The sequence below is a fragment of the Nocardia sp. NPDC058244 genome (genome assembly GCF_042882065.1).
Taxonomy (GTDB): Bacteria; Actinomycetota; Actinomycetes; order Mycobacteriales; family Mycobacteriaceae; genus Nocardia.
Genome location: NZ_JBHVWX010000002.1, coordinates 609,327 through 724,669, shown reverse-complemented (window position 1 = coordinate 724,669; position 115,343 = coordinate 609,327). Strand labels below are relative to the sequence as shown.

The 115,343-nt window shown below is 69.6% G+C and carries 104 protein-coding genes and 1 tRNA gene (1 of these 105 only partly in view); 58 read left to right on the top strand and 47 right to left on the bottom strand.

Going from position 1 to position 115,343, the window contains the following annotated elements:
• Both ACFVW6_RS09590 and ACFVW6_RS09585 read right to left on the bottom strand, forming a co-directional pair.
• Positions 1-313 carry the 5' portion of a hypothetical protein gene (locus ACFVW6_RS09590; protein WP_378824618.1) on the bottom strand. The gene continues 209 nt to the left of window position 1, outside the view, so 313 of the gene's 522 nt are visible here — the first part of the coding sequence; the start codon lies at positions 311-313; the stop codon falls past the left edge of the window.
• Positions 314-320: 7 nt separating this feature from the next.
• The gene (locus tag ACFVW6_RS09585) at positions 321-995 is read right to left on the bottom strand and encodes a DUF6474 family protein (RefSeq protein WP_378824620.1); all 675 of its coding nucleotides are present in this window, start codon (positions 993-995) and stop codon (positions 321-323) included.
• A 237-nt stretch (positions 996-1,232) separates the two neighbouring features.
• On the opposite strand from ACFVW6_RS09585, the gene ACFVW6_RS09580 reads away from it, so the two are divergent.
• The 4 genes from ACFVW6_RS09580 to ACFVW6_RS09565 all read left to right on the top strand — a co-directional run bounded on the left by ACFVW6_RS09580 (position 1,233) and on the right by ACFVW6_RS09565 (position 6,265).
• A complete protein-coding gene (locus tag ACFVW6_RS09580; RefSeq protein WP_387791281.1) occupies positions 1,233-2,828 on the top strand; it encodes a TM0106 family RecB-like putative nuclease in 1,596 nt (531 codons plus the stop codon).
• Positions 2,829-2,841: 13 nt separating this feature from the next.
• On the top strand, positions 2,842-4,800 hold the full coding sequence (gene htpG, locus ACFVW6_RS09575; RefSeq protein ID WP_378824624.1) for a molecular chaperone HtpG: 1,959 nt from the start codon (positions 2,842-2,844) through the stop codon (positions 4,798-4,800).
• A gap of 126 nt (positions 4,801-4,926) precedes the next feature.
• Complete coding sequence (locus ACFVW6_RS09570; RefSeq protein ID WP_355283771.1) at positions 4,927-5,379, top strand: GNAT family N-acetyltransferase; 453 nt, start codon at positions 4,927-4,929, stop codon at positions 5,377-5,379.
• 67 nt (positions 5,380-5,446) lie between these two features.
• Complete coding sequence (locus tag ACFVW6_RS09565; protein WP_378824630.1) at positions 5,447-6,265, top strand: class I SAM-dependent methyltransferase; 819 nt, start codon at positions 5,447-5,449, stop codon at positions 6,263-6,265.
• Between the two features lie 121 nt (positions 6,266-6,386).
• Here the strand turns inward: ACFVW6_RS09565 and ACFVW6_RS09560 are convergent, their stop codons facing one another.
• Positions 6,387-7,154, bottom strand: a complete 768-nt coding sequence (locus ACFVW6_RS09560) for an SDR family NAD(P)-dependent oxidoreductase (RefSeq protein WP_218716139.1) — start codon at positions 7,152-7,154, stop codon at positions 6,387-6,389.
• 153 nt (positions 7,155-7,307) lie between these two features.
• On the opposite strand from ACFVW6_RS09560, the gene ACFVW6_RS09555 reads away from it, so the two are divergent.
• Entirely contained in the window at positions 7,308-8,186 is an 879-nt protein-coding gene (locus tag ACFVW6_RS09555; protein WP_357341794.1) for an SDR family NAD(P)-dependent oxidoreductase, read from the top strand.
• Positions 8,187-8,207: 21 nt separating this feature from the next.
• Complete coding sequence (locus ACFVW6_RS09550; RefSeq protein WP_378824632.1) at positions 8,208-8,852, top strand: TetR/AcrR family transcriptional regulator; 645 nt, start codon at positions 8,208-8,210, stop codon at positions 8,850-8,852.
• Here the strand turns inward: ACFVW6_RS09550 and ACFVW6_RS09545 are convergent.
• The 4 genes from ACFVW6_RS09545 to ACFVW6_RS09530 all read right to left on the bottom strand — a co-directional run bounded on the left by ACFVW6_RS09545 (position 8,828) and on the right by ACFVW6_RS09530 (position 11,973).
• Entirely contained in the window at positions 8,828-9,541 is a 714-nt protein-coding gene (locus ACFVW6_RS09545; protein ID WP_378824634.1) for a TMEM165/GDT1 family protein, read from the bottom strand. The genes ACFVW6_RS09550 and ACFVW6_RS09545 overlap by 25 nt on opposite strands.
• A gap of 359 nt (positions 9,542-9,900) precedes the next feature.
• Positions 9,901-10,428, bottom strand: coding sequence for a peptidase (locus ACFVW6_RS09540; RefSeq protein ID WP_355283758.1), 528 nt, complete (start codon positions 10,426-10,428; stop codon positions 9,901-9,903).
• A gap of 157 nt (positions 10,429-10,585) precedes the next feature.
• Positions 10,586-11,209, bottom strand: a complete 624-nt coding sequence (locus ACFVW6_RS09535; protein ID WP_355283756.1) for a superoxide dismutase — start codon at positions 11,207-11,209, stop codon at positions 10,586-10,588.
• 152 nt (positions 11,210-11,361) lie between these two features.
• Positions 11,362-11,973, bottom strand: coding sequence for a hypothetical protein (locus tag ACFVW6_RS09530; protein ID WP_378824638.1), 612 nt, complete (start codon positions 11,971-11,973; stop codon positions 11,362-11,364).
• Between the two features lie 367 nt (positions 11,974-12,340).
• Here ACFVW6_RS09530 and ACFVW6_RS09525 point away from each other — a divergent pair, with 367 nt between their 5' ends.
• From ACFVW6_RS09525 to ACFVW6_RS09510, 4 genes are all read left to right on the top strand, one after another.
• Positions 12,341-12,700 carry a rhodanese-like domain-containing protein gene (locus ACFVW6_RS09525; RefSeq protein WP_355283752.1) on the top strand — a complete coding sequence of 120 codons (360 nt, stop codon included), beginning with the start codon at positions 12,341-12,343 and terminating at the stop codon, positions 12,698-12,700.
• Positions 12,701-12,809: 109 nt separating this feature from the next.
• Positions 12,810-13,760: a DUF4328 domain-containing protein gene (locus tag ACFVW6_RS09520; RefSeq protein WP_378824641.1), complete on the top strand. Its 951-nt coding sequence runs from the start codon at positions 12,810-12,812 to the stop codon at positions 13,758-13,760.
• Entirely contained in the window at positions 13,757-14,524 is a 768-nt protein-coding gene (locus tag ACFVW6_RS09515; RefSeq protein ID WP_355283747.1) for a glycerophosphodiester phosphodiesterase, read from the top strand. The genes ACFVW6_RS09520 and ACFVW6_RS09515 overlap by 4 nt, the downstream gene beginning before the upstream one ends.
• A gap of 53 nt (positions 14,525-14,577) precedes the next feature.
• Positions 14,578-15,498, top strand: a complete 921-nt coding sequence (locus tag ACFVW6_RS09510) for a DUF5926 family protein (RefSeq protein ID WP_355283744.1) — start codon at positions 14,578-14,580, stop codon at positions 15,496-15,498.
• 248 nt (positions 15,499-15,746) lie between these two features.
• On the opposite strand, the gene ACFVW6_RS09505 is transcribed toward ACFVW6_RS09510, so the two are convergent.
• From ACFVW6_RS09505 to ACFVW6_RS09485, 5 genes are all read right to left on the bottom strand, one after another.
• Positions 15,747-16,295 carry a ferritin gene (locus ACFVW6_RS09505; protein ID WP_355283742.1) on the bottom strand — a complete coding sequence of 183 codons (549 nt, stop codon included), beginning with the start codon at positions 16,293-16,295 and terminating at the stop codon, positions 15,747-15,749.
• Positions 16,296-16,379: 84 nt separating this feature from the next.
• Entirely contained in the window at positions 16,380-16,919 is a 540-nt protein-coding gene (locus ACFVW6_RS09500) for a ferritin (RefSeq protein WP_355283739.1), read from the bottom strand.
• A 9-nt stretch (positions 16,920-16,928) separates the two neighbouring features.
• Positions 16,929-18,359 carry an LCP family protein gene (locus ACFVW6_RS09495; protein WP_378824646.1) on the bottom strand — a complete coding sequence of 477 codons (1,431 nt, stop codon included), beginning with the start codon at positions 18,357-18,359 and terminating at the stop codon, positions 16,929-16,931.
• Between the two features lie 132 nt (positions 18,360-18,491).
• Positions 18,492-19,268 carry a CPBP family intramembrane glutamic endopeptidase gene (locus ACFVW6_RS09490; RefSeq protein ID WP_378824649.1) on the bottom strand — a complete coding sequence of 259 codons (777 nt, stop codon included), beginning with the start codon at positions 19,266-19,268 and terminating at the stop codon, positions 18,492-18,494.
• A gap of 53 nt (positions 19,269-19,321) precedes the next feature.
• Positions 19,322-20,083: a DUF2470 domain-containing protein gene (locus ACFVW6_RS09485; RefSeq protein ID WP_378824651.1), complete on the bottom strand. Its 762-nt coding sequence runs from the start codon at positions 20,081-20,083 to the stop codon at positions 19,322-19,324.
• Positions 20,084-20,194: 111 nt separating this feature from the next.
• Here ACFVW6_RS09485 and ACFVW6_RS09480 point away from each other — a divergent pair, with 111 nt between their 5' ends.
• The 3 genes from ACFVW6_RS09480 to ACFVW6_RS09470 are packed head-to-tail and all read left to right on the top strand — an operon-like array spanning position 20,195 to position 22,247.
• Complete coding sequence (locus ACFVW6_RS09480; protein ID WP_378824653.1) at positions 20,195-20,626, top strand: hypothetical protein; 432 nt, start codon at positions 20,195-20,197, stop codon at positions 20,624-20,626.
• A gap of 41 nt (positions 20,627-20,667) precedes the next feature.
• Complete coding sequence (gene pheA, locus ACFVW6_RS09475) at positions 20,668-21,582, top strand: prephenate dehydratase (protein ID WP_378824655.1); 915 nt, start codon at positions 20,668-20,670, stop codon at positions 21,580-21,582.
• Positions 21,579-22,247 carry a histidine phosphatase family protein gene (locus tag ACFVW6_RS09470; RefSeq protein WP_378824657.1) on the top strand — a complete coding sequence of 223 codons (669 nt, stop codon included), beginning with the start codon at positions 21,579-21,581 and terminating at the stop codon, positions 22,245-22,247. Before pheA ends, ACFVW6_RS09470 begins: the two co-directional genes overlap by 4 nt.
• On the opposite strand, the gene ACFVW6_RS09465 is transcribed toward ACFVW6_RS09470, so the two are convergent.
• The 6 genes from ACFVW6_RS09465 to ACFVW6_RS09440 all read right to left on the bottom strand — a co-directional run bounded on the left by ACFVW6_RS09465 (position 22,248) and on the right by ACFVW6_RS09440 (position 27,887).
• The gene (locus tag ACFVW6_RS09465) at positions 22,248-23,018 is read right to left on the bottom strand and encodes an ESX secretion-associated protein EspG (RefSeq protein ID WP_378824659.1); all 771 of its coding nucleotides are present in this window, start codon (positions 23,016-23,018) and stop codon (positions 22,248-22,250) included.
• 62 nt (positions 23,019-23,080) lie between these two features.
• Positions 23,081-24,211 (bottom strand): PPE family protein, encoded by a 1,131-nt coding sequence (locus tag ACFVW6_RS09460; RefSeq protein WP_378824661.1) that lies wholly within the window; start codon positions 24,209-24,211, stop codon positions 23,081-23,083.
• Positions 24,212-24,257: 46 nt separating this feature from the next.
• On the bottom strand, positions 24,258-24,569 hold the full coding sequence (locus tag ACFVW6_RS09455) for a PE family protein (RefSeq protein WP_355283715.1): 312 nt from the start codon (positions 24,567-24,569) through the stop codon (positions 24,258-24,260).
• Positions 24,570-24,678: 109 nt separating this feature from the next.
• The gene (locus ACFVW6_RS09450) at positions 24,679-25,017 is read right to left on the bottom strand and encodes a metallopeptidase family protein (RefSeq protein WP_378825668.1); all 339 of its coding nucleotides are present in this window, start codon (positions 25,015-25,017) and stop codon (positions 24,679-24,681) included.
• A gap of 14 nt (positions 25,018-25,031) precedes the next feature.
• A complete protein-coding gene (locus ACFVW6_RS09445; protein ID WP_357341781.1) occupies positions 25,032-26,105 on the bottom strand; it encodes a septum formation family protein in 1,074 nt (357 codons plus the stop codon).
• 84 nt (positions 26,106-26,189) lie between these two features.
• Positions 26,190-27,887 (bottom strand): aldehyde dehydrogenase family protein, encoded by a 1,698-nt coding sequence (locus ACFVW6_RS09440; RefSeq protein ID WP_378824664.1) that lies wholly within the window; start codon positions 27,885-27,887, stop codon positions 26,190-26,192.
• 80 nt (positions 27,888-27,967) lie between these two features.
• Here ACFVW6_RS09440 and serS point away from each other — a divergent pair, with 80 nt between their 5' ends.
• From serS to ACFVW6_RS09385, 11 genes are all read left to right on the top strand, one after another.
• Positions 27,968-29,224, top strand: coding sequence for a serine--tRNA ligase (gene serS, locus ACFVW6_RS09435; protein WP_355283706.1), 1,257 nt, complete (start codon positions 27,968-27,970; stop codon positions 29,222-29,224).
• 78 nt (positions 29,225-29,302) lie between these two features.
• Positions 29,303-31,132, top strand: a complete 1,830-nt coding sequence (locus ACFVW6_RS09430; protein ID WP_355283703.1) for a bifunctional diguanylate cyclase/phosphodiesterase — start codon at positions 29,303-29,305, stop codon at positions 31,130-31,132.
• 100 nt (positions 31,133-31,232) lie between these two features.
• Complete coding sequence (locus ACFVW6_RS09425; RefSeq protein ID WP_378825670.1) at positions 31,233-32,651, top strand: MFS transporter; 1,419 nt, start codon at positions 31,233-31,235, stop codon at positions 32,649-32,651.
• A 77-nt stretch (positions 32,652-32,728) separates the two neighbouring features.
• Complete coding sequence (locus ACFVW6_RS09420) at positions 32,729-33,022, top strand: type II toxin-antitoxin system Phd/YefM family antitoxin (RefSeq protein WP_378824667.1); 294 nt, start codon at positions 32,729-32,731, stop codon at positions 33,020-33,022.
• Positions 33,019-33,279 carry a Txe/YoeB family addiction module toxin gene (locus tag ACFVW6_RS09415; protein WP_378824669.1) on the top strand — a complete coding sequence of 87 codons (261 nt, stop codon included), beginning with the start codon at positions 33,019-33,021 and terminating at the stop codon, positions 33,277-33,279. Before ACFVW6_RS09420 ends, ACFVW6_RS09415 begins: the two co-directional genes overlap by 4 nt.
• Positions 33,276-34,223, top strand: coding sequence for a DMT family transporter (locus ACFVW6_RS09410; RefSeq protein WP_378824672.1), 948 nt, complete (start codon positions 33,276-33,278; stop codon positions 34,221-34,223). The genes ACFVW6_RS09415 and ACFVW6_RS09410 overlap by 4 nt, the downstream gene beginning before the upstream one ends.
• A 181-nt stretch (positions 34,224-34,404) precedes the next feature.
• Positions 34,405-36,297: a protein kinase gene (locus tag ACFVW6_RS09405; RefSeq protein WP_378824674.1), complete on the top strand. Its 1,893-nt coding sequence runs from the start codon at positions 34,405-34,407 to the stop codon at positions 36,295-36,297.
• An 83-nt stretch (positions 36,298-36,380) separates the two neighbouring features.
• A complete protein-coding gene (locus ACFVW6_RS09400) occupies positions 36,381-37,544 on the top strand; it encodes a hypothetical protein (protein WP_378824676.1) in 1,164 nt (387 codons plus the stop codon).
• A gap of 16 nt (positions 37,545-37,560) precedes the next feature.
• A complete protein-coding gene (locus ACFVW6_RS09395) occupies positions 37,561-39,417 on the top strand; it encodes a serine/threonine-protein kinase (RefSeq protein WP_378824678.1) in 1,857 nt (618 codons plus the stop codon).
• A complete protein-coding gene (locus tag ACFVW6_RS09390; protein WP_387791233.1) occupies positions 39,414-41,342 on the top strand; it encodes a protein kinase in 1,929 nt (642 codons plus the stop codon). The genes ACFVW6_RS09395 and ACFVW6_RS09390 overlap by 4 nt, the downstream gene beginning before the upstream one ends.
• A 66-nt stretch (positions 41,343-41,408) precedes the next feature.
• Positions 41,409-42,452: a Gfo/Idh/MocA family oxidoreductase gene (locus tag ACFVW6_RS09385; protein WP_378824682.1), complete on the top strand. Its 1,044-nt coding sequence runs from the start codon at positions 41,409-41,411 to the stop codon at positions 42,450-42,452.
• 35 nt (positions 42,453-42,487) lie between these two features.
• Here the strand turns inward: ACFVW6_RS09385 and ACFVW6_RS09380 are convergent, their stop codons facing one another.
• From ACFVW6_RS09380 to ACFVW6_RS09365, 4 genes are all read right to left on the bottom strand, one after another.
• Complete coding sequence (locus ACFVW6_RS09380) at positions 42,488-42,790, bottom strand: ArsR/SmtB family transcription factor (protein ID WP_378825672.1); 303 nt, start codon at positions 42,788-42,790, stop codon at positions 42,488-42,490.
• A 36-nt stretch (positions 42,791-42,826) separates the two neighbouring features.
• A complete protein-coding gene (locus ACFVW6_RS09375; protein ID WP_022566549.1) occupies positions 42,827-43,198 on the bottom strand; it encodes a hypothetical protein in 372 nt (123 codons plus the stop codon).
• 189 nt (positions 43,199-43,387) lie between these two features.
• The gene (locus ACFVW6_RS09370; protein WP_378824684.1) at positions 43,388-44,923 is read right to left on the bottom strand and encodes a Rieske 2Fe-2S domain-containing protein; all 1,536 of its coding nucleotides are present in this window, start codon (positions 44,921-44,923) and stop codon (positions 43,388-43,390) included.
• A 43-nt stretch (positions 44,924-44,966) separates the two neighbouring features.
• Positions 44,967-45,911 (bottom strand): hypothetical protein, encoded by a 945-nt coding sequence (locus tag ACFVW6_RS09365; protein WP_378824686.1) that lies wholly within the window; start codon positions 45,909-45,911, stop codon positions 44,967-44,969.
• A gap of 41 nt (positions 45,912-45,952) precedes the next feature.
• On the opposite strand from ACFVW6_RS09365, the gene ACFVW6_RS09360 reads away from it, so the two are divergent.
• The gene (locus ACFVW6_RS09360; RefSeq protein ID WP_378824688.1) at positions 45,953-46,714 is read left to right on the top strand and encodes a lysophospholipid acyltransferase family protein; all 762 of its coding nucleotides are present in this window, start codon (positions 45,953-45,955) and stop codon (positions 46,712-46,714) included.
• 31 nt (positions 46,715-46,745) lie between these two features.
• Here ACFVW6_RS09360 and ACFVW6_RS09355 read toward each other — a convergent pair whose 3' ends face one another.
• A complete protein-coding gene (locus ACFVW6_RS09355) occupies positions 46,746-47,543 on the bottom strand; it encodes a helix-turn-helix domain-containing protein (protein ID WP_378824690.1) in 798 nt (265 codons plus the stop codon).
• A gap of 85 nt (positions 47,544-47,628) precedes the next feature.
• Here ACFVW6_RS09355 and ACFVW6_RS09350 point away from each other — a divergent pair, with 85 nt between their 5' ends.
• A complete protein-coding gene (locus tag ACFVW6_RS09350; protein WP_378824692.1) occupies positions 47,629-48,483 on the top strand; it encodes an NAD(P)H-binding protein in 855 nt (284 codons plus the stop codon).
• Positions 48,484-48,498: 15 nt separating this feature from the next.
• Here ACFVW6_RS09350 and ACFVW6_RS09345 read toward each other — a convergent pair whose 3' ends face one another.
• Entirely contained in the window at positions 48,499-48,921 is a 423-nt protein-coding gene (locus ACFVW6_RS09345) for a hypothetical protein (RefSeq protein ID WP_378824694.1), read from the bottom strand.
• A 181-nt stretch (positions 48,922-49,102) separates the two neighbouring features.
• On the opposite strand from ACFVW6_RS09345, the gene ACFVW6_RS09340 reads away from it, so the two are divergent.
• Both ACFVW6_RS09340 and ACFVW6_RS09335 read left to right on the top strand, forming a co-directional pair.
• Positions 49,103-49,477: a DUF6463 family protein gene (locus ACFVW6_RS09340; protein ID WP_355283545.1), complete on the top strand. Its 375-nt coding sequence runs from the start codon at positions 49,103-49,105 to the stop codon at positions 49,475-49,477.
• Between the two features lie 119 nt (positions 49,478-49,596).
• A tRNA-Gly gene (locus ACFVW6_RS09335) sits at positions 49,597-49,672 on the top strand.
• Between the two features lie 45 nt (positions 49,673-49,717).
• Here the strand turns inward: ACFVW6_RS09335 and ACFVW6_RS09330 are convergent.
• Positions 49,718-51,148: a lipase maturation factor family protein gene (locus ACFVW6_RS09330; RefSeq protein WP_378824696.1), complete on the bottom strand. Its 1,431-nt coding sequence runs from the start codon at positions 51,146-51,148 to the stop codon at positions 49,718-49,720.
• 73 nt (positions 51,149-51,221) lie between these two features.
• A complete protein-coding gene (locus ACFVW6_RS09325) occupies positions 51,222-51,881 on the bottom strand; it encodes a histone deacetylase (protein ID WP_378824698.1) in 660 nt (219 codons plus the stop codon).
• A gap of 107 nt (positions 51,882-51,988) precedes the next feature.
• Between ACFVW6_RS09325 and ACFVW6_RS09320 the strand changes: the two genes are divergently transcribed.
• The gene (locus ACFVW6_RS09320) at positions 51,989-52,636 is read left to right on the top strand and encodes a hypothetical protein (RefSeq protein ID WP_378824700.1); all 648 of its coding nucleotides are present in this window, start codon (positions 51,989-51,991) and stop codon (positions 52,634-52,636) included.
• 64 nt (positions 52,637-52,700) lie between these two features.
• On the opposite strand, the gene ACFVW6_RS09315 is transcribed toward ACFVW6_RS09320, so the two are convergent.
• From ACFVW6_RS09315 to ACFVW6_RS09295, 5 genes are all read right to left on the bottom strand, one after another.
• Complete coding sequence (locus tag ACFVW6_RS09315; protein ID WP_378824702.1) at positions 52,701-54,956, bottom strand: heavy metal translocating P-type ATPase; 2,256 nt, start codon at positions 54,954-54,956, stop codon at positions 52,701-52,703.
• 59 nt (positions 54,957-55,015) lie between these two features.
• The gene (locus ACFVW6_RS09310) at positions 55,016-55,945 is read right to left on the bottom strand and encodes a hypothetical protein (protein ID WP_357341746.1); all 930 of its coding nucleotides are present in this window, start codon (positions 55,943-55,945) and stop codon (positions 55,016-55,018) included.
• Positions 55,946-55,965: 20 nt separating this feature from the next.
• On the bottom strand, positions 55,966-56,169 hold the full coding sequence (locus tag ACFVW6_RS09305; RefSeq protein ID WP_355283667.1) for a heavy metal-associated domain-containing protein: 204 nt from the start codon (positions 56,167-56,169) through the stop codon (positions 55,966-55,968).
• A gap of 55 nt (positions 56,170-56,224) precedes the next feature.
• Positions 56,225-57,640 (bottom strand): MFS transporter, encoded by a 1,416-nt coding sequence (locus tag ACFVW6_RS09300; RefSeq protein WP_378824705.1) that lies wholly within the window; start codon positions 57,638-57,640, stop codon positions 56,225-56,227.
• Between the two features lie 149 nt (positions 57,641-57,789).
• A complete protein-coding gene (locus ACFVW6_RS09295) occupies positions 57,790-58,548 on the bottom strand; it encodes a carboxymuconolactone decarboxylase family protein (RefSeq protein WP_378824707.1) in 759 nt (252 codons plus the stop codon).
• A gap of 121 nt (positions 58,549-58,669) precedes the next feature.
• Between ACFVW6_RS09295 and ACFVW6_RS09290 the strand changes: the two genes are divergently transcribed.
• Positions 58,670-59,218: a TetR/AcrR family transcriptional regulator gene (locus ACFVW6_RS09290; RefSeq protein ID WP_378824710.1), complete on the top strand. Its 549-nt coding sequence runs from the start codon at positions 58,670-58,672 to the stop codon at positions 59,216-59,218.
• A gap of 171 nt (positions 59,219-59,389) precedes the next feature.
• Positions 59,390-59,791: a hypothetical protein gene (locus ACFVW6_RS09285; protein WP_378824712.1), complete on the top strand. Its 402-nt coding sequence runs from the start codon at positions 59,390-59,392 to the stop codon at positions 59,789-59,791.
• Here ACFVW6_RS09285 and ACFVW6_RS09280 read toward each other — a convergent pair.
• The 10 genes from ACFVW6_RS09280 to ACFVW6_RS09235 form a co-directional block, all read right to left on the bottom strand.
• On the bottom strand, positions 59,788-60,186 hold the full coding sequence (locus ACFVW6_RS09280) for a helix-turn-helix domain-containing protein (protein ID WP_378824714.1): 399 nt from the start codon (positions 60,184-60,186) through the stop codon (positions 59,788-59,790). The genes ACFVW6_RS09285 and ACFVW6_RS09280 overlap by 4 nt on opposite strands.
• Before the next feature lie 85 nt (positions 60,187-60,271).
• Positions 60,272-60,883: a sterol desaturase family protein gene (locus ACFVW6_RS09275; RefSeq protein WP_378825675.1), complete on the bottom strand. Its 612-nt coding sequence runs from the start codon at positions 60,881-60,883 to the stop codon at positions 60,272-60,274.
• 132 nt (positions 60,884-61,015) lie between these two features.
• Positions 61,016-61,774 carry a FadR/GntR family transcriptional regulator gene (locus ACFVW6_RS09270; protein ID WP_378824716.1) on the bottom strand — a complete coding sequence of 253 codons (759 nt, stop codon included), beginning with the start codon at positions 61,772-61,774 and terminating at the stop codon, positions 61,016-61,018.
• Positions 61,775-61,864: 90 nt separating this feature from the next.
• Positions 61,865-62,509: a hypothetical protein gene (locus ACFVW6_RS09265; protein ID WP_355283580.1), complete on the bottom strand. Its 645-nt coding sequence runs from the start codon at positions 62,507-62,509 to the stop codon at positions 61,865-61,867.
• A 3-nt stretch (positions 62,510-62,512) separates the two neighbouring features.
• The gene (locus tag ACFVW6_RS09260) at positions 62,513-64,186 is read right to left on the bottom strand and encodes an ABC transporter family substrate-binding protein (protein WP_378824719.1); all 1,674 of its coding nucleotides are present in this window, start codon (positions 64,184-64,186) and stop codon (positions 62,513-62,515) included.
• Positions 64,187-64,235: 49 nt separating this feature from the next.
• Positions 64,236-65,927 (bottom strand): ABC transporter family substrate-binding protein, encoded by a 1,692-nt coding sequence (locus tag ACFVW6_RS09255; RefSeq protein WP_378824721.1) that lies wholly within the window; start codon positions 65,925-65,927, stop codon positions 64,236-64,238.
• Positions 65,924-67,618 carry an ABC transporter family substrate-binding protein gene (locus ACFVW6_RS09250; RefSeq protein WP_378824723.1) on the bottom strand — a complete coding sequence of 565 codons (1,695 nt, stop codon included), beginning with the start codon at positions 67,616-67,618 and terminating at the stop codon, positions 65,924-65,926. Before ACFVW6_RS09250 ends, ACFVW6_RS09255 begins: the two co-directional genes overlap by 4 nt.
• 19 nt (positions 67,619-67,637) lie before the next feature.
• Positions 67,638-69,488 (bottom strand): ABC transporter ATP-binding protein, encoded by a 1,851-nt coding sequence (locus ACFVW6_RS09245; protein WP_378824725.1) that lies wholly within the window; start codon positions 69,486-69,488, stop codon positions 67,638-67,640.
• Positions 69,485-70,453: an ABC transporter permease subunit gene (locus tag ACFVW6_RS09240; RefSeq protein ID WP_355283591.1), complete on the bottom strand. Its 969-nt coding sequence runs from the start codon at positions 70,451-70,453 to the stop codon at positions 69,485-69,487. The genes ACFVW6_RS09245 and ACFVW6_RS09240 overlap by 4 nt, the downstream gene beginning before the upstream one ends.
• Entirely contained in the window at positions 70,450-71,427 is a 978-nt protein-coding gene (locus ACFVW6_RS09235) for an ABC transporter permease (RefSeq protein ID WP_355283594.1), read from the bottom strand. Before ACFVW6_RS09235 ends, ACFVW6_RS09240 begins: the two co-directional genes overlap by 4 nt.
• Before the next feature lie 77 nt (positions 71,428-71,504).
• On the opposite strand from ACFVW6_RS09235, the gene ACFVW6_RS09230 reads away from it, so the two are divergent.
• Positions 71,505-72,341 carry an HAD family hydrolase gene (locus ACFVW6_RS09230; RefSeq protein ID WP_355283597.1) on the top strand — a complete coding sequence of 279 codons (837 nt, stop codon included), beginning with the start codon at positions 71,505-71,507 and terminating at the stop codon, positions 72,339-72,341.
• A gap of 67 nt (positions 72,342-72,408) precedes the next feature.
• On the opposite strand, the gene ACFVW6_RS09225 is transcribed toward ACFVW6_RS09230, so the two are convergent.
• Positions 72,409-74,814 carry an N-acetylmuramoyl-L-alanine amidase gene (locus ACFVW6_RS09225; RefSeq protein WP_378824729.1) on the bottom strand — a complete coding sequence of 802 codons (2,406 nt, stop codon included), beginning with the start codon at positions 74,812-74,814 and terminating at the stop codon, positions 72,409-72,411.
• Between the two features lie 237 nt (positions 74,815-75,051).
• On the opposite strand from ACFVW6_RS09225, the gene ACFVW6_RS09220 reads away from it, so the two are divergent.
• Positions 75,052-76,617 (top strand): SpoIID/LytB domain-containing protein, encoded by a 1,566-nt coding sequence (locus ACFVW6_RS09220; protein WP_378824731.1) that lies wholly within the window; start codon positions 75,052-75,054, stop codon positions 76,615-76,617.
• Between the two features lie 11 nt (positions 76,618-76,628).
• On the opposite strand, the gene ACFVW6_RS09215 is transcribed toward ACFVW6_RS09220, so the two are convergent.
• Positions 76,629-77,129, bottom strand: a complete 501-nt coding sequence (locus tag ACFVW6_RS09215; RefSeq protein ID WP_378824733.1) for a MarR family winged helix-turn-helix transcriptional regulator — start codon at positions 77,127-77,129, stop codon at positions 76,629-76,631.
• A gap of 102 nt (positions 77,130-77,231) precedes the next feature.
• Here ACFVW6_RS09215 and ACFVW6_RS09210 point away from each other — a divergent pair, with 102 nt between their 5' ends.
• Complete coding sequence (locus tag ACFVW6_RS09210) at positions 77,232-78,203, top strand: EamA family transporter (RefSeq protein ID WP_378824735.1); 972 nt, start codon at positions 77,232-77,234, stop codon at positions 78,201-78,203.
• Between the two features lie 13 nt (positions 78,204-78,216).
• Here ACFVW6_RS09210 and ACFVW6_RS09205 read toward each other — a convergent pair whose 3' ends face one another.
• Positions 78,217-78,843: a TetR/AcrR family transcriptional regulator gene (locus ACFVW6_RS09205; RefSeq protein ID WP_378824737.1), complete on the bottom strand. Its 627-nt coding sequence runs from the start codon at positions 78,841-78,843 to the stop codon at positions 78,217-78,219.
• A gap of 105 nt (positions 78,844-78,948) precedes the next feature.
• On the opposite strand from ACFVW6_RS09205, the gene ACFVW6_RS09200 reads away from it, so the two are divergent.
• From ACFVW6_RS09200 to ACFVW6_RS09090, 23 genes are all read left to right on the top strand, one after another.
• On the top strand, positions 78,949-79,662 hold the full coding sequence (locus ACFVW6_RS09200; RefSeq protein WP_378824740.1) for an SDR family NAD(P)-dependent oxidoreductase: 714 nt from the start codon (positions 78,949-78,951) through the stop codon (positions 79,660-79,662).
• A 68-nt stretch (positions 79,663-79,730) separates the two neighbouring features.
• Positions 79,731-80,489 (top strand): TipAS antibiotic-recognition domain-containing protein, encoded by a 759-nt coding sequence (locus ACFVW6_RS09195; protein WP_378824742.1) that lies wholly within the window; start codon positions 79,731-79,733, stop codon positions 80,487-80,489.
• A gap of 182 nt (positions 80,490-80,671) precedes the next feature.
• A complete protein-coding gene (locus tag ACFVW6_RS09190; protein ID WP_378824744.1) occupies positions 80,672-81,082 on the top strand; it encodes a hypothetical protein in 411 nt (136 codons plus the stop codon).
• Between the two features lie 24 nt (positions 81,083-81,106).
• The gene (locus ACFVW6_RS09185; RefSeq protein WP_378824746.1) at positions 81,107-81,646 is read left to right on the top strand and encodes a hypothetical protein; all 540 of its coding nucleotides are present in this window, start codon (positions 81,107-81,109) and stop codon (positions 81,644-81,646) included.
• Between the two features lie 50 nt (positions 81,647-81,696).
• Positions 81,697-82,317 (top strand): hypothetical protein, encoded by a 621-nt coding sequence (locus ACFVW6_RS09180; protein WP_378824749.1) that lies wholly within the window; start codon positions 81,697-81,699, stop codon positions 82,315-82,317.
• 206 nt (positions 82,318-82,523) lie between these two features.
• Positions 82,524-83,141 carry a hypothetical protein gene (locus ACFVW6_RS09175; protein WP_378824751.1) on the top strand — a complete coding sequence of 206 codons (618 nt, stop codon included), beginning with the start codon at positions 82,524-82,526 and terminating at the stop codon, positions 83,139-83,141.
• Between the two features lie 564 nt (positions 83,142-83,705).
• Entirely contained in the window at positions 83,706-84,185 is a 480-nt protein-coding gene (locus ACFVW6_RS09170; RefSeq protein ID WP_378824753.1) for a hypothetical protein, read from the top strand.
• 81 nt (positions 84,186-84,266) lie between these two features.
• On the top strand, positions 84,267-85,484 hold the full coding sequence (gene glf / locus ACFVW6_RS09165; RefSeq protein WP_378824756.1) for a UDP-galactopyranose mutase: 1,218 nt from the start codon (positions 84,267-84,269) through the stop codon (positions 85,482-85,484).
• Positions 85,481-87,412: a glycosyltransferase gene (locus ACFVW6_RS09160; RefSeq protein ID WP_355283631.1), complete on the top strand. Its 1,932-nt coding sequence runs from the start codon at positions 85,481-85,483 to the stop codon at positions 87,410-87,412. Before glf ends, ACFVW6_RS09160 begins: the two co-directional genes overlap by 4 nt.
• Before the next feature lie 89 nt (positions 87,413-87,501).
• On the top strand, positions 87,502-88,014 hold the full coding sequence (locus tag ACFVW6_RS09155) for a phosphatase PAP2 family protein (protein ID WP_357346592.1): 513 nt from the start codon (positions 87,502-87,504) through the stop codon (positions 88,012-88,014).
• A gap of 26 nt (positions 88,015-88,040) precedes the next feature.
• Positions 88,041-88,973, top strand: coding sequence for a decaprenyl-phosphate phosphoribosyltransferase (locus ACFVW6_RS09150; RefSeq protein ID WP_357345777.1), 933 nt, complete (start codon positions 88,041-88,043; stop codon positions 88,971-88,973).
• A complete protein-coding gene (zomB, locus tag ACFVW6_RS09145) occupies positions 88,951-90,897 on the top strand; it encodes a flagellar motor control protein ZomB (RefSeq protein ID WP_378824759.1) in 1,947 nt (648 codons plus the stop codon). Before ACFVW6_RS09150 ends, zomB begins: the two co-directional genes overlap by 23 nt.
• Positions 90,898-91,139: 242 nt before the next feature.
• Positions 91,140-92,210: an alpha/beta hydrolase family protein gene (locus tag ACFVW6_RS09140; RefSeq protein ID WP_218721226.1), complete on the top strand. Its 1,071-nt coding sequence runs from the start codon at positions 91,140-91,142 to the stop codon at positions 92,208-92,210.
• Between the two features lie 299 nt (positions 92,211-92,509).
• Positions 92,510-93,571, top strand: a complete 1,062-nt coding sequence (locus tag ACFVW6_RS09135) for an alpha/beta hydrolase (protein ID WP_378824761.1) — start codon at positions 92,510-92,512, stop codon at positions 93,569-93,571.
• A gap of 311 nt (positions 93,572-93,882) precedes the next feature.
• A complete protein-coding gene (locus ACFVW6_RS09130) occupies positions 93,883-94,917 on the top strand; it encodes an alpha/beta hydrolase family protein (RefSeq protein WP_355283675.1) in 1,035 nt (344 codons plus the stop codon).
• A gap of 204 nt (positions 94,918-95,121) precedes the next feature.
• Entirely contained in the window at positions 95,122-96,903 is a 1,782-nt protein-coding gene (locus ACFVW6_RS09125; RefSeq protein WP_378825678.1) for an alpha/beta hydrolase-fold protein, read from the top strand.
• 113 nt (positions 96,904-97,016) lie between these two features.
• The gene (locus tag ACFVW6_RS09120) at positions 97,017-97,532 is read left to right on the top strand and encodes a DUF732 domain-containing protein (RefSeq protein WP_378824764.1); all 516 of its coding nucleotides are present in this window, start codon (positions 97,017-97,019) and stop codon (positions 97,530-97,532) included.
• On the top strand, positions 97,526-98,521 hold the full coding sequence (locus ACFVW6_RS09115; protein WP_378825680.1) for a cutinase family protein: 996 nt from the start codon (positions 97,526-97,528) through the stop codon (positions 98,519-98,521). Before ACFVW6_RS09120 ends, ACFVW6_RS09115 begins: the two co-directional genes overlap by 7 nt.
• A gap of 205 nt (positions 98,522-98,726) precedes the next feature.
• Entirely contained in the window at positions 98,727-99,746 is a 1,020-nt protein-coding gene (locus ACFVW6_RS09110; protein ID WP_357345785.1) for an LLM class F420-dependent oxidoreductase, read from the top strand.
• Positions 99,747-99,957: 211 nt separating this feature from the next.
• A complete protein-coding gene (fadD32, locus tag ACFVW6_RS09105) occupies positions 99,958-101,871 on the top strand; it encodes a long-chain-fatty-acid--AMP ligase FadD32 (protein ID WP_357345787.1) in 1,914 nt (637 codons plus the stop codon).
• 95 nt (positions 101,872-101,966) lie between these two features.
• Complete coding sequence (gene pks13 / locus ACFVW6_RS09100) at positions 101,967-107,168, top strand: polyketide synthase Pks13 (RefSeq protein WP_378824768.1); 5,202 nt, start codon at positions 101,967-101,969, stop codon at positions 107,166-107,168.
• Positions 107,165-108,709: an acyl-CoA carboxylase subunit beta gene (locus tag ACFVW6_RS09095; protein ID WP_355283652.1), complete on the top strand. Its 1,545-nt coding sequence runs from the start codon at positions 107,165-107,167 to the stop codon at positions 108,707-108,709. Before pks13 ends, ACFVW6_RS09095 begins: the two co-directional genes overlap by 4 nt.
• A 184-nt stretch (positions 108,710-108,893) precedes the next feature.
• Entirely contained in the window at positions 108,894-109,382 is a 489-nt protein-coding gene (locus tag ACFVW6_RS09090; RefSeq protein WP_378824770.1) for a DUF420 domain-containing protein, read from the top strand.
• Here ACFVW6_RS09090 and ACFVW6_RS09085 read toward each other — a convergent pair whose 3' ends face one another.
• The 3 genes from ACFVW6_RS09085 to ACFVW6_RS09075 form a co-directional block, all read right to left on the bottom strand.
• Positions 109,383-109,967: a TetR/AcrR family transcriptional regulator gene (locus ACFVW6_RS09085; protein WP_378824772.1), complete on the bottom strand. Its 585-nt coding sequence runs from the start codon at positions 109,965-109,967 to the stop codon at positions 109,383-109,385.
• A gap of 67 nt (positions 109,968-110,034) precedes the next feature.
• Positions 110,035-110,532: a peptidylprolyl isomerase gene (locus ACFVW6_RS09080; RefSeq protein ID WP_378824774.1), complete on the bottom strand. Its 498-nt coding sequence runs from the start codon at positions 110,530-110,532 to the stop codon at positions 110,035-110,037.
• Positions 110,533-110,769: 237 nt separating this feature from the next.
• Entirely contained in the window at positions 110,770-111,417 is a 648-nt protein-coding gene (locus tag ACFVW6_RS09075; RefSeq protein ID WP_378824776.1) for a hypothetical protein, read from the bottom strand.
• 463 nt (positions 111,418-111,880) lie between these two features.
• Here ACFVW6_RS09075 and ACFVW6_RS09070 point away from each other — a divergent pair, with 463 nt between their 5' ends.
• On the top strand, positions 111,881-115,213 hold the full coding sequence (locus tag ACFVW6_RS09070; protein ID WP_378824778.1) for an arabinosyltransferase domain-containing protein: 3,333 nt from the start codon (positions 111,881-111,883) through the stop codon (positions 115,211-115,213).
• Positions 115,214-115,343 lie beyond the last annotated feature (130 nt).

The window sequence follows — 115,343 nt, the reverse complement described above, 5'->3', positions numbered from 1 at the left end:
GCGCGGCCACCATCGGCGCGCCCGGCAGATGGAACAGCTCGTCGTGATGATCCAGCGACGCCGACAGGGCGAAGTGCCCGGCCCACTGCCCACCGAGCAGCGCCGCGCAGGCCCGGACCATCGGCGCGGCCGACCGCCCGCGCGGCCCACTCGCGATGACGCCCGCGCCGAGCGAAACCAGCAGCAGCAGAGCGAGATCCGACGAGCGCGGCACACCGCCGCCCGCGCTCCCGTGCGCGGCGACGGCCAGCGCGCCGACGAGGACGCCGCAGCCACCCCCGCGCAAGCGGGCGGTGAGCTGCGACGTGGTCACGACGGGATCAGCGCACGCCGAGCCGGGCGAGCGCGTCGGTCTCCAGCACACCCAGCTCGGACGAGATGGACGCGTGCACGGCCTTGCGGCGCGTGGCGGGCATCTGCTCGGCGGTGTTCACCGCGACGGTCAGGTCGGTCAGCCGGGACCGGGCGGCCTCGACGAACTTCTTGGTGTCGGCGTCACCGGGGGCGTCGGCGGCGACCTTGTCGAGCGCGCTCTCGGTGTTGGTGATGCGGGCCTGCAGGCGTGCGCCGTGGCCGCTGAACTCGCCAAGCTGGTCGAGCCCGATGCCGAGCTGCTGCGCCTTGCGGGCGTCGAGCTGGCCGCGGACATAGGTGGCGCCCCGGTAGGCCAGCGGCGTGAGCACCGGGACCAGCACCCGGGCGACGCCGATGTACTTGCGGATCTGGCTCGCGCTGAACAGTTCGCGGTCGGCCTTCGCCGCCACCTTCTGGGCGGCCTTCTCCTCGGCCTGCAGGGTCGCGATCTGCGCCTTGGCCACCTTGGCCTCGGTCCTGGCCTGTGCCTTGGCCGCGCGGCGGGTGGTGCGTTCGCCCGCCTTGGCGGCCTTGCGCTCGTTCTTGGCGCCGAGTTTGGCCTCCACGGCCGCTTTGTGCTTGAGCGCCTTCGCCTCAGCGCGTCGGCTCGGCCGCCGCTTGCGCTTGCTGAACAACCCCATGAGATCAGGCCCTCCGTCATGCTCGCCAAGTCATGAGGCAGTGCCGGGGTAGCGGCCTGCCGTACTTCGTAGCGTAGTGGGATGAGGGTAGCGATTGGGCATTGTGTCGGGGGGAGGGACCATACTGCTTGCGTGCGTGCAGCCGAGGACGACTTCGACGGCGGGCCGGTGCATCGCCCGGCCCCCGCTTCCGCTGCGCTCGATCGAGGTACCGACACCGGGGTCGCCGAGTCCCGGATCGCCTTCCTGGACGCGCGCTCGCTGATCGGGTGCAGGCATCGCCTGCGCCTGGACGCCGAGCATCCGGGCACCATCGCCGAGGTCAGGGAGGATCCGGGCGTCCAGCAGCGCCGCGAGGCCGCCGCCGCGCACCGGCTCAAGGTCCGCGACGAGCTGGTCGCCGCCGCCCCCGCCGAGTGGGTGGTGGTCGACCCGCGGCTGCGCGCGGGGGAGAAGGCCGCGGCGACGATGGCCGCCATGGAGGCGGGCGCCGCCCGCATCTGGGGTGGGCTGCTGCCGCAGGAACCCGATACCGGCCGTCGCGGCGGCGCCGAGTTCCTGCTCCGTGACGACGACCGCGGCGGCTTTATCCCGATCATCGTGGTCAACCACAAGGTCACCGACCCGCGCAGGCCGGACCCGGCCGATTTCCACCCGCTGACCTCCGAGCTGTTCCGCTGGCAGCCCCGCCGCGACAAGCACGTGAAGCTGCGTCCGCAGCCGCGCGACCAGCAGCGCCTCGCGCATCTGTACCGGATGCTGCAGCGCCACGGCATGGCCAGCCCGGCCCTGCTCGGCGGCGCGATCGGCCTGGCCTTCGACCGCATCCTCGTGCACGACCTGACCAATGTCCTGGCCGACTACGACCAGCGCTACGGCGACCGGATCGCGGTGGTGCGCGGCGAGCTGCCGACCCAGCCGTCGAAGGTGCCCGAGTGCAGGCAGTGCCCGTGGTGGGTGCGCGGGGCCGACGGTGCGCCGAGCTGCGAGGGGCAGCTGGCGCTGATGCGCGATGTCAGCCTGGTCGCGCCCGGTTCCAGGGCCGACGTGCTGCGGGTACACGGCGTGCAGACCGTCGACGAGCTGGCCGCCTGGACCGGCGACGACCCGGAGGACTGGCAGCACGGCCCGTTCTCCGAGACCGTGGTCACCGCCCGCGCCTGGATCGAGGGCGCGCCGCTGGTGCGCCGCTTCGACACGGTGAGCGTGCGCCGCGCCGACGTGGAGGTCGACGTCGACCTGGAGAGCTACCAGGAGGACGGCGCCTACCTGTGGGGCACCCTGCTCGACGACGTCTACCGGCCGTTCGTCACCTGGGACCCGCTGCCCACCGAGGACGAGGGCCGCTCCTTCGGGGAGTTCTGGACCTGGCTCATGGGCGTGCGGGCCGAGGCCCACGCCGCGGGCAAGACCTTCGCCGCCTACTGCTACTCCCGCACCGCCGAGGACAAGTGGCTCTACGAGTCGGCCCGCCGGTTCGCGGGCAGGCCGGGTGTGCCGACGCACGAGCAGGTGCGCGCGTTCGTCGATTCGCCCGAGTGGGTCGACATGTTCCAGGCCGTCACCGACCAGTTCATCTGCCCCAACGGCAAGGGCCTGAAGAAGATCGCCCCGGTCGCCGGCTTCGCCTGGCGTGACCCGGAGGCGGGCGGCGAGGCCTCGATGGGCTGGTACCGCCGCGCCGTCGGCTACGACGCCGAATCCGACCTGTCCCAGCGCACCCGCCTGTTCGAATACAACGAGGACGACGTGCGCGCCACCCAGGTCCTGCGCGGCTGGATGACCGAGCGAGCCGCCGACGAGGTTCCCTCCCTGGCGGATTTCGGGCGGTAATACGATCGGGGGCGTGACAGAGCATGTCGAAACCCTCGAGTTCCAGGCCGAGACCCACCAGCTGCTGGAGCTGATGATCCACTCGGTCTACTCCAACAAAGACACGTTCCTGCGGGAGCTGATCTCGAACGCCTCCGACGCGCTGGACAAGCTGAAGCTGGCCACGTTCCAGGACAAGGACCTCGTCGCCGACACCTCCGACCTGCACATCGAGCTCGAGGTCGACGCCGACAAGCGCATCCTGACCGTCCGCGACAACGGCATCGGCATGTCCCGCGCCGAGGTGATCGATCTGATCGGCACCCTCGCCAAGTCCGGCACCGCCGAGCTGCGCCGCAAGCTCACCGAGGCCAAGTCCGACGCCGCCGCCGAGGAGCTGATCGGCCAGTTCGGCATCGGCTTCTACTCCACCTTCATGGTCGCCGACCGGGTCACGCTCACCACCCGCAAGGCGGGCGAGGCCGAGGGCACCCGCTGGAACGCCGCCGCGGGCAGCTCCACCTACGAGATCGACACCGTCGCCGACGCGCCGCAGGGCACCTCGGTCACCCTCGAGCTCAAGCCGGCCGACGAGGACGATCACCTCTTCGACTACACGCAGGAATGGAAGCTGCGCGAGATCGTCCGCAAGTACTCCGATTTCATCGCCTGGCCGATCCGCATGCAGGTCGAGCGCACGGTGATGGAGGGCGAGGGCGAGGACAAGGTCGAGAAGACCATCGTCGAGGAGCAGACCCTCAACTCGCAGAAGGCGCTGTGGACCCGGCCGCGGAGCGAGGTGACCGACGAGGAGTACAAGGAGTTCTACCACCACGTCAGCCACGCCTGGGACGAGCCGCTCGAGATCATCCCGATGAAGGCCGAGGGCACCTTCGAATACCAGGCCCTGCTGTTCGTCCCGTCGACCGCGCCGTTCGACCTGTTCACCCGTGAGCACAAGCGCGGCGTGCAGCTCTATGTGCGCCGGGTGTTCATCATGGACAACTGCGAAGAGCTGATGCCGGAGTACCTGCGCTTCGTCAAGGGTGTGGTGGACGCGCAGGACCTCTCGCTCAATGTCTCCCGCGAGATCCTGCAGCAGGACCGCCAGATCCAGATGATCCGCAAGCGCCTGGTCAAGAAGGTGCTGTCCACGGTCAAGGATCTGCAGGGCGCCGAGGACCAGACGAAGTACCAGACCTTCTGGACCCAGTTCGGCCGGGTGCTCAAGGAGGGCTTGCTCTCCGACACCGACAACCGCGAAACCCTGCTCACCGTCTCGTCTTTCGCCTCGACCGCCTCGGACTCCGAGCTCACGACGTTGAAGCAGTACGTCGAGCGGATGCCGGAGGGCCAGGACGCGATCTACTACATGACCGGCGAAAGCCGTGCGCAGGTGGAGAACTCGCCGCACCTGGAGGCGTTCAAGGCCAAGGGCCGCGAGGTGCTGGTGCTGACCGATCCGGTCGACGAGATGTGGGTCGGCTCGGTGCCGGAGTTCGACGGCAAGAAGTTCCAGTCGATCGCCAAGGGCGAGGTCGACCTGGAGACCGAGGACGAGAAGAAGGAGACCGAGGCCCTGCGCGAGCAGCAGGACAAGGACTTCGCCGATCTGCTCACCTGGCTCGGCTCGACCCTCGACGAGGTCGCCAAGGAGGTGCGCCTGACCAACCGGCTCACCACCTCCCCGGCCTGCCTGGTCGGTGACGTCTTCGACTTCACCCCGATGCTCGAGCGCATGTACCGCGCCTCGGGCCAGGCGCTGCCCGAATCCAAGCGCATCCTCGAGCTCAACCCGACCCACCCGCTGGTCACCGGCCTGCGCGACGCCTACGACGCGCGCAAGTCCGATGCCGACGAGGGCAAGGTGCCCGAGCTCGCCGAGACCGCCGAACTGCTCTACGGCACCGCGGTTCTCGCCGAGGGCGGCGAACTCAAGGACCCGGCTCGTTTCGCCCAGCTGCTGACGGAGCGCCTGACCCGCACCGTCTGAGGCAGCTCGAACACGCACCCACGATGGCCGCTCGTCCGGAGCGGCCATCGTGGTTCGCGGACAAGGGCTGCGCTCGCTGTGCGGAATACGGGTGCCGACCGGCCTCGCAAGCCGCACTATGGAGGGATGGCGGCGGGGCATGTGATCCGCCGGGCGCGGCCCGGCGACTACGACGGCCTGATCGGGGTGGTCGATCACTGGTGGGGCAGAACCGTGGTCCCGAGCCTGCCGAGGCTGTTCCTCGACCACTTCCATCGCACCAGCCTGGTGGCGACCGACGACGACGGAATCTCTGGTTTCCTCATCGGTTTCGGTTCCCCGTCCGATCCCGACGCGGCCTATATCCATTTCGTCGGGGTGCGCCCCGATGCCCGCAAAGTCGGGCTCGGCCGCACCCTCTACGACGAATTCTTCGAGCTGGCCAGGGCCGACGGCCGAAAAGTGGTCACCGCCATCACCGCCCCGGCCAATTTCACCTCGATCGATTTCCATCGCAGTCTCGGCTTCACCGTCACCGGCCCGGTCCCCGACTACAACGGCCCCGGCCGCGCGCTGATCACCTTCGAACGCACTCTCTGACACCGTACGAGGCGAAAAACGTAGTCTGGTCGCGGCATCGATCGCGGAGCGAGAGGAACGGTCGGACATGTCGGAGGGGACGTCGGTCACGGCACAGCCGTGGGATCTGGTGGCCGAAGGGTACGCCGCGGCGGCGGCGACCGTGCTCGGTCCGTTCGCGGAGCGCGCGCTCGAATTGGTGACGCCGGGAACGTATTCCGTGATCGTCGACGTCGCCGCCGGAACGGGGCTGCTCAGTCTCGCGGCCGCGGCCAAGGGCGCGCGGGTCGACGCGATCGATGTCTCGGCCCCGATGATCGAACAGCTCACGGCGGCGGCCGAACTCGCCGGGCACACCACGATCACCGCGCAGGTCGGCGACGGCCAGGACCTGCCGTATCCGGACGGCCGCTTCGACGCCGGATTCTCCCTGTTCGGTCTCATGTTCTTCGCCGACCGGCCGCAGGGCTTCGCCGAGCTCCGCCGGGTCCTGCGCCCCGGCGCCACCGCAGTCGTCACCGCCTGGGCGCCCGCCGTCGACTCCTCGCTGATGCGCGCGCTCTACGGCGCGCTGACCGCGGGCGACCCGAACGCCGCACTGCCGCAGCCGAACGCGCGCGGCCTGGAGAACCCGGCCGTCTTCGAGGCCGAGCTGCGCGCGGCCGGATTCGAGGCGGTGACGATCCGCCCGCACACGGTCGAGGTCCGCTTCCCGGACGCGACGGCGCTGTGGGACACCATGACCCGCAGCAGCGCCCCGCTGACCACGCTCAGACACGAAGTGGGCGAAGCGGAATGGGAACGCCGCACCGAGGCCGCCATCGAGCACCTCACGGTCACCTACCGCGCGAACACACCGCTGTTCACCACGGCCCTCTTCGGCGTCGGCACGGTCCCCGCGGCCTGAACGACAACTGCCCGCCGCCGAAACCGGCGACGGGCAGTCATCGATGTCACCCACTCCACGACCGACGCGGTCGGCCAACCGACGAGGTGGTCCCGATCGGCGGAAGTCGCGGGGGAGCGTCCTAGCGCGGGGCCATACGCAGGGCGCCGTCCATGCGGATGGTCTCGCCGTTGAGGTAGTCGTGGCTCGCGATGTACTCGACGAGCTGGGCGTACTCGTCCGGGCGGCCGAGGCGCGACGGGAACGGGACGCCCGCCTCGAGGCCCTTGCGGTACTCCTCGGTGACGCCGGCCAGCATCGGGGTGTCGATGATGCCGGGGGCGATGGTGTTCACGCGGATGCCGAACTGGGCGAGGTCGCGCGCGGCGGGGACGGTCATGCCGTGCACGCCACCCTTGGACGCGGAGTAGGCGATCTGGCCGATCTGGCCCTCGAACGCCGCGACCGACGCGGTGTTGATGACCACGCCGCGCTGGCCGTACTCGTCGACCGGCTCGGTCTTGGCGATGGCGTCGGCGGCCAGGCGCATCACGTTGAACGTGCCCAGCAGGTTCACGGTGATGACGGTGCGGAACAGCTCCAGGTCGTGCGGGCCGTTCTTGGACAGGATGCGACCGGCCCAGCCGACACCGGCGCAGTTGACCACGATGCGCAGCGGGGCGGGGCCCTCGGTGATCTGGGCGATCGCGGCGGCGACCTCGTCGCCGCTGGTCACGTCGGCCGCGATCAGGGTGACACCCGCGGGGACATTGTCACCGGCGCGCTCGATCGACGCCGGGACGTCGAGACCGAAGACGGTGGCGCCGGCGTCGGCCAGACGCTTGGCGGTCGCGGCACCGAGGCCGGATGCGCCTCCGGTGACGATGGCGGCGGAACCCGAAATCTCCACGATGGTCCTCTCGTTCATGACTGCTAGTTGGCACTTCGTCAATTGGCACCCTAGCGGGTTTCCGGTGAGGTGCCCATCACGCCCACCGACGCTGCCGGATCAGCTGCGAAAATACCAGCGAACAGGGCTGTTTTCCGGTGGTAACGTGCGTTCATGAGATCGTTCGCCGCTCCGACGGTGGCCGGACGCAAGGTCCTGATCACCGGGGCAGCTCGCGGTATCGGGGCCGCACTCGCCCGCAAGCTCACCGCGCAGGGCGCCCACGTCGCCCTGCTCGGACTGGAACCGGAACTGCTGGCGGAGGTGGCCGCCGAATGCGGCGACGCCCCGTGGCGCTACTGCGACGTCGCCGACCGCGCCCAGGTCGACCGGGTGGTCGAGGCGCTGGTCGCCGAACTCGGCGGACTCGACGTGCTCGTCGCCAACGCGGGCATCGCCAAGCAGATGCCGATGATCGGTGGCGACCCGAGCGTGCTGGAGGAGACCCTCGCGGTCAACGTGCTCGGCGTCGCGTACGCCGTGCAGGCCGCCGGTCCGCATCTGGCCCGTCCCGGCGGCTACGTGCTGATGATGTCGTCGATCTCCACGGCGGTGCAGTTGCCGCTGGCCGGCGCCTACAGCGCCTCGGCGGCCGCGGTCGAGTCGCTGGCGGGCACCCTGCGCTGCGAACTGCGCCCGACCGGCGCGCGCGTCGGCGTCAGCTACTTCGCCGAGATCGACACCGAGATGACCCGGCGCGGCTTCGGCACCGCGGCGGCACACACCGGCCTGCGCGAGATCAGCCTGACCGGCACCTCGCCGATCGGACCGGCCGTGGACGCATTGGTCCGGGCGATCGCGCGCAGGCGCAAGAGCGTCGTCTCACCCTGGTGGGTGTCGCTCGTGCTGCCGGTGCGACCCTTGGCGCAGCAGCTGGTGCAGCGGTTGCTCGGCAACCGGGTCGCTCGCGCCATCGAGATCGCGCGCACCGAGGACGCCCCCTTCACCACCACCCAGCCTGCCCGACCACGCAGAATGGAACGGCAAGCCTGACCTCGAGCACGGAGTTCGACGATGAGCGATTCGGCATCCACCCTGCGCCAGCTCCCGCGCGGACGGCACCACCTCTCGCGCGAAGAAGTGGTCGCCTCCCAGCGGGAACGCATCCTCGTCGCGATGGGCGAGGCGATGACCGAAGGCGGCTATGTCGGCACGCCGGTGGCGGCCGTGCTCAAACGGGCCGGGGTCTCCCGCGAGACGTTCTACGAGCTGTTCCGCTCCAAGGAGGACTGCTTCGCCGCGGCCTTCGACCGGGTCTCCGGCCTGCTGGCCGGGCGGCTGCAGGGCGTCATCGCCGACACCGCCGACGCCGACGCGTTCACCAGAATGGACGCGATCCTCACTGCCTACTTCGACCACATGATCGACGATCCGGCCTCGGCCAGGCTGTTCCTGATGGAGGTGTACGCGGTCGGGCCGTCGGCGGTCCAGGCGCGGATGGAGTTGCAGAGCCGGTTCGTCGCGGTGGTGGCCGCGATGCTCGGCGCCCAGACCGACGAGCAGCAGTTCGCCTGCGCCACCCTGGCCGCCGCCATCGGCGCCATGGTCACCGGCAAGATCGCCGCCGACGACCTGGAGGGCCTGCGCGCGCTGAAGGAACCGCTGATCGACCTGGCCCGCCGCTCGGGTGTCGTCTACGGCAACGCGTTCGCCGGCTGATCCGTGATCGGCGCGGCGGACCTGCCGGGCCGGGTGAACCGCCAGGCGCCGATGCCGAGGCCGACCACGGCCGGGACGGCCAGCGCCAGGCCGGTCGAACCCCAGCCGCCGAGGCCGGGGACGAACGCGTCGAGGATCGTCTTGGCGGCGAAGAACAGGAACAGCAGGCCGGAGGCGAAGGCGATGCCGCGTTCGGGCAGGTGCTTGCCCGCGAGCTTGCCGACCAGGATCGCCAGGGCACCCGCCGCGACCATGCCCAGGGTCGAGCCGATCCACACCGCCAGCCAGCCGTTCTTGGAGGCCAGGGCGGCGGCGGCGAACATGGTGCGGTCGCCGAGTTCGGCGAGCATGAAGGCGGAGATGACGACCAGGAAGGCGTTGCGCGTGCTGGGCGGGGGCGCGTCGTCGTTCTCCGTGCCGGCGCCGAGGGCGTCGCGCAGCGTCCACAGGCCGACGACCAGCAGCGTGAGCGCGGTGACGACGGCGATGGCGTTCGCGGGCAGCGCGGTGCCGAGGAAATGTCCGACACCGGCGGCGATCAGATTGACGGCGACACTGGCGACGGTGATGCCGGACAGCACCACCCACCAGCGATAGCGCAGCGAGAAGGTGAGCGCCATCAGCTGCGATTTGTCGCCCAGCTCGGCGAGGAAGAGCACGCCGAAGCTCAGCAGGATCGTGGCGATCATGAATTCAGCTCCCAGGGTGGTACTCCGGCCTGCGGCTGAAGAAACGGGTGCGCCTCCAGCCACACCGGTCGACGGATCGGTTCGTGGCCGAAGGTCTCGCCCACCGGTGGTGACCGGTTCCCGCAGCCGGACCGCGCCGAATGTGGCGCCGATCAGTATGTCGACTGCGCGATTGCGGGCTACTCCCCTTCGCTGCTGTCCACCCTAACCCGATAGCTGTCGGGATGCCAACTCCTTATGAGCGAAATCGCAATGGCCGCAGTAAGTTTGGCTGTGCGGCCCGAATAGTTCGGTATCCCTGAATTACGGGTCGCGGACGCCCGTTGCCGAGCGTTCGCCAGACCTCGGTCGCGAAAGCCTCAGGCCGCCAGCAACATCGCCAGCACGGCGGTGTCGGGATCGCTGATCAGATCCATCCCGACCCGGCTCACCAGCGAGGTGACCGTGCCGTCGAGCTCGGCCTCGGCCCAGGCCGCGCGGTGCTCGAGACCCAGATGCGGCACGCCGGGCAGCAGCACACAGCCCGAGGCGGCGCCGGTGCACTCGGGCAGCGACGGCCGGGTCTCCGACGGCGGATGCAGCATCAGCAGCGCGGGCGGCACGTGCGCGGCGAACCGGCCGGGCTGGATCGCTTCCTCGCCCAGCACCGGCCCCTCGGCCAGCACCAGTCCGACCGTGCCCGGTTCCGGATCGTCGGGCAGCTCCTCGCGCACCCCGAACACCGTCGAGGTCGTCAGCAGGCCGGGCATCGAGGCCACCCGGACGGCGAGCACCAGGACCTGCGCCCATTCCTTGGTGGTATCCGGCCAGCGGCCCGAAACCACGAATCCCTGGAGGTGACCGCGCGCCTGGAAGGGCGTGATCCCGATCGGACCGTGTGTCGTCATGATGGCCTCCCGACTATCCGGGGGCTGCGCTGCCCGGTACCTCAGGAATAGCCCGAAACCCATCTGGCACACAAGTGCCAATGACTGCCAGATTGGGCAAAAACGACAACGGGCCCGGACGCGGCGAAACCGCGGCCGGGCCCGTCGAGGGCTTTTCTCAACCGAAGATCAGGCCCTTGCCCTGCGACACGGCGCGAGCGAAGCGGTCCTGCACGTCGGCCCAGTTGACGACGTTCCAGAACGCGGTCACGTAGTCGGCCTTGACGTTCTTGTACTGCAGGTAGAAGGCGTGCTCCCACATGTCGACCTGCAGCAGCGGGATGATGCCGGTCGGCACGTTGGCCTGCTGGTCGTACAGCTGGAAGGTCAGCAGCTTCTGGCCCAGGGTGTCGTAACCCAGGACGGCCCAGCCGGAGCCCTGCAGGCCGTTCGCGGCAGCGGTGAACTGCGCGCGGAACTTGTCGAACGAACCGAACTGGTCGGCGATCGCGGCGGCGAGGTCACCGTCGGGCTGGTCGCCACCGTTGGGGGAGAGGTTCTTCCACCAGACGGAGTGGTTGTAGTGACCACCCAGGTGGAACGCCAGGTTCTTCTCCAGCAGCAGGATGTTCGCCAGGTCGCCGCTCTCGCGGGCCTCTTCGAGCTGCTCCAGCGCCTTGTTGGCGCCCGCGACGTAGGCGGCGTGGTGCTTGGTGTAGTGGATCTCGTTGATCTGACCGGAGATGTGCGGCTCCAGTGCGCCGAAGTCGTAGTCCAGTTCCGGCAGCGTGTAGACGGCCACGATGTCCCTTTCCGTATGTCGGGCTGTGTGCGCCCAGTCGGACGAGCACACCAACCATCATTCGTACACCCGCTCGATGCAACCCCAGACGGTCGGCCCTGCATTCCCTTCGAATCACACCGGAGGAAACCCAGGTGTCCGCGGGCGGATGGTTACAGCGGCGGCGCGACGTCGGCCTTGGAGGCCCGCAGATCGCCGGAATCGTGGGCGGCCCACCAGCGCTTGCCGCCCGCGATGAACTCGGCCATCGGGATCTCCCGGCCCGCCGGGTCGGCCACGGTGATCCGGTCGAACCAGACGCGGACGTCGAGTTCGCGCGGGTCGATGCCCTCTTCCTGGGAGAACTCGATGACGTGCGCCGCGATCCGGTTGTCGAGCACGGTGTCGAAGCTGAGCAGCTCGCTCCACAGGGTCCAGCCGCTGTCGTCGAGGTCGATGAATTCCCAGCCGTGCAGCCCGCCGCCACCGAAACTCTCGATGGCCTCGTCGAGCTGCTCGAGGGTGAGGGGGAGGACGCGGGCGTCGATGTCGTCCCAGCGCTGGATGCGCAGGGACGCCGCCACCCGGGTGACTCCGGTGAAGGTGAGCAGGACTTTGGTGTCGATCGGCGTCTCGCCGTCGGCGGGTAGCGTCAGCACCTCGAGAGCGAGCTGCAGCCGCCCCGCGGCGGCGTCCACCTCTACTCCGAGACAGGTTGATTCGGACAAAGCGGTATTCAGGCCGTTGATGTCGAAACTGTCGAGTAGCCCCCTGCTCACGTTCATGCGCTCAGGCTACCGATCGGCCCGCCCAGATCCCAGGATTTAGGATTTTCTCTAGTGATGTCGTTTTTATGGAACCGAAACGGTCCGGCTCGCGTCCAAGTAGATGTCGGGACCGATGGGAGGTCGGAATCCCGACGTCAGCGGCGAACGGCCGCTCCGGGATGACATGGAGGGGAGTCCCGGATCGGCCGTTCCGCCGCTGACTTCGCGCGACGCACCTCGGCTGATAGCCCCCGCCTCATGATTGTGTGCTGACCGATAGCTGGGACCTGTGGATCAAGTTGTGGATTCTGTGGATAACCGGGATCCATCCACAGACCGCGCATTGCCCCGCCCGGCCTCGCTTCCGGCATGGCAGGATCGAGGCGTGACGAGCTCCGATGTGCCCACGGTGCCGGTGGGTGCGGTACCCGCCGCGTTCGACCACGCCGAACCGGCCGCCGGCGCCCAGCTGCTCGACGTGCGCGAACCCGACGAGTGGGAGCTCGGGCACGCGCCCGGCGCGATCCACATCCCGATGGTCGACGTGCCGGCCCGGCTCGACGAGATCGACATCGACGCCGAGGTGTACGTGGTGTGCAGGCAGGGCGGGCGCTCGATCGAGGTCGTCAAGTATCTGGCCCATATCGGGTACGAGGCGGTGAACGTGGCGGGCGGCATGGTGGCCTGGCAGCAGACCGGCCGTCCGGTGGTCGCCGACGGCGAGCACGAAGCCAAGATCTACTAGTCCGGAACGGGGTGCGCGGGTGAGTTCGGTGGTGCAACCATGTGCACGCTGTGGCGCGCGGTGGGCCGTACAGGGCGCGCCGATGCACTGGTGCCCACGGTGCCGTGGCGTGCTGCTGTCGCCGGGCCGGGTCGACGCGCCCGCCGCCCAGCGCAACTACCGCTGGATCGCCCGCAGGCCCGACCATCGCGCGCGCAAGGCCGCGACCGCGACCGTGCGGGCGCCGCTCGGCCCCACCCCGCACTACACCGAGATCCCGCGCTGGGGTCTGCTCGATCCGCCGCCCGCGCAGGCCCGCACCCCCGAGCGGCCGCTGTGGGGCCTGGCCGCCTCGCGCGATGTCCTGCTGGTGGTGACGGCGCTGGCCTTCCTGGTCGCCGCCTGCGCCGAGTACGGCCGGTACCTCATCCTGCTGCGCAACCGCACCAAGCTCATCCCCAGCTGGCTGCTGTGGATCTCCGACATGTCGGTGTGGGTGTTCGGCGTCATCGCGCCACTGTGCGCGCTCGCCACCGCGCTCGCGCTGACCGGCTGGCTGATCGAGGCGCGCAAGGCGAGGTTCGCGGCCGAGGGCAGGCGCGATCCGCGCCGCCGCTGGACGCTGATCCTCGGCTGCCTGGTGCCCGGCGTGAACCTGATCTGGCCGGGCGTCTTCCTCACCGAACTGCTCGGGCCCGTACCCGATCCCCGCGCCGAGCGGGCCGTGCGGATCTGGTGGGCGGCCTGGGCGGTCAGCGGTCTGATCCTCGTCGCGGCCACCCTCTGGCGCGACGCGTCGACCCTGCAGGCCGAGGCCGACGGCGTCTCGTTCACCGCGTTCAGCGATCTGTGCGCGGCCGGGTTCGTCGTGCTCACACTGTGGACCGTGCGCCTGCTCGAAGGCCGTGACCTGCGCGGGGAGCCGCGTTCGGCGCACCGCTGGGTGATGGCCGCCGATCCCGCCGAGGTCGTCATCGCCCCGGTGCAGCCCGGTGCGCCCGCGAGCGGGCAGGATGACAGTGAACGCGCGGATTCCGCCGGAACAGGCGAGAATACGCAGGAGGAGGTTGTGGCCAAGTGAGCCAGGGCAATCGGGCGCCATTCGTCGTCGCGCACCGCGGTGCGTCCGCGGCGCGCCCCGAGCACACTCTCGCCGCCTACGAGCTCGCCCTCGAAGAGGGCGCCGACGGCGTCGAATGCGACGTCCGGCTGACCCGCGACGGTCATCTGGTCTGCGTGCACGACCGCACCGTCGACCGCACCTCCGACGCCACCGGCCTGGTCAGCGAACTGACCCTGGCCGAGCTGCGCGACATGAACTTCGGCACCGAGGACGCGCCGTCGGGCGTGCTCGCCCTCAGCGATCTGATCGGCCTGGTGCTCGACTGGCGCAGCAGGCCGACCAAGCTGTTCATCGAGACCAAGCACCCGGTGCGCTACGGCGCGCTGGTGGAGAACAAGGTGCTCGCCGAACTGCAGCGCTTCGGCATCGCGACGCCCGCCTCGGCCGATCACTCCCGCGCCGTGGTGATGTCGTTCGCCGCGACCGCGGTCTGGCGGATCCGCCGCGCCGCGCCGCTGCTGCCGACCGTGCTGCTCGGTGAGTCCTCGCGCTTCCTCGGCGGCGGCGCGGCGACCACCGTCGGTGCCACCGCCGTCGGCCCGTCGGTGAAGACCCTGCGCGAGCACCCCGAACTCGTCGACAAGGCCGCCGCGGCGGGCCGGGCCACCTACTGCTGGACCGTCGACGATCCCGACGACGTGAAATTGTGCGCCGACCTGGGCGTCAGCTGGGTCGCCACCAACCACCCGGGCCGCACGAAGGCGCTGCTGGCCGGCGTCTGAGTTTCCGCAGGGTCGCGTGCGGCGACAGCGCCGCCCGGCCATAAACTCCGTGCGTGGGTAAAAGCAAGCGGAACAGTCCGAAGCCCGACAGTAATCGGGCTCAGCGTCTCGCCGAGCGGCGTGCGGCGCAGGAGCAGGCATCTGCGGCCGTGACGCGGCCGTTCGAGGGGCTTGCTGCCGAATGTGATCTGGTGGCGCTGCGGGAGTTCGTGCCGTCGGCGACCGCGACCTTGAAGCTGGCGCCCGGTGTCGCGGCGCAGCGCGAGGTGACGCTGGCGACGGTGCTGCCCGGTGCGGTGGCCGCGCTGGTGCGTGCCGGTGACGAGCCGGTCGGCTTCGTCGGCACGCAGATGCAGTTCCAGGGCACCGACCCGAACGCCGACATCGCCGCGGCGATCCTGTGGACCCAGTCCGCCGAGCCGGGCGAGTCGCTGAACTCGGCCGATTCGGTCGAGGGCGGTCCGCGCCTGGCCGACGTCATCGACCCGGGTGCCGACCTCGAGCTCACCGTGCACCAGGACTTCGACTGGTGGGTGCCCGAGGGCGTGACCCCCGATCCGCAGGTGGCGGCGACGATCGAGCAGGCCAAGCAGGCGATCATGCCCTCGGCCCGGCTGGATCTGGGTGCCGACGGCATCGGCGCGGCCTGGTGGGTCGACGCGGGCGAGAAGGCGCACGTGCGCTGGGTCCGTCCCGAGGACGAGGACAAGCTGATGCTGGCGCTGGCGCGCGTGCACGCCGGCGGTGGCCTGCACATGGGCGAGGGCTCGCGCTTCGCCGGCTCGTTCCGTACGCATGGTCTGCTGGTGCCGGTGTTCGATCTCGATCCCGAGCGGCACCCGACCGAATGGGAAACGCCCGCACGGGAATTCGGTGCGCGGCTGGCCGAGGCGCTGGCCTCGGATGCCCCGATGTCGGGCGAGGAGCGTCGCTCGCGCGACGGACTGCGTTCGCGTCAGGTCACCCTGCGCTGAACTCTTCCACGCTGAACTAAATGAAATAATCTCATTTCACTTGCCGGGTCGGCTAGGTTCACGCCTACGCCGACCAATCGGCGAAGTGGAAAGGGATAACAATGGAGTTTCTCGGTTCTGTCGCCGGTCTCGCGCAGATTGTCATCGGCACCATTCTGGCCAATACCGGCTCGGGCGGTTCCGGCTCCGGCTGGTGAAGCGCACAACGGATTCGGCTCGCGTGCGCGAGCCGAATCCGGGTGGCTGTATCAGACGCTGCCGCCGGCGACGGACGGTGCGCCCGACGCGTCCTTCGGGGTGCTGAGCTCACGCCACATGAACGCCTCCAGATCGAACAGGTTCGACCCGGCGCGATCGGCGATGTTGAGCAGCGTGGTCATGTGCGCGACTTCCTCGACCTGTTCCTTCAGGAACCACTGCATGAACTGCTCGCCGAGGTAGTCGCCCTCTTCACGGGCGGTGCTGGCCAGCCGGATGATCTGGTCGGTGACCGTCTTCTCCTGGGCCAGGGCCAGTTCGATCGGCTCACGGGCGGTCTCGAAGCTCGACTTCGCGGCGTCGATGCCCGCGATCTCCACGCTGATGTCCCGGTCGACGAAGTACTGCACGATCATCATCGCGTGGTTTCGCTCTTCGACGGACTGGGCGTAGAACCGCTTGGCGAGCTGCGGGAGATCGTTGTTGTCGAACCACACCGCAATGGCGATGTACTGATGCTCGGCGTTGAACTCATGCCGGATCTGGTCTTGGAGCAGGCTGTGGAATTTGCTGCGAGGGGCTTCCGGATGAATCGACATGGCCGCAACATTAGACCTGGTAAAAGGGGGTTGTCATCCAAGTGCAACCTTATTGAGGGAAGTATTTCCTAACCAAGTATTCCCTTACTGAAGTTGCCCTGTGCCCGCCATTTTCGGCGCCGTGTTGTCCACTGGCACAGCGCCTGCCAGCTCACGCCGGATGAATTCCTCCACGTCGAACAGATTGTCCTGCCGGTCCAGCACGGTGAGCAGCGTGCTCATCTCCGCGACATCGGCGACCTGTTCCTTCAGGAACCACTGCACGAATTGTTCGCCGAGGAAATCCTCGGCCTCGCGCGCCGCCCCGGCCAAGGCGCTGATCTGCGCGGTGGCGGTCCGCTCCCGATCGAGCAGGAAGGCGATCGCGGCGCGCGGCGAATCGAACTCCGAGCGCAGCTCGTCGAGCCCGCCGATGGTCACCGCGACATCGCGATCGAGCAGATACTGGACCATCCGCATAGCGTGGCCCCGGTTCTCGGCCGAGCGGGCGTAGGTCTGCGCGGCCAGCTCCGGTAGTCGCTCGGCGTCGAAATACACGGCGGCGGCCAGATACTGCTGTGCTGCGGTCAGCCCGTGCCGGATCTGGTCCCGCAGCAGCTCGATGAACGAACGGTCCTCGGCCATACAACGACGTTACCGCGTCAGCAGGTCCTCGGGAATCTGTTGATCCTTGGCCAGGGCGTCGAAGAAGGCGCTCGCCTTCGTCTTGTCCCACAGCAGCACGTTGCCGACGTCGGTGTCGTCGAATCCGCCGATCGGCACGCTGGTGGTGACGGTGTCGCCGCGCATCGCCCAGCCGAGCGCGGCCAGGTTCCAGATGTGGTCGCCGTCATCGACTTTCAGCGATCCGGCCACGCCGGTGGCCATCGGCCACAGCGCGAACGGATTGGCCAGGGTGCCCAGGCTGGTCGCCTTCTTCAGCAGCGCCGACATGAACATCCGCTGGTGCTTCATCCGGTCGACGTCCGCGCGCGGGGTCGCCCTGGTGCGCACGAAGCCCAGTGCCTCGGGGCCGGTCAGCTCCTGGCAGCCGGCGGGCAGGTCGAGCCCGGCCAGCGGGTCGACGATCGGCTCGTCCAGGCACATCTCGATGCCGCCGAGCGCGTCGACGACGCCGGCGAAGCCGCCGAAGCCGATCTGGGCGTAGTGGTCGATCCGCACGCCGGTGGCTTCCTCCACCGTCTGCACCAGCAGCGACGGGCCGCCGAACGCGAACGAGGCGTTCAGCTTGTCCTTGCCGTGGCCGGGAATGCTGACATAGGAGTCGCGCGGCAGGCTGACCATCGTGGTCGGCCCGGACGACGGGATGTGCACCAGCATGATCGTGTCGGTGCGTTCCGGGCCGGTGTCGCCGCCGGTCGCCAGCTCCTGCTCCTGCTCGGTCGACAGGTCGCCGCGGCCGTCGGAACCGACCAGCAGCCAGTTCGTGCCGGGCGTATTGCCGATCCGGTCGCTGTAGGAGGCGAGCGCGGGGATGCGGGTCAGCGAGTTGTCCAGGTGCACCACCGCGGCGATCAGGCCGACGATCAGCAGCACGACGACCACCAGGAACCACCGGAACGGGTGGCGCCTGCGCCGTCGTCGCGGCGGCTGGACCTGCCCGCCCGCGTCGGCGGGCGGTGGGGTGCGCCGCCGGGGCGGGACGGCGTCGTGATGGGGAACCGGGCGCTGGGTGGGCGCGTGCCTGGCCGGCTCGCGATGCGGCACCGGGCGCTGCGTCGGCGCGTGTCCGCGCGGGGTCACCTGCTCGTGCGGCATCTGCGAATAGGCCAGCGGCTGATCGCCGCGGCCGTCGCGATGCAGGACCTGGGTCGGCTCGATATGCGAGGCGGGACGCTCACGCCGCGGCGCCGGGTTGTAGCGCACGGTCGGACCCTCGTCGGGCGCGGGCATGCGCCCGGCCTGCGGGTTTCCGCGTCGCATGGCCGGATCGCCGCCCGGGGGCAGCGGTCGGCGCGGCGGGGCGCCGCGGCCCGCCGGTGGCGGCACGGCAGGACCACCGGGGCGGCCTGGCGGCGGCACCCGGCGCCTGCGCGGGTCATCGCGCGGATCGTCGCCGTTCATCACTGTGGAACTCTACTGATCGTCGGGGGCGCGGGTCGGTGTGCGCGCTCGGTTACTACTGGATACCCCGCTCGCGTGCCCGTGTTAGCGCGAAACGCGGTGATGTGGTGAGACTCGCCGTGACACGCCGCCTCACGGCAGCCAGCCGACGCGGCCGCGCAGCACGGTATAGCCCAGGTAGGCGACCGCGTCGATGGTCGCGTGCGCCAGGATCAGCGGCCACAGCCGATTGGTGCGCTGCCAGTACCGGCCGAAGATCACCCCCATCACGATGTTGCCGAGCCCGCCACCGAGCCCCTGGTACAGGTGATAGCTGCCACGCAGCAGCGCCGAGGCGGCCAGCGACCGGTTCTCCGACCAGCCGAGCTTGCGCAGCCGGGTGATCAGGTAGGCCACCACGAGCACTTCCTCGGCGACCGCGTTCGCGCAGGCCGACAGGATCAACACCGGCAGCCGCCACCAGTGCTCGGTCAGCGAGCTGGGCACGATGGTGACGCTCACCCCGAGCGCGTGCGCGACGAGATACAGCGCCAGTCCGGGCAGGCCGATCACCGCGGCCAGGATCAGGCCGTGCAGCACGTCGGTCCGGCGGATCCTGGCCAGCCCGATCAGCCGCGGTCCGATCCCGCTGCGCCACAACAGGTACAGGCCCAGCGCCGCCCAGGCGAGCAAGCGGGTGACGCCGACGAGCTGGAACAGCAGGTCGAGGATCGAGTTGTCCGAGCGCGAGGCGTTCAGCGCCACCGTGCGCCCGCCGACCCCGCCGGGGGCCAGCGCCGAGTCGAGCAGAGCCACGCCCGCGCTGATCCCGCTCAGCCCGAAGGTGACGAGCAGGACGATGGCGATCTCGACTCGGAGACCGAACCGTTCCCGCTCGCTGAGCGTGGTGTCAGGAGGATCGACGCGCATGTCGCGCAGTGTAGGCAGCCCGGGTGGCCGGGGCGCGTCGCGCCGTGACGGATTCAGATGCGGCGCAGGCCGTTCAGAAAGGGGCAGCCCGCCAGGATGCGCACGGCCTTGCTCAGCGCGGCGACGTCGTCGGCGGGCGTGGCGAAGGGCAGGCGCACGTCGTGGTCGCCCTCGTTGCTCTCCACCCGCAGGGTCAGGCCGTAGCGGTCGATGGCCAGCGGGTGCACCAGGCCGCCGCGCAGCCGGGTCGGCAGGTGGCGGGCGAGCATGGCGACGATGTCGGCGTGGTCCTCGACCATGTGCTGCAGCCAGGCGCTCTCCATCTCGCAGAACGGATCGGCGGTGGCCGCGCGCAGGTCGGCGTGGTCGACCGATTCCGCGCCCGAGGTGTCGGCCAGCACCGCCGAATTCACCACGACGCGCAGCAGGGTGACCCCGTGGCCGACGTCCAGCAGCCCCGGATGCGGGTACTCCTTGGCGATCTCGACCGCGAGCGCGCGCTGGGCCTGCACCGGCACCTGCCGCACCCAGCCGCGCAGCCACACCAGCGCGCGGACCGGTTCGCGCAGCGGCAGCGGGGCGTGGTCGGTGAGCTCGAGCACCGCCGAGGTCTCGTTCGCGGTCGCCGCCAGCGCCGCCGCGATCGAGGTGGCGGGCATCGCGATCACCGCGTCGCCGCAGCGACGCAGGTGATGCAGCGTGGTCGGCACCGGATCGATGCCGGGGAGCGCGAGCATCGCGGTCTCCGCGTGGGCGCACGCACTACGCACGCGCTCGGCGGTCGTCGGCGCGAGAATCGTGGTGGGGCTCGACATGACAACCTCCGCGAACTGATGATTAGGTAAACCTAAGCTAAGTTACAGCGACGCTTCGCGCAAGAGGACACCCGAGCGAATCGGCGAACGAATCGGCTCTACGGTGGTCTGATGACGCACGACGACCACGGCGACGACCACCCGACCCCCGCCGAACCCGTGCTGGTCACGCTCTCGACCCCCGCCCGCCGCAGCCTGGTGGCCGGCCTGGTCCGCCCGCCGGGCAGCGCACCGGCCACCGCCGAGGTCGTCGACATCGACGTCCCCGACGCCGAACTGGCCGCCTTCCTGGTCCGGATCGCGCACGCCGACCACGGTTTCGTCGCCCGCACCGCCAGCGCGCCCCGCGCCGTCGCCATCGTCGCCGGCACGGTCGCCGCCCTGTGCGGCGAGGACATCCCGACTGCCCTCACCACACCCGACTTCGAATTCCTGACCGCGCTCAAGCCACCGGCCATCGAAGCCACCCGGACCGTCCTGCTGGCCATCGAAACCGACGATGAGCAGGCGATCCGCGACGCTCTCCGAGTGCTGGATTCCTGAGCCGGGCCGACTTCGGACAACGATCCAGCTAATCTTTCTGTGTGCCGCGTATTGCGTATTTCGGACCGTCCGGGACGTTCACCGAGATGGCTCTGGCGAAGTTCGAGAACTCGGGAGCCTTCGACAGCCCCGTCGAGCGAGTCGCCGCGCCGAGTCAGGGCGCGGCGCTCGATCTGATCCGGTCCGATGACGTCGACGGCGCCGTCGTGCCGATCGAGAGTTCGGTCGAAGGATCGATCCCGGCGACGCTGGATTCGCTCGCCCTCGGACCTCGGCTGCAGATCATCGCCGAGACCGAGCTCGAGGTGAGCTTCACGATCCTCGCGCGACCCGGCACCACCCTCACCGAGGTGCGCACGCTGGCGGCCTACCCGGTCGCGGCCGCGCAGGTCAGGCAGTGGGTCGCGCGGAACATGCCGGCGGCGCAACCGTTCACCTCGGCCTCCAACGCCGCGGCCGCCGAGGACGTCGCGGCCGGCATCGCCGACGCGGCGGTGTCGACGGCGCTGGCGGGGGAGCGGCTCGGCCTGGCCACGCTGGCCGCCGGGGTGGCCGACCACGAGCAGGCGATCACCCGCTTCGTCCTGGTGACGAAACCCGGGGTCGCCCCGCACGCCACCGGCGCCGATCGCACGTCGATCGTGCTCGAACTCCCGAACGAACCCGGGTCGCTGATGCGCGCGTTCGCCGAATTCGCCACCCGCGGTGTCGATCTCACCAGGATCGAGTCGCGGCCCACCCGGACCGCGATGGGCACCTACCGCTTCTACCTGGACTGCGTCGGCCATATCGACGATCCGGCGGTCGCGGAGACATTGAAGGCTTTGCATCGCACGGCGCGGGTCCGCTATCTCGGCTCGTGGCCCGCGTACGCGGCAGTCGGAACACCGCCCCCGTCGGACGAACCTGCCGCAGAATGGTTGACGCAATTGCGAAAGGGGGTCGCTGACCTATGAGTACACCCGCGAAGCTGGTGCTGGTGCGGCACGGCGAGACCGAGGGCAACGTCGCGAAGATCCTGGACACCCAGGTGCCCGGTCTCCCGCTCACCGAACGCGGTGTGGCACAGGCGAAAGCCTTCGGCGCCGGGCTGGTGCGGGCGCCGCAGGTGCTGGTGTCGTCGGAGGCGCTGCGCGCCCGGCAGACGGCGAGCTACATCGAGGCGGCCACTGGTTCGCCCGCGCACATCCTCGACGGGCTGTACGAGGTGCAGGTCGGCGAGCTGCACGGACGCTCGGACCAGGCCGCGCACCAGGTCTTCCAGGAGATCTACCGGGGCTGGCACCGCGGCGAGCTCGACACCAGGGCGCCCGGAGGTGAATCCGGCCGCGAGGTGATCGACCGGATCGTGCCGATCCTCGCCGGACTGCGCGAGGAATTCCTGACCGAGGACGCCGAGGGCGACGTGATCGTGGTGAACCACGGCGCCGCCATGCGCCTGGTCGCGATGACGCTGGCCGGGGTGGCGCCGCCGTTCACGACGAACAACCACCTCGACAACACCGAGACCATCGAGCTGCTACCCACCGCCGACGGCGGTTGGGAGTGCCTGCGCTGGGGCAAGTTCACCCCGCCGTTCGCGCTCGAGGCCGCGCCGTCGGCCGACGACCCGATGGGCTGATCAGACCGGGTTGTCGGCCTTCGCGGTCGGGAACTCGGCGCGGATCGGCAGCGACTCGATGAGGTCGGCCACCGCGGTGCGCAGGCGCGCGGTGGTGCCTGTCGCGATGGACGACCACTTCACGCCGTCGTCGGCCATGCTGGCGGTGATGATGAATCGGCCGGCGCGCGTGTTGAACACGGCGATGTGGTTGTCCTGGATGTCGCGGGTGCCGTCGCCGTAGGCGACGCCGACGATCTCGGCGTAGGAGTGGATCTCCACCAGTGCCGAGGCCAGGGCCTGGGCGTCGGTGGCCGGCTTGCCGATCTTGCTCAGCCGCTGCGCGGTGGCCGCGACGTCACCGGTGTCGCCGAAGATCGGCGCGAGTTCCTCGGTGGGCGCGTTCATCCCGTACAGCTCGAGCGCCTCGGAGTGCCCGAGCGCCTGCAGCACCGCGCCCGGCAGGTCGAGGCCCGCGTCGTCGATGACGAAGGACTCCGGCCCGCGCAGGGCGACGACCGCGCGGTCGTCGCCCTGCGCCAGGCAGAACCGGTTGACGTGGCCCTGCACCACCCAGCGCAGGGCGATGATCCACTGCGGCCGGTAGAGCACCCGCAGGCGCTCCGCCAGCTCGGTCTGGACCACGTCACCGAACAGCAGTTCACGCTCGGTGAGAGCGGCTTCGGCCGCCTTCATGGCGGCGTCGTGCGTCGAGATGTTGTCGTAGCGACCCATGGCGTCGAGCACCACGGGCATCTCGTCGAACTGCAGCTTCTCCAGGAGAAACTGCATCTCGTCGAGCGAAAGCACGACGGCCTCCAGCAACGAACCCCCGCTACTCCCCCCGAGCACCGTCACTTGGCCGATCCGGCGAGATCGCCGCCGATCACACCTTCGGCCGTGTACCGGCCGTCGGTGAACGCCTCGTCCGAACGGCCGTAGTCGACGGCGTCGTGCTCGTCGTCGTCCTCGCCGTTGGCGCGGTTGCCCATCAGCGGGTTGCCGCTGGTGTTCGCGTTGCGCACGGGCGCACCGTCCGCGCGGGCGACGACCGACTCGGTGACCGCGGGCGCCGCGGCGGGCGCGTTGGCCGCCGGCGCGCCCCAGCCCTCGGGCAGCTTCAGCTGACCGTTGCTGAGCGAGACGTTGCCGAGGCCCGCCGACGTGGTGGCCACTCCGGCCGCCGCGCCGACCGCGCCGAGGCTCGCCATGGCGGGCGCCGCGCCGGTGGCCGCGGGCACGGTCGCCGAGGTGGCGGCCGAGATCGCCGAGGCGCCGATGTTGCCGACCGTGCTGACGCCGCTGGTGACGACGCCACCGGCGACATTGGCCGCCTGGGTGGCGGCGCTGACGACACCGGGGTTGGTGACGAAGGCCTGCGCCGCGGCGACCGCGGTGCTCAGCGGGTCGCCGCCGAAGTCACCCTCGGCCGCGGTGCCCGCGCCGCTGGCGATCGTCGGCGGCATGGAGAACTCACCGGGCGTGGTGACGGTGGCGGTGGTGGCGGCCTCGTAGGTCTCCATCACCAGCGCGGCGCGGATGTCCATGGCGTGGCGGGCGACCTCGGCCGCCTCGAAGGCGCCGGACACGACACCGGGCGGGTTGGCCGAGGCGGCCACCGCGGTGTTGGTCGCGGCGATCTCGGGCAGGCTCGGCATCGCGAGCGAGGCCACGGTGTAGGCGGTGGCGTTGGCGGTGGCCTTGACCCCCATGGCCGCGGCCATGATGCCCTGCTGACCCGCCCAGGCGCCGAAGGGCGCGAGCTTGGCGAGCACGGCGAGGCCGTTGACACCCTGCAGGCCGACGCCGACCTCGGCGATGACGCGGGTGACGGTGAAGGCGGCGTCACCCCACGCCGCGGCCAGCGTGCCCCACGAGGTGGCGGCGGCGGAGATCGGAACGGCGTGTGCGCCCGCGTTGAGCGTGGTCGAGTTGACTTCTGCCATGCGCGGCAGCCAGAAGACCCCGGTGATCCCTGCGGTCATGCTTGTTTCTCCCCTGAATGAATGATCGACGACGGATCGGGTACGACTAGACCTGGATCGCGGTGATCGCCGCGCCCTGGGCGATGTCCTCGCCGATATTGGTGACGAGCTGCGAGCGCAGGGTCGCGGCCGCGTGGTGCAGCTCGAGGATGCCCTGGGCGACGGAGCTGTCGTGCGTGGCGGCGGCGCGGTTGAAGTGCGAGGCCGCGAGCAGCGACACCTCTTCGGCACCGGACGGGAGCACATGGGTGGTTGGCCCGGCGAGGCCGGCGGCCACGGCGAGGCGCTCGGCGAGCAGATCCAGCTCGGCGGCAGCGGCGAGGACGATTTCAGGTGTGACGAGAACGTGTCCGACCATGACCCGACTCCTTCTGGTGGCGACTATCGGGAACCACGAGAATTCCCCCTACGAGTGATAGGACGCGAGAGCGGGTCGTTCGGTTCCATCGATTCCCCACCCAGTTTCGCTAGCCCCATCCCAGCTCATGCAACCGGTCGTCGTCAATCCCGAAATAGTGTGCTATTTCATGGATCACGGTGATCGCTACTTCCTCGACCACCTCGTCGTCGGTATCGCAGATGTCGAGAATAGCCTCTCGATAGATGGTCACGGTATCCGGCAGTGACCCCGCGTAGTAGCTGTCGCGCTCGGTGAGCGCGATGCCGTGATACAGCCCGAGCAGCGAGGGTTCCTCGTCGTTTCTGGCCTCGACCAGCACCACGACGTTGTCGATCGCCTCGGCCAGCTCGGGCGGGATCAGGTCGAGCGCGTCGCCGACCAGCTCCTCGAAGCGCTCCGGCGACATCCGTTCCGACACGGTCACCGCGGCTGCGGCTGCGGGGGCAGCGGCGCCGCGCCGGGCAGCGGGGCGGGCGTGGAGCGGCCGGTGTTCGGCGGCGGCACCGGGGCTTGACCGTCGATCAGGATCTCACCGCGGGCCGATCCGACGATCGCGGCGAATCCCTCACGGTCGGCGCCTTTTCCGAGCCAGCAATCCAGTTTGTGGCTGCCGGCGAGCCAACTGGTCGGTTCCAGATAATCGAAGAACAGCGTCAGCGTCTTGTTCCGGATGGCGTCGGGGCTGCCCAGATAGTCGGTCGAGAGCCGGTTGCATTCGGACTCGACGTACTTGTCCTGGTCGGCCTCCGAGGGCGGCCCGCCGGTGAAGTTGCTCGCCAGGTCGACGGTGCCGACGATCTCGACCGAGTGCGGCTGGGCGCAGTCGACCGGATCGGTCGGCAGGTTCTGGTTGATGCCGAGGCAGGTGCCGGTGGCGTGCACCTTCGATTGGTCCTGGCTCGCGACGGCGCCGGTCGCGGCCGGGCTGGTCGCGGTCGCGGCGACCTGGAGGCCACAGCGCAGGGTGCGGTCGCCGTGCTGCCAGCCCGCCGGGCTCGGCGACATCACGTTCACCATGTACCGGCCGCGTGGATCGAAGCGCCCGCCCAGGTACTGCTGCACCGCCGGGACGCAGTGCTCGTCGCGCAGCTCGGTCATCCGCAGCGAGTCGGGGTGCCTGGTGCCGCCGGCGAACTCCCGGCCCGGGTAGGCGGCGAGATCGATGACGCCTGCCACCTCGAACAGGTGCTTGTCGTCGCAGTTCACCTTCACCAGGTCGCTGCGGTCGGCCTTGGTCCAGCTCAGGCAGTCGCCCACGTTCGCGCTGGAGAACTCCTTGTCCCTGACCACGGGCTCGGAGCCGGGCTGGTGCGCCTCCAGGCCCTTGTCGTTCTCGAAGCCGGTGACCAGCATGGTGACCATCGCCGCGATCACCGCACCGAGGGCGCCGATCAGCAGCCCCCACCGCAGTTTCGTCGCCGACAGATGCAGCGAACTGGGGACGCGGCCACGCGACGCGGATCCCTCGGCTGGTTCCCTCTGCTCATCAGACATCGCGGTCCATCATGGCAGCGCGGTCGCCGCCGTGCCACGACCTTCGGCCCGGAACCCGTCGGTGCAGGTCCCGGGCCGTGGTCGTCAGCCGCGCAGGGCCGAGGCGAAGATGCCGGGCAGGCGGGTCTTCTTGCCGTCGCCGTAGAAATCGGTGAGCTTGCGACCCGTGCCGGTGCCGGTCTTGTTGCTGACGAACCACGGCGGCTTCGGGCTCAGGGTGAATTCGCCGTGCAGCAGCGCGCGGGGCGCGGGCCGGAACGGGCCGCGGACCACGGTGCGCTCCACATCGTCGAGCAGGAAGGCGTTGTGCACGACGCCGATGCCGCTCTGGATGTCGTCGAGGGTGTGGCCGGGGAAGGCACCCCAGCTCGCGCGCGGGGTCAGGAAGGCCAGGCCGGTCCACGCGTTGAGCGCGACGGTGCCGTAGCGCAGGTCCTCGATCGCGGTGTCGAGCGCGCCACCGAGCTCCTTGATCGTCGCCGGGTGCGCGATGATATTGGCGCCGAGCGTGCCCATCAGCTCGTCGTTGGCGAAATCGACCGCGTTGCGGAGGAACTCGCCGCCGGTGCCGGTCAGCTCGACCACGCCGAGCACGGGGGAGAAGTACTCGGTGCGCAGCAGCGGGGTGTCCGCGGTGGGCAGGTTCTCGACGAGCACGCGGCCGTTGGCCCGCTCCGAACCCGGGTACGCCGAGAGCGCGCCCTCGACCCGGCCGTCGCTGCCCGGGTAGTAGGCGGGCCGCGCGGGCGCGCTGTCGATCGCCGCGCGCAGTTCGGTGAGGAACGCGTCCTTGAGCGGCCAGTCCGCGCTGAGCACCACGGTCTGGGCGGCGACGCAGTTGTAGCCGCCGTTGTGCAGCCGCTGGGTCGCCACGTGCTCGGCCTGGAACTTCAGGTCGGCGGCGGACCAGTCGCCCGGCACCACGATGCACGGGGCGACGCCGCCGAGTTCGCTGGTGATCGGCTTGTCCAGCGCGGGCGCGCCGGTCTTCTTGCGCTCGGCGCCCGCCTCGCCGGGACCCCACACGATCGCGTCGTGGGTGGGCGCGCCGCCGGTCATGTGCACGTGCGCGACCTGCGGATGGGTCACCAGGTACCCGCCCTCCGGCGCGCCGCCGGTGAGGATGCGGACGACCCCGAGCTCGATGAACGGCGCGAAGATGGCCTGGAACACCGGCAGCAGCGGATCGGTGATCGGGTTGAGCTTGAGCGCGACGACCCGGTTGTTGGCGTAGAGCTCGTAGAGGGTGTCCAGCGGCGCGATCGACATGATGTTGCCCGCGCCGAGCACCGCGCCGACACCGCCGGTCGCGGCCGGTTCCAGCTGGGCCAGCCCGGCCTTGCGCCGCGCGGTGGCCGCGTCGACGCCGGGACGCAGCCAGACATCGGCGCTGAAGCCGCTGAGCAGCAGCTTGTCGTAGACGCCGTGCGGCAGCGCGGGCACCGAGACCCGGCCACCGGGGGCGGTGCCGAGGTCGACACCGTCGAGCGGGCTCGCGCCGCGCTCGAGCGCGCCGATCGATTCGGCCAGCGCCTGCGCGCCTGCCAGCATCGTCATCGGCCCCGACATCCACTCCTCACCGACCAGCGGGCTGTCGGCGGACAGCTGCTTGATGGTGCGGGCCGCCGCCACCCACGCCTCGGCGTTGGCGGCGGTGTTCGTATGGAGTTCCTCGAGCAGTTCGCGGCGACGGCGCAGGTCGGTCGCGGCCCAGGTCTTTTCCCCCTGTGTGAGATCAGCGAGCGCGGTGTCGATGACGGCGGTGTCGAAAGTAGTACTCACACCGCAACTATGCTCCTGTTCGGCCCGGAAGGCATAGGCCGCGGGATTAAGAGTTGCGTAAACTACTAGGCTGTTTTCTCATGATCGACCTCCGATTCCTGCGCGAGAACCCGGAAGCCGTCCGAGCCTCGCAGCGGGCCCGCGGTGAGGACCCCGCACTCGTCGACGCCCTGCTCGAAGCCGACGCCGCGCGCCGGGCCGCCGTGGCCACCGCCGATACGCTGCGGGCCGAGCACAAGGCGATGGGCAAGGTCATCGGCAAGGCGAGCAAGGACGAGCGTCCGGCGCTGCTGGCCGCCGCGACCGACATGTCCGCCAAGGTCAAGGAAGCCGAGGTCGCCCAGAACGCGGCCGACGCCGACCTCGACGCCGCGCACCGCGCCATCTCCAACGTGGTGCAGGACGGCGCGCCCGCGGGCGGCGAGGACGACTACATCGTGCTCGAAACGGTCGGCACCCCACCGGAGTTCGACTTCGAGCCGAAGGATCACCTCGAGCTCGGCGAGTCGCTCGGCCTGATCGATATGGAGCGCGGCGCCAAGGTGTCGGGCTCGCGGTTCTACTTCCTGACCGGCGCGGGCGCGCTGTTGCAGCTGGGTCTGCTCCAGCTGGCCGCGCAGAAGGCCGTCGCCAACGGCTTCACCATGATGATCCCGCCGGTGCTGGTGCGCCCGGAGATCATGGCCGGGACCGGCTTCCTCGGTCAGCACTCGGCGGAGGTCTACCACCTGGCCGACGACGATCTGTACCTCGTCGGCACCTCGGAGGTGCCGCTGGCCGGCTACCACGCCGAGGAGATCCTCGACCTGAGCGAGGGCCCGAAGCGCTACGCGGGCTGGTCGTCGTGTTTCCGCCGCGAGGCGGGCAGCTACGGCAAGGACACCCGCGGCATCATCCGCGTGCACCAGTTCGACAAGGTGGAGATGTTCGTCTACACCACCCCCGAGCAGGCCGATGCCGAGCATCAGCGGCTGCTCGCGTGGGAGCGCGAGATGCTGGCCGCGATCGATGTGCCCTACCGGGTCATCGACGTGGCCGCGGGCGACCTGGGCAGCTCGGCGGCGCGCAAGTTCGACTGCGAGGCCTGGGTGCCCACCCAGCAGACCTACCGCGAACTCACCTCGACCTCGAACTGCACCACCTTCCAGGCCCGCAGGCTCGCCGTGCGCTACCGCGACGAGAACGGGAAAGCGCAGGTCGCGGCCACGCTGAACGGCACGCTGGCGACCACGCGCTGGATCGTGGCGATCCTGGAGAACCACCAGCAGGCCGACGGTTCGGTGCGGGTGCCCGCGGCGCTGGTGCCCTTCGTCGGCACCGAAGTACTCAAACCGTAGAGTCCTTCACTGTTTGCTGGACTCCCATTTGGTGGATGTGGCAAACGCCCTGACCGAACAACATCTAGGCTGGTGCTCGTGCGAGGAATCGGGGCGCGCGGCGATACCCGAACCCGGGTGCGGGCGGCATCGGCGTTGGCGACGGCGAAGGTCATGGCCAGGACAACGGGGGCGTTCTACGTCCTCGGCGGTGTCCTCGGCCTGACGATCACTGCCATCGCACCGGGTGACGACGGTAATCGGCTGCTGGTCGGTACGGCGGCGGCGGTCGCGCTGGTGCTCGGTCTGACGTTGCTGGCGTGGGGTCCGCGGATGCCGCACTCCCTGCACCACCTCTACCTGGCGACCGCGACCGTCCTGGTGACGATCGCGGTGCACTCCTTCCCGAACCTGGTCGGCGGCATCACGCTGGCCTCGTTCTACGTCTTCGTCGCCTGTGACGCCGCGCTGTTCTTCGCGTGGCCCCAGGCCGCGGCGCACATCGGCTTCGCCATGGCGCTGTGCCTGTGGGTGCTGCCCGACCGCGGGCTGCCGTGGTGGTCGGGCATGATCCCGGCCGGTGTCACCTTCGGCGCCGGTGTCGTCGTCGGCATCCTGACCAGGATGGCTTCGGACGCCGATATCGATGTGCTCACCGGGCTGCTGAACCGGCGTGGCTTCGAGAAGCAGCTCAACCCCGCGATCGACGCGGCGGGTCGCGGTGGTCAGGGCCTGGCCCTGGTCCTGGTCGACCTGGACCGCTTCCAGAAGATCAACGATCACCTCGGCCATCGGGCCGGGGACGCGGTGCTGCAGCGCGTCGCCGACACCTGGCTCGACCTGCTCGCCCCCGATCAGGTGCTGGCCCGCTTCGGCGGCGACGTCTTCGCGCTGCTGCTGCCCGGCACCACCGAGCAGGCCGCGATCCTGCTCACCGAGAAGCTGCGGGCCGCGGTGACCATGGGCTGTTCGGCCGGTGTCACCTCCTGGCAGCCGGGCGAGTCCGGGTCGCTGCTGATCAGCCGCGCCGATGTCGGCCTGTACCGGGCCAAGCAGGCGGGCCGCAACCGTACGGTGCTGGAGTCGTCGCGGCAGCTGCCGCTGGCGGTGGAGCTGCGCGAGGCGATCGACCGCGGCGCGCTCGACGTGCACTACCAGCCGATCGTCAGCCTGTCCGAGGACGGCGGCCAGGCCGTCGGCGTCGAGGCGCTGCTGCGCTGGTCGTCCAACGCCCAGCCGGAGGTCACCACGGAGGGCCTGATCCGGGTCGCCGAGGAATACGACCTCATCTCCGACCTGGACGAGCTGGTGCTGCGCCGCGCGTGCGCCGACGCCGCCCGCCTGCAGGAGAGCTTCGCCTCGCTTGACCTGACCCTGAACGTCAACGTCTCGGGCCTGGAGCTGGCCGAACCCGATTACGCCGAGCGGGTCGCGACCATCCTCAACGACACCGGCTGGCCCGCCGATCAGCTGGTCCTCGAGGTCACCGAGAGCGAGCTGGCCGCCGAATCGCAGACCGCGATCACCAACCTGCACACCCTGCGCGACCGTGGCGTGCGCATCGCCATCGACGACTTCGGCACCGGCTACTCCTCGCTGAGCCGCCTGGCCACCATCCCCAGCGACATCCTCAAGGTCGACCAGTCCTTCGTCGCCGCGATCCGCTCCGACTCACCGGCGCCGCCGCTGCTCGGGGTGATCGCCGCGCTCAGCAAGTCGCTGGATCTGCAGGTCATCGCCGAGGGTGTGGAGACCGAATACCAGGCGGCGGTGCTCACCGAACTCGGCTTCGCGCTGGCCCAGGGCTACCACTACAGCGACTCGCATCCGGTCTCGGAACTGATCAACGACCTCAACGACGGTCAGCCGCGCACCGGCAGCACCGACGACGATTCGCTCTCGGCGAGCGGCTGGATTCCGCTCGGTTAATCGCTTGACGTCTCGCCCGCTCGCGGCGAACCATGGACGCATGCGAATGCTCATCTACCGCTGTTGATCTTCGGAGCTCTACCGGCGCGCTGCGGCGGTGGTGGCGCGCTTGACCAGTGACCCGGTCGATGTGCGCGGTGTCGCGGTTCGGGCGGTCCTGTTCAGGGGCACGCGCGACCTGCTGCCGATCTATGCGCTCTACGGTGTGCTCTTCGCCGATCACGGCCTGAGCACCGCGCAGATCTCGCTGCTGCTCGCCCTCTGGTCGATCACCGCCTTCCTGCTGGAGGTGCCGTCGGGCGCCTGGGCCGACACCGTCTCGCGCCGGGCGTTGCTGGTGCTGAGCTGCCTGCTGCAGGCCGCCTGCTTCGCGCTGTGGATGCTGGCCCCGTCGTTCCTCGGTTTCGCGCTGGGCTTCGTGATCTGGGGTGTCGCGTCGTCGCTGGAATCGGGCACCTTCGAGGCGCTGATCTACGACGACCTGGTCGCCCGTGGGGAACCGTCGGCCTACGCCAGGATCATGGGCTGGGCGCGTGGCGCCCAGGAGACCACGGTGCTGGCGGCGATCCTGGTGGCCGCCCCGCTCTTCGCGCTCGGCGGGTATCCGCTGGTCGGCTGGGTCAGTGTCGGTATCGCCCTGCTGCACACCCTGACCGCGGTGGCATTGCCGAGCCCGCCGGTCGCCATCTCCGCCACCGCTGTCGACGACCTCGACGACGAGCCCCCCGCCGCGGGTCCGCACCGGGTCCCGGGCGCGGCTCCCGGGCATCCACGCCCGGTGGGCGGCGCCGAAACGGCCCGCATCGACGACAAGGCGCCCGGCGCGGGCGATCCTGCCGACAACCGGATCGCGCCCGTCAAGGACACCGCGATTCGGACCGCGACACCGACCGGCCCGGCGCGCTACCTGGCCATGCTGCGCACCGGCACCGCCGAGGCGTTCCGGGTACGCCGGGTGCGCCGTGGCGTGCTGCTGGGCGCCCTGCTGTACGGCGTCACCGCCTTCGACGAGTACTTCGGTCTGCTCGCGGTGTCCGGTGGCTCGTCGACCAGCATGTCCGCGCTGCTGGTCGGGGTGACGGTGGTCGGTTCGCTCGCCGGTTCGCTGCTGGCGGGCCGGACCGAGGTCGTCCCGGCACGCTGGCTGGCCGTCGCGTTGTTCGCGGCCGGTCTGCTGTTCATCGCGGGCGCGCTGGCGGTGGGCGCCGCGCCGACCGTCGGCCCGATCCTGCTGTGGGCCGGTTTCGTCGGTATCGGCATCGCCTACGGTGTCGACTTCGCGATCGAGGTGGTGGCCGGGGCCCGGCTGCAGGCCGCCATCGCGGGCCCGGCCAGGGCGACGGTGCTGTCGTTCTCCGGGCTGCTCTCCGAGATCGTCGCGCTGGCGGTGTTCGGTTTCGTCGCCGCGGCCACCCAGTGGCTGACGATGTCGGCCACGATCGCCCTGCTCGGCACGGTCCTGCTCGCGGCCGCGCTGCTCACCCCGAGCTGGCTGCCGCCGCGGGCCTCCGACGACTAGTCACCACCGCAGCAGCCGAGGGCCGCGTTGGACCGGTAGACGTCCACCTGTACAGAAATCCTGTACAATTTGTACGTATGAGGCAGATCAGCTACACCGAAGCACGCGCCACTCTGGCCAGTGTGCTCGACGCTGCCACGGACGACCTCGAGGAAATCGTCGTCACGCGGGCTGGGCATGAAGCGGCCGTTGTGGTTTCGCTGCGCGAGTACGAAGCGTTGAAGGAAACCGCGCATCTGCTCGGCACCCCGGCGAACGCCCGTCACCTGCAGCGCGGCTTGGAAGAGTTCGCGGCCGGTGGTTTCGCTCCGCGGGAGCAGCTCGAAATTCCAGATGACGACTCGACTGGCGACGCGGCCGGTGTGGCGTGAAACTGGACTTCTCGAGCGAGGCATGGGCCGATTACGTCTGGACCGTGACCAACGACCGCGCGGCGGCTCGAAAGATCAACCGCCTGCTCGATGACATCGTGATCAACGGCCAAGCCAGCGGTATCGGCAAACCCGAGCCGCTGCTGCACAATCTCGCAGGTTGGTGGTCGCGTCGAATCACACAGGAGCACCGCCTGGTCTATCGAGTCGATGAGGGCGTGATCCGGGTACTGTCCTGCCGTTTCCACTACGAGTGAGCGGTCTCGGACTGATCTTCGGCTTCTGCATCGGCGCCGGCGTCGCCGTGCAGGGGCGGATCAACGGCGCGCTCGGCGCGGAACTGGGTGACGGTGTCGCGGCCGCCACGATCAGCTTCGGCACCGGCCTGCTGGTCCTGCTGATCGCCTTCGCGGCCAGCCCGGCCCTGCGCGCCGGGCTGGGCAGGGTGCGCACCGGCGTCGCGGACGGCACGCTGCGGCCCTGGCAGCTGCTCGGTGGCCTGTGCGGCGCGTTCTTCGTCGCGAGCCAGGGACTGACGATCGCCGCGATCGGCGTCACGGCCTTCACCGTCGCCGCGGTGGCGGGTCAGCTGTTCAGCAGCCTCGTCGTCGATCGGCTCGGCATCGCGCCCGCCGGTCGCACGCCGGTCACCGGATGGCGGGTGGTCGCCGCCGTGCTCGGCATCGCGGGCGTCTTCCTCTCGGCGGGCGGGCACTCCGTCCCCGCCACCGCGGTCACCGGTGTCCCCGACCTCCCGCTCCTGCTCATCGCCCTCCCCGCGCTCGCCGGCGTCGGCCTGGCCTGGCAGCAAGCCGTGAACGGCCGGGTCGGCGCGGTCGGCGGCCCCTTCTCCGCCACCCTGGTCAACTTCGTCGTCGGCCTGGTCGCCCTCTGCGCGTTCGACCTGGTCACCCTGCTCAGCACCGGCCTGCCGACCACCTTCCCCACAGACCCCTGGCTCTACCTCGGCGGCCTGATCGGCGTCGCCTTCATCGCCCTGGCCGCCGTCACCGTCGGCCTGATCGGCGTCCTCCTCCTCGGCCTGACCTCCGTGGCGGGCCAGCTCGTCACCGCCCTCCTGCTCGACACCATCGACGGAAAACTCTCCACCACCGCCGTTCTCAGCTGCGCGATCGTCCTCGCCGCGGTCGCGGTGGCCGCTCGCGCGTCGGCCGCGACCACCCGGCGAGGCGCCTCCTAGGCGGCGTCGGCCGATCCGACGGAGCTGCGGTCCGGCTCTACCACGCTGCGCCGTTCCGGCCGGGTCGTCACGGGTGAACCGCGCTGTCGGCGTGGGTGTTAGGTTGCTCGCGAACGTACCGAGCCGGGCTGAACGGACCGGCTCGCCCGCCGCGGCGGGAGTGAAGTGGGGGAGTGCCGAAGTGATCGAGCCGTTGGCGGCGGGCGAACCGACGATGATCGGCCGGTACCGGATTCGCGGTGTGCTCGGCGCGGGCGGGATGGGGCGGGTGCTGCTGGCCACGGGGCCGGACGGGCGCTTCGTCGCGATCAAGCAGATCCACGCCCACCTGCTCGACGACCGCGAGTTCCGGGCGCGCTTCGAGCGTGAGGTCGCCATCTCCGCCCGGGTGTCCGGCGCGTTCACGGCGGCGGTCGTCGACTTCGACACCAGCGGCGAAACACCTTGGCTGGCCTCGGTGTTCATCGCCGGTGTCCCGCTGGATCGCGCGGTTCGCGAACTCGGCCCGCTGCCGGTTCCTGCACTGCGCACCCTCGCCTCCGGCCTCGCCTCGGCCCTGCACTCGATCCATGCCACCGGCCTGGTGCACCGTGATCTCAAGCCCGCCAACGTGATCCTCGCGGCCGACGGACCCCGGGTCATCGATTTCGGCATCGCCCACGCCGTGGGTTCCGGAGCGCTCACCGAGGTCGGCGCCGTTGTCGGCTCGCCCGCGTACATGTCACCGGAGCAGGCCATGAGCGAGCCGGTGACCTTGGCTAGCGATGTCTTCTCCCTCGGTTCGCTGCTGTGCATGGCGGCCACCGGACAGAGCCCGTTCGCCGCCACCTCCGCGCCGTACACCCTGTTCAACATCGTCCACAGCGAACCCCAGCTCGACCAGGTTCCCGCGCCGCTGCGCGAGCTGATCGCGGGGTGTCTGCGCAAGGACCCGCAGACCAGGCCCACCCCCGCCCAGATCCTGGACTATCTCGGCGTCCTCCCAGTGCAGCCGCACCCCTGGCCCGCGCCGATCCACACCGAAATCGCCGATCAGATCCGGAATCTGGTGGCGCTCACCTCGGATCCCGAGGCGACCCAGATCATTCCGGCCGACCTCGCGATTCCCCAGGCACCCACCGCACCACCGCCCACCGCGCCGGCCAGGAAGCGGCGCACCGCACTGCGGGTGGGGCTCGCCGTGGCGGTGGCGGTGGTGCTCGCCGCCGGGCTCACCGCGGTCGTGCTGCGTGGCGGCGAAGCGACGCCCCCGACCGCGACGCCGACGGCCACCCTCCCGAGCATCGACCAGCTGCGCGGCGTCGACACGTGCGCCTGGCTGCCGAAGGCGCTCGGCACCACCCTGCCGAGCGCCGCCGCGGCCAAGGCGTCCACCGATGTGTCGTCCTGGCGCTGGCAGGCGACGTCGAGCTGGGGCTGCGACGGCACCTCGGGAGCCGCGCGCGTCGCGGTCGAAATCGGCGCCGCGATCGACGGATTCGAGCCGAACGAGCGGGTGGTCAACGGCTACGCGGTGGCTCGCCGAGGTGCCGACTGCGCCTTCGCGATCGAGGGCGGCGGTGCGAGCGGCCCGCGCTGGGGGATCACCGTCGACACCTTCACCCGTGACGACTGCGCCCTCGCCGACCAGGTCGTCGACCGGCTGACCGCGTCGCTGGGTGGGCTGTCGGCCGATCCCGCCGCGCAGCGCTCGCTGGCCTCGGTCGATCCCTGTGCCCTGGTGGACAACGCGGCCTTCGCGCGACTCGGCGCCGGTGCCCCGGTGTCGGCACACACCTGCCACTGGCCGGGGACGACCAGCGTGCGGGTCACGCTGGCACAGCCACGACAGCGGCAGACCTCGATGGCGGAGGAGACGATCGATATCGGCGACGGCATCCTGGTCGAGAAGTCCGGCGAGATCACCGCCCCGGCGTCCGAATGCCGCCGGACCTACCGCTACCGCAAGGTCGGCCAGACCTTCACCGAGGTCGTCGAGATCCTGGTGAGCGATCCGAGCCTGCGCACGGCCCAGCTGTGCGAGATCGCCGACCCGCTGGTGAAGCAAGCCGTCGGCAGGTTGCCCGCGCAGTAGCGGCGCCGATAGCCGGGTGATAGTTTCACGGCAGAGTTCGGGAGGGGTCCGGCGGTCAGACCGCTGGTCGGAGGGGATCATTCGTGCGTTACCGGTCGCGTTGTCTCGCGGCGCTGCTGTCGCTCGCGCTGCTCACCTCGGCGTGCGGTGACGATGCCGCGGAGGCCGACCACGGCGGCTACGCCCTGGAGCCCGTCCCCGGCGACTTCGACGACGCGCCGAGCCGCGTGCGTGGTTCGCTGGTGGAATCGGTGCGCATCGGGGAGCGGCTGCTGTTCGCCGACCGGGTCGACCCGGATCTGGTCGAGGGCGACGGCGGCGGCGTGGTCGTCGGGGCGCGCGGCGTCGACGAACTGCTCTCGGGTGTGCAGCAATCGGCCCTGCAACCCTTCGACGTGCTGGCCGGTTTCGGCGCGATCGGCAGCAACGGCCGCTCCGACAACGAGCAGCAGCACAAGTTGCTGTCGATCACGATCCTGTCCCTGCCCGACGCGGAGCAGGCCGGTGCCGCCGCGCAGGCGATGGCCGCCGCGGATTTCGGCGCCAACACCGAGAACGCGCCGTTGCCGCTGCCCGACTACCCTGCCTCGCTGAGCCATTGGCGGCCCGGTGTGCCGACGGTCGGCAGCTGGCTGGTGTGGAAGAACCTGGTGATCCGGGTGTACGCGAAGGTCGTCGACCCGCGACCCGAGGTGCTGACCGAGCTGCTCACCCGCACCTACCGCGCCCAGCTGACCGAGCTCGACGGCTTCGTCCCTACCTCGGCCGCCGACCTGCCGACCCTGAAACTCGACAGCGCGCACCTGCTCACCCGGGTGGTCAAGACCGGCGAATACTGGCCGGACCGCTGGGATTTCATGATCTACGGGCCGCGAACCTACGCCCTGCTCCTCGACAAGCCCGCGGCTCGGCTGCGCGATTTCGAAGCGAGCTCGATCGACGCGGTCGCGGTCTCGTACAACAAGTTCCTGCATCGGGCGCGGGACGCGAGTGCCGCCCAGACGCACGCCGCGACCGAGGAGAAGGCGCTGCTGGCCGCCGATTACACGGCGATCGGCGAGGTGTCCGGGCTCGGCGGGGTGACGTGCTATCGCGCGGCGCGGCCCAATACCGAGGTGAGCGCCGCCCGCCGGTTCGCCTGCCTGGTCCGCCGCGACGAATTCGTCGCCCGCGTCTACAGCAATCAGGAAACCGATGTCCGGCAACTCGCGGTCGCGCAGTACGCGTTGCTGAGCGGATCCCGGTGAGACGGGGAGACGAGCGATGAAACCACTGGGTCCACGGGATCCCGATCGGCTCGGCCGCAACCGCCTGCTGGCCGTGGTCGGCCGGGGCGGCATGGGGCAGGTGCTGCTGGGCCAAGGCCCCGACGGCCGGTTGATCGCCGTGAAGCAGATCCACCATCAGTTCACCGGGAACCCCGAGTTCCGGGCCAGGTTCCGGCGCGAGGTGCTCGCCTCCCAGCAGGTCACCGGGGCCTACACGGCAGGCGTCGTCGACCACGACGCCGACTCCGAAACACCCTGGCTGGCCTCGGAATACATCGCGGGCCCCTCGTTGCAGGAGATGGTGGGCGAGTACGGCCGGCTGACCGTGAGCGGGCTCAAGCTACTGGCCACCGGGCTGGCGATGGCGCTGCTCGAGATCCACCGGACCGGCCTCGTGCACCGTGACCTCAAGCCGAGCAATGTCCTGCTGACCAACGACGGCCCACGGGTCATCGACTTCGGCATCGCCAAAGCGCTCGAGGACGATGTCGCCCTCACCGCCACCGGTGCGGTGCTCGGCTCGCCCGCGTACATGTCGCCCGAGCAGGCCGAATGCCAACCGCTCACCCCGGCTTCCGACGTGTTCGCGGTCGGCGCGGTGCTGGCGATGGCGGCCACCGGGGTCAGCCCGTTCGAGGCCGCGTCGACGCCGCAGGTGCTCTACAACGTGCTCTACACCGCGCCGGACACCACGGCCATCCCGCCGCCGATCCGCGCGCTGGTCGAGGCGTGCCTGGCGAAGGACCCGGCGGCGCGCCCGACCCCGGAGCAGTTGCTCGACGCGGCGAGCCGGATCGAGGCCGAGCCGGTGTGGCCGGTCCGGATCCGCAGGCGGATCGCGGAATGCCAGGCCGAGGCGGCACGCTGGGCCGACGGCACCGCGACCGTCGCCGCCGAGCCGGTCGAGCAGCCGAAGCGGCCGATGTCGCGCTTCGTCGTCGCGGCCGCGGTGGTGTCGGCCCTGGTGCTCGGCGTCATCACGATCGTCGGCATCGGCGTGGAGGGCAACGCGGTGGCGATGGACGATCCAGCGCTCGCGCTGACCGTCGACGAGAGCCGCAGGCTCGATCTCTGCGAGCTGCTGAAGCCGGCGGTGCTCGGTGAACTCGGCACGGCGACCGGCGAACTCGTGCCGAATGGCGTGCACTCGTGCAGCCTCAGCTACCGCGAACAGTCCGGTCGCAAGATGCAACTCACCCTCGAGAACGGCTCGCCGGTCGAGCAGATCAAGGGCAGGACCCCGATGGGCAGCACCATCAACTGGATGCCGGTGCTCGGCCGGAACAAGGAAGCCCGCAATTGCGACCGCTCGGTCGTGGCGCAGAGCGGGCTGCCGATGGCGCTGACCTTGAGCTCGTCGACCTTCGAGGGCAGCGACACCTGTCCGGCGGTCGAACGTGGACTCGTCGCGGTAGTACGCCGCCTCGCGGTCAACCCGCCGCTGCGCGACCTCCCCGCGAACTCGGTGCTGCGGCTCGATCCCTGCGTGCTGCTGGATTCCGCGGACATCGCTTCGGTGACCGGTGACCCGGCCCGCGGCCGCACGGTGCACGGCTGCGTGGCGGACGGGCGGGAAGGGTACGTCGCGCTCGACCTCGACGATCGCCTGCGGCCCGACCACGTGGTCGGCGGCAAGGTCCGGCCGACCAGGACGATCGCGGGGCGCACGGTGAACGTCCAGACGGAGAACGTCAACTACTGCGAGCTGGCCTATCTGACCAGGCCGAGCCGGGACGACCAGGCGGAGCAAGTGCGCATCATGTACTCGGCGTACAAGCCGGGACCGTTGAGCCCGTGCGATGCCGCGGCCACCCTGTTCGCGCCCGTTCTCACGAAGTTGCCGACCTCATGACGATTCATCCCCGCGGCCCCGGCGAACCGGACACCATCGGCCGCTACCGCGTCATCGGTGCCCTCGACTCGACCGCGGGTTTCCGCTCGCTGCTCGCGGCGGGCCCCGACGATTCCCTCGTCGTCGTGCGGCAGGCCGAGGCCGAACTGGTCGACGAGCCCGAATTCCGGATCAGGCTGCGGCACAGCGCGGTCGCCGCGATGCGGGTCTCGGGCGCGAGCAACACGACGGTGATCGATGTCGACGCCGATGCCGACAAGCCCTGGCTCGCCTCGGTATTCGTGCCGGGTGTGCGGCTCGACCGCGCGGTCGCCGAGCACGGCCCGCTGCCGGTGCCCGCCGTCCGCGCGCTCGCCGCGGCCCTGGCCTCGGCATTGCGGACCGTGCACGCCGCCGGCCTGGTCCATCAGCGGCTCAGGGCCGACTCGGTGTTGCTGGCACGCGAGGGCGGACGGCTCAACGAGATCGGCATCACGCCGGTCGCCGGACCGCCGACGACCGGCAGCGTGACCGCCCTCGGCACCCCGGACTTCCTCGCGCCCGAACAGGCGCTCGGGCTGGCGATCACCCCGGCCGCCGACATGTTCGCGCTCGGCTCGGTGCTCGCCTTCGCGGCCTCCGGCAGCGCGCCGTTCACCGCGCCGTCGGTGCCGTACATCCTGTTCAACATCGCGCAGCGCGAGCCCGATCTGAGCCGGGTACCCGAACCGCTGTACGAGCTGATCGCCGCGTGCCTGCGCAAGGACCCGGCGGCCCGGCCGACGCCGGGTCAGATGCTGGAGTACCTCGGCGGTCCGCCCGCCGCAGCCCCGCCCTGGCCCGCGCCGGTACTCGACGACATCGGTCGTCAGCATGACCAGGTGTCCGCCCTGCTCGCCGGGTTGCCGCCGGTCGTCGCGCCGGTGGCGCCCCCGCCGCGGCCGCTGCCCGAAGTGCTCGCCGGTGTCGGGCAGACCGCGCTCGACACGAGCAGGCGGGCGATGCGATCCGGCCTGCGCCGCTGGAACGCGGCAACCCCGAAAATCCGGAGCGCGCTGGCAGGCGGGCTGGCGGCGCTGCTGCTCGTGGTCGGTGGCCTCGCCTACTGGGCCACCAGACCGGCGAGCGAACCGGCGCCGGTGACCGGCCTGACCCTCGCCCAGCTGCGCCAGACCGACGCGTGCGCCTGGCTCGGCAAGGCCATCGGCGACGCCGTCCCGGTCGCGCCGACACCGCTCGCCGCCGACACCTGGAAGCTGGACACGTCCACGACCTGGGGCTGCTACGCCACCTCCAACCGGACCTCGCTGAGCCTGGAGCTGGGCACCGAGGACATGTACCTGACGCCGAACCAGACCATCGTCGACGGTGTGCCGATCATCGACGGCAGTGCGGCCGGCTGCACCAGGGCCATCGCCAGTCCGGGCGCGGAGGGTCCGTCGGGCATCGTCATCACCCTCCATCAACCGAGTGGCGTCAAGGGGTGCGAGGGCATCGACTACGTCGCGGCCAACATCGCTCGGTCGCTGTCGTCCGCGCCGCGCGCCGCGCACCAGGAGTCGTCCTTGGCGCTGGTCGAGCCGTGCACCCTGCTCGATCGTGAGCTGGTCGCCGCCAGGATCGGCGCGCTGGCGCCCGCGCCGACGGTCGCGGACGCGCACACCTGTCAGCTGAACGGCAGCGTGCAGCTCAGCCTGAAACTCGTCAGCAGCAGCAGGTACACCTCGGGCAACGAGCAGGTGACGGTATCCGTCGACGGGTACCGGCTCTACGTCGACCAGGCCACCAGCACGAAGGCCATGTGCACCAGGGCCTACCTCGCCCCCCGGTCCGAGAAGGAGACGGTCGAGGTCACGGTGCACGGTGCCGAGGGCATGCGCGAGGACTACTGCGCGATCGCCGCCGAGGTCCTGCGCTCCGTCGCGGAGAAGCTGCCGAACCGCTGAGATCCCCGTCCGCCGTCGGCCCCGGGGGCATACTCGACCCCGGAACCCACCACGAAAGGGACAGCGATGGACCAGCTCGGGGTAGCGGTAGTCGGGTACGGCTTGGCCGGTTCGGTGTTCCACGCGCCGTTGATCGCGGCCGATCCACGGTTGCGGGTGGCGACGGTGGTCACCTCGTCCGAGGAGCGGGCGGAGCGGGCGCGGGCCGAGCATCCGGGTGTGCGGGTGGTGCGCAACGCCGACGAACTGTTCGCCGATCCGGCGGGCATCGACCTGGCGGTGATCGCCACGCCGAATCGCAGTCACGCGCCGCTGGCGCTGCTGGCGCTGGCCGCCGGGCTCCCGGTGGTGGTCGACAAACCGTTCGCGGTGACCTCCGCCGACGCCGACGCGGTGGTGACGGCCGCCGAGGCGGCCGGGCTGGCGCTGAGCGTGTTCCAGAATCGCCGCTGGGACAACGACTTCCTGACCGTCCGCGCGCTGCTGGCGGAGGGTGAACTCGGTGAGGTGCGCCGGTTCGAATCGCGATTCGAACGCTGGCGCCCGGTCACCAAGGGTGGCTGGCGTGAGGTGGGTGACGCCGCCGAGGGCGCTGGCATCCTGTTCGACCTGGGCAGTCACCTGGTCGACCAGGCGCTGACCCTGTTCGGCCCGGTCACCGAGCTCTACGCCGAACTCGACCGCCGCCGTCCCGGCGTCAACGCCGACGACGACGCCTTCCTCGCCCTCACCCACGCCTCCGGAACGCGCTCGCAGCTGTGGATGAGCGCCGTCACCCCGCAACTGGGCCCCCGCCTGCGCGTCCTCGGCTCGACGAACGGCTACACGGTGCACGGCCTCGACCCGCAGGAAGACGACCTGCGCGCGGGCCGCCGCCCCGGCGACGGAAAGCCATGGGGCACAGTCCCACCCGAGCGGTGGGGCACCTTCGGCGCGGGCGACGACCTTCGTGCCGTTCCCACCGTGCCCGGCGACTACCCGGCCTTCTACGCAGGCATGGCCGCCGCCCTCCTCGACGACGACCCGGTCCCGATCGACCCACGCGACGCCGTGCAGACCCTGCGCATCCTGGAGTACGCCGTGCAGGTGGCGGGCCGGGACGAGCCCTGACCTGGAGTGATCCGGGCCAGGTCAGGGAACGGTGATCAGCGGTCCGCGGGCGTGAGCGCTTCCACCTGCACCGCGACCACTCCGGTCAGGATGCCGCGGGCGACCGCGAGCAGCTCGGCGACCCCCGGTGAGGTGAGTGCGTAGGTGACCGACTGCCCGTCCCGGCGCGAGGTCACCAATCCGGCCCGGCGCAGCACCGACAGCTGCTGGGACAGGGTCGCCGCCTCGCCGCCGACTTCGGGCAGGATCTCCGCGACGGCGTGCGGCCGCATGCTCAGCAACTCCAGCACGCGGATCCGCACCGGGTGCCCGAGGGTTTTGAAGAAGTCGGCCTTCATCTGATAGAGCGGCCGCTGTGTCCCCGGCACGGACGGCTAGATCTCGAGCTCTGCGTCGATGTCGGCGAGGCGACGGCGAGCGAGCGCGAGATTGCCGCGGGTGCGGTCCATGGCCAGGTAGAGGAACAGGCCCTTGGCCCGGCGCGCCTTGGACGGCCGGATCAGGTGGTACTGCCCGCTGAGCGTGATGAGCACGTCCTCGATGCCCTCATCGATGCCGAGCTGCTCCATGGTGCGGACCTTGGCGCGCAGCACCTCGGTGTTGCCCGCGGCGGCGACCTGTAGGTCCAGGGTCTTGGATCCGCCGATCGCGCCGAGGGTCATGCCGCTGGTGTAGTCGACGATGCAGGCGCCGAGCGCGCCATCGAGCAGCATCATTTCCTTGAGTGCGATGTCCATGTCCGCCAAGGGATTTCCTTCCGAATCGGAGCGGTTGATCGTCGATGGTGACGCTAGGCGCTCGGCGCCGTTCCGTCGGCCGAATCGACTCGGAATTGTCCGAAGATTGGCAGTTTGCAAGTTATGCAAACAGTGGACAGGCGGGTGGACAGACGAAACGGGCGGGACGAAAGTCGTCCCGCCCGTTCGGCGTTCGGGTCAGAGCTTGCGCGAACGCAGTTCGTGGCCCTTGGAGGTCTTGCAGCGGCCCGATTCCAGGTCCCACTGCCAGCCGTGCAGGTTGCAGGTGAGGTTGTTGCCTTCCACCACACCGAATTTGGAGAGATCGGCCTTGAGGTGGGGGCAGCGGCGCTGTACTTCCCAGCCGTCGAGTTCGGTGACGGCGGAGTCGTCGTGGGCCTCGGAGAACCAGCCGTCGGCGTAGGCGATGCGCTCGTCGGTGAGGCACTTGAAGAAGGTGTAGAGGAACTCGTTGTAGCCGCCGATGCGCCACGCCTGGAAGCGGGTGGACAGGAAGATCGTGTTGACCCAGTCCGGCTCGTTGTCGCGCAGCACGGTGCGGACCAGCTCGGGGGCGATCCGGAAGCCGTAGCGGTAGCGGCCCTCGCCCTCGATCGGCTCGCGGACGGTGCGATGCGGGAAGTCCAGCACCACGGTCTCGTCACCGATGACCAGGCCGACCGGGTACCCGATGCCGTCGCTGATCAGCGCGGACTGCTTCATGATCGGCTCGAACAGCTCGCGCAGCGGCTCGAGCAGCGAGCCCTCGCCGGTCTCCCAGGACGCCTTCTCGGCCGCGAGCACCGGGGCGAACCGCTCGGCCATCTCGGCGATGTAGGCGGCCTTGTCGCCGTAGATCCGGTCCGGATCGAAGGGGTGCGCGAGGTCGAGTTCCTTGCCGCGCACATCGGCGACCGAGCCAGGGATCATCAGGACGCCGCCGGCGTTGCCGTGGATCTCCATCTGCTCGAGGAACACGATCTGGTCGGGGAAGATGTTGCCCTCGTCGCCGCGATCGTCGTTGAGGTAGCGCAGTTCGTCGTCGAGGAACACCGGCGGACCGGCCGAGGGCACCACCCAGGTGGCGCCGACCTGCTCGATGTAGGAGCGGGCGCGGTCCATGCCGCGCTGGCGCTTCTGCTTGCCGAAGTTGGCCTTGGTGCGGGCCGGGATGTCGTACACGGCCGGGTACCAGATGGCGCCCGAGTACTGCAGCAGGTGGATGTCGATGTCACCGAACGCGTCGTGGATGACGTCCATGTCCACCGGGCGCGCGTCGTTCATGTTGAAACAGGTGGTCTCACCGTCGGAGATGAGAATGCCGGAGTCGCCGATCGGGCCGTCGGCGGGCGCGCGCAGCGCCACGATCATGATGTCGAGCGAACCCTTGGGCCCGGTGACGGTGTGCTTGACCGAGTCCTCGGTCTCGAAGAACTTGGTGAAGCCCAGCGCCTCGAGCTCACGGCGCAGATCCGGCACCGGGTAGTCCGGCAGCAGGATGGTCGCGTCCTTGTTGACGTACTTGCGCAGGTGCGCGGCGTCGAAGTGGTCGCGATGCAGGTGGGAGACATACAGGTAGTCGACATCGCCGAGCGACTCCCACTCGAGCTGGGAGTTGTCCGGGAACGGGAACCACGAGGCGAAATACGCGGGATTGACCCAGGGGTCGCACAGGATCGTCCCGGCTGTGGTTCGGATGTGGAAGCCTGCGTGTCCGACGCTGGTGATCTGCACGAGCTTGTTTCCTCCTACCAGTACCAGCCAACCAGGGTAGTGGCTAAATCGTTACGTCACCGATGCAGTAGCCCTCGGCGGTCGGTACGACGGTGAAAGTCCGCATCCGCGTGCCCCCCGGCGAGGTGGTCACCGGGACGTGAACTGCCAGGTAGTCGCCGCGAACCTGGTCGGATCGTAGCTCCTCACCGGTGTAGGAGGTGACATTGCCTACTTTGCCCGAGTCGCTGGTCAGCGGGGGTGCTGTGGGGTTGCCGGTGCCCTGCGGGTCCCAGGTGGTGAGGGTCGCCTTGCAGGTCAGCGGATGGGTGGCTTCGACGTCGGCCGGGTCGAGCGGTTTGCCGGTGGCGCGCGCGAGGTACCGGCGGACGGTGTGCCGGGCATCGGCCTCGTCGTAACCGGGCTCGACGCCCGCCGCGAACACCCGGCCGCAGGCGTACCCGGAGGCGATGGCCTCGCGGTCCACGGTGACGGTGGTGGTGCGGTTGCGCCAGGTGACGGTGTCGGCGGTCGCCGTGCCGGGCTGGCTGAGCGCGGCGAGGATCGACTGCGGGTCGGCGTACATGTCGGTGACCGTGCGCGGCGGGATGGTCCAGCACTCGGCCTGCAGTTCGGCGGGAGTGCTCGTCTGCAGGTCGGCGGCCCAGCGGCGGACCGCGATCACGGCGTCGGCGTTGCCGGGCACCGCGCCGACCTGCGGCGCGTCGGCGGGCAGCGGGGGCAGGGCGGTGGCCTTGCCCGGCGCTGGTTCGCCGGGGGCGATCGCCTGGGTGGCGGTGGACGTGGTCGACGGCGGCGCGGTCGTCGTCGCGGTGGTGGTGTCGGCGGGCGCCGGATCGTCGCCGGGGATGCCGGAGACCGAATCACACCCGGCGATCAGCGCCGCGGTGACGGTGAGACCCGCGGCCAGCGCGACGGCGCGGTGCGGGCGGGGACGGGGCAGAGCAAGCAGGGGCGGCTGCGCGCGTTCCACTACGACGTTCCTCATTCCTGGGCCGTGGCACGATCTGCGACTACGCTAGCTGAATTGTGGAACCCGTCTACCGGTCGATCATCGGCCTGGCCCGAACCGTCTTCTTCCTCGAAGGTCTGAAGTTCACCGTGAAGGGCGCGGAGAACATCCCCGCGTCCGGTGGCGCCGTGGTGGCGATCAACCACACCGGCTACATGGACTTCACCTACGCGGGACTGCCCGCCCGCACGCCTGGTCGCTACATCAGGTTCATGGCCAAGCAGGAGGTGTTCGACAACAACATCTCCGGCCCGATCATGCGTGCCCTCAAACACATCCCGGTGGACCGCACCGCGGGCGCCGACTCCTACAAATCGGCGGTGAAGTACCTGCGCGACGGCGAGCTGGTCGGCGTCTACCCCGAGGCCACCATCAGCCGCAGCTTCGAGATCAAGGAATTCAAGTCCGGCGCCGCCCGGATGGCGCTCGAGGCCGACGTCCCGATCATCCCGATCGTCATCTGGGGTGCCCAGCGCGTCTGGACCAAGGGCTTCCCGAAGCGGCTCGGCCGCACCAACACCCCCATCTCGATCGCCGTCGGCGCCCCGATCAAGCCGTACGAGCCCGCCGCCGAGCTGACCGCCCAGCTCCGCACCACCATGCAGGGCCTGCTGGCCGACCTCCAGGAGTCCTACGAACACGAGCCGGGCGCCTACTGGGTCCCGCGTCGCCTCGGCGGCAGCGCTCCGACCCTCGAAGAGGCCACGGCGCTCGACGACGCCGAGGCCGCCGAGCGCTTCGCCCGCAAGGCCGAGCGGCAGGAGAAGCCGGAAGCCTGATCCCGGCCGACTCGCTACCGGGGCCGCGCGCTCAGCGCGGTAGCCGGCAGCGGGTCGGCGCGGGCAGCCTGCCGTGCAGGTAGGCCGCCGGTGGGACGCCCATGATGGTGCGGAAATCGGCGGTGAGATGGGACTGGTCGTAGTAGCCGGTGTCGGCCGCGAGATGGGACCACGGCGTGTCGCCCGCGTAGGCGAGGACCCGCCGGACGCGGTCGATGCGGGCGAAATGCTTGGGGGAGACGCCGATTCCTGTCGCGAACAGGGCGCGCAACTGGCGTTCGCTGACCGCGAGCCGGGCGGCGAGATCGGGGACGGAAGGGGCGACGTCGGCGGTGAGCGCCGAGATCGCCTCGCGCAACACGAGGCGATGCGCGCGCTCGGTCGCGGTCTCGGAGACCTGATGCGGCAGTAGGTCTTCCAGGTAGCGCACGGCCTCGTCGGCGGGGAGCCGCGTCAGTTCGCTCGCGGCGGTACCCAGCGGGCCGGGCAGGTCGTCGAGGCGCACCACGCGGTCGGTGAGTTCGCCCGCGGCGACGCCGAGCAGGGGGCGCGAGACGCCGGGGGCCAGGCGCAATCGCACGCAGCCCGCCGGCTCCTCGGCGCGCGAGTACGCCGCCTTGGTCTGCGCGCCGACGACGAAAGCCCGTCGCCTGCCGGAGGGTTCGGTGCGCAGCACAACCGTCGTCGACGCCACCGGCGGATGGGCGAACGGCCTGGTGTGGTCGTCGTAGACGGGCGTGCTGGTCAGCTCGGTGAGCCAGGGCCGCAGCGATTCCGGTGTCACCACCGTGGACTCGAGTTGCGCCGAGGTCAGATACTGCGTGCTCACCCGGTCAACAGTAGGGCCCGCGGCCCGGTTCGGCTGTGCCGATTTCTCCTATAGCCGCAGGCAGGGGAATTGTCATGCTCGTCGCATGATCCTGATCACCGGTGCGACAGGCACCATCGGCAGCAATCTTCTCCGGCACCTCGTGGCCGACGGTGTACCGGTGCGGGCGACCGCCCGCGACCTGGCGGCCGCGGACTTCCCGGCCGGCGTCGACGCGGTCCGGGTGGACTACCGCGAACCGGACACCTTCGCCGCCGCGATGACGGGCATCGAGGCCGCGTTCCTCAACGGTGTGCCCGGCCCCGACGACACCGGCGTCGACGCCGCGCTGGTCGCCGCCGCGCGCGCCGCCGGTGTGCGCCGGGTGGTGAAACTGTCGGCCATCGGGACCGGCGATCCCCGCCTCGCCGGTCCCGGTTCCTGGCATGTGCCGGGAGAGGACGCCGTCCGCGCCTCGGGTCTCGAATGGACGATCCTGCGCCCCAACACCTTCGCGTCCAACACCTTCAGCTGGATCGAACCGCTGCGCAACGGCCACCCGGTACCGAACCTCACCGGCGACGGCCGACAGGCCGTGGTCGACCCCCGCGACGTCGCCGAGGTCGCGGCGGCCGCGCTGCGCGATCCTGCGCACCACGGCCGCACATACACCCTCACCGGCCCTACCCTGCAGACCACCCGCGACCAGGCCGCCGAGCTCGCCGAGATCCTCGGCCGCCCGATCGCCGTCACCGATATCGCCGCGGCCGACGCCCGCGCCTTCATGACCGCCGCCGGACTGCCACCAGCCTTCGTCGAAGGGTCGCTGATCGGCCAGAACTTCATCCGTGACGGCCACAACGCCGTGGTCACCACCGATGTCGCCGAGATCCTCGGCCGCGCCTCCCGTGGCTACGCCGAGTGGGCCGCCGATCATCGGAGCGCCTTCGCGCATCCGTGACCGGCCGTCGCCGGATCAGTTCATGGTCAGCACCCAGGATCCGTTGCAGCCCTTGCGGTTGTTGAGGTTGCCGTCGTAGACCCAGTGGAACACGATCGGCGGGTTGGTCCGCACGCTCCAGCGCCCGGACGGTGAGGTCACCACCCGGTTGTTGCGGGTGAGCACGCCGATGTCGTCGTGGGCGAAGGTCCATTTGCCCTGGCTGGTCGGATAATTCAGCCGCACGGTCACCCGGCCGCCGGTGTGGTTCTGCACCACCAGGCACGAGCCCGGATTGTTCCGGTCGATCGCGTACTCGCCGAACTCACCCTCTTCGACGTTCTCGCCGCTGTCGGTGAACTCCACCGCGTCGGTGAAGTCCGCGTGCGCCGGACCGGCGCCCATGACGGCCACGGTGGTCGCGGCGACGCCCGCCGCGATCAGCCCCAGAGTCTTCATCCCGTTCCTCCCTCGTGCCCGATGGCGTCCACCGGGCTGGGAAAGAGCCTTCCCGGCAGGGGATTCCGGATTCTTGGTGCGCGCTTAACGGTGGATCGGGTGCGGGCGAGCGGGACCTGTGGCAGTATACGAAACTATCAGTTTCGATATAGAGAGTTTCGTAACTCTGCTGGAGGCAGTCATGATCACCTGGGCCGGACGTGTGCTCGCGTTCCTCGGTGCGGCGCACGTCGTCGCCGCGACCCTGCTCGGGCACCGGCACTACGGCGAGTGGTTCACCTTCGGGCTGTGGCTGCCCGACGCCGACATCACCGAGCTGCCGCCCGCCATCGGCGCGTTCTGGATGGGTCCCGGCAGCTTCGGGGTCCCGCTGCTGCTCCTCGGCTGCCTGATCGTCTGGCTCGACCGGCGCGCGATCGCCCCGCCGGCGTTCCTGGCCTGGTCGCTGCTGGTCTGGACCGTCTGCTGCGCGCTGATCTTCGAGCCCGCGCCCTGGGTGCTGGCGGCGGCCGCCTCGGTCCTGCTGCTGATCGGTATCCGGCGCGCACCCCGCTGACCTCACCGCCGCCGCCGGTCGGCGGTGCGCAGGGATTTCGTTTTTCGCCGCCGACGCGCTAAAGTTCCTTCTCGCACGACGAAGCCCCCGGCGATCCCGGAACGGGCCTCGCACGGCGTGCGGATGTAGCGCAGCTGGTAGCGCATCACCTTGCCAAGGTGAGGGTCGCGAGTTCGAATCTCGTCATCCGCTCCACGAATAGCCCGGTCGACAGTATGTCGAGCCGGGCTTTTCACGTTCTCAGCGCCGACTGATCCACTCGAGTGCCATCGGCGGCAGGTAGTCGCCGATCAGTCTGCGCCGCCACCAGATCCGGTCCCGGCGCAATTCGGCGCGCGAGCTGAAGTGGTATTCGTAGAGCCGGGCACGCAGGTAGCGCGGCGGCGCGTCGGGGAAGGGGCAGTGCCGCAGCAGGCGCAGGGTGTCGGGGTCGTTGCGGAGCAGGCGCCGCGCCAGGGGGACCGCCCAGCCCCTGGCGTACGCCGGTGACAGCGCGGCGAACCACATCAGCCAGTCCAGGCGCAGGTGATACGGCGCCCACTGCCGGGGCACGCTGCGCGGGTCGCCCGGTTTGCCCTTGAACTCGTACTCGCGCCACTCCGTCTCCGGGGTGAGCTCGGCCGCGTCGGTGCCCTCGAGCACGATCTCGTGCCGCACCTTGGTGATGCTGCCGAAGGCGCCATAGGTGTTGACCAGGTGCAACGGCTCGAACGACGCGTTCATGGCCTGCCGCGACGAGAGCAGATTGACGGCAGGCCGATAGCTGAGCACGAGGACCAGCCCGAGGTAGGCGACCACCGCGCCGGCGAACCACACCGGCGGCGGCCGCGTCTCGGGCGCGTCGGGCAGCATCGGGTAGAACCGCCCGTCGACCACCGTGGTCGCCAGCAGCAGCGTCACCCAGTTCAGCCAGGCGAAATTGCCCGACAGCACCAGCCACAGCTGGGTGACGATGACGATGCCCGCCGCCACGCTCGCCACCGGCTGCGGCGCGAACAACCCGAACGGCACCACCAGCTGCGCGAAGTGATTGGCCGCGACCTCCACCCGGTGCAGCGGCCGGGGCAGATGGTGGAAGAACCAGCTCAGCGGGCCGGGCATCGGCTGGGTCTCGTGGTGGTAGTACAGGCAGGTCAGATCCCGCCAGCACCGGTCGCCGCGCATCTTGATCAGCCCGGCGCCGAACTCCACCCGGAACAGCAGCCAGCGCGCGGCGAACAGCACGAGCAGCGGCGGCGCGACGGTGTCGTTGCCGAGGAAGATCGCCAGGAAACCGGCCTCGAGCAGCAGCGATTCCCAGCCGAAGGCGTACCAGGCCTGCCCGACATTGACGACCGACAGATACAGCACCCACAGCACGAACCACAGCGCCATCGACCCCCACAGCGGCACCAGATCGGCGGCCCCGACGGCGACGGCGACCGCGACGGCCACGCCCGACCAGGCCACCACGGCGTAGCCGCGATCCGAATAGCGCAGTTGGAACAGGCTCGGCGCCCGGCGGAACGGGGTGCGCGCCAGGAAGCGCGGGATGGGCAGCATTCCCCGCTCGCCGAGCAGCGCGCGGAATTGCAGCGCGGCGCCGAGGAACGCGAGCGCGTAGATCACTGCCAGGCCACGCTGGAAGATCAGCCTGCCCTGCCAGTACTCCGGCGCCGTGAACCAGTCCATGCATCCGCTCCCGGACGGTCATGCTCCCTGGTTCGATTGTCTACCCGATGATCGTCCGGCGAAACGTCGTCCGTCATTCGGGCAGGTCGAGGCCGGGTCCGCCGGCCACCACGGCACGCAGGCCGGGTTCGGGCCAGCGGGCGGCGATGCCGGGCCGCGTCGACAGATAGCCGACGATCCGGTCGGTGTCCCAGCCGTGGGATTCGCGCAGACCGGCGGCGATCATGCCGACGTAGCGGGCCGATGGGCGTTGCAGGTCAACGGTTTCCGGTCGCCACGGCGCGGTGCAGGTGAGAATCGGCGCGCCGTCGGCGGTCCCGACGTGCAGGACGGTCTCGTATCGGCCGGGACCGAGCTCGACCGAGCCCGCCGCCAGAACCGGCGCGAGATCGAAGTCGGCGCTCGGTGTCCGGTACATCTCCTGGGCGAGCAGATCACCGAACTGGCCGACGGTGAGCAGGTACCCCCTGGCCGCGACGCCGGTCGGCCAGCCGGTGGCCGGGCGATCGGTGTAGAAGGCGACACCGCCGGTCCACACCTGGCTCCGCCAGGCGAAATACAGGCTCCCCGGCAGGGTCAGCGGCGTGATCGCGGCCGGCGGGGTGCGGTCGCGAAAACCCGGATAGGTGTGCGCGGTGCCCGGCGGGGTGCCGCCGTCGCGGTAGTAGGCGAACCGCGCGGCGTGCATGTTGGAGCCGTACGCGGCGTACCAGACGTGCTGAGCTGTGGTCACGGGCTCACCTCGGGTGGGTCACGGTTCCCTGAGCGTAGGAAACGAATCCGCTCCTGTCGTCGATTCTTCCTTCGATGGGTCGGGAGGACATCGAGGGGAGAGTTCCAATGAGATCAGCAATCGTGGTGGCTGCGCTGGTGGCGCTGGCCGGGGGACTGGCCGCCTGTGCCGGCGACCAGGGTTCGACCGCGCAGACCACTCCGCCGAGCGCGACCACCGTCATCCAGCCGAGCGCGCCCGAAATCCTCCCCGATATCTGGGTGCCGAACCCCCCGTCAGGGCAGATTTTGGTGCCCAATGGCTCGGGAAGCACCGGCCCGGTGCCCACCGGTATGCCGTCCCGCGACGACGCCACCGTCGACGCCCGCGACTACCAGCAGCGCGACAGCTTCTACTTCCAATCGCCCACCGGCAACATCATGTGCGGCATCCTCGCCGACGCCCCATTCGGCGTCGGCTGTCAGCTCGCCCACGCGAATGTCCTTCCGCCCGAACTCCCCGACTGCGTCGACGCCCCCAACCGCAAGGTCGCCGTGCACACCTACGCGGGCAAATCGGAATTCCTGTGCACCAGCCAGGGCATCTTCGTCGGCGAGCCGGTCGACGGCACCAACAAGGGCGGCGGCGCGACCCTGCACTACGGCGACACGCTCGTCGTGCGCGGCGTAGCCTGCACCTCCAGCCAGCAGGGCATCCGCTGCGACGCCGCGGGCGGCGGTTTCACCATCTCCGCGGACTACCAAATCGCCTACTGACCCCTGACGAACGAGCAGGGGCGTCACCCGGAGATCCGGATGACGCCCCTTCGGCTGTCGGCGACTACTGCGCCGTCGACTTGAACCGCCGCAGCCGCAGGCTGTTGCTCACCACGAACACCGAGCTGAACGCCATCGCGGCGCCGGCCAGCATCGGGTTGAGCAGGCCCGCCATGGCCAGCGGGATGGCCGCCACGTTGTAGGCGAAGGCCCAGAACAGGTTGCCCTTGATGGTGGCCAGGGTGCGGCGGGACAGGCGGATCGCGTCGGCGGCGGCGCGCAGGTCGCCGCGGACCAGGGTCAGGTCGCTGGCCTCGATGGCGACATCGGTGCCGGTGCCCATCGACAGGCCCAGATCGGCCTGGGCCAGGGCGGCCGCGTCGTTGACGCCGTCACCCACCATGGCGACGACCTTGCCCTCGGCCTGCAACCGCTTGACGGTGTCGACCTTGTCCTGCGGCAGCACCTCGGCGATCACCTCGTCGATGCCGACCTCGTCGCCGATGGTGCGGGCCGCGCGGGCATTGTCGCCGGTCAGCAGGATCGGGGTCAGGCCGAGTGCGCGGAACTGCGCGATGGCCTGCGCCGAGGTGGGTTTCACGGCGTCGGCGACCACGAGCACGCCGCGCGCCTTGCCATCCCAGCCGATGGCCACCGCGGTCCTGCCCGCCGACTCCGCTTCCGCCATGGCGGTTTCCAGCGCCGCGGGCAGCGGCTGCGACCAGTCGGCCAGCAGCCGGGCCCGGCCGACGATCACCGCGGAACCGTTCACCACGCCCTGCACGCCGAGGCCCTCGACATTGGCGAAGCCCTCCACCGGCAGCAGTTCACCGAACTCGTCCTGCGCGGCCTTGGCGATCGCCTGGGCGATCGGGTGCTCCGACGAGTGTTCCAGCGCGCCGGCCAGTTCCAGTACCCGGCCGCGTTCCTCGCCCTCGGCGGGGAGCACGTCGAGCAGGGTCATCTTGCCGGTGGTGACGGTGCCGGTCTTGTCCAGCACGATGGTGTCGACCTTGCGGGTCGATTCCAGCACCTCGGGGCCCTTGATCAGGATGCCGAGCTGGGCGCCGCGCCCGGTGCCGACCATCAGCGCGGTCGGCGTGGCCAGGCCGAGGGCGCACGGGCAGGCGATGATCAGCACCGCGACGCCGGCGGTGAAGGCCGCCGCGATCGCGCCACCGGTGCCGAGCCAGAAGCCGAGGGTGCCGACGGCCAGCGCGATGACGATCGGGACGAAGATGCCGGAGATCTTGTCGGCCAGGCGCTGGGCCTGGGCCTTCCCGGTCTGGGCGTCCTCGACGAGCTGGGCCATCTGCGCCAGCTGGGTGTCGGCGCCGATCCTGGTGGCGCGCACCAGGAGCCGTCCGCCGACATTGACGGTCGCGCCGGTCACCGCGTCGCCCGCGCCGACCTCGACCGGCACCGATTCGCCGGTCAGCATGGCGGCGTCGACCGCCGAGCTGCCCTCGGTCACCACACCGTCGGTGGCGATCTTCTCGCCGGGTCGCACGATGAACTCGTCACCGACGGCCAGCTGCTCCACCGGAATCCGCGTCTCGACGCCGTCGCGCAGCACGGCGACGTCCTTGGCGCCCAGCTCCAGCAGCGCCCGCAGCGCCGCACCGGCCCGCCGCTTGGACCTGGCCTCGAAGTAGCGCCCGGCCAGGATGAACGTGGTGACGCCCGCCGCGGCCTCCAGGTAGATGCTGCCGGTGCCGTCCATCCGCGCGATGGTGAACTCGAACGGGTGCTTCATGCCCGGCGTGCCCGCGGTGCCCCAGAACAGGGCGTACAGCGACCAGCCGAAGGCGGCGAGCGTGCCCATCGACACCAGCGTGTCCATGGTGGCGGTGCCGTGCTTCAGGTTGGTCCAGGCCGCCTTGTGGAAGGGCAGCGCGCCCCACACGACGACCGGGGCGGCCAGCGTCAGCGAGAGCCACTGCCAGTTGGTGAACTGCAACGCGGGGATCATCGCCATCGCGATGACCGGGACGGTGAGCACCAGCGAGACCAGCAGGCGGGTGCGCAGCGAGGCGGTCGGGTCGGGCTCGGCGGCCGCGTCCTCGGTGGGCTCGGCCTGCTTCGGCGCCGGCAGTGCCGCGGTGTAGCCGGCCTGCTCGACGGTGGCGATCAGCTCCTCGGGGGAGACGTCGCCGGTGAAGTCGACCCTGGCCTTCTCGGTCGCGTAGTTGACCGTCGCGGTGACCCCGTCGAGCTTGTTGAGCTTCTTCTCGATCCGGTTCGCGCAGGAAGCGCAGGTCATGCCACCGATCACCAGTTCTACCTGGCCGGTGCCCGGTGGTTGCGTCACGGTGGTCATGGGGTGCTCCGTTTCGTTCCTGGTATCGATTCTTGCTGAGGGATTGCTGGTGGGCTACGTCAGTGCCCGTGGCCGGGTTCGGCCGGTGCGTTCGTCGGGGCCGGGCTGCTCGCGCCGGTCGCGTCCGGCTGGGCGACCCGCACCGTGAACTCCGCGGTCCGGACGACGCCCTGGTGCTGGAAGTCGAGGAACAGGCGGTAGTCGCCCGCGCTCGGCGCGTTCACCACGAAGTCGATGCCGGGACCGGCGGGGGTGACCCCGTCACCGGGCGCGCCCTCGGGGTGGACGTGCAGGTAGGCGAGGTCGGCCGCGCGCAGGGCGACCAGGTGGCCGTAGGCCCCGAGGTAGGGCTGCAGGTCGGTGACCGGTGTGCCGTTGCGGCTCACCGAGAGCGTCACGTTCGAGGCGGCGCCCGGGGTGACCGTGCCGTTCAGCGCGACGGTGTACTCGCCGACCTGCGCGGTGGCCGCGGGGGCAGGGAGCGCCTGCACGTCGTAGTTGCCCGCGACGCGCAGGTCGGCGCCGAGGGTCAGGTTCGACCCGCCCGCCGGGGTGAAGTCGGCGAACACCCGGTAGTCACCGCCCCGGCTCAGGTTCAGCGGCACCGACCAGGTGCCCGCCGGATCGAGCACGGGATGCACGTGCTGGAAGCCCGCCATGTCCCGCCGCACCACGATCAGGTGCAGATCCTTGTCGTGGCTGGTCACGTACTTCGTGACCGGTGCGCCGGTGGCGTCGAGGATGCGGAAGCTCACCGGCGCCTGCGCCGCGGTCGTGGTGTTCGGCTTGTCGATGGCCAGCGTGTAGCCCTGATCGGAGGCGAGCAGGCCGCCGGGCAGGTCGGCGGACGGTGCCGCCGCGGTCTCGTGCTCGCCGTGCCCGGCCGGTTCGGAAGGTTCCGGACCGACCAGGGCACCGGCGGCCAGAGCGATCCCGAAGACCGCCGCGAGGCCGAGGGTGAATCCGGCGAACTTGCCTGTTGCGTTCATCGGGATGCTCCGTTTCGGGTTCAGTCGGCGAGCTGGAAGCCGGCCGCGGTGACGGCGTCGGCGAGGGCGGTGCGGTCGGGTGCGGTGCCGTCGATCGCCACCGAGCCGGTGGCCAGGTCGACCTCGACGCCGGTGACGCCGGGCAGCGCGCCGACCTTGTCGCGCACCTTGTTGGTGCAGCAACCGCAGGTCATGCCGGTGACGGTGACAGTGGTGGTGCTCATGGTGGTCTCCTCGTTCTCGATCTCAATCATTACCATACCCCCCTAGGGTATTTTGTCAAACGGTCGCGTCGGCGGTGGCCGGGGCCGGAGCCCGCATGACCGCGGCGGTGATGCCCGCACCGGCCAGGGCCAGCAGCCCCGCGCCGAGGAAGGCCGCCGAGTAGCCGTCGGTCAGTGCCGTGGCGTCGCCCAGCTCGCCGGCGCCGAACGCGGCGGCGACCGCCGTCATCGCGGCCAGGCCGAGCGCGGAACCCACCTGGTAGCTGACGTTGACGATGCCCGAGGCCAGGCCGCCCTCCTCCGGTCGCGCCGCCGAGATGGCGGTGCCGAGCGAGGGGATGAAGGCCAGCGACATACCGCCCGCGGCCACCAGCGAGGCGGGCAGCACGTCGACCCAGAAGTTGCCGGTCGGCCGCACCAGCGACATGATCCCGAGGCCGAGACCCAGCACGATAAGGCCGGTGACGATCATCGGCTTGGCGCCGAAGCGCTGCATGGCCTTCGGGGCCAGCACCACCATGCCGAGCATGATCAGCGTGGTCATCGGCAGCAGCGCGGCGCCCGAGGGGAACGCGCTGTAGCCGAGCACCTGCTGCAGGTACAGGTTCAGGAAGAACCACATCGGCACCCAGGCGGCGGCCAGCGCGAACTGGGCGAAGTTGGCGGCGGCCAGGTTCGGCGCGCGGAAGATGCTCAGCCGCATCAGCGGTTCGCTCCGCCGCGACTGGAGGATGACGAAGCCGGCCAGCAGCGCGGCGGCCAGCGCCAGCACACCCCAGGTCTGCCCCGAGGCCCAGCCGGCCTCCGGCGCCTGCACGATCGCGTACACCGCGGCCGCCAAACCGGCCGTCACGGTGATGGATCCGATGATGTCGATGGAGCCCTTGCGCGCCGGGGCGGCGGGCATCAGCAGCGGAACGGCGATCAGGGCCAGCACCGCGATCGGGATGTTGATGTAGAAAACCCAAGGCCAGCTGATGTATTCGGTGATCACGCCACCCAGGAACACGCCCGCGGTGCCACCGGCGGGCGCGGCCGCGCCGTAGACGGCCAGCGCCTTGGTGAGTTCCTGTGGTGAGCCGCCGAACAGCATCATCAACAGGGTCAGCGCCGAGGGCGCGATCAGTGCAGCGCCCGCGCCCTGGATCGCCCGGCCCGCGAGCTCGAGGCCGACAGTGCCCGCGGCACCGGCGAGCACGGACCCCACGGCCAGGACCAGCCAGCCCGCCCGGAAGACCCGGCGCGCGCCGAGCAGGTCGGAGAGCCGGCCGCCGAGCAGCAGCAGCCCGCCGAAGGCGATCACGTAGGCGTTGAACACCCAGGTCAGATTGCCGGGGGTGAAGCCGAGTTCGGCCTGCATCTTCGGCAGCGCGATCCCGATGATCGAGGTGTCCATGATGACCATGAACTGCGCTGCGGCGATCACCGCCAGCGCCCACCACTTCCTGGTGGATTGCGATTGCGTAGTCACGACTTTCGTCCTTTCGAGCGGAGAGCGTCTCGTGGTCGGTACCATACCCCCCTAGGGTATTAACCTGTCAAGACTCCGGCGGAAAGGATTCCGGCAGGTGAAAGCCCGGCCCACACGGTGGTGGACCGGGCATTTCGTGCTGCGCCGGATCAGGATTCGGGGCGATAGGTGATCAGTGCGACGGCCGGCGCCGACACCACCTGGACGCGGTCGCTGCCGTCGACGCGGATGTGCGCGAAGCCGCCTTCGATGGCGACGCGTACGTCGCGCACCGTCGCGGTCTGTTGCCCGTCGGCATCGGTCAGGGTGTAGCCCGCGACCAGTTCTACGGTGTCGGCGGCTCGCCATTTCGGTGTCATCGCAGGTGCTTTCGAGGTGTGGGGAGCGGGCGGAAAGTCCAGCTCAGGGCGGGCGACGTGATTGAAATAGTTCGACAGCACATTCAGCGCGACATGGCCGACGGCCTCGGTCAGTTCGGCATCGCTGACGCCGCTGTTCCTGGCCTCGGTCAGTTGGTCGTCGGCCACCCGGCCGCCGGTGCGCAGCACCTCGCGGGCGAAGCGCAGCACCGCTTCGGCGTGCGGGTCCTCGGCCCTGGCGGCGTGTGTCGCCGTGATCGCGTCGGGGGAGAAGCCCATCTTCGCCGCGCGCATCGTGTGCGCCGAAACGCAGTAGTCGCAGCCGTTGTCGGCGGCGATCAGCAGGGCGAGCTGCTCGCGGGTGCGGGCGTCGAGCTTGCCCGCCGTCAGCGCGTCTCGCAGGCGTAGATACCCCCGTAGGGTGGCCGGGCTGTTCGCCATGGCGGCGTAGAGATTCGGCACTCGGCCCAGTTGCCGCTGGACCTCGGTGAGCAGTTCGCCCTGCTCGGCGTCGGCGGTGTCGGCGGAGAGAACAGGCAGTCGGGACATGGTGCGCTCCAGAGATGTTCGATAACGGTACTGATCGGTACCGAGTCGTGACGGTACCGATCGGTTCCGTCTTGGTCAATCAACTCGGTACCGATCGTTTCCGTTCTGGTACGGTGAGCGCATGGCGACACAGGCCAAGCAGCGGTTGCTCAGCACCGCCGAGGAGTTGTTCTACGCGGAGGGCATTCGCGCCGTCGGAATCGATCGGCTGCTCCAGGAGTCCGGCGTCGGCCGCGCCTCCTTCTACCGCCACTTCGCGAGCAAGGATGACCTGGTCGTCGCCGTCCTCGAAGACCGCGACCGCCGCTGGCTGGACTGGCTGCGCACCTCCGTCGAAGCCGTCGACGACCCCGCCGCGCGCCCCATGGCCGTCTTCACCGCACTCGCACAACGCTTCGCCCGCAACGATTTCCGCGGCTGCGCCTTCATCAACACGATGATCGAGGTCGCCGACCCCACCGCCCCCGCCCACCAGGTAGCCGACCGCCACAAGCGACGCGTCATCGCCTACCTCACCGAATTACTCACCGCCGCAAACCAACCCGACCCCGACACCCTCGCCCCCGAACTGGCCCTGCTCATCGACGGCGCCATCGTCACCGCCGTCCGCGAGAACTCCCCGGCCGCCGCCGACCGCGCCGCCACCATCGCCGCGAAACTCCTGTCCTGAGCGCGGTGCGATGCAGCGTGCATGACCCGCCTTGGTCGGACACGCCGACTTCGCTTTTGCTGGGCGATAGCACGAAAGCATCATGATTCGATGTCGCCTGACAAGCGCCCTCGGGCGAAGGGCCGTGGACCGAACCCGGCGTCGGCGCCGCACTGTCGAACACGGCCATCCGTGGATGACCCGCACGAGATCGTCTACTTCCGCAGCGCATGTGGCCGACTACCCGGTCGTGACTACATCGAAGCGCTTCCCGTCAAGGCCAGGGCCAAGGCCAAAGCGGTCTTGATCGCTGTCGCGGCCGCGCCGCCCAAGAGGTTCGCCGGCGGTGGGTACTGGGAAGCCATGCGCGGTGACATGACTGGCTGGTTCGAGATCCGATGCGACAGCCGTCCGCAGCATTTCCGCATCTTTTGTCGACTCGACTATGCGGCCGTGGGATGTGACAAGCCGTTGCTGGTGGTTATCGGTGGGCTGACAAAGTCTTACGGAACTACCTTCTCGGCAGCCGACTACCAGAAGATTCGCGATCTTGGAGAGGAGTATCTGGCGAGCAATCCGCGGTCGGTCGGTTAGCAGGCGGCGCGGTCGAACTGCTCGACCGCTGCTTCGAGTCCGGCGAGGTCGTGCACCCGCCCCGAAGTCAGGGCAGTGGTCAGTGCGTCTCGGCCCGGTTCGTCCAGCGGTTCGAGCGTCAACCGAAAGCCCAGCGCTGCGGCAGCTTCCGTGACTGTCCGCAGCGTCGGGTTCTTCGGTGTGGTGAGTAGGCGCCGAATGGTCGAGGGTTCGGTGGACATCGCCCGCGCCAGCTCTGCCTTCGTCAACTCGGACTGCTCACGGGCTCGGTCCAGCGCGTTGATGATCGAGTCGACCGTCTTGATTCGAACCGCTTCCAAGACGAACTCGCGAAGGAAATCGGGATCCTCGAGGTCTTCCGCCAGGTCGGCCCAGAACACGCTTCGGTCGCTCATCGCTGGTTCGCCTCCTCAACGTGTCCGGTACGGCGTAGCTTATATGCTACGCCAACGTTCGGCGGTGGGGAAGGCGGTCCTAGCGCTATCCAGCGTGGAGGTGGCGGGCTGTTGGGGAGGTGGCGACGGTCGCGGGGTCGGGGGCGGTGCCGAGGAGGCGGTCGGCGGTGCCGGAGGTGGTGACGGTGAACCAGTAGTGCTCGTTCTTGTAGTGGTGGTGGCGGTGATTGCGCCAGACTGCCCGGTAGGGCGCGTGCTTGGGCTTGTAGTCGGTGTGGATGAGGTAGTGCGTCCACTCGTAGAGCAGGCCCAGGGTGGTGATCGTCAGCAGGAAGGTCAGGCCGAGGCCGAGGCGCGGGAAGGCCAGCAGGCCGATCGCGAGCAGGGCGACGATGGTGAACGCCAGCGACTTGGGTGGGATGAACACCAGGGGGATATCGCGCGGATCCGTGTGGTGCGCACGGTGTTTGCTGGCCAGTTCGCTGTCGATGGTCAGCGGGCCGAGATGACGTGGGCGCCAGTGCAGCACCGTCACGTGGATGATCCACTCCGTCAGCGGGAACGTGCCGATGACGATCAGCGGGACGAGCGCGTCGGTGAACTGCCAGTCGCCGACGGCGATGCGCGCCACCAGGACGGCGACGAAGACGGTGGCGATCATCCAGGGCGAGGGATGCCGGACGAACTCGCGGGCCATCTCGCCCAGCGAGGCGCTGCGGCGGAGCGAGCGGGCCGCGCCGGATCCGGTGGGGCGGCCCGGATCGGCCGCGGTGGTGTCGTGCGACGTCGTTGTCGGACGGTCATTCTTCATGGCGATTCCTCGGGTGGATCACGCCCCGTCGAGGGCGTGGATGAGAGCGGTGGTCGCCGGCCCGAGCAGTGCTCGCGCGGACTCGGCGGCCCGTTCCGGCTCGCCCGCGGTGATCGCGGCGGCCAGGTCTCGATACGCGCCACCATTGCCCACCTCGGCGGACATGATCGGCGCGAGCGCCGCCAGCGCTGGTTCGTAGGCGGCGCGAAGCATGGAATACATCAGCCGGAACGCGATCGAATCGGCCAGCTCGAGGACGTGGTCCCAGAATTCGAGGGCGATGCGCTGCTGGGTGAGCGGGTCCGCCTCGGCGAGCAGGGTGTCCACGGTGTCGTGGAGCAGGCCGAGCTCGGTCGCGAGTGCGCCGGGCGCGGTCGCGGAATCATCGCCGCCGGCCCGGGCCCGCCGGACCCGGGCGGCCGCCAGCTCGGCGATCTTCGGACCGTTGTGCAGCCGCGCCTCGAGAATGCTGCGCGCCACGGCGGGATCGATGGTGTCGCCCCGCAGCAGTAGCCGGGGCAGCACTTCCAGTCCGGCGCTGCGTCGATAGTCGAGCACGGTGGTGGCCTCCCCCTGCCGCACCGACACCAGCCCCGCCGCCGCTAGCCGCTGCAACGCCTCCCGCACGGCGGGCCGCGACACTCCCAGCGCCTCCGCCAGCTGGCGCTCGCTCGGCAGGGTGCTCCCCGCCGCCAGCTCCCCGCCCAGCACCTCGGCGGCGATCTGCTCGAACACATCACCCGATACCGACCGCTTCACGACAGGAGTCCACGCCATGCCCTCGATAATCCACCCAACAGGTCAAGAGGTCAAGTGGTCAGACCAGTTGAATCGGCAGAATTGGTACCCATGTCTGAGCAGGGGGAATCAGCTGGGGTCGGAGCCGCGGATGGCAGAGAACCAGGTGAACGTGGCGGCGGCGGCGAGAGTCGCGCCGGCGAAGGCGGGGATGCCGCCGTTCATGACGTAGACCCACAGCAGGCCCGCGATCGGGGCGGCGACGGCGGGCTGGACATCGAGGACCAGGCGGCGGGCGACGCCGAACGCGGGGACCTCGGACGGGCGGCTCGGGTTATCGATGAGCTTGCCCGCCGGCTCGGTGTTGCGGACCCGGCCCGACGGGTAGAAGCGGGTATCGCCGGTGCGGATCGTGCGCCCGGTCAGCTCCAGGTCGGTCGGCGTCAGCGCGGACAGGCCCGGCTCGTAGAACACCGGCTGCCACACCATCCGATCCCCACTGGTGATCTCCAGCCACGACCGGCTGACCAGCCGATGCTGCTGCCGGACCCGCCGCCCCCCGACCGTGCCCGTCGCGACGAGCCCGGTCGGCAGGACCCCGAACGCCAGCCCCACCTGATAGGTGGTGACCGCGAGAATCACCAGCACGACCACGGCGAGCGCACTCAGCTGATCGAGATCGGCGAACGGCACCAGCGCGGCGATGACCGCGATGGTGCCGGACGTGACCAGCAGGGGGTAGGTGAGTGCGCGCGCCGGGCCGGAACTGGTCACGGGTTACTTCACGAAGCCGATCTTGGTGTAGTCGAGCGAAGCCAGGCCCGCCGCACCGAAGTTGGCGAGATCGGCGCGCACGCCGACGTTGCCCGCGGACTGGAACAGCGGCACCGAGTGGCCCTCCTCGAAGACCTTCCGGTCGACCTGGTTGGCCAGTTCCTTGGCCTTGTCCGGATCGAGTTCGGAGATGGTCTGCTCGATGAGGGCGTTGAGCTCGGGCGAGCCGATCCGGCCGTAGTTGCCCTGGATGTCGTCCGGGTAGTAGCCGTAGATCTGGGTCAGGCTGCTCAGCGGGAACGGGTCACCGGCCCAGAACCACTGGCCCACATCGAAGTTGCCCGGCTGCAGGACGTCCGAGAACAGACCGGCGCCCGGCTTGGTCTCGATGGTCAGCTTGACGCCGATCTGCGCGAGATTCTGCTGGATGATCTGACCGATCTGGATATTGGTCGGGTCGTTGTACATGACGTCGCGGATCTCGAGCTTGCGCCCGTCCTTCTCGCGCACGTCGCCGTTGAGCTTCCAGCCGAGCGCGTCGAGCTCGCTCGCCGCCGCCGTCGGGTCGAACCCGAGACTGTTGTCCTGGTAGCCGTCCTGGCCGCGCAGGTAGATGTGATTGTTCAGCGGCTGCGGGTCCTGGACCAGACCGTTCTGGATGGCGGTCGCGATGCCCTGTCGATCGATCGCCTTCGAGATCGCGACGCGCACACCCTGTTCCGCGAGCAGCGAACCGGGCGCACCGTTGAAGGTGAAGTGGCCCCAGCTGTTGCCGGGTGCGCGGCGGACCGCGACGCCCGGCGCGTTGCGCACCGACTTCAGGTTGTCCAGGCTGGCCACGCCGACCGCGTCGATCTCGTTGTTCAGCAGCGCGGGCACGAAGGCCGCGCTGTCGAGCACGCTGAAGGTGATCGTGTCCAGCTTCGGCGTCGCACCCCACCACTTGGGGTTGCGGGCAAGGACGACGCGACCCTGCCCGCGGTCGACGGACTGGACGATGAACGGACCGGACGACAGGCCGAGTCCGTTGACCTGGCTGTTGTTGAAGGCGTCCGGCGTCGCCGTGGCGGACTTGGGGAGCAGGAAGGAGTTACCGGCGAATTGGCCACGCCAGTCGGCGTAGTGCTTGTTGAAGGTGACGACGGCCTGCCGGTCGTCGACACCGCGCTCGACCTTCTCGATCCGGTCGAAGCCGCTGCTGTTCGCGATCAGGAAGGCCTTGTCCTTGCCGCTGAGCGCGTTGGCCTGGGACTGGATGTCCTCCCAGGTGATCGGCGAGCCGTCCGACCACACCGCCTTGGGATTGATCGTGTAGGTCACCTGCTGTGGCTCGGTGTTGGTCAGGGCGACATCGGTGAAGAAGTCGGTGTTGACCGAGAGTTCCGCCGCGGCATTGGTCTTGAACGCGCGCGGCATCACCGGCCGCAGGATCGAGCCGGTGTCACCGTCGTTGCCGTCGGTGTGCAGGGAATTCCAGTTCTCCGGCAGCGAGGTGAGCGCCAGCCGCAGGTTGCCCCCGTCGCGCAGCTCGCTGACATCCTTCGGATTGATGTCGTTGGTCGTGCCGAGCGCGGCCTGGCCCTCGGCCGGCGGTTCCTCCGAGCTGCACCCGGCAGCGAGCACACTGACGATGACCAGAGGTATGGCCAGGCGCGTGGTCAATGAACGAATCCGCATGGTCCGCTCCTTTCCAAATGTTCGCTGCACGAGTGCGGCACTGTGGTGATTACTTGACGAAGCCGACCTTGGTGTAGTCGTACGACGCCAGTCCCGGCGAACCGTAGTTCGCGAGGGTGTCCCGCACCGCGACCGTACCCGCGGACTGCACGATGGGCAGGGAGAAGCCTTCCTCGAAGATCATCCGATCGGCCTTGTTCGCCAGCTCGATGGCCTTTTCCGGGTCGAGCTCGGCGATCACTTCCTCGATCAGGGCATTCAGTTCGGGCGTGCCGATCCGGCCCTTGTTGCTGAGCGGGTTCGCCGGGTCGTAGGCGTAGATCTGCGGGAGCGCGCCGAGCGGGAAGATGCTCTTGGACCAGACGAATTGGACGATGTCGAAATTGCCCGGGTCGACCACGTTGGTGAAGAGGCCGTTGCCGGGGTACGTCTCGATCGTCAATTTCACGCCGATGGCCGCGAGGTTCTGCTGCGCGATCTTGGCCACCTGGAGCCAGGTGTCGGACTGGTACATGACGTCGCGGATCTCGAGCTTGCGGCCGTCCTTCTCGCGGACGTCACCGTTGAGCTTCCAGCCCAGTTCGTCGAGCATGCGCGCGGCTTCGGCCGGGTCGTAGGCCACCGACTGGGCGTTGTCCTGGTAACCCTTCTGACCGGCCAGGAACAGGTGGTTGTTCAGCGGCTTCGGATCGGTCACGATGCCCTGCTGGGTCGCGGTGGCGATCATCTGCCGGTCGATGCCCTTGCAGATCGCGACGCGCAGCTTCGGATCGGCCATGATCGACCCCGGCGCGCCGTTGAAGGTGAAATGGGAGTACGCGTTGGCCGGGGTCCGCCGGACCTTGATGCCCGGTGTGCCGGTCGCCGCCGAGACCTCGTCGATGCCGCTGACACCGGTGGCGTCGAGTTCGTTGTTCTGCAGCGCGGTCAGGCGCGCCTCGTCGGCCAGCACGCTGTAGGTGACCGTGTCCAGCTTCGGGGTATCGCCCCACCAGCGCGGATTGCGGCTCAACACGACTCGCTGCTGCGCGCGATCGATCGAAGTGATGATGAACGGTCCCGACGACAGCGGCATCTCGCTGCGGTACAGGTCGTCGAAGGCCTGCGGCGATTCGGTGAGCTGACGCGGATAGAGCGGATTGAACAGGCCCTTCCATTCCGCGTAGTGCGCACCGAAGGTGACGATCGCCTGCCGGTCGTCGACGCCGCGTTCTACCTTCTCGACGCTGCTGTAGCCCTGGTCGTGGCTGATCTTGAACGCGTTGTCGCGCCCGCTCATCGTCGCGGCCTGCGAACGCAGGTCCGCCCAGGTGATCGGGGAACCGTCGGACCACACGGCCTTCGGATTGATCGTGTACACGATCTGCTGGGGATCGGTGTTCGTGAGCTGGACGTCGGTGAAGAAGTTGTGGTCGATCGTGAGTTCGCCCGCGGCATCGGCATTGATCGAGCCGGGCAGCGTCCACGCGGTGACATCGCTGATCTCGCCGTCGGAGTCGACGTGCAGGCTGTTGAACGTCTCGGGGAAGCTGCTCAGCGCCAAACGGAGATTGCCGCCGTCGCGCAGGGCGTCGCGCTCCTGCGGATTGATGTCGTTGACCGCGACGATGGCGTTCGCCTCGGACTCCACGGTGGAATCGGAGCCACCACAACCACCGAGCACCAGCGTCAAAGCGACAGCGGGCGCCGCCACGCGGAAACCGGCGCGACGCAGCCGGGATGCGTAAGTAGCAGTGGTCATTTCGTGAATCCGATCTTCGTGTAGTCGTACGATGCCAAGCCGGGCGAACCGATGTTGGCGAGGGTGGTGCGGGCGCCGAAGCTGCCGTCGGACTGCATGAGGGGCAGGGAGTGGCCCTCCTCGAACACCGCGCGGTCGACCTGGTTGGCCAGCTCGATGGACTTCTGCGGGTCGAGTTCGGTGATGGTGCGTTCGATCAGGGCGTTGAGTTCGGGGGAGCCGATGCGGCCGTAGTTGCCCTGCAGGTCGGTGGGGTCGTAGTAGTAGATCTGGCGGATGCTGGACAGTGGGAACGGGTCGCCCTGGAAGATGAACTGGGCGGCGTCGAAATCGCCGGGCTGGATGACGTCGGTGAAGTAGCCGGCGGAGGGCTTGGTGTCGATGGTCAGGCCGACGCCGATCGCGGCGAGATTCTGCTGGATGATCTGGGCGATCTGCACCCAGGTCGGGTCGTTGTACATGACGTCGCGGATGACGAGCTTGCGGCCGTCCTTCTCGCGCACATCGCCGTTGAGCTTCCAGCCGAGCGCGTCGAGTTCCCTGGCCGCGGCGGCGGGGTCGAAGCCGAGGCTGTTGTCCCGGTAGCCGTCCTGGCCCTGCAGGAAGATGTGGTTGTTCAGCGGCTTCGGGTCCTCGACCAGGCCGTTCTGCAACGCGGTGACGATGCCCTGGCGGTCGATTGCCTTCGAGATCGCTACGCGCACGCCCTCTTCGGCGAGGATCGAGCCGGGCGCGCCGTTGAAGGTGATGTGGCGCCAGCGGTTACCCGGCGCGCGGCGGACCACCAGGCCCTCGGTGCCGCGCACGGTCTTCACCTCGTCGATGGTGGTCAGCCGGACCAGGTCGAGTTCGTTGTTCTGCAACGCCTGCACCCAGGCCGTGTGGTCGAGCACGCTGTAGGTGATGGTGTCGAGCAGCGGCTGCTCGCCCCACCATTTCGGGTTGCGGCCCAGGGTGATCCGGCCCTGCCCGCGGTCGGTGGCGGTGATGATGAACGGGCCGGCGGTGAGGCCGATCGCGTCGACCTGACTGGTGTTGAAGGCCTCGGGGGTGCTGGTCACCGACTTCGGGTACAGCGAGCTGTTGCCGGCGAACTGGCCGCGCCAGTCGGCGAACGGGGTACCGAAGGTGAGCACCGCCTGCCGGTCGTCGACGCCGCGCTCGACCTTGTCGACGAACTCGAAACCGTTGGTGATGGCGATCAGGTAGCGCTTGTCCCGGCCGCTGAGCGCGTTCGCCTGCGCGGCGATGTCCTCCCAGGTGATCGGGGAACCGTCCGACCACACCGCCTTCGGGTTGATCGTGTACGTCACCCGCATCGGATCGGTGCCGGTCAGCGCGATATCGGTGAAGTAGTCGGTGTCGACGGTGAGCTTGCCCGCCGCGTCGATCGCGAACGAGCGGGGCATCATCGGGCGCAGGATGTCGGCGATCTCGCCGTCGTTGCCGTCGTTGGACAGCGTGTTCCAGTTCGCCGGGTAGCTGGTCGTCGCCAGCCGCAGGTTCCCGCCCTCGCGCAGGGCTTCGCGCGGCAGGGGGTTGATATCGCTGGTGGTCCCGAGCGCGTCGGTCAGACCCGTGGCCGAATCGTCGGCGGACCCACACCCCGCCACGATCATCCCGGCCGCCACCACCACGGCGGCGCAACGCAGCCTGGCACGACGACGGGCTTGCATTCCTCGGGATCTCATGGCGGGGCCTCCTGCGTGATCAGCCGCTGACGACGGGTTCCGGAACGGCCGCGATCAACGAGCGGGTGTACTCGTGCCGAGGATCGGCGAAGATCTGCTCGGCCGGGCCCGATTCGACGATCTTGCCGCGCAGCATGACGGCGATGTCGTGGGCCAGATTGCGCACCACCGAGAGGTCGTGCGAGACGAACAGATACGACAGCCCGCGCTCGGCTTGCAGGTCACGCAGCAGATTCAGCACACCGGCCTGGATCGACACGTCCAGCGAGGAGACGGGTTCGTCCAGGACGAGCAGCTGCGGGTCCAGCGCCAGGGCGCGCGCGATGCTGATGCGCTGCTTCTGGCCGCCGGAGAAGTCGGCCGGGTAGCGGTCGGCGTGTTCGGGCCGCAGCCCGACCTGGCGCAGCAGCTCGGGCACCCGGCGGTTGACCTCCTCGCGCGAGCGGCCGTCGATGCGCAGCGGCTCGGCCAGCGCGTCGAAGATCGGCAGGCGCGGATCGAGCGAGGCGCTCGGGTCCTGGAAGACGATCTGCATCTTGCGGCGGATCTCGCGGGTGCGGGCCTTGGTGAGGGTCGCGACGTCGTTGCCGAGCACCTCGATGCTGCCCGACTGCGGCCGCACCAGGTCCATGATCTGCGACAGCGTGGTCGACTTGCCCGAGCCCGATTCGCCGACCAGGGCCAGGGTCCGGCCCGCGCGCACGGCGAAGCTGATGCCGTCGACCGCGCGGACCTCGCCGGTCTTGCGGCGCAGGATCACCCCGGAGGTGAGCGGGAAGGTCTTCACCAGGTCGGTGACCCGCAGGACGACATCGGACTCCACCGCCTCCGGCTGCGCCGGGGTGGCGATCTCCTTGCGGTAGGCGTCGAACAGCTGCGCCGAGCCCACCTCGGCGGTGCGGATACAGGCGACCGAGTGCCGGGGCGCGACCTTCTCCAGCGGCGGCTCGGCGGCGGCGCAGTCGTCGATCGAGACCGGGCAGCGCGGCGCGAACGAGCAGCCGCGCGGCAGGTCGTGCATGGCGGGCGGCGCGCCGACGATCGGGATCAGCGGGCGGCGCGGCGGGCCGTCCATGCGCGGGATGGAACCGAGCAGGCCCACCGTGTACGGCATCCGGGGCGCGGTGAAGAGCTCGGCGACCGGGGCGGTTTCGACGACCTTGCCCGCGTACATGACCGCGACCCGGTCGGCGATCGTGGCCGCGATGCCCATGTCGTGGGTGATCATGATGACGCCCGCGCCGGTGATGTCGCGCGCCTTGCGCAGCAGGTCGAGGATCTGCCGCTGCACGGTCACGTCGAGCGCGGTGGTCGGCTCGTCGCAGATGATCAGCGCCGGATCGTTGGCGATGGCCATGGCGATCACCACGCGCTGGCGCATGCCACCGGAGAACTCGTGCGGGAAGGCCCGCGCCCGCGCTCGCGCGTCGGGGATACCGACGAGCTCGAGCAGCTCGATCGCGCGTTCGGCCGCTTCCTTGCGGTGCATCGTGCCGTGCGCGAGCAGCGCCTCGGCCACCTGATCACCCACCCGGTACACCGGGGTGAGCGCCGAGAGCGGGTCCTGGAAGACCATGCTGACCGAGGAGCCGCGCAGTTTCGACATCTGCTTGTCGCCCAGGCCGAGCAGCTCGCGCCCGCGCAACCGGATCGAACCCTGCACGCGCGCCTGCTCGGGCAGCAGGCCGATCACGGCCAGCGAGGACACCGACTTGCCGGACCCGGACTCGCCGACGATGGCCAGCACCTCGCCGTCGGCCACGGTGTAGTTCACCCCGCGCACCGCGTCGACGCGGCCTTCCTCACCGGGGAAGGAGACCCGCAGATCGGTGACTTCGAGCAGCGGCGCGGTGGACGTGTTCGAGGTCATCGCTTCTCGGCTTTCTTCAACTCCACCTGCGCTTCGTCCTTCTTCTCCGCGACCTCCTTGCGCGCCTTGCGGGCGCCGCGAGCGCCCGGGTCGAAGGCGTCGCGCAGGCCGTCGCCGACGAGGTTGGCGCACAGCACGATCGTGATCAGCAGGCCGCCGGAGAACAGGAACAGCCACGGATAGGTCAGTGCCGACTTGGTGCCCGTCGCGATCAGCGAACCCAGCGACACATCGGGCGGCTGCACACCGAAACCGAGGAAGCTGAGCCCGGTCTCGGCGCTGATCGCCGCGCCGACGGCCAGCGTGGTGTCGATGATCAGGATCGAGGCGATGTTCGGGATGATGTGGCTGATGATCACCTTGTGCGTCGGCGCGCCCATATAGCGTGCGGCGCGCACGAATTCGCGTTCACGCAGGCTCATCGTCAGGCCGCGGATGATGCGTGCCGCGATCATCCAGCCGAACACGCTGAGCAGCACGATCAGGATGGCGATCGAGCCGGACCCCTTGGTGCGGGGGGCGAAGATCGCGATGATGATGAACGCGGGGACCACCAGCAGCAGGTCGACCAGCCACATGATGGCCCGGTCGGGCCAGCCGCCGAGCAGCCCGGCCACCGCGCCGGCGGTCGAGGCGATGATGCTGGAGAAGATCGCCACGCAGAAGCCGATCACCAGCGACTTCTGCAACCCGCGCATGGTCTGGGCGAGCACGTCCTGGCCGATCTGGGTGGTGCCGAACGGATGCTCGGCGCTCGGCGGCTTCAGCAGGGCCTTGTAGTCGAGCTGCTGGTAGTCCCACGGCAGCAGCGGCGGCAGCGCGAAACTGAGGATGAACAGCAGGATCAGGATCACCGCGCCGACCACGGCGGGCTTGTTGCGCAGGAAGCGGCGCCAGACCAGCTTGCGGCGGCCCGCCGCGGCGGCCTCGGGCGCGCCGACGGCGATGAGTTCGGTTTCGGTCATGACACACGCACCCTCGGGTCGAGCAGCGCCAGCACGATATCGGAGAGCAGACCCGACACCAGCACGACCAGACCGGCGAAGGTCGCGATCGTGACGACGATGTAGAGGTCCTGGGCATTGATGCCGTCGACGAACCATTCACCGACGCCGTGCCAGCCGAAGATCTTCTCCACGAAGGTGGCGCCGGTGATCAGGCCGCCGAGGCTGTAGGCGAACAGGGTGGCCATCGGGATCAGCGCGGTCCGCAGGCCGTGTTTGTAGAGCGCGCGGTTGCGCGAGAGGCCCTTGGCGCGGGCGGTGCGGATGAAATCGCTCTGCAACACGTCGAGCATGGCGTTGCGCTGGTAGCGGCTGTATCCGGCGGCGGCGCCGAGCACCAGCACCAGGGTCGGCAGGACCATATGCTGTGCGCGGTCGACGAACTGGTTCCACAGGCCGACGACCTGGGTGGCCGAGGTCTCGCCGGTGTAGAGGAAGATCTGCGTCCCGGTGGCCGTATTGATCTGTAGCGCACCGTATTTCAGCAGCGTGGCCAGCAGGAACACCGGCGTCGAGATGATCAGCAGTGAGACCACCGTCGCGAAGTAGTCGCTGAATTTGTACTGCCGGATCGCGCTCGCCGCACCGATCAGCACGCCGAGCACGGTGCCGATCACCGAACCGAGGATCAGCAGCCGCAGGCTCACCGCCACCCGCCTGCCCAGCTCCTCGCTCACCGGCTGCCCGGCCAGCGTCGTCCCGAAATCCCCTTGCACGACGCCGCCGAGCCAGCTGAGATAGCGCTGGGGGATCGGCTCGTCGAGGTGCAGTTGCTCGGCCTTGGCATCGATCACGGACTGTGGCGGGCGCGGATTGCGCTGCTCGAGGCTCTCGAGCGGGTTGAACGTGAGGGATGCGAGGCTGAACGTCAGGAACGAGGCCAGCAACAGGAGCACGATGTAGTTGAGCGTGCGCCGCAACAAGAAGCCGGTCATCAGTCCCCTCTGGATCGGGTAATCAGGCCCTGATCATAAGGACAGTCCGCCGTCCCCGCGTGGCGACGTGCGGCAGGATGGAATGGATGACGCCCCTGCACCCGAAACCGAAGCTGGTGGCCACCGACGTCGACGGCACGCTGATCGACGACGCCGACAAGGTCTCGGCCCGCACCAAGGCCGCCGTCGCCGCGCTCGTCGACGACGGTGTCACCTTCGTGCTCGCCACCGGCAGGCCGCCGCGCTGGATCGACCCGGTGGTCAGCGAGCTGGGGTACGCCCCGCTCGCGGTGTGCGGGAACGGCGCGGTCATCTACGACAGCGCGACCGACCGGATCCTGTCCAGCCACACCCTCGACGTGGACACCCTCGCCTGGCTCGCCGAGCTCGCCGAGCACGCGCTGCCCGGCTGCGGGCTGGCCACCGAGCGGGTCGGTGCCAGCGCGCACGACGCGGCCACCCCGCAGTTCGTCAGCTCGCCGACCTACGAGCACGCCTGGCTCAACCCCGACGACACCGTGGTCTCGCATGCCGAGGTCATCGACTCGCCAGCGATCAAGATGCTGATCCGGCTCAGCTCGGCCCGCAGTTCGGACATGCGCGCCGCGCTCGCCCCGCTGGTCGGGGACCGCGCCGAGATCACCTACTCCACCGAGAGCGGGCTGATCGAGATCGCGGTGCCGCGGGTGACCAAGGCGTCGGGGCTGGTCGAGGTGGCGCGGCGGTTCGGGATCGACGAGGGGTCGATCGTGGCCTTCGGCGACATGCCCAACGACGTGCCGATGCTGACGATGGCCGGGCACGGCGTCGCCATGGGCAACGCCCATCCCGAGGCTCGCGCGGCGGCCGACGAGGTCACCGGCAGCAATGTCGACCACGGGGTGGCGATGGTGCTCGAACGCTGGTGGAACTGACCCGCGACATAAACAGCCGGTGCCCTCACGAGGAGGCGCACCGGCTGTTCTTCGCCGTGACCGGGGGCTAGCCGGCCGGGGCGGGTTCGGTGGCGACCGGCGGTTGCGCCGGTGCCGGTTCCACGGGGACGGACTGCGGTTCGGCCGGGACCTGCGGGGCGACCGGCTCGGTCGGCGCCGGAGCGGCGGGTGCCGCGGGGACCGTCGAGGTGGGGGCGGTGGTGGCGGGCGCCTGCTCCGGCTTGGTGCCGTTCATGCCCTCCATCTCGGCCTTGTAGGTCTCGTTGTAGGTCTTCCAGAACGTGGTGACGATGCCGGTCAGCTCGTTGAGCACCAGCGAGCCGTTCTGGAAGTCCGTGCGCAGACCGTCCGGCACCAGGTAGGCGCTGCCGGTCGGCAGACCGAGCACGCCCGAGTCGCCGCCGAGGCTGAGGTAGCGGTCCAGGATCGCCCCGACCACCTCGAAGACCGCGCCGTTCTCCCCGGAGAAGATGTAGCCGTTGGCGAACTTCGCGTACTGGCGGCCCTGCGCGCCGGACAGCAGATCCGACTTCGGCGCGCCGAGCGGACCGTCGACACCGCCGCGGCTCACCCAGTGCCTGGCGATCTCGTTCGAGCCGGACAGGCCGAGCAGCTTGTCGACCAGCGCGCCCAGTTCGGCCATATTGCCCTGCTGCGGTTCCTGCTCCTGCTGTTGCGGCGCGCGGGCCTGCTGGCTCGGCGGCCGTTCCGGCGTCGCGGGGGAGGAGTAGGTGCTGTTGCCCGCGGCGATCCCGCGGATGCGGTCCATCAGGGCGTAGGCCGCGTCGCCGGGGCAGTCGGTGTTGCCGACGTCGCGGTGCGCGAACACCGTCGGCAGGTCGACCGCCTCGTCCTGGGCGTACGGGGTGAACTCGGTGCCCTCGGAGTACATGGTGGTGTGGCCCTTGGGGTTGATCCCCGCGAGCTTGGCCCGCCAGCCGACGAACTTGCCGATCGCGTTGATCGACTCGGTGCTCGGCGTCTCGGTCTCGTAGTTGCCCATCAGCGCCACCCCGACGGTGTTCTCGTTGAACCCGCCCGCGTGCGCGCCCTGCACCGCCCGGTCGAGGCCGCCGTAGCGGCCCTCGAAGATCTGGCCGTACTGGTCGACCAGGGCGTTGTAGCCGATGTCGCACCAGCCGAGGGTCTCGGCGTGGTAGGCGTAGATCGCGCGGACGATGCCCGCCGACTCGGCCCGGCTGTAGTCGTTGCGACCGGCCGTGTGATGCACGGTGATGCCGCCGACGCCGTCGTCGTAGGTGGGTTCCTGGCAGCGGATCGACTCGTCGGCACCCCACTGCGCGCGGGTGATGACCTTCGGGCCACCGCCCGGCAGCGCGGCGGCGACGTCGGTGAGTCCGGCGTCGATGGCGGCGCGGCCCGGGTTGATCAGGATCGCCTTGAGCGCGGCCTCGGTGAGATGGGCCGGATCGCTGTGGTCGGGGCCTGCGACCGGCTTGCGGGTCACCAGCATCTGCACCGCGGTGGTCTCGCCGACGTAGATCGGCTCGGTGCCGGTCGGCGCGTCGGCGGGGGTCTGGTCGGTGGCCCTGGTGTCGACCGGATCGGCGTCGTACCAGGGGCCCCAGTTGCCGTCGAGCTGCCGGGCGCGCAGCTTGGTCGTGGTGTTCACCAGGTCGCGCGCGGTGACCGCGACCATGCTGAACGGGGTGTCCTGGGTGAGCTCCTTGACCTGCGCGCCGACCTGGTCGATCAGGTCGGGCCCGACCGCGCCGGGCGACAGCGCCGGGGTCTCGGGGGTGGTGCCGGGTTCCAGGTTGGCCGGATCGGCGATGAACTTCATCCCGCTCGGGCGGTGCTGGACGACCGGCGCGCCCGCCGGGGGCGTGGTCGCGGGTGCGGCCGGTGCCGGAGCAGCCGGTGCGGGGGTGGCGGGTGCCGGAGCCGCCGGTGCCGGAGCTGCCGGTGCGGCGGGCGCCGGGGCTGCCGGGGCGGGGGCCGCGGGCGCGATCGGCGCCGGGGCGGCCGTCGTCGTCGGCGCGGCGGGCGGCGCGGTCGGGACCGAGGTGCTCGGAACCGGCGGCCGCGCGGCGGGCGCGTTGCCCTGCTGGGCGGGCGCGGGCGTCGTGGTGGTCGGCTGCGCCTTCGTCGGGATCGCCGGGAGCGGGATCTCGGTGGGCAGCGCCACGCCCGGCGGAACGGGCAATCCCGGCGGCACCGGAATCGAGGTCGGCAGCGGCAGCATCTGCAGATCCGACAGGTGCAGATCGGGCAGGTCGAGACCGGTCAGTTCGCGCAGCGGGACCGTGATGTCGGGGACGGCGGTCAGCGCGACCTCCGCCAGCTGGGTCGGCACCGCCGCGAGCTGGGAGTCGTTGGTGCTGCGGTAGTCGGTCGAATCGCTCAGCGCGAACGCGCCGACGGGTGCGGCGACGGCGAGCGTGGTGACCACCGGGAGCACGTAGGAACGTTTCGGCTTTCGATATCGCACGTGCCTTCTCCAATCAGGGTCGAGCTCGTAGACCTTGGTGGCATCGGGGCCATCACCGGCAAGTGATGCTTGCTTCCTCGTGCCTCACACACCACACTAGTTAACATACGTCACACATCTAAACCTCAACTTGAGGATTATGTGATTGCTCGAATGTAGCCTTCGGAACCCGCTCGGCCACGACGACATGCCGACGCGAGCTCCGCCGGTCGAACCGCGACACCGTGGGAGCGCAGTATGAGAGCGGACACCAAGATCAACCGCAGTACCCGCAGGGGCACCCGGCGCCGCGCCGTGCCGATGATCAAGACCGCGCCGCTGCCGGTACTGGTCGGTGGCACCGCACTGGCGCTGACCGGCGCGTTCGGGCTGTGGCAGATCCTGCCCGGCCAGGTCGCCCCGACCGTCGGTGCCGGCCACGGACGCGGAATGAGTCAGGTGGGCGCGTTCGACAGCGCCAGGGAGGGCCGGTCCGCCGAGGAGATCCTCGGCCACTACTACCCCGGCGCCGACCTCGGTCAGGTCGGGCCGCTCACCATCGGGGTCCGGCTGCAAGCCCAGGACGACGCCACCCTCGACACCTTCGCCGCCGCGGGCGCGCAGGTCGCGGGCCGGATGATCGGGCCGGGCGAAGCCGCCCACCTCACCCCGCTGCCCGACGGCGGCGCGAATGTCGTGGTGACCACGGGCTGCGACGGCGAAGTGCTGTGGCAGGCCGCGACCGACGACCCGTTCGTCTATCCGCTCGATCCGGGACCGGGTCGGCCCGCCGCCGAACACCTGACGCTGTGCGGCGGCACCGGCTATCGCGGCGCGCTCGGTGTCGCGCTGGAAGGGGGCGCGTACCGGACCGTCAACCAGGTCGATCTCGACGACTATCTCGCCGGCGTGCTGCCCGCCGAGATGCAGGCGAACTGGGCTGATCAGGGCGCGTTCGAGGCGCTGCGCGCGCAGGCCATCGCGGCCCGCTCCTACGCGCTCGCCGAGAATCGCTACGACTACGCGCAGACCTGCGACACCACCGACTGCCAGGTGTATCCGGGGACGGTGAAGGAGGACGCGCGCACCACCGAGGCCGTCGCGGCGACCGCGGGCACCGTGCTGCTGCGCGACGGGCTGATCCTGCGCTCGGAGTACTCGGCCGCGCCCGACGGTGGCCGCCCGGCCGACATCGAGACCTTCGCCGTCGGCCCCGCGCCCGGCGATCTCGTGGAAACCGCACCGGCCCCCACCGCTCCCACCGCGCCGACCAGGCCCGATCCGACCATCGAAGCGCTGGCGGGCGAGACCGCGATCGACACCGAGTACCGGCGGATCGGCGGTCCGGAGAGCACCATCGGCGCGCCGATCGGGCCGGAGATGATGCTGCCGCAGCGCGCGGGCACGTACCGGCTGTACACGAACGGTGTCATCGTGGCGACCAAGACGCTCGGTGCCCAGGTGGTCGACTTCTCGACGCTGCTGCAACTGGTGCCGGAAGTGGGCGATCAGCTGCCGCCGTCGGCCTCGGGGCAGCCGAAGGTGACCACGCCGGAGGGCACCGCGCCCACGGGTGTCGCGCCGGGGGCGCAGGCTTCGGTGCCCGCGCATCCCGGTGCGCCTGCCCAGGCCGCCGCGGGCGGTGCTCCGCTCGGCCCGGTGCACGGCCCGGTGAATCCCGTTGCCGTTCCGGCGAATCCGCATGCCGCGCCACACGGCCCGGTGAATCCCGTTGCCGTGCCGCATGTTCCGGTGAATCCGGCTAACGGTCAGCAAGCTCCCGTGGCCGGGCAGCAGAATCCGGGCGTCTACGACGGCGAGTAGCCGCCTCGGGATCAGTCCAGGGTGGTGTCGTCCAGGCCGACGGCCAGGGTGCGCAGGAGGGCGGCGAGCTGCGCGCGGTCCTCGGCGCCGAGTGCCGCGAGCAGGCGCTGCTCGTTGTCCATGTGCAGCGGCAGCAGCCGGTCGACCAGCTCCCTGCCCTCGTCGGTGAGCTGGACGAAGACCGAGCGGCGGTCGTCGGCCGAGGGCGCCCGGCGGACCAGGTTCTTGGCGGCCAGCCGGTCGATGCGATTGGTGATCGCGCCGGAGGTGACCATCGCGGCGCGGTTCAGCGAGCCCGCGGTCAGCCCGGTGTCGCCGCCGGAGCGGCGCAGCGTCGCGAGCACGTCGAACTCCCAGAATTCCAGGCCGTGACCGGCGAAGAAGCGCTTGAGGTCCTGTTCGAGGACGCGCGAGAGCCGGGTGATCCGGCCGACGATCGCCATCGGTGACACATCGACATCGGGTCGCTGGATCTCCCAGTGCTCGGTGATCAGATCGACGGCGTCCCGCATGCGTATCCCTCTCTATTGAAAATCTTAACGTTCATCTACTTGACGATGAGGCATCCCGCCGGGTAGGTATTTCAATGTTGAGATTATCAATCAGGAGCGAACATGACGACGGCAACTCGCCCGACCGGCTACGCGGGCACCCTCGCACTCACCGCACTGACCCCGATCGTCTGGGGTTCCACCTATGCCGTCACCACCGAATTCCTGCCGCCGGACCGGCCGCTGTTCACCGCGCTGATGCGCGCGCTGCCCGCCGGTCTCGCGCTGCTGGCGCTGACCAGGGTGCTGCCGCACGGCATCTGGCTCGGCCGCGCCGCCGTCCTCGGCATCCTCAATATCGGCGCGTTCTTCCCGCTGCTGTTCCTGGCGGCCTACCGGCTGCCGGGTGGGGTCGCCGGGGTGCTCGGCGCGGTGGCGCCGATGATCGCGCTCGGCTTCGCCGCGGTTCTGCTGTCCGAGACGCCGACTCGGCGCAAGGTGCTCGCGGGCCTGATCGGCGTCTTCGGGGTGGCGCTGGTGGTGCTGCGCGGCAATGCCGAGCTGGACACGATCGGTGTCGTCGCCGGGCTGGCCGGCGCGGCGTCGATGTCGGCGGGCACCGTGCTGACCAAGAAGTGGGGACGTCCCGATGGCGTCGGTCCGCTGGCGATGACCGGCTGGCAGCTGACCGCGGGCGGCCTGTTCATCCTGCCGCTCGCCGTCCTGATCGAAGGCGCGCCGCCCGCCATGGACGCGCAGGCCATCGGTGGCTATCTGTACCTCGGCGTCATCGGCACCGCGCTGGCCTACTGGCTGTGGTTCCGCGGGATCTCGCGGGTGCCCGCGACGTCGGTGGCCTTCCTCGGGCTGCTGAGCCCGATGTCGGCCGCGGTCATCGGCTGGATCGCGCTCGGTCAGGCGCTGACTCCGCTGCAGGTCCTCGGCCTGGTCATCGCGCTGGGCGGCACCGTGCTCGGCCAGATTCCACCGAAGGCCGCGCCGGAAGCCGCGTCGACGGTGGGCGCCGCGCGGACCGGAGTCATCACGAAGGTCGCGGTTCTGCCCGCGCCGGAGACGGTTTCGGCCGCGCGCTGAGACAAGCGAACCGTCAGCCGCGCATCGCCCGCATCAACTGGTCCTCGGTGAGGGCCGGGACCGGCAGGGGGTGCGCGGCTTTCGCGCGCAGGCCGTCCAGGATCAGCGCCAGGTTGCGGCGCCAGAGGTCGGGGGCGACGGTCGCGGTCGCGGCGACCACGCTCGTGTGCGACCAGGTGATGAAGGCGATGTCCTCGAGCGTCCAGTCCGGCCGCAGCGCGCCTGCGGCCTGGGCGCGCTCGATGATCCGGCGCATCAGGCCGTGCCCGTGGTCGCGCGCGCGGGCCAGCGCCTCGCTCGGTGGGTTGCGCAGGGCGAGTTCACCGAGGATGCGGTCGCTCGCCTGGAGCTCGCAGATCCGCTCGACCAGGACCGTGAACGACTCCCACGGATCGGTGAGCTCGAGCGCCTGCTCGGCGATCCTGGTGCCCGCCTCGACGCGGTCGGCCACGGCGGCGGCGATCAGGTCGTCGCGGGTGGGGAAGCGGTTGTAGAGGGTGCCGATCGCGACGCCGGCGCGTGCGGCGATGTCCTTGAGCGGGGCGTCGAGGCCGCGTTCCTCGAAGAGCTCGCGGGCCGCGGTGACCAGCGCGTCGCGGTTGCGCTTGGCGTCGCTGCGCAACGGCTTGTCCTCGGGCATTCGCCGATCCTACAAATCAGTGTCGCGATTTATCTTGAGCCTAGGTTCAACTTGGTGCTATCTTGCGAAAACTTGAACCAACACTCAACTTAGTGAGGTAGTCGGATGAGCACGCTCGCGATCTTCGGATACGGACCAGGTCTCGGCGCCGGGACGGCATGGGAGTTCGGCCGCAACGGTTTTCGGGTCGCGGTGATCGGCCGCGACCCGGCCGCGGCCGGCGAACGCGCGGCGGCCCTGCGCGCCGACGGCGTCGAGGCCGAGCCGTTCGCGGCCGACATCACCGATTCCGCGCAGCTGACCGAGGTCGTCGCGCGGGTCGAGGAGAAGCTGGGGCCGATCGAGGTGGCGGTGCACGCGGCGGCCGCGGGGATGTCGATCCGCGCGGAGTCGACCAGGGCGGTCGACCGGCGGTCGCTGCAGCTGCCGTTCGCGCTCAAGGTGTACTCGTCGATCGAGCTCAGCCGGGCGTTGCTGCCGGGGATGCTCGCGCGCGGCCGTGGCGCGCTGCTGTTCTCCTCGGGCGCCTCGGAGGCGAATCTGCAGCCCTACCTGGCGAATATGGGGGTCGCGCTGGGTGCCCAGCGGGCCTACGTCCGGCAGCTGGCCGCCGAGCTCGACGGCACCGGGGTCTACGTCGGGCTGCTGGCGATCGGCGCGCTGATCGAGCACAGCGCCGTGCAGCTGGAGATCGACGCGCATCCCGAACTGATCCCCGACGGCCTGGTGCTGCCCCGGATCGGCAATGCCGAACTCGGTGCCCGGTACTGGCGGATGTACACCGAGCGCGACACCGTCGAGGTCGAGATCGGGTTCTGAGTTTCGGGGTTGACCTTGACGTAGCGTCAACTTGCAGACTGGGGACACCGACGAGAAAGGGACAGGTCATGGCGGGTGAATGGTCCATCCAGGACCTCGCGAAAGCCGCGGGCACCACCAGCCGCACGCTGCGCCACTACGGGCAGCTCGGCCTGCTGGAACCGAGCCGGATCGGCGCCAACGGCTACCGCTACTACGACCAGAACTCCCTGATCCGCCTGCAGCGCATCCTGCTGCTGCGCGAACTCGGCCTCGGCCTTCCGGTGATCGCCGAGGTTCTCGCCGGGGAACAGGACACCGCGGGCGCGCTGCGGACCCACCTGGAGCTGCTGCGGCAGCAACAGGATCTGATCGCGCGCCGGATCGAATCGGTGTCGACCACGTTGCACAAGACCGAAAGAGGTGAACCACTCATGGCCGCAGAGGTTTTCGACGGCTTCGACCACACCCAGTACAAGGACGAGGTCACCGAACGCTGGGGCAAGGAGGCCTACGAGAGCGGCGACCGCTGGTGGCGCTCGCTGAGCGAAGCGGACAAGCAGGGATTCCTGCAGACCCAGCTCGACATCTCCGCCGACTTCGGCAAGGCCCATGCCGCGGGCCTGCCCGTCGACGGCGAGACCGTCCAGGCGATCGTCGCCAGGCACCGCGCCTGGCTCGGCGACGGCACCCAGGGCCGCCCCGTGACCGACGAATATCTGCTCAACCTGGGCGAGATGTACGTCGCCGACCCGCGCTTCCGCAAGAACTACGACGTGCACGGCGACGGCACCGCCGAGTACATCCTCGAGGCCTTCCGCGCCCACGTCGCAGGCCGGACCGCCTGATCGCGGTTTACCCGGCGCCCAGCCGGGAACTAGCAGGAAGCCGCGCCCGGACGCCACCCGCCCGGACGCGGCTTTCGGCGTCGTAGGCTGCCCGGCGTGCCCCCGGGACCTCGGTCGACGGGCTCGATCGGCCGTCGCGCCGTATAACTGACGGCGACGACGACAACGTGCAGGGGATAGTGGTGGATCAGGTGGAGCCCGAGCGGCCTTCTCGCGCGGTGACCGCGCTGGTCGCCGGGTGGCTCGGGGTGCTGGTCGGGGGTGCCGGGATCATCGTCGGCACGGCGACGGCGGTGGTGCGGGCGTTCGGGCGGGAGATCGAGCTCGACTACGCGGGTGCGGGGATCGTCGGTGGGCTGGGGGTGGTGTATCTGCTGGGGGCGGTGCTGCTGTTGCGGCGGCGGATGCTCGGCAGGCGGATCCTGGTGGGGATATCGGGGGCGATGAGCGGGGCGACCTTGCTGGTCGTCGTGCTCAACGGGGCCGGGCACGGGCTGCGGGTCGGGCCGCTGGACTGGTGGCTCGCGCTCAATGTGGTGATCCTGGTGCTCAGCCTGATCGAGCCGACGCGCCGGTGGACCACGACGCGCTAGGCCGACTCGGGATACGGTCGAGCCATGGTCGTGCGGGATGCGAAGTCGAAAGCCGGTGAGGTGACGGCGATCGTCGCCGTGTGCTGTGCCGGTGTTGCCACGGTGGCGAACCTGGTCGGGGCCGTGGTCCTGGTGCGTGCCTTCCTGAACGACCCCGACCGGCTCGACGACTCGCTTGCCCTGTTCACCACGCTCGGCGCGCTGGTGGCGGCGTTCGCGTTCGGCTACGGCGGCATGCTGCTGGCCCGGCGCGACGAGTCCGGCCGGTGGGTGCTGATCGTCGCGGCGGGCGCGCAGGTCGGACTCGGCGTGCTCGGGTTGCTGGCGACGCTGGTGAACTACGACTCCGAGTACGGCATCCATTGGTTCGCCGAGGAATCCGTCCTCCGATCGATTCCGATCGGGTTCGGTGGGGTACCCGGTGCGGTGACGGCGATCGTGAACCACAGCTGGGCGGCCGCGCTGGCGGCCGTCGCGCTCGGTGCGCTGGTGCTGGTGCCCGCGGCGCTGCCGTGGACGGCGGCCTACGCTCGGACCGAGCGGGCTGTCGGTTCGGCCGTATAGTTTCGGCAGGTCAGCGGCGCGACGCCGCGCTCGTTTCGGAGGGGGACACCATGGGATACCCGTATGGTCCACAGCAGGGCCACGACCCGTACGTGGGTGGTTACGCGCAACCCGGTTACGCGGCCGATCCCTACGCGCAACAGGGCTACGCCCCACAGCCGTACGGGTACGCGCAGCAACCCGCGCCCGGATACGGTTACGGCGCACCGGCTTACGGCGCGCCGCAGCGGGCGGGCGGTGGCACCGGAATCACCGCGGCCCTGCTCTCCCTGCTGATCTCGCTGTTCGCGCTGATCGGTCTCGGCGTGGTCGCGGCCACCGAGCTGAACACCGACTCGGTCCGCAGCGACGACGCCCGCGCCGGAACGATCGCCGGTATCGCGATCGCCGCCATCCCCGCCCTGCTGTGGCTGCTCGGCTCGATCCTGCTGTTCCGCCGCAAGACCGCGGGCCGGGTGATCCTGATCATCCTGTCCACGATCGGCCTGCTGATCAGCGCGATCTCGGTCGCGATCGCGGCCAGCGAAGGCGCCCCGCCGGCCGTGGTCATCGGCAGCGTCGTCGCCACCTGCATCCCGCTGCTCATCCTCCTCTGCGCCGCAGCCCCGTCCACGGGTCGCTGGATCCGGGCCGCCCGCCAGCCTGCGTACGCTCCCTACCCGTACTACTGACGCGCGCAGGGGGATCACGCATGAGCTATCCATCCGGGCACACTCCGAGCGAGGGTGTCGCCCAGCCGGTTTCGCCGTCACCGGCGACCGTGCCTTACGGCCAGGGTCATCCGTATCCGGGGCCGGCGGGTCAGCCGCCCGCTGAATGGTGGAGTTCGCCAGGGATGGGAGCGGGGCCGACGTCCGAAGCGCCGAGGGGCGGTCAGATGTGGCCGCACCCGAACGTCGAGGACCAGCGCGCCACAACATCCGGCTCGCCGGGGGCGGTCTTCCGCTGGGCGGCGGTTGTCCTCGCGGTGGTCCTCGTCGGGATGGCCGGGTTCGCGGCGGCCAGTGGGTTCTGGACTGTCGCGCTGCTCGGCGACGATACGAGGATGACTGCGCGCAACATGCAGGCGACGTCGGTCGCGCATCTGGGCGTTGCGCTGTTGATGCTGGTCGGTGGGCTGTTGCTGTGGCGGCGGGTGAGCGCGGGTCGGGTGCTGGCGGCCGTGTTCACCGCGGCATACGTGGCCGTGGCTGGGTACGGGCTGTCCTCCGGGTTCGCCTTCACGCTGGAGTTCACGTACGGGGACCACGTCCCCGATCTCGACGAGCGGCCCGGAATTGCGTTCTGCTGGGTGATGATCGCGCTCGGGATTCTTCTGCTCGTCCTGCTCTCGGTCTCGATGTTGACGACCCGGACCCAACGGCCTCGATCCGGGGAGGTGCCGCAGAGCGTCGGCGGCCAGCCGCAAATGGGGTCGTTGCCCGGGGGATATGCCTACGGGCCTGCGACACCGGGTCACCGCGTTCCACCACCGCCGGGACACCCGTACCACTGAGGTGTCGATGCTGAAGTGGTTGGCGGGCTGTGGGATCGACGCTCGTCCACGGCGTATTTTCCGTATCGAGGTATTGGGCAGTCTGTGCCAGAAGGGGGACGCACATGAGTCGGCCATCCAGTCCTGATCCGAATGACATTGCGTTGCAGCCGGTTGCGGGGCTCCCGGGCCCAGCTCCGGCAACCGCGCAGTACGACACAGGTTCCCCGGCCGGGTCCGCACCGCTCGACCAGCGCCCGGGATACCCGAGCGCATCCGCCGGAGTTCCGAGCCCCGGTGTCGCACCTGGCGCCCCGTATCCCGGGCAGCCGTTCGCCGGGCAAGTTACGCCGAACGGTCAATACCTCGGGCATCGGGTTCCGTCGGCCGCGCCGCCGGCCTTCGGCGTTGCGCCACCCGGGTACCCGCATCCCGGGCCAATGCCTGGGCAGGAACAGTCGGGTGGGGAGTGGTGGCAGACACCGGGGACACACGCGCCGATGGCGGCCGGTTACGCGCAACCGGGTGTGGACGCGGGGGCAGCCCGGGTATCCGGGTGCCCGGTCGCGGCGGCGGACGCCACGGATGCCGGGCGTCCTCCTGGACCGGGTCACGATCGCCTTCTGCGGGGTGCTGGCCGGGTATGCGGTGCTGGCGGCGATCGCTGGATTCAAGGCGAACGAGTTGATGGGGCCGGGCGATGCGGACGCGACGCGTCGAATCGTGGTCGTAACCGTGGTGCACGCGGTCTTCGCTGTGCTGTGGCCGGTAGCCGCGGTGCTCCTCGGACGGCGCGTCAAGGCGGGTCGCGCGATAGTCGCCGTGCTCGCGGCGGCCTATCTCGCGCTGAACGCGTTCTGGGTGGACTCGATGTACTCGATAATGGTGACCATGTTCGTCATCCAATGGCGCTGGGGCAGTGACCTGATCTTCGGGGATCGCCCAGGGGAGCGGGTCACCGTGGCCGGCGCGGGGCTGTCGGGGCTCATGTTGATCCTGCTGCTGGTCTCGGTGGTACGGGCTCGGCAACAACGACAGCCGCTGCCCGGGCATCGCTATCGCTGACGCTGCGCTATCACCCCAGCTCAGCGGCAGGTCGGCGACTCCGCCGGGACAATCCGGCGTCTTCCGATACGCTGGGCACCCGTGACCGTCGCATCGTCCCCGGGTAACTCCGATAATTCTGCTTACGACCTGATCGTGGTCGGCTCCGGCTTCTTCGGCCTGACCGTCGCCGAGCGTGCCGCGAACCTGCTGGGCAAGCGGGTGCTGGTGATCGACCGGCGCTACCACCTCGGTGGCAACGCCTACTCCGAGCCGGAGCCCGAAACCGGCATCGAGATCCACAAGTACGGCGCGCATCTGTTCCACACCTCGAACAAGAAGGTGTGGGATTACGTCACCCAGTTCACCGAGTTCACCGGGTACCAGCACCGCGTGTTCGCGCTGCACAAGGGCCAGGCCTACCAGTTCCCGATGGGGCTGGGCCTGATCTCGCAGTTCTTCGGCCGCTACTTCAGCCCGGAAGAGGCCAAGGCGCTGATCGCCGAGCAGGCCGCCGAGGTGGCGACCGCCGACGCGCAGAACCTCGAGGAGAAGGCGATCTCGTTGATCGGGCGCCCGCTCTACGAGGCGTTCGTGCGTGACTACACCGCCAAGCAGTGGCAGACCGATCCGAAGGAACTGCCCGCGGGCAACATCACCCGCCTGCCGGTGCGCTACACCTTCGACAACCGCTACTTCAACGACACCTACGAGGGCCTGCCCAAGGAGGGGTACACGAAGTGGCTGGAGAACATGGCCGCCTCCGACCTCATCGACGTGCGCCTGAACACCGACTGGTTCGACGTGCGTGAGGAGATCGTCGCGGCCAGCCCGGACGCGCCGGTCGTCTACACCGGCCCGCTGGACCACTACTTCGACTACGCCGAGGGCGAGCTGGGCTGGCGCACGATCGACTTCGAGACCGAGGTCCTCGAGATCGGCGACTTCCAGGGCACCTCGGTGATGAACTACAACGACGCCGACGCGCCGTACACCCGCATCATCGAGCCGCGCCACTTCCACCCGGAGCGCGACTACCCGACCGACAAGACGGTCATCATGCGCGAGTTCTCCCGCTTCGCGCAGACCGGCGACGAGCCGTACTACCCGATCAACACCCCCGAGGACCGCGCCAAGCTGCTGGCCTACCGCGAGCTCGCCAAGAAGGAGACCGCCGAGAAGAAGGTGCTCTTCGGCGGCCGCCTCGGCACCTACCAGTACCTGGACATGCACATGGCGATCGGTTCGGCGCTGAGCATGTTCGAGAACGTGCTGCGTCCGCACCTGGAGTCCGGCGCGGCTTTGGTGGACGAGGCGTGAGCGCGCAGCCGGTGCTCGACGACGTGACGACCGAGACGCGGGCGAAGGCGCTGCTGCAGCGGATCATCCTGCCCCGGCCGGGCGAGCCGCTCGACGTGCGGACCCTCTACCTGGAGGAATCCACCACCAACGCGCGCCGCGCGCACGCCACCAGCCGGACCGCGCTCTCGATCGGCGCGGAGTCGGAGGTGTCGTTCTGCACCTACTTCAACGCGCTGCCCGCCAGCTACTGGCGGCGCTGGAGCGTGCTGAACTCGGTGGTGCTGCGGCTGGAGCTGGCCGGGCACGGCCGCGTCGACGTGTACCGCTCGAAGGCGGACGGCTCGCGCATTCACGTGCAGGGCAAGGAGTTCGCGGTCGCCCAGGGCGCGGACTCGGTGTTCGTGGAGTTCGAGACCGATCTCGGCCCGTTCGAGGACGGCGGCTGGATCTGGTTCGACATCACCACCGATACGGCGGTGACGCTGCTGGCCGGCGGCTGGTACGCCCCGCAGGAGGCGCCGGGCACCGGCACCATCGCGGTCGGCATGCCCACCTTCAACCGGCCCACCGACCTGGTCAAGACGCTGGCCGCGCTGGGTTCGGACCCGCTGGTGCTCGGCAATGTCGCCGCGGTGATCGTGGCCGACCAGGGCAACCGCAAGGTCGTCGACGAGCCCGGCTTCACCGAGGCCGCCGCGACGCTGGGCGACCGGCTGAGCATCCACGACCAGCCCAACCTCGGCGGGTCCGGCGGGTACAGCCGGGTCATGTACGAGGCGCTCAAGACCGACGCCGAGTTCATCGTCTACATGGACGACGACATCGAGATCGAGCCCGACTCGATCCTGCGCGCGCTGGCGTTCTCCCGGTTCGCCAAGTCGCCGCTGCTGGTCGGCGGGCAGATGCTGAACCTGCAGGAGCGCTCGCACCTGCACAGCATGGGCGAGGTCGTCGATCGCGGGATCTTCATGTGGTCCTCGGCGCCGAACGTCGAGTACGACCACGATTTCTCGAAGTACCCGCTCAAGGACCGCGACAACTCCAAGCTGCTGCACCGGCGCATCGACGTCGACTTCAACGGCTGGTGGACCTGCGTGATCCCGCGGCAGGTGGCCGAGCAGATCGGTCAGCCGCTGCCGCTGTTCCTGAAGTGGGACGACGTCGAGTACGGCCTGCGCGCCCGCGTGGCCGGCTACCCGACCATCACCCTGCCGGGTGCGGCCGTGTGGCACATGGCCTGGTCCGACAAGGACGACGCGATCGACTGGCAGGCGTACTTCCACCTGCGCAACCGCCTGGTCGTCGCCTCGCTGCACCTGCCGGGCGACGGCAAGCCGATGATCGTGAACACGGTCAAGGCCACGCTCAAGCACCTGCTGTGCCTGGAGTACTCGACGGTCGCCATCCAGAACGAGGCGATCCGCGACTTCCTGGCCGGTCCGGAGGGTCTGTTCGACCTGCTGCCGAGCGCGCTGGGCAAGATCCACGCGATGCGCAAGGACTACCCGGACGCCGTGGTACTGCCGTCCTCGACCGAACTGCCGCTGGCCAACCGGCACGGCGTCGGCGCGGTCGGCGAGCCGGGCAACCCGATCGCCAAGGTCGCGCGCCTGGCCAAGGGCGTGGTGCACAACTTCCGCAAGGCCGACCCGGCCGCCTACGAGACCCCGCAGCTGAACGTGCCGACGCTGGACGCGCGCTGGTTCCTGCTGTCCCAGGTCGACGGCGTCACCGTGACGACCGCCGACGGCCGTGGCGTCGTCTACCGCAAGCGCGATCCGCGCAAGGCCGCCGAGCTCCTCAAGGAAGCGATGCGCCTGCGCAAGGAGCTCACCGCCCGCTTCCCGGAGATGCAGCAGCGCTACCGGGCCGCGCACGCCGAGCTGACCAGCACGGCGGCGTGGGAGAAGACCTTCGGCATTTCGCAGAACGGAACCGAGAAGTGAACGCGATCAACCCGGAACTGCCCGAGCTGGAGCTGGCCGAGGAAGGCTGCGGCGGTGAGTGCGCCTGCGCGTGCGGCGACGACGAGTACATCGAGGTGCCGCTCGAGGTCGGCATCATCAACAAGGTGCAGACGACCATCGGCACCAACCCGGCCGTCGTCTCGGCCGCGCGCGGCATGTCGCACTTCGGTGAGCACGCGCTGGGCTGGGTCGGCATCGCCGCGGCGGGCTGGCTGGTCGACAAGCCGCGCCGTCGGCAGTGGGCCGGTGTCGCGGTCGGCGCCGTCGGCGCGCACGCCGCGTCGATCGTGATCAAGCGGATCGTCCGGCGCCCGCGCCCGGACAGTCCTGCGGTGCAGGTCAACGTGTCGACGCCGAGCAAGCTGAGCTTCCCGTCCTCGCACGCCACGTCCACCACGGCGGCTGCGGTGTTGCTCGGCCGGTTGACCGGGCTACCCTTGCCAGCGGTGCTCGTGCCTCCGATGCTCCTTTCCCGGGTCGTCCTCGGGGTGCACTACCCTTCCGACGTGCTCGCCGGTTCCGCATTGGGGGCCGCGTCGGCAGCCGCCGTGCTAGCCGCCGAAAAGAGACTCCGACAGTGACCGCAACCGAAAGAACCTTGGCTGAGATGAGCGAAGAACCGTCCGCCGCCGTCCTCGACGAGGGCGTGGTGAAGGGCCCGCCGAAGACTCTGGTCGGCGGTGTCATCAAGGCCATCCGCCCACGTCAGTGGGTGAAGAACGTGCTCGTGCTCGCCGCGCCGCTGGCCGTCGGGCCCGAGGCGATCAGCGACGCCGGCGTGCTCGTGCACGTCGCGATCGCGTTCGTGGTGTTCTGCATGGCGGCCTCGGGTATCTACCTGGTCAACGACTCGCTCGATGTCGAGGCCGACCGGGCGCATCCGACCAAGCGGTTCCGCCCGATCGCGGCGGGCGTCGTCCCGGTCAACCTGGCGTACGCGCTGGCCGTGGTGCTGCTGATCGGCTCGATCGCCGGTTCGTTCCTGGCGTCCTGGCACCTGGCCGTGGTGATGGCCATCTACATCGCCATCCAGCTGGCCTACTGCCTCGGCCTCAAGCACCAGGCCGTGCTCGACATCTGCATCGTGTCCTCGGGCTTCCTGCTGCGCGCCGTCGCCGGTGGCGCGGCCGCAGGCATCGCCCTGTCGCAGTGGTTCCTGCTGATCATGGCGTTCGGTTCGCTGTTCATGGCGGCGGGCAAGCGCTACGCGGAACTGCAGATCGCGCTGGAGACCGGCGCGAAGATCCGCAAGTCGCTGCAGTACTACACGCCGACCTACCTGCGCTTCATCTGGACGCTCGCGGCCACCGCCGTCGTGGTGTTCTACGGCCTCTGGGCGTTCCAGCAGGACTCGGCTCGTGACACCCAGTGGTACTCGATCTCCATGATCCCGTTTACCATCGCAATCCTGCGTTACGCGGTCGACGTCGACGGTGGCGAGGCCGGTGAACCCGAAGAGATCGCGCTGGGGGACCGCATCCTGCAGTTCCTCGCTATTGCCTGGATCGGAGCGGTAGGTGTCGCTGTCTATCTCACCTGACGAGATCGTGGTAGCGGAGCAGGAAACAACCGAATACGAGCGGCTACGCGACGACGAGCAGTCGGCGCGTCCGACCGCCCGTTTCGCGACCCTGTCCCGCGCCACCTTCGTCGGTGGGGTGGTACTCACCGTCGTCGTGTTCGCGGTGGGTGCCTGGCAGCGGCGCTGGATCGCCGACGACGGCCTCATCGTGCTGCGGACGGTGCGCAACCTGCTCGCGGGCAACGGCCCCGTCTTCAACATGGACGAGCGGGTCGAGGCCAACACCAGTACCGCGTGGACCTACCTGGTCTGGTTCTTCAGCTGGCTCACCCAGGCGCGGCTCGAGTACGTGGTGCTCGGCGTCGCGCTGACGGTCTCGCTGCTGGCGATGGTGTTCGCCATGCTCGGCACCGCCCGGCTGTGGGGCGGGACCAGCGGTCAGCTGCTCATCCCGGCGGGCGTGCTCGTCTACATCGCGCTGCCGCCCGCCCGTGACTACGCCACCTCCGGGCTGGAGAGCGGCCTGGTGATCTGCTGGGTCGGGCTGCTGTGGTGGTTGATGATCCGCTGGAGCCAGGCCGCGGTGGTGCGCGTGCCGAGCCTGCTCGGACTCGTCTTCCTGGCCGGCCTCGCGCCGCTGATCCGGCCGGAGGCCACGCTGATCGGCGTGCTCGCCCTCGGCATGGTCTTCCTCGCCCCGATGCCGCGGTTCCGGTACGGCCCGATCGCGCTGCGCGCGCTGATCGTGTTCGTCGCCGGGATCGTGCCGGTGGCCTACCAGATCTGGCGGATGGGCTACTACGGCCTGCCCTACCCGAACACCGCGGTCGCCAAGGACGCGGGCGGGGCCAAGTGGGGCCAGGGCATGAAGTACCTGTGGGACCTGGTCGGCCCGTACTACCTGTGGATTCCGCTGCTCGTGCTGCTGATCGCCGGTGTGGTCACCGCGGTGGCGCGCGGGGTCGCGGTGCGGCCGCGGTGGTCGGTGGCGGCGATCCGGACCTGGCTGCGCTCGCCGAGCGCGGTCGTCACCATGGTGCTGGGCAGCGGCCTGCTGCTGACGGTCTACGCGATCCGCGTCGGTGGTGACTTCATGCACGGCCGGATGCTGCTGACCCAGCTGTTCCTGCTGCTGCTGCCGGTGGCGGTCGTGCCGATCCGGCTGCCGGCCGGCGGGCTGCGGGCGTTCACCCCCCGTGACTGGTCGACCGTGGTCGTGCTGGCCGCGCTGCTGGGCACCGCGGGCTGGTCGCTGTACGCGGCGAGCACCACCGCGATCAAGACCGGCACCAAGATCAGTTCCTCCGGCATCGTCGACGAGCGTGTCTACTACGTGCTCAACACCGGCAAGGATCATCCGATCCTGGCCGAGGACTACCTCGACTACCCGCGCATGCGGGCGATGGTCAACGACATCGCGGCCAACCCCAACGGCGGCCTGCTGCTGAACTCGCCGTCGTACACGTTCTGGTACCTGGACCCGCCGCCGCAGCCGATCCCCGAGGGCGGCGCCGGGCACACGGTCTACTTCCTGAACCTGGGCATGACCAGCATGAACGTGCCGCTGAGCGTGCGCGTCATCGATCCGATGGGCCTGGCCTACCCGCTGGCCGCGCATTCGGACCGGCTCGCCGACGGCCGCATCGGGCACGACAAGAGCCTGTACCCGGACTGGGTGGTCGTCGACTCGGGCATGGTGGACATCCACCCGTGGATGCCCTGGTACATGGACGAGGAGTGGGTCACCCAGGCGCGCACGGCGATGTCGTGCCCGGAAACGCAGGCGCTGATGATCTCCACGCGCGATCCGCTCACCTTCGATCGGTTCAAGCACAACCTGCGTCATGCGCTGAGTTTCGCGAAGTACCGGATCGACCGGGTGCCCAAGTACGAGATCCAGCGCTGCGGATTGGTGGATCCATTCCCCGAGCCGCCGCGCTGAAACGGTCTACATGCGTCACACTGGGCCCACGGGTTATCCGTCGGCTCAGTGGTTACACCCCTGGCCTGGGGTTTCCCAGTGGCGTTCGCCGCTTAATCACTTTTCGGTAACGCCAGGCTATCGATGTCACGATATGGTCTTCGAGGAACGGCCCGTCGGCGCACTGGTGTGCCGGTAGTAAGTCGGCGGTCATTTGCAACCGCGGTTCCGCGCGAACCGCACGAGGAAAGGCCCAAAACAGAATGCGTGGCGGACGTCTCAGAGCCCGGGGAGCCGGCTGGCTCAAGCGGTCGATGCTTCTCTCCCTGGCTGTTGTCCTACCGCTCGGTGCGGCGGTGGCCGGCCCGACCGGCACCGCTTCGGCGGCGTTCGATCCCAGTGGCTTCGACTTCTGGGTCGACTCCGAGATGGGCCCGATCAAGAACCGGATCTTCCGCGCGGCCGACGGCAACACCGGTCGCGTCGTGTACGCGCTCGACGGCATGCGGGCCCGCGACGACCTCAGCGGCTGGGAGATCGACACCAACGTCGCCCGGGCGCTGACCGCGGCCAACATCAATGTCGTCATGCCGGTCGGCGGCCAGTCCAGCTTCTACGCCGACTGGAACGCCCCGAGCAACTTCTTCGGCCTCGACACCGGCTCGGGCGGCAGCTCGACCGGTTCGGCGGCCACCGGGTCCGCGATGACGGGCTCGTCGATCGCGCCGGCCCAGGTCGCGGGCAAGAAGAACACCTACAAGTGGGAAAGCTACCTGACCGGCAACCTGCGCAACGCGCTGTCGGCCCGGCTCGGCTTCAACCCCAACAACAACGGTGTGTTCGGCCTGTCGATGGGTGGCTCGGCCGCGCTGACGCTGGCCGCCTACCACCCGGACCAGTTCAGCTTCGCCGGTTCGTTCTCCGGCTACCTGAACATCTCGGCGCCGGGCATGCGTGAGGCGATGCGGGTGGCGATGGTCTCCGCCGGTGGCTTCAACATCGACGCCATGGCGCCGCCGTGGGGCCCGCAGTGGCTGCGGATGGACCCGTTCGTCTTCGCACCGCGGCTGGTGGCCAACGGCACCCGCGTGTGGGTGTCGGCGGCCAGCGGTATCCCGGGCGCCGGTGACGTGTCCAACCCGATGGAGATCGTCCAGGGTGTGCCGCTGGAGCTGCTCGCGATGGTGAACAGCCGCGCCTTCCAGGTGCGCATGGCCACCCTCGGCGGCGGCAACGCGAACTTCGACTTCCCGCTCACCGGCGTGCACAACTGGCGCAACTGGGAGACCGAGGTCAACCGCATGATCCCGGATCTGTCGGCCAACATCGGCTAGCTCGATCCGCTCGAAGACGAACCGCCCGGTGCCTGACGCACCGGGCGGTTTTCTTCGTTTCCGTCACGATCCGACTGATAGCCGGTGACGAATTACGTGCGGCAAGTCACCGTGAGTTGTGCTCTGGGTCACTTTCCAGCAACATGTAAGCATTCGTCATTGATTCATACACAGTGAGCATGCGTCGAGGTTGATTCGTCCGTTTTGCCCTGGATTGATCGCTTTCGACGCCCGATGAGGGATCCGACGGTATAGCTCGGGGTTTGCGCTGTCGGTTCAGCCGAGAAAGGTCTAGTCGAATGCGAACACTGCGCTGGAAGCGTCGGCCCGTGAAGACCGCAGCCCCCGGATCGTGGGCTCGGCGCTGGGCCGCCGGCGTATCCACGGCACTGCTGGTGCCTATCGGAACGGTCATCGCGGGCGGCGCCGCCCCCGCGTCCGCCGGATTCAACCCCGCCGCCTTCGACTTCTGGGTCGACTCCGGGATGGGCCCGATCAAGACGCGCATTCTCCCGGCGCGAAACGGCAATACCAATCGCGTCGCCTACGTCCTCGACGGCATGCGCGCGCCGGAGAACCTCAACGGCTGGGAGATCGAAACGGATATCCCGAATGCGCTCGCCGCGGCGGATATCAACGTGGTGATGCCGGTCGGCGGTATGTCGAGCTTCTATGCCGACTGGAACTCGCCCAGCGAATTCTTCGGTATTGCCGGTAACGGCGCGCCGAACGCGGGCTCCGGCGCGGCCAACGCGCTCTCCGGCGGGCCCGGCAAGAGCTACCGGTACCAGTGGGAATCGTTCCTCACCAACGATCTGCCGAACGCCCTCGCCGGCCGGCTCGGCTTCAGCCGCCACCGCAACGGGGTGTTCGGGCTGTCGATGGGTGGCTCGGCCGCGCTGACACTGGCCGCCTACCACCCGGATCAGTTCTCCTTCGCCGGCGCGTTCTCCGGCTACCTGAACATCTCGGCACCCGGTATGCGCGAGGCCATCCGCATCGCCATGCTGGACGCGGGCGGCTACAACGTCGACTCGATGGCGCCGCCGTGGGGCCCGCAGTGGCTGCGGATGGACCCGTTCGTCTTCGCCCCGAATCTGGTCGGCAACAACACCCGGCTCTGGGTCGCCGCGGCCTCGGGCCTGCCGACCGGTACCGACGGCCCGAACATGAACACCGTCAACGGCATGGCGCTGGAGGCGCTGGCGCTGGCCAACACGCGCGCCTTCGAGGTCAGGATGGCGACGCTCGGTGCCCGCAATGTCGTCTACTCGTACCCGGCGTTCGGCATCCACGCCTGGAACAACTGGAACGACGAGGCGCTGCGGATGATCCCGGATATGTCGAACAACATCGGCTGACGCCTGTCGCCCGAGACAACCAGAACGCCCGGTGCATTCGTGCACCGGGCGTTTGTTTTCCGAGTGGAATCGTGGCCGAACCGGATGTTCACGGGTGCTGACCTGCTCCGCTCGACAGACCGGCTCTCCGGTTTAATACCGGCGAGTTCCGTTGCCCTTGCAAGTAATTCGTGGGTCGAATATCCTCCAGCGAGCGAAAGTGTGACCAGATCGTTGTTTCACCTGTCTGATCGGCCGGACTGTCGGGATCCGGGCCGATGTCGCCAGGCGGGTCTGGCATGCCACAACAGCAGAAAGAGAGCGGAATTCACATGCGTTTCGGCAAGGCCGCCGCGCCGAAGGGTGACCAGCCGGGCACGTCCCGGGGAGTTGCACCTCGCGGTTGGCGTAATCGAATTCTAGCTGTCGGCGCCGCAGCCCTCGTGCTGCCGATCGCCGCAGGGGCGGCCCCGATGGCGTTCGCCGCCCCCGCGTCCGTGCCGGCGCTGCGCGCGCCCGCCGGTGGCTACGAAGAGCTGATGGTGCCGTCGAAGATGGGCCCGGTGAAGGTCCAGGTGCAGTGGGCGCGCAACGGTGGCAACGCCGCGCTCTACCTGCTCGACGGCCTGCGCGCCCGCGACGACCGCAACGCCTGGTCCTTCGAGACCAACGCGATGCAGCAGTTCGCCAACGACAACGTCACCCTGGTGATGCCGGTCGGTGGCCAGTCCAGCTGGTACGCCGACTGGACCGCGGCCTCGAACACCAACGGCCAGAAGACCACCTACAAGTGGGAGACCTTCCTGACCGAGGAGCTGCCCGCCTTCCTCGAGGGCTACGGCGTCTCCCGCAAGAACAACGCGGTGCTCGGCCTGTCGATGAGTGGCCCGGCCGCTCTGCGCCTCGCCGCCCTGCACCGCGACCAGTTCAAGCACGCGTCCTCGCTCTCGGGCCCGCTGAACTGGGGTGCCCCCGGCATGCGTGAGGCCATCCGCGTGATGATGCTCGACGCCGGCCGCTTCAACGTCGACTCCATGGCCGCTCCGTGGAGCCCGGCGTGGCTGCGGATGGACCCGATGGTCTTCGCGCCCGAGCTGCGTGGCCTGCCGATGTTCATCTCCTCGGCCAACGGCCTGCCCGGCCAGCACGATCGTCCGGCCGGCCTCGGCGGCATGTACAACACCGCCAACGCCATGGGCATCGAGGCCATCTCGTTCGTCAGCACGCTGGCGTTCCAGAGCCGCCTCAAGTCGCTCGGCATCGCCGCCACCTTCGACTTCCCGGCCAACGGCACCCACTCCTGGAAGTACTGGGAGGACCAGCTGTGGAAGGCGCGTCCGCAGATCCTGGGCGCGCTGGGCGCCTGATAGTTTCCGCCCAGCAACGCTGAGAAGACCGGTTCACCCGCAGGGTGAGCCGGTCTTTTTGCTGTGCGGGGCGCTCGCGTGTCCTCCCGGGTTATCGGCCGGTACTGCGGTACAACGAACGATGAGGCAGTCCCAGGGCGGGGATGAGGAGGGTCGCGCGTGTTGAAACATCGTGTCCGAGCGCCGATGCGGCGGATCCTCGGTATGGCCGCCATGACCGCGGCCCTGCTCGCGCCGACGGTCGCGGTACCCGCCCACGCGCAGGCGCAGACCGGCGTCGCCGGGGTGCAGCGGGTGGAATGGCTCTCCGATCGCCGGGTGGCGATGTGGGTGTACTCGCCCGCCATGAACACGCCGATCCAGGTGCAGATGCTGCTGGCGCGCGACTGGAATGTCCGCCCCGACGCCAAGTTCCCGATGATGCTGATGCTGGACGGCCTGCGCGCCCAGGACGACGAGAACGGCTGGACCAAGGACGCCGACGCCGAGGGCTTCTACGCCGACAAGAACGTCAACGTGGTGCTGCCGGTCGGCGGCCAGTCCAGCTGGTACTCCGATTGGCTCGCGCCCGACAACGGCCACACCTACAAGTGGGAGACCTTCCTGACCAAGGAGCTCCCGCCGATCCTCGAACGCGATTGGCGCACCACGGAAGTACGTGGCGTGCAGGGCCTTTCGATGGGCGGTACGGCCGCGATGAACCTGGCGGGCCGCAATCCCGGCCTGATGAAGTACGTGGCCTCGTACTCGGGCCTGCTGACCACGACGACGCTCGGCATGCCGCAGGCGATCACCTTCGCCAACAAGGACGCGGGCGGCTTCGACGCGGTGTCGATGTGGGGCCCGCCCGGTGGGCCGGAGTGGGCGGCGCACGATCCCTATCTGCTGGCCGACAAGCTCAAAGGCGTCAGCATGTACGTCTCCAGCGGCAGTGGCCTGGCGGGCAATCACGACCAGCTGGGCGAGGTGCCGCTGCTGAGCGAGAACTGGGCCGGGACCGGCCTGGAGATCCTGGCGCGGCTGTCGACCGAGAACTTCGTCGCCAAGCTGGAGAAGCTGGCGATCCCGGTGCAGGCGAACTACCGTCCCGCGGGCACGCACACGTGGCCGTACTGGGATTTCGAGATGCGGCAGTCCTGGCCGCAGGCCGCCGCCGCGCTCGGCACCGATGCCGGCGGCACCACGTGCGGCACCGGTGGCGCGATCGGCCCGGCCGCCCAGGCCGCGGCCTGGCTGGGCAACTGCCTGACGGCGGAATACCCGGTGGCGGCGGGCATGGTGCAGGACTTCCAGAACGGGAAGGTGTTCCACTCCGCGGCGACCGGCGCGCACCCGGTCGGCGGCCGGATCGGCGGCACCTACGCCGGGATCGGCGGGCCGACGTCACCGCTGGGCCTGCCGACCGGGGACGAGCAGGGCCTGCCCGACGGCCGCGGCCGCATGCAGACCTTCGAGGGCGGCTCGATCTACTGGACGCCGCAGACCGGCGCGCAGGTGATGCGCGGCGCGTTCCTGGAGGAGTGGGGCAAGCAGGGCTACGAGCGCGGTCCGGCCGGGTATCCCGTCGCGGCCGAGGCGCGCACGCCCAGCCGCGACGGTTCGGTGCAGGCCTTCGAGCACGGCCCGATGTTCTACAGCCCGGCCACCGGCGCGCACCGGGTGCAGGGCTTCATCCTGGACAAGTACGCGGCGCTGGGCTTCGAGACCAGCCCGCTGGGCTTCCCGCTGGCCGAGGAGGCGCCGCTGAAGGACCTCGGCCGGTACAGCCGGTTCGAGGGCGGCAACATCTACTGGAGCCCGCTGTCGGGCGCGTGGTCGGTGCGCAACGGCGCGGTCGCCGACGCCTGGGGCGCGCAGGGGTTCGAGAACGGCAGGCTGGGGTATCCGGTCAGCGACGAATTCACCGTCCCCGGCGGGATCCAGCAGAATTTTCAGACCGGGTTCATCGTGGTGCGGGACGGCAAATCCGAAGTTCACGGGGTGTGAGCCCGGGCTGAGAACTCTCTGAGCTTCGCCGCGCGGTACCCGGCCGCCCCGGATGTCCGGCTAGCCTGGTCTGCGACCGCTTCCCTGACGAACGATCGAGGAAAGACATCTTCATGCATCGGATTCCTGGCAAGGTTGCCGGATCGGTCGCGGCCCTGGCTGCCGTCGCCCTGCTGTCCGCCTGTGGTGGCAACGATTCGACCGCGTCGCAGACGCCCACTCTCTCCTCGAGCGCGAGCGCCGCCGCCTCGGCCACGTCCCAGGCGCCCGCTACCGGTGACCACGGCGACCACGCGACCACCTCGAGCGCCGCGCCGGAGACCTCCGCCGCGCCCGAGCAGCCCCAGGCCGCGCCGGAGACCACGCCCGCGTCCACGCCCGCCTCCGACAAGGACAAGGCGTTCCTGGCCGAGCTGAGCAAGAACGGGATCACCCCGGCCAGCCCGGACATCGCCCTGACCGCGGCGGGCTACATCTGCTCCAGCCGCGCCACCGGTGCCTCCGATGCCGATATCGCCCCGTACGTCGCGGCGATCGCCGGTACCGACACCGCGTTCGACCAGTCCAAGATGGACGTCAACAAGGCAGCCCAGATCTACATCGCCGCCGCGACCTCCACCTACTGCTAGTGAACCCCCGACCGACGCGACGCACCCGCAGGCTCTGGCCCGCGGGGTGCCTGACCGTGCTGGCGCTGTTCGTCCTGGCGATCATCGTCATCGTGCTGCTCTGGTATCTGCTCGCAGGCCGGTTGCGGGAGCCCGGGCCGACGCCGCCCGGACCGCCGCCACCGACGTCGCAGTCGGCGGACTGTCCCGATGTGATGCTGCTCTCGATCCCCGGCACCTGGGAGTCGGCGAGCAACGACGATCCGTACAACCCGCACGCCAACCCGATCTCGCTGATGCTCAGCGTGTCGGGGCCGCTGCGGGCGCAGTTCCCGGACAACCGGCTCGAGGTCTACACGGTGCCCTACGTGGCCCAGTTCTCGAACCCGATCGCGTTCCCGCCGGACGGCCAGGCCTCCTACAACAACAGCCGCACCGAGGGCACCGCGCGGGCGACCGACATCCTGGCCCAGCGGCACAAGCAGTGCCCGCTGACCACCTACGTCATCGCCGGTTTCTCGCAGGGTGCCGTCATCGCCGGTGACGTGGCCGCGCAGATCGGCATGGGCAACGGCCCGGTCCCGGCCGACAAGGTGCTCGGCGTGACGGTGATCGCCGACGGCCGCCGCACCGCCGACACCGGCCCCGGCCAGCCCACCGAGATCGGTGACCCGCCGCCGACCGGCCAGGGCGCCGAGGTGGCGCTCAAGGGGATCAACGTGCCCGGCATCAGCATGACCGGCCCGCGACCCGGTGGTTTCGGCTCGCTGGCCCCGAAGGTGAACTCGATCTGCGCGCCCGGCGACATGATCTGCGACGCCCCGCGCGAGGCCCTCAACCCGGCCAACGCGCTGGGCAGCCTCGGCGCGCTGATCCGCTCGGCGGGCAATCCGGTACACGCGCTCTACGCCTCCAACACCGTGGACGGACAGGGCACCACCGCCACCCAGTGGACGGTGAACTGGGCGGCCGCACTCATCGAGAACGCGCCGCACCCACCGCATTCCTGAGCGGTGACTGGCGGAGTTGTCACAGTCACAGCGGGTGTGTGATTGCCATGGATCATGCCTCGCTGTGACATCCGCACTCCCATTCGCCCTCACGCTGTAAAGTGCGCTGATGATCGCGCCGACTTCTCTGCTACCGCGGAGTAGCCGGTGGCCCGAATACACCGCCTAGCACGCGCAGCGTGCAACAGCCAGGAGCGATGAGTTCATGACCGAAGCTGCCGCACCCGTCGGTGAGTTGACCGCGCTGGGTACGCCGCTGCGTCCGTTCCGCTTCGCGGCGGCGGGCGAGGGCAACAAGCAGGAGGGCGGCGCACGCAAGTTCGTCCAGACTGCGCAGCAGGCCGAGGAGATGGGGTACGACACCTTCGTCGTCCCCGATCACCTGGGCGACCAGATCGGTCCGATCGCCGCGCTCGGCGCGCTCACCCAGGCGACCGACAAGATCCGGCTCGGCACCTCGGTGCTGGCCAACGGCTTCCGGCATCCGGTCGTGCTGGCCAAGGATCTGGCGACCATCGACGTGCTGTCCAAGGGCAGGCTCGAGGTCGGCGTCGGCGCGGGCTGGATCAAGGAAGAGTTCGAGAACGCGGGCATCCCGTACGAGCGTCCCGGCGTCCGGCTGGAGAAGCTCGACGAGTCGCTGACCATCCTGGACACGCTGCTGCGCGGCCAGGAGTGCAACTTCGAGGGCAAGCACTACCAGGTGCGTGGCATCAAGGGCACCCCCCGACCGCGGCAGGGCCCTCGTCCCCCGCTGTGCACCGGCGGCGGTGGCCCGAAGATGCTGGCGCTGGCGGCCAAGCACGCCGACATCGTCTCGATCGTCCCGCAGACCACCAAGAACGGTAAGGGCCTGCTGTCCGGCATCACGCTGGAGAAGACGATCGAGAAGGTCAACATCGTCAAGGAGGCTGCCGGCGACCGGTTCGCCGACATCGAACTGAACTGGGCGATCACCGCGATCGTCATCACCGACGACCGGGAGAAGACCGCGGAGATGGCGCTGCGCGCGATCGAACGCGGCCTGCACCCCGATCTCGAGGTCGACGTGGAGCTCACCGCCGAGCAGATCCTCAGTTCGCCCTACATCGCCATCGGCACCTTCGAGGAGATCGCCGAACAGGTCAAGCGTGTGCGCGAACTCACGTCGATGTCGTATGTGGGCATCTTCCCCACCCAGATGGACGCATTCGCGCCTGTCATTCCGCTGCTGCGGGAGGACTGAGCGGGGGTTCTCTGTAACATGACTCTGGTTTGAGAACATCTAGCCGATAGCGGTCACCGCGCAGACCGCTCGAAAATCCGCAGGTTGTCAGGATCCACGCACGGCGTGTTCCGGGGGCCGGTGGCGATAGCGAGTCGGGGCCTCACGGGTCTCAACGCCGTAATGCGTTGGGAAAATTCACCGGTGTCCGGGCCTCGGAGGAGAAGAAGGAATGGAAGAGACTTTCGACGACTACCTGGACGAGACCGGGAACCTTGTGATTCCCGAGGGTCGGACCCTGGTCGATCACGTCGAGAAGCACACCCGTAACGATGCGAACACGCTCGCGTACCGCTACATCGACTACTCGCGGGAACGCGACGGCGAGGTGCACGAGCTGACCTGGCAGGAGTTCGGAGTTCGGCTGCGCGCGGTGGCCGCTCGCCTGCAGCAGGTGACCAACCCGGGCGACCGGGTCGCGATCCTCGCGCCGCAGGGCCTGGACTACGTGATCTCCTTCTTCGCGGCGATCTACGCGGGCACCATCTCGGTCCCGCTGTTCGACCCGGACGAGCCGGGCCACACCGACCGGCTGCACGCCGTGCTCGGTGACTGTGAGCCCTCGGCGATCCTCACCGCGACCTCCTCGGCCGCCGGTGTCCGTCAGTTCTTCCGCTCGCTGCCCGCCGCGCAGCGCCCGCGGATCATCGCGGTCGACGCGATCCCGGACACCCTCGGTGATTCCTGGGTCCGCCCCGACACCGCGATCGACGACATCGCCTACCTGCAGTACACCTCGGGCTCGACCCGGGTGCCCGCCGGTGTGGAGATCACGCACCGCGCGGTCGGCACCAACCTGCTGCAGATGATCAACTCGCTGAACATGAACGAGAACTCGCGCGGTGTCACCTGGCTGCCGCTGTTCCACGACATGGGCCTGCTGACGGTGATCCTGCCCGCGGTCGGCGGCAAGTTCATCACCATCATGTCGCCGAGCGCGTTCGTGCGCCGCCCCTCGCGCTGGATCAACGAGCTGGCCGCGGTCTCCGACGGCGCCGGCACGTTCGCGGCCGCCCCGAACTTCGCGTTCGAGCACGCCGCGGCCCGTGGTGTGCCGAAGGCGGGCGAGTCGCTCGACCTGTCGAACGTCATCGGCCTGATCAACGGTTCCGAGCCGGTGACGGTCTCGTCGATGAAGAAGTTCAACGAGGCGTTCGCCCCGTTCGGCCTGCCCAAGACCGCCATCAAGCCCTGCTACGGCATGGCGGAGGCGACGCTGTTCGTCTCGGCGACCAAGGCCGAGGACGAGGCCAAGTACATCTACGTCGATCGCGACGAGCTCAACCGGGGTCGGATGGTCCGGGTGGATCCGTCGGCCGAGAACGCCATCGCGCAGGTCTCCTGCGGTTACGTCGGTCTGTCGCAGTGGGCCGCGATCATCGATCCCGAGTCGGTGGAAAGCGCCGACGGCGGTCGTGAGCTGGCCGACGGGCAGGTCGGCGAGATCTGGCTGCACGGCAACAACATGGGCATCGGCTACTGGGGACGCCCCGACGAGTCGACCAAGACCTTCCGCAACCGGGTCACCGACCGGCAGCCGGGCGGGCACGCCGAGGGCACCGACGCCGACGCGAACTGGATGCGCACCGGCGACTTCGGCGTCTACTTCGAGGGTGAGCTCTACATCACCGGTCGCGTCAAGGACCTGGTGATCGTCGACGGCCGCAACCACTACCCGCAGGATCTGGAGTACTCCGCGCAGGAGGCGTCCAAGGCGCTGCGTCCCGGTTTCGTCGCCGCCTTCGCGGTGCCCGCCAACCAGCTGCCCGCCGAGGTCTTCGCGGCCGACAGCCACTCCGGCCTGAAGTTCGACGCCGACGACGCGTCCGAGCAGCTGGTCATCGTGGCCGAGCGTGGTCCCGGCGCGGGCAAGGCCGACCCGGCCCCGATCGCCGACGCGGTGCGCGCGGCGGTCTCGCTGCGGCACGGTGTGACCGCTCGTGACATCCTGCTCGTACCCGCGGGTTCCATCCCGCGTACCTCCAGCGGAAAGATCGCCCGGCGGGCCTGCAAGGCCGCCTACCTCGAGGGAACGCTGCGCGGTGGTTACACCCAGCAGGCTTTCCCCGATGCACCGGAAGAGTAATCGGCCGACCGGATCGGATCGACGCCCGGCGTGAGCGCACGTCGGGCGTCATTCCACGGCGCGCCCTGTACGCAGACAGGTAGCTTGAGGAATTGATGGCTGACAACGAGGGCACGCCCACCCAGAACCCCGAAGTCCCCGCGCAGAACACCCCGGCGGGTGATCTCTCGGTCGCCGACCTGCGCGAATGGCTGCGCAAATGGGTCGCCGACGCGACCGGGCAGTCGATCGACGCGATCACCGTCGACCGGCCGATGGAGGAGTTCGGGCTGGCTTCGCGCGATGCCCTCGCCCTCGGTGGTGACATCGAGGAACTGACCGGCGTCATCCTCACCCCGACGGTGGTCTACCAGCATCCGACGATCGCCTCGCTGGCCGAGGTCATCGTCAACGGCGAGCCGGAGCTGCCCGCCGACGAGGCGGACGACTACGCCGCCGCCTACCAGCCCGGCGAGACGCACGACATCGCCGTGGTCGGCCTGTCGACCCGGCTGCCCGGCGCGGGCAGCACCCCGGAGTCGACCTGGGAGTTCATCATCGGTCGCGGTGACGCGATCCGGGAGCTGCCGGAGGGCCGCTGGTCGGAGTTCCTCGGCGATGCCGGGGTGGCGCAGACCGTCGCGGAGTCCAACACCCTCGGCGGCTACCTGGACCAGGACGTGGTCAAGGGCTTCGACGCCGAGTTCTTCGCCATGTCGCCGGTCGAGGTCGAACGCGTCGACCCGCAGCAGCGCCTGATGATGGAGCTCACCTGGGAGGCGCTCGAGCACGCGCGCATCCCGGCCAGCGAGCTCAAGGGCGAGAAGGTCGGCGTCTTCGTCGGCTCGTCGAGCAGCGACTTCCAGCTGATCGCCTCGCTCGGCCTCGGCGACCGTGACCCGAACCTGCCGATCTCGGCGGAGGCCTACGCCCTGCTCGGCGCGTCGACCGGCATCATCGCCAACCGCGTCTCCTACTTCTTCGACTTCCGTGGCCCGTCGGTCACCGTCGACACCGCCTGCTCCTCGACCATCGTCGCGGTCCACCAGGCCGTGCGCGCGCTGCGTGACGGCGAGGCCGACGTGGCGCTGGCCGGTGGCGTGAACATGATCCTGGCCCCCGTCATCACGCTCGGTTTCGAGAAGAACGGCGCGGTCGCCAAGGACGGTCACATCAAGGCGTTCTCCAACGACGCCGACGGCATGGTCCGCTCCGAGGGCGCGGGCCTGGTCGTGCTCAAGCGCCTGGTCGACGCCGAGCGCGACGGCGACAGCATCCTCGGCGTGATCAAGGGTTCCGCGGTGAACTCCGACGGCCGCTCCAACGGCCTGTTCGCGCCGAACCCGGAGGCCCAGGCCGACGTCCTGCGCGCCGCCTACCGCGACGCGGGCATCGCCCCGTCCACCGTCGACTACATCGAGGCGCACGGCACCGGCACCCCGATCGGTGACCCGATCGAGGCCGAGGCGCTGGCCCGCATCGTCGGCCGCGGCCGCGACGCCGACAAGCCCGCCCTGCTCGGCTCCGCCAAGACCAACTTCGGCCACCTCGAGTCCGGAGCGGGCGCGGCCAGCCTGGCCAAGGTGCTGATGTCGTTCCAGCACAACGTGATTCCGCCGAACATCAACTACGCGGGCCCGAGCCCGTACATCCCGTTCGAGCAGGCCAACCTCAAGGTCGTCGACGAGCCGACCGAGTACCCGCGCTACAGCGGCGTCGCGACCGTCGGTATCTCCGGCTTCGGCTTCGGTGGCACCAACGCGCACGTCGTGCTCCAGGAGTACGTGCCGTCGCCGCCGGTCGTCGAGGACGTGACGGCCGAGCAGGTCGCCGCCGAGCAGGTCGAGGGCGAGGAGACCACCGATGTGGTCGCCGAGGCCACCGCGATCACATCGGCCGCCGCCGAGCCGGAGCAGCCGGTCGCCGTGGAGTGGGACGGCGAGCGCGCCGAACCGCTGCCGGTGATCCTGGCCGTGTCGGCCTACCTGCCCTCGCGCCGCAAGCGCGCCGCGGCCGAGCTGGCCGACTGGCTGGCCGGCCCGGGCAAGGACGTCCCGCTGACCGACGTCGCCCGCGCGCTGGCCAAGCGCAGCCACCAGCGCTCGCGCGGTGTGGTGCTGGCCAAGACGCACGAGGAGGCCGTCGCCGGCCTGCGCGCCATCGCCGAGGGCAAGCCCGGCGCCGGTGTCTTCACCGCCGATTCCCCGGCGGCCGCCCCGCCGGTCTGGGTGATGTGTGGCTTCGGCGCGCAGCACCGCAAGATGTCCAAGCAGCTCTACACCGAGAACTCGATCTTCCGTAAGACGGTCGACGAGGTCGACGAGCTGGTCCAGGACGAAGCGGGCTACTCGATCCGCGAGATGTTCCTCGACGACGAGCAGGACTACGACGTCGGCACCTGCCAGGTCGGCATCTTCACCACCCAGCTGGGTCTGGCCGCGGTGCTGCGCGCGCACGGCGCGGAACCCGCCGCGGTGGTCGGTCATTCGATGGGTGAGGTCGCGGGCGCGTACATCGCGGGCGGCCTGACCCTGGAAGACGCGGTGCGCGTGATCTGCGCCCGTTCGCGCCTGATGGGCGAGGGCGAGCAGATGATCACCGAGGACGACGTGCGCAATATGGCGCTGGTCGAGCTCAGTGCCCACGATGTCGCCGAGCTGCTGCCGCGCTTCCCCGACGTGGAGTGCGCGGTGTACGCCGCGCCGACCAACACCGTCATCGGCGGACCGCGCGAGCAGGTCGAGCAGATCGTCGCCGAGGTGGAGGGCATGGGCAAGTTCGCCCGCATCCTGCCCACCCGCGGCGCGGGCCACACCTCGCAGATGGACCCGCTGCTCGGCGAGCTGGCCGCCGAACTGGCCGGCATCGAGCCGACCTCGCTGAAGACCGGCCTGTACTCGACCGTGCACGAGGGCCTGTTCTTCAAGCCCGGTTCCGAGCCGATCCACGACGAGCCCTACTGGGTGAAGAACATGCGCCACGCGGTGTACTTCACCAACGCGATCAAGGCCGCCGTCGACTCCGGGCACACCACGTTCCTGGAGCTGGCGCCCAACTCCGTCGCGCTGATGCAGGTGCTCGGCACCACCTTCGCCGCCGGTGTGCACGACGCGCAGCTCATCCCGACGCTCAAGCGCAAGGAGGACGAGTCCGCCGGTGTCATCGGCGCGCTCGCCCAGCTCTACGTGCACGGCCACGCGGTGAACCTGAGTTCGCTGCTGCCCGAAGGCGATTACGCCGACGTGCCGCGGACGGCGTTCGTGCGCAAGGAGTACTGGCCCGCGGTCGCGATGTCCTCGGGTGGTGGCAACACCAGGGTGCCCGGCGCGCACGTCGCCATGCCCGACGGCCGCCACGCCTGGGAGGTGCAGGCCGCCTCGGTCACCGACCTGGCCGCGCTGGTGAAAACCGCTGCCGCGCAGGTGCTCTCCGATGTCGCCGTGTCGGTCTCGCACCCGCACGCCGCGCTGCCGACCACCGGCACCCTGACCACCACCCTCACCCCGCACCTCGGTGGCGCGTCGGTGCAGGTGCACGCCAAGGGCGCCACCGGTTTCGCGCTGCTGTTCGACGCGGTCGTCACCTCCGGTGCCGCGCTGCCCGAACCCGTTGTCGCCGAGACCGTTCCGGCGGCCGTCGCCGCGCCGACCGCGGCCGAGGTGGCCGTGGCGACCAGCGACCGCTGGGACCCCAACGGCAGCGAGACCGTCGAGCAGCGGCTGTGCGTGATCGTCGCCGAGTCCATGGGCTACGCCGTCGAGGACCTCCCGATGGAGATCCCGCTGATGGAGCTGGGCCTGGACTCGCTGATGGCGATGCGCATCAAGAACCGCGTCGAGTACGAGTTCGACATCCCGCAGCTGCAGGTCTCGGCCGTGCGCGACGCGAGCCTCAACGAGGTCTCCAAGGTGCTGCGCTACGCGATCGAGCACCGTGACGAGGTCGCGGCGATGGCGGAGAAGCAGGCCGCGGCCAAGGCCGCCGGTGAGGACGTCGAGATCGGCGTCGACGCGAACTTCGTCGAGGCCGCGCGGGCCGCGATCGCGGCGGGCGGGGATCCGCTGGCCGCGGCGAAGGCCGCCGGTGCGGAGTTGCCGTCGGAAGGTGGTGTCGCCGAAGCTGTTCCGGCCGAGGCCGCCCCGGTCGTCGAAGCGGCCGCGCCGGTCGCCGAGGTGGCGCCGGTCGCCGAGCCGGTGACGCCGGATGTCGACTACTCGGCCCCGGCCGGGGACGAGGACAACGTTCCGCCACGTGACGCTGCCGAGCGGCTGACCTATGCCACCTGGGCCTTGGTCACCGGCGCTTCCCCCGGCGGCATCTTCAACACCCTCCCGATTCTCGAAGAGGAGGTCGCCGAGAAGATGGCGGCCCGTCTCACCGAGCGGGTGGGTGCCGAGGTCACCGTCGACGATGTGCTCGATTGCGAGACCATCGAGCAGCTGTCCGACATCGTCCGCAACCTGCAGGACAGCGGCGCCGATGTGGACGGGTTCATCCGCCCGCTGCGCGTTCGTCCCGAAGGTTCCGACACCGTCCCGGTTTTCGTGTTCCACCCGGCCGGTGGCAACACGCTGGTCTACGAGCCGCTGATGAAGCGCCTGCCTGCCGATACCCCGGTCTACGGATTCGAGCGGGTCGACGGTTCCATCGAGGAGCGCGCGCGCCAGTACCTGCCCGAGCTGCGCAAGATTCAGGGCGAAGGTCCGTACGTGCTCTACGGCTGGTCGCTGGGTGCCGTGCTGGCACTTCAGGTGGCGCAGTTGCTGCGCGCGGAAGGCGCCGACGTACGCCACGTCGGCCTGATCGACCTCGCCATCACGGTCGAAGCCGAGGACAACAGCCCGGCCGAGCGCCTGGCTCGTCTCGAGCGCTACCAGGCCTTCGCCAAGAAGACCTACAACGTCCCCGCCGAGTTGGACCAGGAGCAGCTCGAAGAGCTGGCCGCGGCAAGCGATGACGACCAGATCAAGATGATCATGGATCTGGTCAAGCTCAGCGGTGCCAAGATCCCCGGCGGCGTCCTCGAGCACCAGCGGACTTCGTGGATCGAGCAGCGTGCGCTTCAGCAGGCACAGCCGAGCCAGTACGACGGTGACGTCGTGCTCTACCTGGCCGATCGCTACCACGACGGTGCCATCGAGCTCGAGCCGCGCTACGCGGATCGTCGCCCGAACGGTGGCTGGGACGAGTACATCCCGAACCTGGAGATCGTCAACATTCCCGGCGACCACCTCCAGATCGTGGACGAACCGCGAATCGGCCAGATCGGCGCGGATCTGTCCGCCAAACTGGCGAAGATCGCCAAGGGAGAGAAGTGAGCACTACCGCGGAAAAGCTTGTCGATCTACAGCAGCGCCTCGAGCTCGCCAAGGAGCCCGCGGGTGCGAAGGGGATCGAGAAGCGAGCGCGGAAGGGCATTCCCAGCGCCAGGGATCGCATCAACATGCTGATGGACCCGGGCACCTTCGTCGAGATCGGTGCCCTGGTCCGCAAGCCCGGTGACCCGACCGCGCTCTACGGTGACGGTGTCGTCGTCGGGCACGGTCTGGTCGAGGGCAGGCCGGTGGCGGTGTTCTCGCACGACCAGACCGTCTACGGCGGTTCGGTCGGTGAGGCGTTCGGCCGCAAGCTCTGCGGGATCATGCAGTACGCGTCCAAGGTCGGCATTCCGCTGGTCGGCATCAACGATTCCGGCGGCGCGCGCGTGCAGGAGGCGATCAGTTCGCTGGCCTGGTACGCCTGGATGGCGACCAATCTCGAGCCGCTTTCCGGCATGGTGCCGCTGGTCTCGCTGATCCTCGGCAACTGCGCCGGTGGCGCGGTGTACGAGCCGATCTGCACCGATGTGGTGGTGGCGACCGAGTCGGCGCACATGTTCGTCACCGGTCCGAAGATCATCAAAGAGGTCACCGGCGAGGACGTCAGCCTCGAGGAGCTCGGCGGCGCGCGCACGCAGGCCGAGTACGGCAACATCCACCACGTCGCCAAGGACGAGGACGCGGCGTTCGCCTGGGTCCGCGAGTACCTGGGCTACATGCCGAGCAGCTGCCAGGAGCTGCCGCCGGTGGTCAATCCCGGTCTGGAGCCGGAGATCACCGACACCGACCGCGAGCTGAACACGCTCATGCCGGACTCGGACAACGCCGGCTACGACATGCACGACATCCTGCTGCGCATCTTCGACGACGGTGAGTTCAAGGAGATCAGCGCCGAGACCGGCCAGAACATCATCACCGGGTTCTCCCGCGTCGACGGCAACACCGTCGGGGTCGTCGCCAACCAGCCGCTGGCCTCGGCCGGCGCGCTGGACGCGCGTGCCTCCGACAAGGCCTCGCATTTCGTGCGCCTGTGCGACGCGTTCGAGATCCCGCTGATCTTCGTCGTCGACACCCCCGGCTTCCTGCCCGGTGTCGAGCAGGAGAAGGTCGGCGTGATCAAGCGCGGTGGCCGCTTCCTGTTCTCCTACGTGGAGGCCTCGGTCCCCAAGATCACCCTGGTGGTCCGCAAGTCCTACGGCGGCGGCTACGCGGTGATGGGCTCCAAGCAGCTCGGCGCCGACATCAACCTGGCCTGGCCGACCGCCCGCCTCGCGGTCATGGGCGCCGAGGGCGCCGTCAGCCTGCTCGGTGCGGCCCAGATCGCCGCCGCCCCCGAGGATCAGCGCGCCGCCATCCGCCAGAACCTGATCGACTTCTACAACGCCAATATCGCCACCCCGTGGGTAGCCGCCGAACGCGGTTTCATCGACGCGGTCATCGAACCGGCCACCACCCGCCTGGAGATCCGCCGGGCGCTGAAGTTGCTCCAGGACAAGAAGATCCAGCGCAACCCGCGCAAGCACCACGTCCTGCCGCTGTAGCAGGCACGCCGACACCCGAACGGGCCGCCCCGGAGTCTCCTCCCGGGCGGCCCGTTCGTATGTGCGGGGGGGGGGCGTTCGGGCTCCGCGGGGGCGACGACAACCGGCCTGCTACAGTCCGCTCCGAAGAGTTTTCCCGACGGTGCGTCGGGAAAACTGCGATAGCGAGAGTTGGGCTTCGATGGTGAGTGGTTTTCCAGGCGTCGACGGGTTCCTCGGTACCAGGGCGTCGTTGGCGATGGACATGATGGTGCTGGTCATGGCGCTCGTCGTGGTGGTGCTGGCGTGGAGTGTGTACGCGGTCAGGAGCCGGCGGAAGTTCCGCTGGCACAAGGTGGCCCAGCTCCTGCTCGGGTCGGGGCTGCTGGTCGCGGTGGTGCTGTTCGAGGTCGACGTCCGGTTCAACGGGTGGCAGGATCGCGCGGCCGGGGTCGTCGGCGGGAGCGCGTCGGCGGCGGTGTGGACGGCGCTGATCGTGCACCTGGCGTGCGCGGTGTTCTCGGTGGCGCTGTGGCCGGTGGTGATCGTGCGGGCAGTGCGCGCCTTCGGGTCGCCGCCGGGGCCCGGCGCACACAGCGCCTCGCATCGCCGCTGGGCGCCGATCGCCGCGATCGGGATGACGCTCACCGCCGTCACCAGCTGGGTGTTCTACGTCCTGGCCTTCGCCGTCTGATCAGCGAGTCGGCAGCACGGACAGGTACGGCCCGACCAATTCGGTTGCCGCCGTGGCGGTCCGCTCGAGGTCCGCGCCGCTTTCGAGCAGGCGGGAGGCGGCGTGCACGATGCCGTCGATGAGGGCCGCGACGGTGGCGGGGTCGTCGGTGCCGAGGGCGCGCAGCGCGGTGATCAGCGGCGCGCGCAATCCCTCGTGCAGTTCCCGGCTGTAGGCGGCGATGTCGTCGTCGATGATCGCGGCGAGGACCCGGGCCAGGGCGTGCTCGCCGCCGGCGACCAGGTCGAGGTTGGCCCGCACGTAGGCCAGGACCGCCGCGGCCGGATCGGGGGCGGCGGCCATGGCCGCCGAGACCCGGTGGGCCCACTGGGGGAAGGTGTCGGCCAGCAGCTCGGCCAGCAGCTGGTCACGGGAAGCGAAGTATTGATACACGCTGGGACGCGCGAGTCCGGCGCGCGCGGCCACCTCGGTGAGCGTCGGCGGCCGGGACGGATCGGCCATCAGGATGGCGCGCGCGGCGTCGAGCAGGGCACGGCGTTGCGCTTCGCGGTGCTCGGCGAGTGTGGCGGCTTGAATCCTCGGCACCGGGCCTCCTGAAGAATCCGGCCGGATCGGGCCGCCGGTGCTGTCACCGGCGGCCCGACAGGGAAAGTCAGGCGACAGTGGCCTTTTCGATGATGACGTCGTCGACCGGGACATCCTGGTGGGGGCCGGCGTTGCCGGTGGAGACGGCGGCGATCTTGTCGACGACCTCGGTGCCCTCGGCGACCTTGCCGAAGACGGCGTAGCCCCAACCCTGGCCCTGGGGGGCGGTGTGGTTGAGGAAGGCGTTGTCGGAGACGTTGATGAAGAACTGGGCGGTGGCCGAATGCGGGTCGTTGGTGCGGGCCATCGCGACGGTGTACTTGTCGTTCTTGAGGCCGTTGGTGGCCTCGTTCTGGATCGGCGCCTGAGTGGGCTTCTGCTTCAGGCCGGGCTCGAAGCCGCCGCCCTGCACCATGAAACCGGGGATGACGCGGTGGAACACGGTGCCGTTGTAGTGGCCGGCGTTCACATAGTTCACGAAGTTGGCGACCGTGTTCGGCGCGGCCTGGTCGTCCAACTCGAGCACGATCTGTCCGTAGTTGGTTTCGAGATTCACCTTGGTCATGCCGTCGAGTCTAGGGACGGGAAGGGTCGGGAGAAGACCGGGGTCCGCACGGGCGCGGACCGCTGCCGAAAAATCGCGGCCGGGTGCCCGTGGGCGGCACCCGGCGCGAATATTGCCTACGATGTGTATGGAACCCGCGTGCGAGTGCGAGACGCACGCGGGTTCTTTTATCGCATACCCAGGCAATTCACCGAATTCGAGGTGACCGCGCGGTCATTCGAATTCACCCCGGAATTGTCAGGGGCCGACCGTGATCGGCACCGCCGGGGTGGTGGTGTTGGTGACCTTGTAGACGCCGGTCACCGTGCCCGTTGTCGCGCTGGTCGGGCAGCCGAAACCACCGGTCACCTTGATGGGCGCCGGGGAATTCGTGGCCTGGACCGTGGACGGGGTGCCGTTGGTCCAGGTGCCCGCCAGCGAGGCCGGTGCGGTGGGCGCGACGACCACCTTGCAGGAGGCCAGACCGCTGGTCTGGATCACCATGCCGCCGGTCGGGACGTTGATGGTCCCCGAGATCGGCGAGCCGTTCTGGCCCGTGATCGACCAGCTGCCGCTCGTCGTCACGGTCGCGCTGACACCCCACATGCTGGTCGAGCAGCCGGTGAAGCTGGGCGCGCTGATCGGCACGGTGACCGGCCCGCTCGGGTTGGTGTTCCCCGGCGCGGCGGGCACCGCGCCGGTCGCGGTGGAGGTGTTGCAGGTGATGGTGACGCCACCCGCGACGGCCTTGACCACACCCTGGTTGGTGGCCTGGACCGCGGCGCCCGCCGGGCTGACGGTCGTCGAGGCCTGCGCCGCGGCGGGGCCGATGCCCAGCGAGGCCGCGGCGATCGCACACCCGGCTGTCGCCACTGCGGTGCGTGCGAAGAAGTTGCTGTGGAACATGCGTACTCCTTGGTGAAATCGACATCTCCGGGATGTGAAGATGTCGTGTTCAAGAGTACGAAGGCCGTAATTCTGTAGCGCGTTATTCGCGCCTACCATTTCATTCGGGAACCTTCGCGTTTCGGCCTCCGGGAAATCGCTCCGGCTTTAAAATGCGGGACTGTAACCGTCTGTAACAGTTACTGCTTTTCGTAGTTATATGCACTCTGCACACTGGTAGCATCGAAAAACTCCTGTGCCGCACCCGCTCGTCGGTCGATCGCCCCGCCCGGACCTGGATCGATAGCGGATTCGCATAATGCTGGAACCTCCGGCCGTGCGGCGCGATCCCGGTGCTCGGTGAAGTCGGCGCACGTCGCACGCTTAATGAAACGCTTGAACTTCACACCATAGCGTGCTCCATGTCCGACGGCATGGCGTGCGACCCCTCACAACCACCCTGGTGCGGATACCATGGCGAACCGTGCCAGACGCCGCAACAGCTGTTCTCACCAAGCCACCCGCCGAACCGGTGGCGTCCGCGAAGGACTACACGATCGCGCGATGGATCGCGCTCGTCGCCGGAATCCTCGGCGCCCTCTTCGCGGTGGCGACGCCATTCCTGCCGGTCACCCAGACGACCGCGCAGCTGAATTGGCCGCAGAACGGCAAGCTCGGCAATATCCAGGCACCGCTGATGTCGCAGGTGCCGATCGACCTGAACGCCACCATCCCGTGCTCGGCGGTCGCGACGCTGCCGGCACAGGGCGGCATGCTGCTGGCCACCGCGCCGCCGCAGGGCGACCGGGCCGCGCTCGAGGCGCTGTTCGTCCGCGTCTCCGACACCTCCGTCGACGTCGTCGACCGCAACGCGGTGGTCGCCTCGGCGGACCGCGCGGCGATGGACCAGTGCTCCGCGATCGTGATCAGCTCCGACCAGAACCGCACGACGGCGGTCTTCGAGGGCATGACCAAGGAGATCGAGCGGCCGATCCCCGGTCAGCCCGGTGCGGTCGAGACCGTCCAGGTGCCGGTGCAGGGCCAGCTCGCCGGTGACCTGCGGCCGCAGATCGTCGGCGTGTTCTCCGATCTGAAGGGCGCTGTGCCGCAGGGCCTGTCGCTGACCTCGACGATCGACTCCCGCTTCTCCTCCAGTCCGTCGGTGATCAAGCTGGTCGCGATCATCGCCGCCGTGCTGTGCACGCTGCTGGCGCTCGGCGCGCTGGCCCGGCTCGACGGCAGCGACGGGCGCGGGCACCGCCGGTTCCTGCCGAAGAACTGGCTGAAGCCGACCTGGGCCGACGGCGCTGTCATCGGCACGCTGCTGGTCTGGCATTTCGTCGGCGCCAACACCTCCGACGACGGCTACATCCTGTCGATGGTCCGGGTGGCCCCCGACGCGGGCTACATGGCCAACTACTTCCGCTGGTACGGCGTGCCCGAGGCGCCGTTCGGCTGGTACTACTACGTCATCCAGGTCTTCGCCGAGATCTCCACGGCGAGCCCGTGGGTGCGCCTGCCCGCGCTGCTGTGCGGCATCCTGTGCTGGATGGTCATCAGCCGCGAGGTGGTGCCCCGCCTCGGCAACGCGGTGAAGCGCTCGCAGGTGGCGCTGTGGACCGGCGGACTGGTGTTCCTGGCGTTCTGGCTGCCGTTCGACAACGGCCTGCGCTCGGAGCCGATCGTCGCCCTCGGCGCGCTGCTCACCTGGGTCTCCATCGAGCGCGCCATCGCCACCGGCAGACTGCTGCCCGCCGGGATCGCGGTGCTGATCGCGGCCTTCACCCTGGCCGCCGCCCCGACCGGCCTGATGTGTGTGGCCGCGCTGCTGGCGGGCATCCGGCCGTTGGTGCGGATCATCGTGCGCAGGCACCGGCAGTTCGGCACCTTGCCGCTGCTGGCCCCGATCGCGTCGGCCGGTCTGCTGGTGCTGGTCGTGGTCTACGGCGATCAGACCTTCGCCGGTATCCAGGAGGCCAACCGGGTGCGCCAGGCCACCGGCCCGAACCTGGCCTGGTACGAGGACTACCTGCGCTACTACTATATGTTCGTCGAGACCGTCGACGGCTCGCTGGCCCGGCGCTTCGCCTTCCTGGTGATGCTGCTGTGCCTGTTCACCACGCTGCTGGTGCTGCTGCGCCGCCGCCAGGTGCCCGGCATCGCGTCCGGTCCGACCTGGCGGCTGATGGGGATCGTCTTCGGCACGATCTTCTTCATGATGTTCAACCCGACGAAGTGGACCCACCACTTCGGCGCCTACGCGGGCATCGCGGGTTCGCTGGCGGCGGTGACGGCGGTGGCGGTCTCACAGAGCGCGCTGCGCTCACGCAAGAACCGGGCGATCTTCCTGGCCGGGTTGCTGTTCGTGCTCGCGCTGTCGTTCTCGGGCATCAACGGTTACTGGTACGTGTCCAGCTACGGCGTGCCGTGGTTCGACAAGACCATCTCGCTGCGCGGGATCAACTCCAACACGGTGATGCTGATCCTGTTCGGCGTGGCACTGGCGCTGGTCGGCTGGTACGCGCTGCGCGAGGACTACGTGAAACCGCAGCCCTCGGCGAAGACCGTGCGGGGCAGGCGGATCCGCAAGTTCGCCGCCATCCCGCTGACCGTCGTGGTCGGCCTGATGGTGCTGTTCGAGGTGCTCTCGCTGGTCAAGGGCGCCACCCAGCAGTACCCGGGGTACTCACTGGCCCGCTCCAACATCGACGCGCTCGGCGGCAACGCCTGCGGCCTGGCCAACGACGTGCTCGTCGAAGCCGACCCGAACGGCGGCAGGCTCGACCCGATCGTCGATCCGGCCACGCCGCTCACCGACCCGAACGATCCGCTGGCCGGAACCGGCTCGGTCGGCTTCACGCCCAACGGCGTGCCGGGCGATCTGTCCGCCGACGCGGTCGAGGTGAAGCCGGGCACCGGCAACACCAGCAACCAGTCGGTGGGCGCGGCCTTCGCCGAGGGCGAGAGCGCGGGCACCGGCGGCGGTGAGGGCGCGCTCGGCGTCAACGGGTCGACCGTGGCCCTGCCGTTCGGGCTCGACCCGGCGCAGACCCCGATCCTCGGCTCCTACCAGGAGGGCGTGCAGCAGCCCGCGCGCCTGGAGTCGTCCTGGTACGGGCTGCCCGCCCGCTCCGACGACTCGCCGCTGGTCGTGATCTCCGCGGCCGGTCGCATCGCCTCCAAGGACGACACCGGCGCCGACAAGTACGGCCAGTCGCTGCTCGTCGAGTACGGCACCCGGAACCCGGACGGCAGCGTCGCCACGCTGGGCACCTACCTGCCGCGCGATATCGGCCCGTTCCCGTCCTGGCGCAACCTGCGCGTTCCGCTGGCCGACCTGCCCGCCGAGGCGAACGCGGTCCGCATCCTGGCCAACGACCCGATCCTGATCGGCGACCAGTGGCTGGCGTTCACCCCGCCGCGGGTGCCCGAGCTGCAGAAGCTCGACTCCTTCATCGGCCGTACCCAGCCGGTGCTGCTGGACTGGGCTGTCGGCCTGCAGTTCCCGTGCCAGCGGCCGTTCGCCCACCGCAACGGCGTCGCCGAGGTGCCGAACTACCGCATCCTGCCGGACCGCCCGCTGGCGATCTCCTCGACCGATACCTGGCAGGCTCAGGAGTTCGGCGGTCCGCTGGGCTTCTCGCAGATGCTGGCGGGCCGGGTCACCATCCCGACCTACCTGAAGGACGACTGGGCGCGGGACTGGGGCTCGCTGGAGCGCTACGACCAGTACCTCAAGGCCGAGCCCGCGAAGCTGACGACGGGCACCGAGACCCGCGACGGGCTGTGGACGCCGGGCCCGCTGCGCGTGTTCTGACCGCCGCCGAAAAGTAGGAAGGCGGGGGGCCCCCCCCGGGGGGGGGCGCCCGGGGTGCGGGGGGGGATTAAAAACAGTCGCGGGGCCCCCAAAGGGCAGGGGTGTTGTGGGGGGGGGGGGGGGGGGAGGG

Bases quoted from the DNA above. Each gene is read 5' to 3' on its own strand.
- ACFVW6_RS09585 (WP_378824620.1), bottom strand. From the start codon at position 995: ATGGGGTTGTTCAGCAAGCGCAAGCGGCGGCCGAGCCGACGCGCTGAG.
- ACFVW6_RS09570 (WP_355283771.1), top strand. From the start codon at position 4,927: ATGGCGGCGGGGCATGTGATCCGCCGGGCGCGGCCCGGCGACTACGAC.
- ACFVW6_RS09565 (WP_378824630.1), top strand. From the start codon at position 5,447: ATGTCGGAGGGGACGTCGGTCACGGCACAGCCGTGGGATCTGGTGGCC.
- ACFVW6_RS09555 (WP_357341794.1), top strand. From the start codon at position 7,308: ATGAGATCGTTCGCCGCTCCGACGGTGGCCGGACGCAAGGTCCTGATC.
- ACFVW6_RS09550 (WP_378824632.1), top strand. From the start codon at position 8,208: ATGAGCGATTCGGCATCCACCCTGCGCCAGCTCCCGCGCGGACGGCAC.
- ACFVW6_RS09545 (WP_378824634.1), bottom strand. From the start codon at position 9,541: ATGATCGCCACGATCCTGCTGAGCTTCGGCGTGCTCTTCCTCGCCGAG.
- ACFVW6_RS09540 (WP_355283758.1), bottom strand. From the start codon at position 10,428: ATGACGACACACGGTCCGATCGGGATCACGCCCTTCCAGGCGCGCGGT.
- ACFVW6_RS09530 (WP_378824638.1), bottom strand. From the start codon at position 11,973: ATGAACGTGAGCAGGGGGCTACTCGACAGTTTCGACATCAACGGCCTG.
- ACFVW6_RS09505 (WP_355283742.1), bottom strand. From the start codon at position 16,295: ATGTCGATTCATCCGGAAGCCCCTCGCAGCAAATTCCACAGCCTGCTC.
- ACFVW6_RS09500 (WP_355283739.1), bottom strand. From the start codon at position 16,919: ATGGCCGAGGACCGTTCGTTCATCGAGCTGCTGCGGGACCAGATCCGG.
- ACFVW6_RS09495 (WP_378824646.1), bottom strand. From the start codon at position 18,359: ATGAACGGCGACGATCCGCGCGATGACCCGCGCAGGCGCCGGGTGCCG.
- ACFVW6_RS09490 (WP_378824649.1), bottom strand. From the start codon at position 19,268: ATGCGCGTCGATCCTCCTGACACCACGCTCAGCGAGCGGGAACGGTTC.
- ACFVW6_RS09485 (WP_378824651.1), bottom strand. From the start codon at position 20,083: ATGTCGAGCCCCACCACGATTCTCGCGCCGACGACCGCCGAGCGCGTG.
- ACFVW6_RS09480 (WP_378824653.1), top strand. From the start codon at position 20,195: ATGACGCACGACGACCACGGCGACGACCACCCGACCCCCGCCGAACCC.
- ACFVW6_RS09470 (WP_378824657.1), top strand. From the start codon at position 21,579: ATGAGTACACCCGCGAAGCTGGTGCTGGTGCGGCACGGCGAGACCGAG.
- ACFVW6_RS09465 (WP_378824659.1), bottom strand. From the start codon at position 23,018: ATGCAGTTTCTCCTGGAGAAGCTGCAGTTCGACGAGATGCCCGTGGTG.
- ACFVW6_RS09460 (WP_378824661.1), bottom strand. From the start codon at position 24,211: ATGACCGCAGGGATCACCGGGGTCTTCTGGCTGCCGCGCATGGCAGAA.
- ACFVW6_RS09455 (WP_355283715.1), bottom strand. From the start codon at position 24,569: ATGGTCGGACACGTTCTCGTCACACCTGAAATCGTCCTCGCCGCTGCC.
- ACFVW6_RS09450 (WP_378825668.1), bottom strand. From the start codon at position 25,017: ATGTCGCCGGAGCGCTTCGAGGAGCTGGTCGGCGACGCGCTCGACCTG.
- ACFVW6_RS09445 (WP_357341781.1), bottom strand. From the start codon at position 26,105: ATGTCTGATGAGCAGAGGGAACCAGCCGAGGGATCCGCGTCGCGTGGC.
- serS (WP_355283706.1), top strand. From the start codon at position 27,968: ATGATCGACCTCCGATTCCTGCGCGAGAACCCGGAAGCCGTCCGAGCC.
- ACFVW6_RS09420 (WP_378824667.1), top strand. From the start codon at position 32,729: ATGAGGCAGATCAGCTACACCGAAGCACGCGCCACTCTGGCCAGTGTG.
- ACFVW6_RS09395 (WP_378824678.1), top strand. From the start codon at position 37,561: ATGAAACCACTGGGTCCACGGGATCCCGATCGGCTCGGCCGCAACCGC.
- ACFVW6_RS09390 (WP_387791233.1), top strand. From the start codon at position 39,414: ATGACGATTCATCCCCGCGGCCCCGGCGAACCGGACACCATCGGCCGC.
- ACFVW6_RS09385 (WP_378824682.1), top strand. From the start codon at position 41,409: ATGGACCAGCTCGGGGTAGCGGTAGTCGGGTACGGCTTGGCCGGTTCG.
- ACFVW6_RS09380 (WP_378825672.1), bottom strand. From the start codon at position 42,790: ATGAAGGCCGACTTCTTCAAAACCCTCGGGCACCCGGTGCGGATCCGC.
- ACFVW6_RS09365 (WP_378824686.1), bottom strand. From the start codon at position 45,911: ATGAGGAACGTCGTAGTGGAACGCGCGCAGCCGCCCCTGCTTGCTCTG.
- ACFVW6_RS09350 (WP_378824692.1), top strand. From the start codon at position 47,629: ATGATCCTGATCACCGGTGCGACAGGCACCATCGGCAGCAATCTTCTC.
- ACFVW6_RS09345 (WP_378824694.1), bottom strand. From the start codon at position 48,921: ATGAAGACTCTGGGGCTGATCGCGGCGGGCGTCGCCGCGACCACCGTG.
- ACFVW6_RS09340 (WP_355283545.1), top strand. From the start codon at position 49,103: ATGATCACCTGGGCCGGACGTGTGCTCGCGTTCCTCGGTGCGGCGCAC.
- ACFVW6_RS09330 (WP_378824696.1), bottom strand. From the start codon at position 51,148: ATGGACTGGTTCACGGCGCCGGAGTACTGGCAGGGCAGGCTGATCTTC.
- ACFVW6_RS09320 (WP_378824700.1), top strand. From the start codon at position 51,989: ATGAGATCAGCAATCGTGGTGGCTGCGCTGGTGGCGCTGGCCGGGGGA.
- ACFVW6_RS09315 (WP_378824702.1), bottom strand. From the start codon at position 54,956: ATGACCACCGTGACGCAACCACCGGGCACCGGCCAGGTAGAACTGGTG.
- ACFVW6_RS09310 (WP_357341746.1), bottom strand. From the start codon at position 55,945: ATGAACGCAACAGGCAAGTTCGCCGGATTCACCCTCGGCCTCGCGGCG.
- ACFVW6_RS09305 (WP_355283667.1), bottom strand. From the start codon at position 56,169: ATGAGCACCACCACTGTCACCGTCACCGGCATGACCTGCGGTTGCTGC.
- ACFVW6_RS09295 (WP_378824707.1), bottom strand. From the start codon at position 58,548: ATGTCCCGACTGCCTGTTCTCTCCGCCGACACCGCCGACGCCGAGCAG.
- ACFVW6_RS09290 (WP_378824710.1), top strand. From the start codon at position 58,670: ATGGCGACACAGGCCAAGCAGCGGTTGCTCAGCACCGCCGAGGAGTTG.
- ACFVW6_RS09280 (WP_378824714.1), bottom strand. From the start codon at position 60,186: ATGAGCGACCGAAGCGTGTTCTGGGCCGACCTGGCGGAAGACCTCGAG.
- ACFVW6_RS09275 (WP_378825675.1), bottom strand. From the start codon at position 60,883: ATGGCCCGCGAGTTCGTCCGGCATCCCTCGCCCTGGATGATCGCCACC.
- ACFVW6_RS09270 (WP_378824716.1), bottom strand. From the start codon at position 61,774: ATGGCGTGGACTCCTGTCGTGAAGCGGTCGGTATCGGGTGATGTGTTC.
- ACFVW6_RS09260 (WP_378824719.1), bottom strand. From the start codon at position 64,186: ATGCGGATTCGTTCATTGACCACGCGCCTGGCCATACCTCTGGTCATC.
- ACFVW6_RS09255 (WP_378824721.1), bottom strand. From the start codon at position 65,927: ATGACCACTGCTACTTACGCATCCCGGCTGCGTCGCGCCGGTTTCCGC.
- ACFVW6_RS09250 (WP_378824723.1), bottom strand. From the start codon at position 67,618: ATGAGATCCCGAGGAATGCAAGCCCGTCGTCGTGCCAGGCTGCGTTGC.
- ACFVW6_RS09245 (WP_378824725.1), bottom strand. From the start codon at position 69,488: ATGACCTCGAACACGTCCACCGCGCCGCTGCTCGAAGTCACCGATCTG.
- ACFVW6_RS09240 (WP_355283591.1), bottom strand. From the start codon at position 70,453: ATGACCGAAACCGAACTCATCGCCGTCGGCGCGCCCGAGGCCGCCGCG.
- ACFVW6_RS09235 (WP_355283594.1), bottom strand. From the start codon at position 71,427: ATGACCGGCTTCTTGTTGCGGCGCACGCTCAACTACATCGTGCTCCTG.
- ACFVW6_RS09230 (WP_355283597.1), top strand. From the start codon at position 71,505: ATGGAATGGATGACGCCCCTGCACCCGAAACCGAAGCTGGTGGCCACC.
- ACFVW6_RS09220 (WP_378824731.1), top strand. From the start codon at position 75,052: ATGAGAGCGGACACCAAGATCAACCGCAGTACCCGCAGGGGCACCCGG.
- ACFVW6_RS09215 (WP_378824733.1), bottom strand. From the start codon at position 77,129: ATGCGGGACGCCGTCGATCTGATCACCGAGCACTGGGAGATCCAGCGA.
- ACFVW6_RS09210 (WP_378824735.1), top strand. From the start codon at position 77,232: ATGACGACGGCAACTCGCCCGACCGGCTACGCGGGCACCCTCGCACTC.
- ACFVW6_RS09205 (WP_378824737.1), bottom strand. From the start codon at position 78,843: ATGCCCGAGGACAAGCCGTTGCGCAGCGACGCCAAGCGCAACCGCGAC.
- ACFVW6_RS09200 (WP_378824740.1), top strand. From the start codon at position 78,949: ATGAGCACGCTCGCGATCTTCGGATACGGACCAGGTCTCGGCGCCGGG.
- ACFVW6_RS09195 (WP_378824742.1), top strand. From the start codon at position 79,731: ATGGCGGGTGAATGGTCCATCCAGGACCTCGCGAAAGCCGCGGGCACC.
- ACFVW6_RS09185 (WP_378824746.1), top strand. From the start codon at position 81,107: ATGGTCGTGCGGGATGCGAAGTCGAAAGCCGGTGAGGTGACGGCGATC.
- ACFVW6_RS09180 (WP_378824749.1), top strand. From the start codon at position 81,697: ATGGGATACCCGTATGGTCCACAGCAGGGCCACGACCCGTACGTGGGT.
- ACFVW6_RS09175 (WP_378824751.1), top strand. From the start codon at position 82,524: ATGTGGCCGCACCCGAACGTCGAGGACCAGCGCGCCACAACATCCGGC.
- ACFVW6_RS09170 (WP_378824753.1), top strand. From the start codon at position 83,706: ATGCCGGGCGTCCTCCTGGACCGGGTCACGATCGCCTTCTGCGGGGTG.
- ACFVW6_RS09150 (WP_357345777.1), top strand. From the start codon at position 88,041: ATGAGCGAAGAACCGTCCGCCGCCGTCCTCGACGAGGGCGTGGTGAAG.
- ACFVW6_RS09140 (WP_218721226.1), top strand. From the start codon at position 91,140: ATGCGTGGCGGACGTCTCAGAGCCCGGGGAGCCGGCTGGCTCAAGCGG.
- ACFVW6_RS09135 (WP_378824761.1), top strand. From the start codon at position 92,510: ATGCGAACACTGCGCTGGAAGCGTCGGCCCGTGAAGACCGCAGCCCCC.
- ACFVW6_RS09130 (WP_355283675.1), top strand. From the start codon at position 93,883: ATGCGTTTCGGCAAGGCCGCCGCGCCGAAGGGTGACCAGCCGGGCACG.
- ACFVW6_RS09125 (WP_378825678.1), top strand. From the start codon at position 95,122: ATGGCCGCCATGACCGCGGCCCTGCTCGCGCCGACGGTCGCGGTACCC.
- ACFVW6_RS09120 (WP_378824764.1), top strand. From the start codon at position 97,017: ATGCATCGGATTCCTGGCAAGGTTGCCGGATCGGTCGCGGCCCTGGCT.
- ACFVW6_RS09110 (WP_357345785.1), top strand. From the start codon at position 98,727: ATGACCGAAGCTGCCGCACCCGTCGGTGAGTTGACCGCGCTGGGTACG.
- fadD32 (WP_357345787.1), top strand. From the start codon at position 99,958: ATGGAAGAGACTTTCGACGACTACCTGGACGAGACCGGGAACCTTGTG.
- pks13 (WP_378824768.1), top strand. From the start codon at position 101,967: ATGGCTGACAACGAGGGCACGCCCACCCAGAACCCCGAAGTCCCCGCG.
- ACFVW6_RS09080 (WP_378824774.1), bottom strand. From the start codon at position 110,532: ATGACCAAGGTGAATCTCGAAACCAACTACGGACAGATCGTGCTCGAG.
- ACFVW6_RS09075 (WP_378824776.1), bottom strand. From the start codon at position 111,417: ATGTTCCACAGCAACTTCTTCGCACGCACCGCAGTGGCGACAGCCGGG.